This is a genomic window from Serratia sp. CY76391, assembly GCF_052166695.1.
GTDB lineage: Bacteria > Pseudomonadota > Gammaproteobacteria > Enterobacterales > Enterobacteriaceae > Serratia > Serratia nematodiphila.
Genome location: NZ_JBJNOJ010000005.1, coordinates 166,836 through 270,378 on the forward strand (window position 1 = coordinate 166,836; position 103,543 = coordinate 270,378).

Consider the following 103,543-nt stretch of genomic DNA (forward strand, 5'->3'; position numbering starts at 1 on the left):
AGCGAGCTGATTAATAAAACCGTGACGGGGCTTAATGCCCTGATGTTGCTCTATGTCGGCTATGCATTTTTCATCGCTACGATGGCGGAAAAAGCGGTTGCGGGTTTTTTGGTTCTGCTGTTTCTGGTTAATATCGCCACCGGACATGGTGATTACCTTTTTGGCGCGGTATTCAGCTCGGCGGTGATAATTTTATTCCGCCGCATCGAGATGGTGCGCGGCGCTGAAATGTTCGCTATCGCTTTTGTGGTTGCCGGGCTGTTGATGGTTATCCCCTATACCTTTTACACCGAGGGATTTGTTTACCTTGATGAGCGCTATGGCAACAGATTAACGCTGGGTTTCGATAACCCGAACACCTTGGCGTATTATTCTTTTGCCTTGTTCGCCATGCTGCTGTGCCTGATCGACCATGCAAAATTAACGCGTGGAATGAAAAATATCGCCTCACTGGCGGTGTCGGCGTTAATTATCCCGGTGCTGATGTATTCCTATTCCCGCACCTGTTTTATGTTGGCGCTGTTGATGTTGTTGCTGTTTTGGCTGGCGCCGCTGCTGCGTTTTACCCCCAATAGAAAAGTCTGCATTGCGCTGACGTTGGCCATCATAGGCTTTCAGTTCGCCAGCGTTATACGCTGGGGGAATAATCCGGCATTGGACGCGCTGTTGAACCAGGCGTTGACCGGGCGCATCTGGTTCTCCTGGCAGATGTTTCAGGCGGTGGGGCTACCCAATCCGCTGTTCGGCATGAATATCGAACCCTATAAGCCGGTCGATTTTTTCTTCATCGCCATGTTTTATTCGGCTGGTGGGATCGCCTCTGTTGTCATGCTTTTTTGTTATTTTCACCTGTTGGGGAATATGCGCAGGCTGAGTCGATTCATGCGCTGGGTGGTGGTGGTTTTCCTGCTGACAACTTTTACGGAAACCTATTTTTTGGTCCCGGTATTTAATGTGTCGTTATTGCTGCTTTGCCGTGGAAAAGAAATGATAAATTCTAAGTTGGAGGGTTAAGAAATGGATTTCTCGATCGTGATCCCTATTTATAATAGTGCGCGTTACCTGCCTAAAACTCTGAAGCGGATTTTCAACGCTTGCCAAGGGTTCGACTATCAGGTGATTTTGGTTGATGATTGCTCTGACGAGGATGATATCAAACATATTCGCCAGATAGCGGCGACTAATAGCAACGTGATGCTGCATGAGAAAAAACAGAAGAGCAATGCGGCGGTATCGCGCAACCTGGGCGCCAATTTAGCGCAATCGGAGATCGTGTTTTTTCTCGATTCGGATGATTACTTCACTACCAACTATATTATTCGCCGCATGAAGAAGCATGAAGATCGCCATATTGATATTATCTTCGGTAATTATGCAGAGGTGAGCGGCGATTCGGTACGCGACTTCAACTTCCACTATAAATCCGGTTCTTCCGGCGAGGATTTTCTTTTTCTGGAAATGGGCGATATTCGGTCATCCACCATCAGCATGCGTAAAAAAAGCGATCGCCGCTTTTTATTTCCCGAGTTTCTCAACAAACATCAGGATTGGGGCTTTCTGGTCAACGCCACCAATTTGGGCGCGCAAGTGGCGCATGACGCCGGCGGCGGGGTGTTTCTCGACGTGGGGCGCTACGGACGCATGACGGCGAAGCTTAATCTGGAGGCCAGCGACCGCTTTATCAATACCTTCCTCAGCCCCAGCGATCGTCATATCAGCGGGTTCGCCTGCAAGCACCTGCTGGCCTCGCTGTATTCGGAAAACGCCCAGGCGTTCAATTATTACTCGTCGCGCATCGTGCGGCACAGCCTGAGCGGTAAGTTCAAGATGATCAAATGGTATGGCGATTGTCTGACGCGGCTGGGGTTGTTCTCGGTTGGCGGCCGGCTGTTGCGCAATGTGCGCCAGGGATTCAGGAGATGATATGCAAGCACGCAAGGTAATCATCGTCATCGAAAATATGGCGGGCAAGGGCGGCACTGAACGGGTCGCCAGCGGTTTGGCCAATGCGCTGGCGCGTCTGCCGAATTACGAGGTGGCGGTGTTTTCGCTGTGTGGCGAACGGAGCTTCTTTCCGCTGGCGAGCAACGTCCGGCTACGCTGCGGCGGCGGCGATTCGCTGTTCTGGCCATGGCGGCTGGCGTTGGCACTGCGGCGTGAACGCGCGGATGTGATCATTACCGTTTCCATGGGAAAACTGTCGGTGGTGATGACGCCTTTTCTACGTTTGTTCTGTGCCCGCAGCCGGCTGTTATTGAGCGAACACGTCAGCTTTCACCAGTATCCGCGCGTATTTAAATGGTTGAAGTTGTTGGTTTACCGCTTGAGCGATCGCGTGATTTTCCTGACGCGGCAAGATAGCGACGCCATCGCTCGCTGGGTGGGCGCCGGGAAATGCCGGGTGATCGAGAACGTTTCGCCGTTCGGCGCACAGGTGCCGACGCCGGCGCTGCAGGAAAAGGTGGCGCTGGCGGTGGGGCGGTTGAGCAATCAGAAAGGCTTCGATCGTCTGATCGCGCTGTGGCGAGGGGTGGCGGCGCAGATGCCGGATTGGCGGCTGTTGATTATTGGCGACGGCCCTGAGCGCGACGCACTGCGGCGGCAGATTGAAGGCGCCGGGCTGGAGCAACAGGTGAGCCTGCTGCCGGCCACCGCCGACGTGGCGGCCTATTATCGCCAGGCCAGTCTGTACGTGATGACGTCGCGCTATGAGGGGTTGCCGATGGTGCTGATCGAAGCCATGAGTTTCGGCCTGCCGCTGGTGGCCTACGACTGCAAGACCGGCCCGGCCGAGCTGATAGACAACGGCGTCAACGGCTATCTGGTGCCCGATGACGATGCCGCCGCCTTCAGCGAAGGCGTGCTCGAACTGATGCGCGATCCGGCTCTGCGCGATCGCTTTTCTGTCGCCGCGCTTGATAAGTCTCGCCGTTTTTCTCCCGAACGTATTTATCCCCAGTGGCAACAGCTCATTGAGTGAGGACCGAATGGAAAAGATATCCGTGATAATGCCCGCCTACAACGCGGCAAACTCAATCAAAGAATCGATTCTTGGTGTGCTGAACCAGCAATTTACCGACTATCACCTGTATGTGATCGATGATGCGTCCACCGACAACACCGCCGAGGTGGTGCGGCCGTTTATCCACGATCGCCTCACCTATATACGCAATGAGCATAACCAGGGCGTGGCGGAAACGCGCAACATCGGCATTGAGGCGGCGAGCGGGGATTATATCGCCTTCTGCGACAGTGATGACGTATGGCTCCCCAACAAGCTGTCGCGCCAGGCGAGCATTTTGCAAACCCGCCGCTATGACGTGGTGTGTTCCCATTATTACACCTTCGAAGACGATCTGAAGTTGATCAAAAACACCCGTGGTGCGGATGAGCTTATCGGCTATCAGGACATGTTGAAAAGCAACTGGATCGGCAATCTCACCGGCATCTATAACCAGAAGCGCATCGGTAAGGTGTATCAGCAAAAAGTGGGGCATGAGGACTATTTGATGTGGCTGGCGGTGCTGCAGAAGGCGCGTAACGGCCTGGCTTACTGCATTCCCGAACCGCTGGCCTGTTACCGATTGTCTACCCACTCGCTGTCGGGCAACAAAATCCGCGCTGCGGACTGGCAATGGCGGATTTACCGTCAGCATTTGGGGCTGTCGTACCAGAAATCCTGCTATTTGTTCGCCACCTACCTGTTCAATGCCGTGGTGAAAAGGAAATGACCATGAGGGGGATGTATCGGCGGGCGGCTCTGGGCTGTTGCGCCTTGTGGGGCGCAGCGGCTCTGGCGCAGAACTGCCAACCCAATCTGTTGACCAACCCCGGCTTTGAGCAGGGGCTCAGCGGCTGGCGAGCGCAGGGCGCGCAGGCCGACGGCGATACGCACAGTGGCAGGGGGAGTCTGCGTTATGACAATGCAGATGTAGCGCAATACCGTACCTTCAACCAGGCGCTGCAGGTTGTGCCCGGACAGACGATAGATTTCGGCGTCTGGCTCAAGACTCGCGGCGTACGCGGGCAAAGCCGCGACGGCGGCGCTGGGGTTTATCTGCAGAGCTTTGATGCGCAGGGGCGCTTTCTGGAAGGCAGCTATCCGGCTGGGGTGACCGGCGACAGCGGCTGGCGGCAGGTGAACGCCAGCTATACCGTGCCGCCGCAGGCGGCGCGAATCACTTTTGGCGTTTATCTGCGTAAGGGGAGCACCGGTACCGCCTGGTTTGACGACGCCTATGCCTGTGCTCGAGCGTCTATGCCGGCGTTGTATCAGCTCGGCGCGTCGGCCCAAGGGAGGGTTGACACGCTGGTCGTCACTTCGCAGCCGCAGCATTTGCAGGTCGACAGCGAATTGCTCAATGCCGAGGGGCAGGTTGTTCACAGTAGCCGCGACCGTTATCAGGTTGAAGGACAACGCCGTATCGAATACCAACCGCCGGCCGGCCTGGCCCAGGGTGAATACCGTCTGCGTCAACAGGTTACCGGTCCACAATCCGGCCAGGCTCAGGGCAGCGAGCTGTCTTTTCGCGTCGGGCAGCCTGCGGCCAAAGTGGCGATCGACAGCGAAGGTTTTACCCTGCGCGACGGTCAACGGCTTTTCCCGTTGGGCATTTACGCCAACGTGGCTACCGATGAGCATTTGGCGCGCATCGCCTCGGCGGGATTCAACACGGTGCTGAACTATGATTACGGGGAAAAGAAAGATCCATACGCCTTTTTCCGCAACGCACGCAAGCGCGGGCTGTTGGTCATTTACTCCGTCAAAGATCAGTACCGCGGCAGCCGCTTCGCGCCGGCCGTCCGCGGTGGCGACTACGCGGCGCTGACTGCCTGGTACGTGCAGCGTTTGCGCTCTCAGCCCAACCTGCTTGCCTGGTACATCAACGATGAGCTGGGGCCGGAATATCTCGATAAAATCGAGGAAAAAAACCTGCAAATAAAGCGACTTGACGGCGATCATCCGACTTTCCAGGTGCTGAACAAAACCGGGGAGTTGGACGCTCACTTCAACAGCAGCGACATTTTGGCGACCGACCCTTATCCGGTGGGGAACGATCGCGATCTGACGCGCACCACGCGTTATACCGCACTGACGGTGCAGGCCGCCCGCCAGGCACGCGGGGCCTGGGTGGTGATGCAAATCATGGATCACGCCGCTTATGACGCCCGCCGCAAGCCACATCCGCCGTCAGAGGCGGAAATTCGCAATCAGGCCTGGCAGGCGCTGATCGGCGGCGCCAAGGGGCTGTTGTTTTATTCTTATACCGATCTGTTTTATAAGCGTAAAACCGGCCGCTTCGACCAACGGGAGTTTGACGCCACCTGGCGTGGCGTGGCTGCCGTGTCGCAGCAAATCGCCGCCTTCACCCCTTATCTGCTGACGGGAAAATCGACGCCGCTGGCGGGAAGCGACCCGCAAATGCCGGCGCGGATGTTTGTTCTGGGCGATCGCGCCTTGCTGCTGGTAGCCAATCCTTACTATCGGGAGGGAAGCACCCGCTTGCACCTTCCGGCGGGTTGGCGGCAGCAGGGAGAGGGCACGGAGGTCAAGCTGACGTTGCCCGCCGTGGGCACCGCGACGCTGTGGCTCCAACGCTGAAAGCATCGAGTCAGCATCACGCGGGAGGTTTCTCCCGCTCCTACCCCCAAATACCTCGCCTTGCCTCCCGCCTGCCTACCTTTATCTCCATATTCTGCTTTACTCGTTTTAATTCAATTAATTAACTTAATTTTCACACCTATACTTTGGTGGTATTTCACCCCCGACGCGCGCGTCGCCTCCCGCTTTCTCTTGATCGCAATCAATTTGCCGCCGGTTGGCCGTCAGTAGGCTGGCGGCAGATTGAGCATGTCTTCTTATAACGACAAGAGCCTTCAGGAGCATTCCGGATGAGCAAATTTTTAGACCGTTTCCGCTATTTCAAGCAGTTGGCGGAGCCTTTTTCTGGCGATCACGGCCAGACCTTGAACACCAACCGCGACTGGGAAGACGGCTACCGCAGCCGTTGGCAGCACGACAAAGTGGTGCGTTCCACCCACGGCGTGAACTGCACCGGTTCCTGCAGTTGGAAGATCTACGTGAAGAATGGTCTGGTGACCTGGGAAACCCAGCAAACCGACTATCCGCGCACCCGGCCCGATCTGCCCAACCATGAACCGCGCGGCTGCCCGCGTGGCGCCAGCTACTCCTGGTACCTGTACAGCGCCAACCGGCTGAAATACCCGCTGATGCGCAAGCGCCTGCTCAAGCTGTGGCGCGAAGCGAAAGCGCAGCACAGCGATCCGGTCGAAGCCTGGGGCTCTATCGTCGGCGATGCGGAAAAAGCCAAAAGCTACAAGGTGGCGCGCGGCCGCGGCGGTTTCGTCCGCTCCAGCTGGCAGGAGGTCAATGAACTGATCGCCGCCGCCAACGTCTATACCGCCAAAACCTTCGGCCCTGACCGCATTGTCGGCTTCTCGCCGATCCCGGCGATGTCGATGGTGTCCTACGCCGCCGGCGCCCGCTACCTGTCGCTGATCGGCGGCGCCTGCCTGAGCTTCTACGATTGGTATTGCGATCTGCCGCCGGCTTCGCCGATGACCTGGGGCGAGCAGACCGACGTGCCGGAGTCCGCCGACTGGTATAACTCTTCTTACATTATCGCCTGGGGCTCCAACGTGCCGCAAACGCGTACCCCGGACGCCCACTTCTTTACCGAAGTGCGTTACAAGGGCACCAAAACCGTGGCGGTGACGCCGGACTATGCCGAAGTCGCCAAGCTGTGCGACCACTGGCTGAATCCGAAGCAGGGCACCGACAGCGCGATGGCGCTGGCGATGGGCCACGTGATGCTGAAAGAGTTCCATCTCGATCGCGAAGTCGGCTACTTCCGCGACTATGTGCGTCGTTATACCGACATGCCGATGCTGGTGCTGCTCGAGCCGCGTGAAGGCGGCCACTACGCCGCCGGCCGCCTGCTGCGCGCCGCCGATCTGGTGGACGGATTGGGCCAGGAAAACAATCCCGAGTGGAAAACCGTCGCTATCGACAGCCGCAGCGGCGAGCTGGTGGCACCGCAGGGCTCCATCGGTTTCCGCTGGGGCGAGAAGGGCAAGTGGAACCTGGAGCAGCGCGAAGGCAAGGCGCAACAGGAAGTCGAGCTGCAGCTCAGCCTGTTGGGCATGCATGACGACGTCGCCGAGGTGGGTTTCCCGTACTTCGGCGGCGCCGACAGTGAGCATTTCAACAGCGTGGCGCTGGACGAGATCCTGCTGCACAAACTGCCGGTGAAACGCCTGCAGTTGGCGGACGGCAGCGAAGCGCTGGTGACCAGCGTGTACGATCTGACGTTGGCTAACTACGGCCTGGAGCGCGGACTGGGCGACGCCAACTGCGCCGCCGACTATGACGAGGTCAAGGCTTACAGCCCGGCCTGGGCCGAGCAGATCACCGGCGTGTCGCGCCACAACATCATCCGCATTGCCCGCGAGTTCGCGCAAAACGCCGAGAAGACCCACGGCCGTTCGATGATCATCGTCGGCGCCGGCGTCAACCACTGGTATCACATGGACATGACCTACCGCGGCCTGATCAATCTGTTGATCTTCTGCGGTTGCGTCGGCCAGAGCGGCGGCGGCTGGGCGCACTACGTCGGCCAGGAAAAACTGCGGCCGCAAACCGGCTGGCTGCCGCTGGCGTTCGGCCTCGACTGGCAACGCCCGCCGCGCCACATGAACAGCACCTCGTTCTTCTACAACCATTCCAGCCAATGGCGCTATGAAACCGTCAGCACCGATGAGCTGCTGTCGCCGCTGGCGGACAAATCGCGCTTCGGCGGCAGCCTGATCGACTTCAACGTGCGCGCCGAGCGCATGGGCTGGCTGCCGTCGGCGCCGCAGCTGGGCGCTAACCCGCTGCGCCTGGCGGAGCAGGCCCGCGCCGCCGGTCAGTCGCCGGTCGAATTTACCGTCGACAGCCTGAAAAACGGCTCGCTGGGCTTTGCCGCCGAGCAGCCGGACAATCCGCAGAACTTCCCGCGAAACCTGTTCGTCTGGCGCTCCAACCTGCTGGGCTCTTCCGGCAAGGGTCATGAGTACATGCTCAAATACCTGTTGGGCACCGAGAACGGCATCCAGGGGAAAGATCTCGGCCAGCAGGGAGGCGTGAAGCCGCAGGAAGTGGAATGGCGCGAGCAGGGCGGCGAAGGCAAGCTGGATCTGGTGGTGACGCTCGATTTCCGCATGTCGAGCACCTGCCTGTATTCCGACGTGGTGCTGCCGACCGCCACCTGGTACGAAAAAGACGATATGAACACCTCCGACATGCACCCGTTCATTCATCCGCTGTCGGCGGCGGTCGATCCGGCCTGGGACTCGAAGAGCGACTGGGAGATCTACAAGGGCATCGCCAAAGCCTTCTCCGAGGTGTGCGTCGGCCATCTGGGCCAGGAAACCGACGTGGTGACCCTGCCTATCCAGCATGACTCCGCCGCCGAGCTGGCGCAGCCTTACGGTGTGCAGGACTGGAAGAAAGGCGAGTGCGAACTGATCCCCGGCAAAACCGCGCCGCACATCATCGCGGTGGAGCGCGATTACCCGGCCACCTACGAGCGTTTTACCTCCTTGGGGCCGCTGCTGGACAAACTGGGCAACGGCGGCAAGGGCATCAGCTGGAACACCCAGACCGAGGTCGATTTCCTCAAGCAGCTTAACTACGTCAAGGCCGACGGCCCGGCGGCGGGGCGGCCGAAGATCGAGAGCGCGATAGACGCGGCGGAAGTGATCCTGTCGCTGGCGCCGGAAACCAACGGCCAGGTGGCGGTGAAAGCCTGGGAAGCCCTGAGCAACGTTACAGGCCGCGATCACCGGCATCTGGCGCTGAACAAGGAAGACGAGAAAATTCGCTTCCGCGACATTCAGGCGCAGCCGCGCAAAATCATCTCCAGCCCAACCTGGTCCGGCCTGGAAGACGAGCACGTCTCCTATAACGCCTGCTACACCAACGTGCACGAGCTGATCCCGTGGCGCACGCTCAGCGGCCGCCAGCAGCTGTATCAGGACCACGAGTGGATGCGCGCCTTCGGCGAAAGCCTGCTGGCGTACAGGCCGCCGATCGACACCTGCGCCGCCCAGCCGCTGCTCAACAGCAAGCCGAACGGCAACAAGGAGAAGGCGCTGAACTTCCTGACGCCGCACCAGAAGTGGGGTATCCACTCCACCTACAGCGACAACCTGCTGATGCTGACGCTGTCGCGCGGCGGGCCGATCGTCTGGCTGAGCGAAGACGACGCCAAAGATCTGGGCATCGCGGACAACGACTGGATCGAGGCCTTCAACGCCAACGGCGCGCTGACGGCGCGCGCGGTGGTCAGCCAGCGTATCCCGGCCGGCATGACCATGATGTACCACGCACAGGAGCGCATCGTGAATCTGCCGGGCTCGGAGATCACCAGCCAACGCGGCGGCATCCACAACTCGGTGACCCGCGCCTGTCCGAAGCCGACCCACATGATCGGCGGCTATGCGCAGCTGGCCTACGGCTTTAACTACTACGGCACCGTCGGCTCCAACCGTGACGAGTTCGTGGTGGTGCGCAAGATGAACCGCATTGATTGGTTGGACGACGAAGGCAACGACTACGCGCAGGGCAGTCAGCAGGAGAACCACAAATGAAAATTCGTTCGCAAGTCGGCATGGTGCTGAATCTGGACAAGTGCATCGGTTGCCACACCTGTTCGGTCACCTGCAAGAATGTCTGGACCAGCCGCGAAGGCATGGAATACGCCTGGTTCAACAACGTGGAAAGCAAACCCGGCGTCGGCTATCCGCACGCCTGGGAAGATCAGGAAAAATGGAAGGGCGGCTGGATCCGTAAAATCAACGGCAAGCTGGAGCCGCGCATGGGCAGCCGCGTCGGCGTGCTGGCGAAAATCTTCGCCAACCCGGATGTGCCGGCGCTGGACGACTACTACGAGCCGTTCGATTACGACTACCAGCATCTGCACACCGCCAAACAGGGCAAGCACCAGCCGGTGGCGCGCCCGCGCTCGCTGATCACCGGCCAGCGCATGAACAAGATCGAAAGCGGCCCGAACTGGGAGGAGATCCTCGGCGGGGAATTCGAAAAACGTTCGCAGGACAAGAACTTCGACAACCTGCAGAAGGCGATGTACGGCCAGTTCGAAAACACCTTCATGATGTATTTGCCGCGCCTGTGCGAGCACTGCCTCAACCCGGCCTGCGTCGCTACCTGCCCGAGCGGGGCGATCTACAAGCGCGGCGAAGACGGCATTGTGCTGATCGACCAGGACAAGTGCCGCGGCTGGCGCATGTGCCTGACCGGCTGCCCGTACAAGAAAATCTACTTCAACTGGAAGAGCGGCAAGTCCGAGAAGTGCATCTTCTGCTACCCGCGCATTGAAGCCGGGCAGCCGACGGTCTGTTCGGAGACCTGCGTCGGCCGCATCCGCTATCTCGGCGTGCTGTTGTACGACGCCGATCGCATCGAGCAGGCGGCGGCGGTGGAAAACGACAAGGATCTGTACCAGAGCCAGCTCGATATCTTCCTCGATCCGCATGATCCGAAGGTGATTGCTCAGGCGCTGGCGGACGGCGTGCCGCAGGGCGTCATTGAAGCCGCCCAGCAGTCGCCGGTGTACAAAATGGCGATGGACTGGAAGCTGGCGCTGCCGCTGCATCCGGAATACCGCACGCTGCCGATGGTGTGGTACGTGCCGCCATTGTCGCCGATTCAGTCTGCCGCCGACGCCGGCGAGCTGGCGCACAGCGGCGTATTGCCGGACGTCGAGAGCCTGCGCATCCCGGTGCAGTATCTGGCGAACCTGCTGACCGCCGGCGATACCGAACCGGTACTGTTGGCGCTGAAGCGCATGCTGGCGATGCGCCATTACAAACGGGCGGAAACCGTCGACGGCGTAGTGGACACCAGCGCGCTGGAGCAGGTTGGGTTAAGCGAAGCGCAGGCGCAGGAAATGTATCGCTACCTGGCGATCGCCAACTATGAAGATCGCTTTGTGGTGCCGTCGAGCCACCGTGAGCTGGCGCGCGAAGCCTTCCCGGAAAGCAAAGGCTGTGGCTTCAGCTTCGGCGACGGTTGCCACGGCAGCGACGGCAAATTCAACCTGTTCAACAGCCGCCGTATCGACGCCATCGACGTGAGCGCGAGAAGCGCGCGGCCGGAGGACGCCTCATGATCAGCCTGAAAGTGATCGCCCGCCTGCTGGATTACCCGGAGCAGGCGCTGTTTGACCATCAGCAGACGCTGATCGAAGCATTGGAGCCGGCCAGTGAGCTGGATCTGCACCACAGCGCGCAGCTGATTCTGTTTATCCGCCGCCTGTGCGCGCGCCCGTTGCTGGATGCGCAGGCCGATTATTGCGAACTGTTCGATCGCGGCCGCGCCACCTCGCTGCTGCTGTTTGAACACGTGCACGGCGAATCGCGCGATCGCGGCCAGGCGATGGTTGACCTGATGGCGCAGTACCGCGCCGCCGGGCTGGAGATCGACAGCCGCGAGCTGCCGGATTTCCTGCCGCTGTACCTGGAGTATTTGGCCAGCCGCAACGCGGCGCAGGCGCGCGAAGGGCTGCAGGACATCGCGCCGATCCTGGCGCTGCTGGGCGCGCGCTTGCAGCAGCGTGAAAGCCCGTATGCGGTGCTGTTCGATCTGCTGCTGGCACTGTCCGGCAGCGAGGTGCAGGCGCAGGCGCTGGAGACGCAGGTGGCGCAAGAGGCGCGCGACGATACGCCGCAGGCGCTGGATGCGGTGTGGGAAGAGGAGCAGGTCAAGTTTCTCGGTGAACAGGGCTGCGCCTCCGCCCAGCAGACGGCGCACCAGCGGCGCTTCGCCGGCGCGGTGGCGCCACAGTATCTGGATCTGACGGATGCGTTAACCGGAACCAAAGGACGCTAATCATGCAATTTTTGAATCAGTTCTTTTTCGACATCTACCCTTATCTGGCCGGCGCGGTGTTCCTGATCGGCAGCTGGCTGCGCTACGACTACGGGCAATACAGCTGGCGCGCCGGCTCCAGCCAGATGCTGGATAAAAAAGGCATGCGGCTGGCGTCCAACCTGTTCCACATCGGCATTATCGGCATCTTCGCGGGCCATTTCCTCGGCATGCTGACGCCGCACTGGATGTATGAGGCCTTTCTGCCGATCGACGTGAAGCAAAAGCTGGCGATGATCGCCGGCGGCGCCTGCGGCCTGATGACGTTGATCGGCGGCGCGCTGTTGCTGAAGCGCCGGTTGACCAACCCGCGGGTGCGCGCCACCAGCAGCTTCGCCGACATCCTGATCCTGACGTTGCTGGTGGTGCAGGTGTGTCTGGGGCTGCTGACCATTCCGTTCTCCGCCCAGCATATGGACGGCAGCGAAATGATGAAGCTGGTGGCCTGGGCGCAGGCGGTCGTGACCTTCCACGCCGGCGCCTCTGCGCATCTCGAAGGGGTGGCGCTTATCTTCAAGCTGCACATGGTGCTGGGCATGACGCTGTTCGTGCTGTTCCCGTTCTGCCGCCTGGTGCATATCTGGAGTGCGCCGGTAGAGTACCTGACCCGCCGTTACCAGCTGGTGCGCAACCGCCGCTGAGCCTGACTCCGCCGCCGCTGATCGCCAGCGGCGGCGCTATTCCGATAATTCCCCCGCCGTCTGCCCATTCTCGCTGCCTTGTCGTAAACTCACTATCTCAGTTATGTTACGTTTATGCTTGCGCCGACGGACGTCGGCCCGTGGTAGCCGATAACAAGAGATACCGCCTTGATGAAAGGCATTTTGGGACATAAAAACCGGGGATGATCCGCGTGGCCTTCGCGTCGTGCGGGAGAATCGCTTTATGGATAGTCAGGTTAATCAATAACAATAATGACCACTCAATTTCGTTCACCCGAGCTGCTGCCTCTGAAAATCATTGCCACCGGGGCCGCGTTGCCGCCCAACCGCGTGGCTTCTTCTACGCTCGATGCTCGCCTGGGGAAACCGGCCGGCTACGTTGAAAAACGCTCGGGCATCGTTTACCGCTATCATGCCGCCGACGATGCCAGCCAGGCCGAACTCGCCGCCGCCGCGCTGCAAGACGCGCTGGTTCGCCGCGCCCTCCCGGCAGCCTCCATTGACCTGCTGATCTCCGCCTCGGCGATTTCGGTGCAGGCGCTGCCGTGCACCGCCGCGCATATTCTCAAGGTGGCGGGGCTGGCGCCGGGCACGCCGGGCTTCGACATCAACAGCAGCTGCGTCAGCTTTATCTCTGCGCTGCAGGTGGCGGCGGGGCTGCTGAACGCCGGGACGTATCGGCGTATCGCCATCGTCTCGGCGGATCTCGCTTCACGCGGCATCGACTGGCAGCACGAAGAGTCGTCGCTGATCTTCGGCGACGGCGCCGCCTGCGCCATCGTGGAACGCGGCGACGGCGCCAGCGGCATCCTCGCCAGCCTGGTGGAAACCTATCCCGCCGGCAGCGAGCTGTGCGAAATCCGCGCCGGCGGCACGCGGCGCAACCCGCGCGCCGGCATGTGCGAGCAAGACTTCCTGTTTCATATGCAGGGCAAGCCGCTGTTCCGCCAGGCGTCGGCACTGATTGAGGATTACCTCGACCGGCTGCTGAGCGCCAGCGGCCTGACCCTGGCGCAGATCGCCACCGTGGTGCCGCATCAGGCCAGTCATCTGTCGCTCGAACATATGCGCAAGCGGCTGCATGTCTCCAGCGAGGCGCTGGTGGATATCTACCGCCACCACGGCAACCAGGTGGCGGCGTCCATCCCGACGGCGCTGCATGCCGCCGTGACCACCGGGCGCTTCAACCCCGGCCAGCCGGTGATGCTGATCGGCACCGCCGCCGGGCTGGCGCTGGCCGGCATGGTGTTGCTGCCATGAGGGTGCTGGTCACCGGGGCGACCAGCGGGCTGGGGCGCAACGCGGCGCAGTGGCTGCTGGAGGCCGGACATCAGGTGCGCGCCACCGGCCGCGATGAACGGGCCGGCGCAACGCTGCGTCAGCTGGGCGCCGAGTTTTGCGCGCTCGATCTGGCGCAGGCCACGCCACAGCAGTGTCGGCAGCTCGTCACCGACTGCGAATGGGTCTGGCACTGCGCGGCCAAGTCTTCGCCCTGGGGCGGTAAAGCGGAGTTTCACCGCATCAACGCCGCGGCGACGGAGAAGCTGGCGGAGGCGGCGGGGCGCTGCGGCGTGCGGCGCTTTGTGCATATCTCCACGCCGGCAATCTACTTCGATTTTCAGCCGCATTACGATCTTGACGAAGGTTACCGCGCCCGGCGCTTCGCCAATCACTACGCCGCCAGCAAGTATGCGGCCGAACAACGCCTGTTGGCACAGGCGAAGACCTACCCGCAAACCACCTACATTATTCTGCGGCCGCGCGGCCTGTTTGGCCCGCACGATCGGGTGATCGTGCCGCGGCTGTTGCAGCAGCTCGAACGCGATCGCGGCGTATTGCGTTTGCCCGGCGGCGGACAAGCGCTGCTGGACCTGACCTTCGCCCCCAACGTGGTGCACGCGATGGACCTGGCCAGCCGGCAGCGCGGGTTGCCGTCCGGCGCCGTTTACAACATTACCAATCACCAGCCGCAGCGGCTGGCAGAGATGCTGGATGCGCTGCTGCGTCAGGAACTGGGGCTGCACTACCGGCTGCAGGCCGTGCCCTATCCGTTGCTGCATACGCTGGCCGGCGGCATGGAGCTGTGGGCGACGCTGAGCGGCAAGGAACCGCTGCTGACGCGCTACAGCGTGGCGGCGGTACATTTTGACATGACGCTGAGCCAGACCCGTGCGATTGAAGAGCTGGGCTATCAGCCGCGTTACTCGATGGAAGAGGGCATTCGTCTGACCGGCGAGTGGCTGCGGCGGCAAGGAGGCATACAGCATGGCTAAGGTTACCGTTTTTGAAGTGGGCTATTGCACGCATATCGGCTGCATGGCGCTGCGCGGCGCCGGGTTCCGGGTGTGCAAATTCCCGGCGCGTGCCTATCTGCTGGAGGTGGGGGAGCGCCGCTGGCTGTGGGATACCGGCTACGCGCATTATTTTCAGCAGCATACGCAGGCGGGGCTGTTCAGCCTGTATCGCCGGATGACGCCGGTCTATTTCGATCCCGCCGAGTCGTTGGCGCATCAGCTGCGCGAAGCCGGTTACGGCGAGGGGGATATTCAGGCGCTGATCGTCTCGCATTTTCACGCCGATCACATCGCCGGGCTGCAGGATTTCAGCCAACTCGACTTTATTTGCTCCGGCGAAGGCTGGCAGCAAACCCGCGGGCTGCGCGGTTTCGCGGCGCTGAAGCGCGCCTTTATTCCCGGCCTGATCCCGGCGGATTTCGAGAGCAACCTGCAGTTTATGGAAGCTTTTCCCTCGGTGGCGTTGCCTGCGCTGCTGGCGCCGTTCGAGCGCGGCTATGCGCTGCCGGGCAGCGAAGGGCAGATCGTGCTGGTGCCGCTGCCGGGGCATGCGGCCGGCCATATCGGCGCCTTTATTCTCACCGATGCCGGCTGGACGCTGCTGGCCAGCGACGCCGCCTGGTCGCCGCAGAGTTACCAGACGCTGCGAGGGCCTTCGCGCCTGGCCAATTTGGTGATGGACGACGCGGTGGCGTACACCCGCACGCTGGAGCGGCTCAACCAGCTGTGGGCGGGTGGCCAGGTCAACATTTTGCTGTGCCACGAGGGGGACCTGTGATCCCGTTCATGACCCTTTGGCACTATTTCCGCGCCCGGCGCCTGCGCTTTGGCGATCGTGCGGCGCTGGAGGCGCATCAGGCCCGGCAGCTCGCGGGCTTCGCCCGTCGGGTGTTGAGCAAGAGCCCCTATTTTCAACGCTTCAGCCGCCGGCCGTTCGCCGAATGGCCACAGATGGACAAGGCGTTGATGATGGCGCAGTTCGACCGGATGAACACCGCCGGGCTGCAGCGCGATGCGGTGCTGGCCTGCGCGCAGCGCAGCGAGGCGGATCGCGATTTCACGCCGAAGATCGGGCGCTACAGCGTCGGATTGTCGTCCGGCACCTCCGGGCAGCGCGGCGTGTTCGTCGTCAGCCCGCGCGAACAGCAGGTGTGGGCCGGCGGCATGCTGGCGAAGATGCTGCCGGACGGTCTGTTGGCCGGCGAGCGCGTTGCGCTGTTTCTGCGGGCGGACAATAATCTCTATCACAGCGTAAACAACCGTTGGCTGAGCCTGGCGTTTTACGATCTGCTGGCACCGTTCAGCGAGCATTTGCCCGCATTGGAACGGCAGGCGCCCAGCATCATCGTGGCCCCGGCGCAGGTGCTGCGAGCCCTGGCGCTGGCGGTGCTGGCCGGGCAGGTGAAGTTGCCGATCAAAAAAGCGATCTCGGTGGCCGAGGTGCTTGAAGAGCAGGACCGCCGCCTGCTGCTGCAGGTATTTCCGGCGGTCGGCGAAGTGTATCAGGCCACCGAAGGATTTCTTGCAGCGACCTGCGCGCACGGTACGCTGCATCTGAACGAAGAGTTTTTGCATATCGAACCGCAGTGGATCGACGAACTGCGTTTTACGCCGTTGATCACCGACTTTACCCGCAGCACGCAGCCGATCGTGCGTTATCGGCTGGATGATGTGTTGGTGCTGCGCAAGGAACCCTGCCCGTGCGGGCAGCCGACGCGGGCGATCGCCCGTATCGAGGGACGGCGCGACGATCAACTGATGCTGCCCGATGCGCAGCGGCAACCGCAGGCGGTGTTCGCCGATGCCTGCAGCCGAACGATCGCCAATGCGTTGCCGCTGAGCAGCGATTATCGCCTGATCCAGCGCGGCGAACGGCGGTTGGAACTGATTGCCGATTGCAGCCCGGCGGCGTTGGCGCACTGTCAGGCGCAGCTGATCGCGCTGTTCGCTCGCCAGGGCATCGCCACCGAGCGCCTCGAATGGCGGCTGACGGCGCAGGCGGTGCTGCCGCAGTTCGATCGCAAGCGGCGGCGCATCGTGCGCCAGGCGGAGGAAGCATGAGAAATACGCTGTTCAGACTAGGGCACATGTTGCTCGGCTGGGGGACGGTCGGGGTGGTGTATAGTCTGACCGATCGCCTGCAGGGGGCGGGAACCCTGTTGCCGCCGTCGGCGCTTGACCGGGCGATCCCGTTCAACCCGGCGGCCATCTGGCTCTACCTGTCGTTCTTCCTCATTGTCCCGGCGGGCTATCTGCTGGCGCCGCTGCAGCGGATCACATGGCTGACGCGGGCGATGCAGCTCACCGCGCTGGGCGCCGGGGCGGTTTACCTGCTGTGGCCGACCACCATGGCCTATCCGCAGAACGATGGCGTCGGGATCAGCGCGCAGCTGCTGGCGGCGTTAACCCAGGTGGATTCGCCGCAGAACTGCCTGCCTTCGTTGCATATGGCGCTGACGGTGCTGGCGGTGTGGGCGCTGAGCGACGGCGAGCGCAAAGTGCGCACGGCATTGTGGATGCTGTGGGGTGCGGCGATCGCGTTCTCGATTCTGCAACTGCGCCGCCATTTGTTTGTCGATTTGGCCGGCGGCGCGCTGCTGGCGCTGTTCGCCGGCTGGCTGGCCCTGCGCATGAAAACCCTGCGCCGGCGCGTGGTTAAAGGAGAAATGGGATGAGCGATCTGGCGTTGCCGATAGTGTTCATGCTGTTCATCGTGGTGGCCGAGGCGGTGGCGCTGCAGTGGGGGCGTCGCGAGCCGGTCAACTGGCACGATCTGGTGTTCAACCTGAACTCCGGCCATATCATGTTGTGGCTGTTCCGCGGGTTGGAGATCACCTGTTACGGCTACGTGGCTGCGCATTTCAGCCTGGGGCTGCTGGATGCCTGGCCGCCGCTGTTGATGTGGCTGTTCGCTTTGCTGGCGTGGGACTTCGGTTTCTACTGGCTGCACCGTTTGCATCATCGTTTCCGCCTGCTGTGGGCGGTGCACGTGGTGCACCATCAGGGCGAGCACTTTAATCTGTCGCTGGGGGTGCGCAACTCCTGGTATTCGTCGTTGACGTCGATCCCGTTCTTTTTGCTGCTGGCGCTGGCGGGGGTGCCGCTGCCGGTGTTCGTTGCGGTGTCGATTTTTCACTACAGCATTCAGCTGTTTAATCACAACGCACTGACGCCGAAGCTCGGCGTGCTGGAAAAAGTCCTGGTCACGCCGGCACATCACCGGGTGCATCACGTCAAGGACATGGCCTATTCCAATAAGAACTTCGGCGGCAGCTTTATCTTCTGGGACAAGCTGTTCGGCACCTTCTGCCCGGCATTGCCGACCACGCCGTTCAGCTACGGCGTCAGCGGCGACAGGCCCTCCGCCAACCCGTTCTGGGCGAGCAATCTGCCGTTCCTGCGTTATTTGCGCCTGGCATGGCGCCCGGCGCCGGGCCGGCCACGCGACCGCCGTTCGGCGCTCAGCGTATTCAGCGGCGCCATGCTGTTGTTCTCGCTGGTGGTCGGTTACGTCTACCAATACGGTTACGGCTACGGCGACATCAGCTGGCCGCAAATGGCGCTGCTGGTGCTGCTGGCGTTGGGCTCGGTGGCGCTGGGCGGCATGACGGAAGGGCGACCTTGGGCGAGCGCCGTCTGGTTGCTGGTCGCGCTGGGCATGCCGCTGCTGTTTATCGGCTATCTCGGCTGGCCGCAGCGCTATTGGCATATCGCCATGGCCGCCGTGGCGTTGCATGCCCTGTGCGTCGCGCTGGGCTGGGGACGGAGGGCCGCACCGGCCGCCGTGGAGGAACCGCATGGCTGAAATATTGCCGCCGCTGCGTTTTCCCGCCGATGGCGAACAGGCCTTCCACCGCGATCTTAAGCGCGCGGCGCACGCCTGCCTGGCGGGCGATCATCGCTATGCCGATGCCGCGCGATTGGCCAAGGCTGCGCTGTTGCTGGCGCTGTGCGCCGGGTTTTACGCGCTGAGCCTGCTGCAGCATCAGCCCTGGGCGTTTTTCCTCTGCTATTTCCTGTTCGTGGCCATGGGCATGCTGCTCAACGTCAACGTCAATCACGATGCTTCGCATAACGCCTTCCTGCGCGCGCCCTGGGCCAATCGCCTGGTGGGGCGGTTGGTGACACTGCCGCTGGGCGTCGATCCGGACTATTGGCGCACGCGCCACGTGGATTACCACCACGTTTACGCCAACGTCGAACACTACGATCTGGACACCGAAGAGAACGGCTTTTTCCGCCAGACGCCGTTCCAGCGCTGGCGACCGCATATGCGTTATCAGCATCTGTACTGGCCGCTGATCGCCGCGCTCTCCTTGCCTTACATCGCCTGGATTTTCGATTGGTCCGATCGGCTCGATAAAACGCCGCTGCGGGAAAAACACGTGCTGGCCGGGCGCGGCGGTTGGGCGCTGTTCGTGCTGTGCAAGCTGGCCCATCTGGCGCTGGTGCTGATTATGCCGCTGATCCTGTGCCATTTGCACGGCATCGGCTGGGGGTGGGTGCTGCTGGCCTACGCGCTCAGTCAGATGTGCGCCTCGCTGCTGGTGGTGTTCCTGCTGCTGGGCACCCACTGGGCGCAGGCCGAGTTTTATCCGGCGCCGACGGGCGAGACCATGCCGCACGGCTGGTACCGGCACAATTTTGCCACCGCCTGCGACTGGCAGCCCGAGCCGCGCTGGCTGGAGCACCTGACCGGCGGGCTGAACTATCACCTGACGCATCACCTGTTCCCCGGCTGGAATCATCGCCATTACCCTGCGCTGGCCGCTGCGGTGGCGGAGGTGGCGCAGCGGCACGGCATGGCGTATCGCTGCATCGGCTATCGCGAATTGCTGGCACAGCAACAGCGCTTCTTGCGCCTTATGGGGCAGCCGTGAAACCGCTGCGTCCGTTAGCCTATCGGCGCGACGACAGCGGGTTGCACCGCGCGCTGATGCAGGCCGCCCAGCACTATCTGGCGGCCCACGGCGATCACCGCTTCGCCGACGGCGGCATGTTGGCAAAGGTGGCGCTGCTGCTGGCGCTGTGCGGCCTGTGTTACGGGTTGAGCCTGCAGCAGCAGAACGGCTGGGCGTTTTTCGCCTGTTATTTCGGCTTTATCTTTATCGGCATGTTCCTGACGGTGAACGTGGTGCACGATGCCTCGCACAACGCATTTTTCCGTCGGCCCTGGGCCAACCGCTGGCTGAACGCCCTGGTGAGCGTGCCGCTGGGGCTGGATCCCGACTGCTGGCGCGTGCGCCACGTGCTGTTCCATCATGCCCATAACAACATCGAACATTACGATCCCGACATCGACGCCAACGGCGTGCTGCGGCAAACGCCGTTCCAGCGCTGGCGGCCCTTTATGCGCGCGCAGCGTTACTATTGGCCGCTGGTGGCGGCGCTGACTTTTCCGTACTACATCTGGCTGTTCGATTGGCTGGACAGGGCGGGCCGTACCCGCGTGGCAGCGCGCATGGCGCAGCAGGGCGTACGTGGCTGGATCGGGTTTCTGGCGGGGAAGGCGGCGCACCTGCTGCAGGCGCTGGCGATCCCGTGCTGGCTGCTGCCGCCGGCTATCGGCATCGGGCAAATCCTGCTGGTCTATTTGCTGAGCCAGATGCTTTCTTCACTGCTGTTTGTGATGTTGATCATTGGCACCCACTGGGCCAAGGCCAACTTCTACCAGGCGCCAGAACAAGGCGCAATGCCGCACGGCTGGTATCATCATGTGTTCGCCACTACCTTCGACTGGCTGACCCGGCCGCGCTGGCTGGGGTACTGGCTCGGCGGGGCGAACCTGCATTTGACGCATCATCTGTTCCCGCACTGGAGCCACCGCCATTACCCGGCGCTGAGCCGCATTATCGGCGAGGTGGCGCCGCGTTTCGGCATCGACTACCGCCTGCTGGAGTTGGAGGAGCTGTTGCGCCTGCAGCAGCGTTTCCTCAGCGCGATGGGGCGCAAGCCGCACTAGCGTTGCATGCGGGTTATGCGAGGCGTTACGCAGTTCACTAATTGAACGATATTTACCCTTCCAGTAGACTTTCCCCCGGTGAATCAACGGCCACAGGAGGTGGAGTATGCGGAGTTTACCGATTCGGTTATCCAATGAAATCGACGACAGTTTGAACGATATTGCCCGGCGTCATGGAATGGCCAAAACCGACGTCATACGCCTGGCGTTTGCTTTAATGACGATTGCCGACCGTGAGTGGATGAAACAGGATGGTTCCCGCCTCGGTATCGTGCGTGAAAGCGACGAGGGGCTGGAGGCAGTCGCCGTGGTGGTGGGGATTTTTCCATGAAGCCGCAAAATGAGCGCCCGCAGCTTGATGCTGAAAGGTTGTATTTGGATCCTTCGCTGGTCTTCGACGAAATGGAGCGGCTGCGCCTGGCGCGCCAGGTACTGTGCGGGATATTTGCGGTCAGCGTGGGCGTATTCGCCGCCCACGCGTATTGGGACAAAAACGAAGCGCTCGGTCAAGTGTTCGAGCTGGTGAAGATCGGCGCCTTGCCGCTGGTCACGCTGGTGGTCTCTTTTTACTTTCCCAACAGCGCGTCCAGATAAGGCGCCGCGTTAATGCGACTTCATGCCCGCCGCGGTCATCAGCAGGCGGAACAGCGAGGCGACCACGAACAGCCCCAGCACGCTGGCGCTCCAGATGATCACCAGCCAACCGATGCGTTTCCACCAGGGCGCCGGAGCGGCGGCTGCCGTTTTATCTTGCATAGCGTCCTCCCTCCTCAGTGATAGCCGTGCTCATGGCTGATCTTGCCGCGGAACACGTAGTAGCTCCAGAAGGTGTAGACCAGGATGATCGGGATGATGAACAGCGCGCCCACCAGCATAAAGCCGAGGCTCTGCGGCGGCGCGGCGGCGTCCCACAGGCTGATGGCCGGCGGGATCAGGTGCGGCCAGATGCTGATGCCAAGCCCGCTCAGGCCGAGGAACACCAGCAACAGCGTCAGCATGAACGGCGAGTAGTGCGCGCCGCGTTTCACCCCGCGCTGAATGCCCCAGGCGCTGAGCAGCACCAGCAGCGGCACGGGCAGCAGCCAGAACAGGTTCGGCAGCGTAAACCAGCGGGCGGCGATTTCCGGATGCGCGATCGGCGTCCAGATACTGACTGCGGCCAGCACCAGCAACAGGATCGCCAGCAGCGGCGTCGCCAGGTAATACATGCGCGCCTGCAGATCGCCGGCGGTTTTCATCACCAACCAGGTGCAACCGAGCAGGGCGTAGGTTACCACCAGCCCCAGCCCGCAGAACAGCGCGAACGGCGTCAGCCAGTCCAGCGCGCCGCCGGCGTAGGTGCGGCCTTCGACCGGGAAACCGTTGATCACGGCGCCCACCACCACACCCTGGCTGAAGGTGGCGAAGAGAGAGCCCCAGATGAACGCTTTGTCCCAGATATGGCGCTTCTGCGGCGTCGCCTTGAAGCGAAACTCGAAGGCCACGCCGCGGAAAATCAGCCCGATCAGCATCAGCGTCAGCGGGATCGCCAGCGCGTCGAGGATCACTGAGTAGGCCAGCGGGAAGGCGCCGAACAGCGCCGCGCCGCCCAGCACCAGCCAGGTCTCATTGCCGTCCCACACCGGGGCGACGGTGTTCATCATCAGATCGCGATCGCCGCTCTCTTTCACCCACGGAAACAGGATGCCGATGCCCAAATCGAAACCGTCCATCACCACATACATCATGGTGCTGAACACGATGATCACAAACCAAATCAGCGGAAGATCGATACCCATGTTCAGCTCCTGTCGTCCAGAGTGTCGTTGACCGCGGACAGCGGACGCGCCGGGCGGCCCTCGGTATTGTCTTCTTGGTGCTCATGCGGCTGCGGCCCTTTGCGGATCAGGCGCATCATGTAGGAGTAGCCCACGCCGAATACCGAGCAATAGACGATGATAAACGCCAGCAGGCTGATGCTCATGTGCAGATCGCCGTGTGCAGAGACCGCATCCTTGGTGCGCAGCAGGCCATACACCACCCACGGCTGGCGGCCGATCTCGGTGGTGAACCAGCCCGCCAGCAGCGCCAGCAGTCCGGATGGGCCCATCCACAGAATGAAGTACAGGAACGGGCGCGACTGATAGAGCCCGCCGCGCCAGCGCAGCCACAGGCTCCACACCCCGGCCAGGATCATCAGCATGCCCAGCCCGACCATGATGCGGAACGACCAGAACACCACCGTGGAGTTGGGGCGATCTTCCGGCGGGAAGGATTTGAGCGCCGGCACCTGCTCGGTCAGGCTGTGCGTCAGGATCAGGCTGCCGAGATAGGGCACCTCCAGCTTGAAGCGGGTCTCTTCACGCTGCATGTCCGGCCAACCGACCAGGATCAGCGGCGTGGCTTCGCCCGGCGGGTTTTCCCAGTGGCCTTCGATGGCGGCGATCTTCGCCGGCTGGTGTTTCAGCGTATTCAGGCCGTGCGCATCGCCGATCAGCGCCTGCACCGGCGCGACGATCAGCGCCATCCACATCGCCATCGACAGCATCTTGCGCATCGCCGGCGTATCGCGGCCGCGCAGCAGGTGCCAGGCGGCCGACGCGCCGACGAAGAACGCCGAGGAGAGGAAGGCGGCGGTGGACATGTGCAGCAGGCGATACGGGAAGGACGGGTTGAAGATCACCTTCAGCCAGTCGACCGGCACCACCTGGCCGTTGATGATTTCATGCCCCTGCGGGGTCTGCATCCAGCTGTTGGAGGCCAGGATCCAGAAGGTGGAGATCAGCGTGCCGAGCGCCACCATGCAGGTGGCGAAGAAGTGCAGCCCTGGGCCGACGCGGTTCCAGCCGAACAGCATCACGCCGAGGAAACCGGCTTCGAGGAAGAAGGCGGTCAGCACTTCATAAGTCAGCAGCGGCCCGGTAATACTGCCGGCGAACTCGGAGAAGAAGCTCCAGTTGGTGCCGAACTGGTAGGCCATCACCAACCCGGACACCACGCCCATGCCGAAGTTAACGGCGAAAATCTTTGACCAGAAATGGTAAAGCTCACGATAGGCTTCATTGTGCGTTTTCAACCATAATCCCTCCAGCACCGCCAGATAGCTGGCTAAGCCGATGGTGATGGCGGGGAAGATGATATGGAAAGACACGGTGAAGGCGAACTGTATTCTGGCGAGTTCCAGTGCATCAAGACCCAGCATGGCGCCTCCTAGGGTTGAACATAAATTAACCTCTTGAGTATAGCTGTCATTTTTATGTGAAAAGCTTGGCGTGAAGTTAATCACGAAGTACATTGACTATAATAGTGACAGTTATTTTACTTTTTCATATAACAGTTAAGAGCTATGACCCGATACGAACAGCTTGCGCAGCAGATTAGAGAACAGATCCAGAACCGGGTGTGGCGGGCGGGCGACAAGCTGCCTTCGCTGCGCGAGAGCGGCAAACGCGCCGGATTAAGCCTGATGACGGTGGTGCAGTCTTACCAACTGCTGGAGAGCCAGGGGTGGATCGTCGCCCGGCCGCAGTCGGGTTACTACGTGGCGGCGCGTCCGCAGCCGCTGCCTCAGCCTTCGCGCGGCGAAAAACTGTTGCTGAGCGAGCAGGTGGACATCAACGCCTTTATTTTTGACGTGCTGCAGGCCTGCAAGGATCCGGACATCGTGCCTTTCGGTTCGGCCTTTCCCGACGCTACGCTGTTCGCCCAGCCGAAGCTGGCGCGGGCGCTGAGCAGCGTAGCGCGCAAGTTCACGCCGCACAGTTCGCTGGCCAACCTGCCGCCGGGCAACGACGCGCTGCGGCGGCACATTGCCCAACGTTATGCGCTGAGCGGCATGCAGGTTGCGCCGGACGAAATCGTTATCACCGCCGGGGCGATGGAGTCGCTCAGCCTCAGCCTGCAGGCGGTGACCCAACCGGGCGACTATGTGGCGATCGAGTCGCCGGCGTTTTACGGCGCGCTGCAGGCGCTGGAACGACTGCGGCTGAAGGCAGTGGCGATCGCCACCCATCCGCAGGACGGCATCGATCTGGACGCGCTGCAGCAGGCGGTGGAGCAGTATCCGATCAAAGCCTGCTGGCTGATGACCCATTTCCAGAACCCGCAGGGCGCCACCCTGCCGGAGGCCAACAAACAGCGTCTGGTGGCGCTGCTGCGCGAGCGGCAGATCTCGCTGATCGAAGACGATGTCTACGGTGAGCTGTACTTCAGCGCCGAACGGCCGCTGCCGGCCAAGGCGCTCGACAGCGGCGGCCAGATCCTGCACTGCTCGTCGTTTTCCAAATGCCTGGCGCCGGGCTTTCGCGTCGGCTGGGTGGCGGCGGGGCGTTATGCGCAGCAGATCCAGCGTTTGCAGCTGATGAGCACCGTTTCTACCAGCGTGCCGACCCAGATGGCGCTGGCGGATTATCTGCTGCACGGCGGCTACGACACCCACCTGCGGCGGTTGCGCCGCCTGCTGGCCCAGCGCCAAAGCGCGATGCGTCAGGCGATTGCCCACCATTTCCCGCCGACTGTGAAAGTCAGTCAGCCCGACGGCGGTTACTTCCTGTGGCTGGAGCTGGATCCGGCGCTGTCGTCGATGGAGCTGTACCGGCGGGCCCTTTCCCGGGGTATCAGCATCGCGCCGGGGCGCATGTTCACCACCGGCGACCATTTCAACCACTGCTTCCGTCTCAACGCCTCTTTTGAATGGAATGACCGCTTTGAAGAGGCGATCAAAACCTTAGCCAAACTTATCCGGGGGCTGGCGGCGGCCGGTTGAGCCGCGTTTTTCACGCCGCTTCGCCCCAGAAAAATTCATAATGCTTTTTTCGGCAATGGAATGCCGGTTTCGTTGTTAGACAGCCCTCCAGCCGCCCATTACTCTGCGATAAATTTTGTCACATTTTTATCAACGGGTAGACGAGGGGCAGTGGGTGAGTAGAATAAAAAACAAGCTAAACAAACTGTTGCGTTATCGGTTGACGCCGCTGGCGTTGATCTGCGCGCTGGGATTGAGCGCCGGCGCGCAGGCGGAAACGCTGGCCGAAGGCATCACGCCGGCCAGCGACGCCAGCCGGGTGCCGGCTGCCGCCAAGCTGCGCAAAGACACCGTGGTGGCGGGCATCTCGGAACCGCAGGGGATTTTCAACCCGTATCTGTTCACCAACGGCTGGGACGAGAACGTCACCGACGTGATCTTCAGCCGCCTGATCGGCCTGGACAGCCAGGGCAAGCCGGAAGGGCGTCTGGCGGAGTCCTGGCAGGTCAGCCCCGATAATCTGACCTACACCATCAAGCTGCGGCCGAATCTGGTCTACAGCGACGGCTCGCCGCTGAAGGCCGACGATATCGCCTTTACCCTGACGCTATTGCACGATCCGGCCTATGACGGCGACACTGACATCACGCCGGCGCACATTCAGGGCGGCGCCGAGTATAAAAACGGCACCGCCGCCGGCATCAGCGGCCTGAAGGTGATCGACGATCGCACCATTCAGATCGTCACCACGCAACCGGGCGCCACCACGCTGCAACTGATCGGCGGCCCGGTGCTGTCGCGGGCTTACTACGGCAAAGACTATCAGCGGGGCAAGCTCGACGGCGTGCGCGCCTTGAACGGCAAACCGCTCGGCAACGGCCCCTATATTTACGACAAGTACGTGCCGGGGCAGGAGATCCGCTTCCACGCCAACCCGAACTTCTACCTCGGTACGCCGCCGATGGCGCGCTTTATCTACCGCGTCACCAACCCGGCCACCAACTTCCAACTGTTCCAGACCGGTGAGACCGACTACGACGCCTTTACCGCCAAGCCGGACGATATCGAACAGCTCAAGCTGCTCGGCTTCGCCAATATCAACCTTTACAGCTCAAGCGATTACAGCCGCATCGACTTCAACCTCAAGCGCCCGGCGCTGCAGGACAAGCGGGTGCGCCAGGCGTTGATTTACGGCCTGGATCGGCAAAAGCTGATCGCCGTGGTGTATCAGGGTTACGGCAAGGTCGCCAACCAGCCGATTTCGCCGATCTCCTGGGCCTATGACGCGAACGGCATCAATCCTTACGCTTACGATCTCGATAAGGCCAAAAAGCTGTTGGACGAGGCCGGTTGGCAGTTGGGTGCGGACGGCATCCGGCAGAAAGACGGTAAAAAGCTGGAGCTGACGCTGCTGGTGACCAAAAAGCTGATCAACGACGCGCTGGTGCCGATCGCCAAGGATAACTACCGCCGGCTCGGTGTGGTGCTGAAACCGCAGGTATTGGATTTCAACGCGCTGCTGGCGCAGCGCAAGGCGGGCAATTACGACCTGGCGTCCCTCAGCACCAGCACGCTGAACGATCCGCACGACGGCGTGCGCGATTTCATCAGCCGCGAGAGCGAGACCGGCTACCACAACCCGCAGGTGGATGCGCTGATCGCCAGGGCCAACGCCACGCTGGATATCGCGCAGCGCAAGCCGCTGTACCACCAGCTGTATCAGGCGCTGTCCGACGATCCGCCGGTGATCCTGCTCGGTAACCGCGAGATTTTGAGCGCCAGCAGCGCGCGCGTCACCGGCTTTAAACCGGATATCTACAACGGATTGGTCGGCAGTCTGCCGAACGTCAAACCGGCGCCGTAACGCCCTGACGCCGCCGCGCCATTCCGGGCGGTGGCGATGGAACCCGCGATGAGAAATTTTATCCTGCGCCGTCTGCTGCAGACGATCCCGATGTTGCTGTTGGCTTCCTTGCTGATTTTTTGCATTTTCGCCCTGGCGCCCGGCGATTTTATCGACGGCAACATCAATCTGACCGCGCAACGCGCCGCCGAGCTGCGGGCGCTGTACGGGCTGGATCAGCCGTTGTTCAGCCGCTATCTGCACTGGCTTGGCCGGCTGCTGCAGGGCGACCTCGGCTTTTCACTGCAGTACCAGATCCCGGTCAGCACGCTGCTGAACCAATACATCTGGAACTCGTTCCTGCTGGCGGCGGTGGCGATGGTGTTGTATTGGGGCATCGCGCTGGCGGTGGGAGTGATCTCGGCGATGAAACCCTATTCGCTGTTCGATCATCTGATCACCGTGGCGGTGTTCGCCGCCATGTCGTTTCCGACGTTCTTCCTGTGCCTGTTGCTGATCAAATGGTTCGCCGTCGATCTGCACTGGCTGCCGGCGGGCGGCATGCTGCGCACCGGCAGCGAGGCGAGCGGGCTGGCCTGGGCGCTGGAGGTGGCGGCGCACCTGCTGTTGCCGGTGCTGGCGCTGGTGATGCTGCAGGCCGGCAGCCTGACGCGCTATTTCCGCGCCAGCATGCTGGAGGTGATCCGCATGGACTATATTCGCACCGCGCGCGCCAAAGGGCTCAGGGAGAAAACGGTGATCCTCAAACACGCGCTGCGCAATGCGCTATTGCCGATCATCACCCTGCTGGGGTTCGAGCTGCCGGGATTGTTCTCCGGCGCGCTGATCACCGAAAAAATCTTCAACTGGCCGGGCGCCGGACACATCCATATCGATTCGCTGGCGGCGCGTGATTACCCGGTATTGATGGGGTTCACGCTGTTTCTGGCCGCCTTGACCATTCTCGGCAATCTGCTGGCGGATATTCTGTACGCCTACGCCGATCCACGCATTCGCTTGAGGTAACACGATGTTGGCTACGTTGTTTTTCGGCCGCCGTCGCCGCTGGCGCCAGGCGCAACTGCCGGCGCTGGCGCAACTGTCGCCACCGCCCGCGGCGCAGGCCTGGCGGCGGCTGCGCCGCCACCGGCCGGCGATGATTTCGCTGGCGTTGCTGGTGTTGTTGGCGTTGCTATGCCTGATTGGGCCGTCGTTGTCGCCGTGGCGCGACGATGCCGGCGATGTGCTGAATATCAATCAGGCGCCGAGCGGCGCGCACTGGTTGGGCACCGACTTTCTCGGCCGCGATATCTGCACCCGGCTGCTGCTGGCGGGGCGGATATCGCTGACCATCGGCCTGGTGTCGATGTTGCTGTCGGTGACGCTGGGCTACGTGCTGGGGGCGCTTTCCGGTTATCTGGGCGGCGTGGCGGACCGGCTGATCATGCGCTTCGCCGATCTGCTGATGACCATTCCCGGCCTGCCGCTGTTGATCATCATGGGCGCGATGCTGACCGAACTCGACGTGTCGTCGGACTACCGCATCTACATGGTGATGATCATGCTGAGCCTGCTGGGCTGGCCGTCATTGGCGCGGCTGGTGCGCGGCCAGATCCTGTCGCTGCGCGAGCGGGATTTCATGCTGGCCACCGAGGTGCTGGGTCTCTCCACTCGGCGACGCCTCTTCGGCCATCTGCTGCCCAACACCGTACCGATTCTGGTGGTGGTGGCCACCATGGCGGTGGCCAACGCCATTCTCAGCGAATCGGCGTTGAGTTACCTCGGGCTGGGCGTGGTGCCGCCGACGCCGTCGTGGGGCAACATGATGGACGCCGCCAACAGCCTGATCGACTTTCAGCGCCGGCCCTGGCTGTGGATGCCGCCCGGGTTGGCGATCTTCGTCACCGTGGTGGCGATCAATATCCTGGGCGACGGCCTGCGGGACGCGCTCGATCCGAAAATGAACGGAGTAACACGATGAGTCAACCGCTGGTGGCGTTCGACCGACTGTCGGTGTCGTTTCAGGGCGAGCAGGGGCCGGTGCGGGCGGTGCAGCAGGTCAGCCTGGAACTGCAGGCCGGGCAAACGCTGGGGATCGTCGGCGAATCGGGCTGCGGCAAAAGCGTGACCGCCATGGCGCTGATGGGGCTGTTGCCGCGGCCGCTGGCGCAGGTAGACGGTGGTGAGATTCGTTTTGAAGGGCAAAACCTGCTGTCGCTGCGGGCGGCGCAGATGGCCGATTTGCGCGGCAACCGGCTGGCGATGATCTTTCAGGAGCCGATGAGCGCGCTCAATCCGGTGCTGACGCTCGGCGAACAGCTGCTGGAGCCGCTGATTCGTCATCTGGCCCTGTCGCCGAAAGCGGCCTGGCGTCAGGCGGTGCAACTGCTGGAGGAAGTGGGGTTGGCGCGCGCGGAGGCGCTGATGCGCTGCTACCCGCACCAGCTTTCCGGCGGCATGCTGCAGCGCGTGATGATCGCCATGGCAATAGGGTGCCGGCCGGCGCTGCTGATCGCCGATGAACCGACCACGGCGCTCGACGTCACGGTACAGGCGCAAATCCTGGCGTTGCTGCGCGAGCAGAGCCGGCGACACAATATGGCGATGATCTTGATCACCCACGATCTTGGGGTGATCGCACAAATGGCGGATCGGCTGGCGGTGATGTACGCCGGGCGCGTCGTCGAGCAGGGAACGACGCGGGAAGTGCTGGCCGAACCGCGGCACCCTTATACTCAGGGGCTGATCGCCTCGCGGCCGGTGCCGGGGCAGCGGCGTCGCCGTTTGTACTCCATTCCCGGCCAGGTGCCGGATCTGGCGCGGCTGCCTGAACACTGTGCGTTTGCCGAGCGCTGCGCGCAGGCCACCGCGCGCTGCCGCGACGGCATCCCGCCGTTGTACGGGACTCAGCAGCGCCAATCCGCCTGCTTCCTCAACGCCGGAGGGCGCCTGCATGTCGACTGAACCCCTGGTGGAAGTGAAAGGATTAAAGAAATATTTCCCGCTGCGCGACGGGCTGTTCGGGCGAACCACCGGCCAACTGAAGGCGGTGGACGACGTCAGCTTCAGCATTCGCAAGGGCCGCGTTTTCGGGCTGGTGGGCGAGTCCGGCAGCGGCAAAACCACCGTCGGCCGCACGCTGCTCGGCCTGCACGATAAAACCGCCGGTGAGGTGATGTTCAAAGGGCAGGCGCTGGATAGCCTCAGCAAAGACGCGCTGCGCGCTCTGCGGCCGAAAATGCAGCTGGTGTTTCAGGATCCGTACAGCTCGCTGAATCCGCGTCTGCGCGTGGGCGACGCCATCGGCGAAGCGCTGTTGCAGCATGGCCTGGCAAGCAAGGCGGAACTGCGCGAACGGGTGCTCGATACCCTGGCGATCTGCGGGCTGTCGCCGCAGCATTACGGGCGGTTTCCACATGAGTTTTCCGGCGGCCAGCGGCAGCGCGTCGGTATCGCGCGCGCGCTGATCCTGCAACCGGAATTTATCGTCGCCGATGAACCGATATCGGCGCTCGACGTGTCGATTCAGGCGCAGATCATCAATCTGTTTTCCGATTTACAGGAAAGGCAGGGGGTGACGCTACTGTTTATTTCGCACGATCTCGGCGTGGTGGAGCATCTGTGCCAGGACGTGGCGGTGATGTATCTGGGGCAGATCGTCGAGAGCGCCGACCGCGATTCGCTGTTTCGCCAACCGCTGCATCCCTACACGCAGGCCTTGTTGGCAGCGGTGCCGACGCTGGATGCGCACCGTTCGCCGGCGTGGGTGGCCGGGGGCGAAGCGCCCAATCCCGCCAACCCGCCGCGCGGCTGCCGTTTCCATCCCCGCTGTCCGCTGGCCACGGCGCAATGCCGTGAACAGGCGCCGCATCTGCGCAGCGTGGCGCCCGGCCATCAGGTGGCTTGCCACGTGGTTGGCTAGCGTCAGGACAGGTAGTGCTTCAACGCGCGCCCGGCCTGGTGGATCGCCGAATGCACCGCCGGGACGTGGGCGAGCGGATTCAACAGGCCGTAATCGTGGATCAGGCCGTTGTAGCGGGTGGCGGTGACCTCGACGCCGGCGGCGTCAAGCAGACGCGCGTAAGCTTCCCCCTCATCGCGCAACACGTCCAGCTCGGCGATTTGCACCAGCGCCGGCGGCAAGCCCCGCAGCTGTTCCGGCGTGGCGTTGAGCGGCGAGGCGTAGATCTCTTTGCGCTGCGCCTTATCGGGCGCATAGCTGTCCCAAAACCACTTCATCATGTTGCGGGTCAGGAAATGGCCTTCGGCGAACTGATGATAGGAATCGGTATCAAAGTGGGCGTGCGTGACGGGCCACAGCAGGATCTGGCAACGCAGCGCCGGTATGCCTTTCTCTTTGGCCATCAGGCTGACCACCGCTGCCATATTGCCGCCGACGCTGTTGCCGACCACCGCCAGCCGTGACCCATCGACATTGATTTTTTCGCCGTACTCGGCCACCCATTCCGTGGCGGCGTAGGCCAGATTGATCGCCTGAGGGTAATGCGCTTCCGGGGAGCGCGGGTAGTTGACGAATACCGCCGCCGCGCCGGAGCTGTAAACCAGATCGCGCACCAGCCGTTCATGAGTGGGAAAATCGCCCAGCACCCAGCCGCCGCCGTGAAAGAACATGAATACCGGCAACGCCTCCTTGACCCTGGCCGGCCGCACCAACTGCAGCAGAATATCCTGGCCCTCAACGTGGATGGTTTTCTCGCTGATTTCCACCTCGCGCAGCGGCACCTCGACGCTGCGTTGCACGCCCTCCAAAACCCTGCGCGCTTCTTTGGGCTTCATCTGCTCCATGGGTTTACCGCCACCGGCATTCAGCGCGTCGAGAAACGCGCGGATGTCGTGTTGGGCGTGCGGCTGGCTGAGATCGACGGTTTTCTTGGGCATGGTGGCTCCTTGTGCGCAGAAGAGAAGGGGCGGTCAGGATCACAGTGTAGTCGCTGGCGTACAAAGCACGCACGAACCGCGGTCAGCGCGGCTCCTTTTTCGCGAGTATGGCGGGTGGCGCCTCTGCGTCGCTGCCGCGTTGCACCATGCTGGCGCGCCGCTGCACCCGATGGGGGCAAAAAGTGTGATAGCGAGCAAATTGGGGGAAATTATTTTTGCGAGCCCGATCAGAAATCCTGAAGTTTTTCGTAATTGAATAGGATTTCGAACGCAATGATGATTTTAGGCCTTATTTTTTAATTTATGCATTACCAATGCATAGAAAATGAATAAATATTCATTATAAGCCGTTGTTTTAACGTAAAAAATAGCAAAATCCGGCAAAAATCCCGTTTTGGCACGATAGCTGCTCTACACTCTTTATCAAACGACATGTATTTTAACTGCTCGTTAACATTTACTCTCCGCTCAGGGACCGGATATACGCCATAAATAGTGGAAAACCGATTTTATGTAACAGATTTGTTTCTAAATCAGCGGTAAGAGACAGCATTTTCTCCGCCGCGAAAGTCGGTTTTGAACAACGGTTTTTTTGCATTGTGGCGGTCTAACCGGGCTTGAGCGGCCCTTACAGTCAAAATTCAGCCTTTGCTGAGATTATGAGGTCACTATGGAACAGCCAATCGCAGTTACCCGCCAGTCTTTCGATGACTGGATGGTCCCGGTTTATGCCCCTGCCGATTTTATTCTGGTGCGTGGCGAAGGATCGCAGGTGTGGGATCAGCAGGGTAAGTCTTACATCGATTTCGCCGGCGGCATCGCGGTTAACGCGCTGGGCCATGCGCACCCGGCGGTCAAGGCGGCGCTGGTGGAGCAGGCGGGCAAACTGTGGCATCTGGGCAATGGCTATACCAACGAACCGGTACTGCGTCTGGCCAAAAAACTGATCGACGCCACGTTCGCCGACAAGGTGTTCTTCTGTAATTCGGGTGCAGAAGCCAACGAGGCGGCGCTGAAACTGGCGCGTAAACACGCGCACGACCAGCACGGCGCCGGTAAAGATCAGATTGTGGCGTTCAACAACGCGTTCCACGGCCGCACGCTGTTCACCGTTTCCGCCGGCGGTCAGCCGAAGTATTCGCAGGATTTTGCGCCGCTGCCGGGCGGCATCACCCACACGCCGTATAACGATCTGGCCGCAGCGGCCGAGCTTATCAACGATCGCACCTGCGCGGTGATCGTCGAGCCTATTCAGGGCGAGGGCGGCGTGCTGCCGGCGGAGGCCAGTTTCCTGCAGGGGCTGCGTGAACTGTGCGATCGTCATAACGCGCTGCTGATCTTCGACGAAGTGCAGACCGGCGTCGGCCGCACCGGCCATCTGTATGCCTACATGCAGTACGGCGTGGTGCCGGACGTGCTGACCACCGCCAAAGCGCTGGGCGGCGGCTTCCCGATCGGCGCGATGTTGACCACCGATGCGCTGGCGAAAACGCTGGGCGTCGGCACCCACGGCACCACCTACGGCGGCAACCCGCTGGCGACGGCGGTGGCGGGGGAAGTGTTCTCCATCATCAACACGCCGGAAGTGCTGGAAGGCGTCAAGCAACGTCACCAGTGGTTCATCGACGGGTTGAACGATATCAACCGTCAGTACCCGATCTTCGCCGAGATCCGCGGCGGCGGTTTGCTGATCGGCTGCCAATTGAAGAAAGACTATGCCGGCAAAGCGAAGCAGATCACCCAACTGGCCAACGAAGAAGGCGTTATCGCGCTGATCGCCGGTCCGGACGTGGTGCGTTTCACGCCGTCGCTGATCATCCCTGAGCAGGATGTGAAAGAGGGGCTGGCGCGATTCGCGCGCGCCGTGGCGCGTATTTGCAGCTAATCAGCGGGCTGCGCCTTCACCGGCGCAGCCTGATTCAGAAGAGGTTCGCATTATGATGATTATTCGCCCTATAGAGCGTCGCGATCTGGCGGATTTACTGACGCTTGCCGGTAAATCCGGCATCGGTCTCACTTCACTGCCGCAGAATGAAGATACCTTGTCGGCGCGCATTGAGCGGGCGTTAAAAACCTGGCAAGGCGAACTTCCGCAAAGTGACCAGTGTTATTTGTTCGTGTTGGAAGACAGCGAGCGCCGGCAGGCGGTGGGGGTCTGCGCGATCGAAGTGGCCGTCGGCTTGGCGGAACCCTGGTACAGCTTCCGCGTCGGCACGCAGGTGCACGCCTCCAAACAGCTGAACGTCTATAAATCGGTGCCGACGCTGTTCCTCAGCAACGACCATACCGGCCATTCGGAGCTGTGTACGTTGTTCCTCGATCCGGATTATCGCCACGGCGAGAATGGCAAGCTGCTGTCGAAGGTACGTTTCCTGTTTATCGCCGCGTTCCGTGAACGCTTCTCCCGGCGCCTGATCGCCGAGATGCGCGGTTTCTCCGATGAAAACGGCCGTTCGCCGTTCTGGGAGAGCGTCGGTCACCGTTTCTTCTCCATCGAGTTCGCCAAGGCGGACTACCTGAGCGGCACCGGGCAAAAGGCGTTTATCGCCGAGCTGATGCCGAAACACCCGTTGTATGTCGATTTCCTGGCCGAAGATGCGCAGAAGGTGATTGGCGAAGTACACCCGCAAACCCTGCCGGCGCGCCGGTTGCTGGAGGCGGAAGGCCTGAGCTATCAGGGCTACGTCGATATCTTCGACGGCGGCCCGACGCTGGAAGCGGAGATCGACCATATCCGCGCGGTGAAGCAGAGCCGCCTGGTGAAAGTGGTGCTGGATGACACGCCGATGCGCGCCGATGCGCCGGTGCATCTGGTGGCCAACGACAACTATCAGAATTACCGCGCACTGTTGGTCAATGCCGATCTGTATGACGACCGCCTGCATATCAACGCCGCCACCGCCGCGGCGCTGGGCGTCGAACAGGGCAGCCCGGTGCGGGTGCTCCCCCTTATTGCACAGGAGAAAGCATGATGTCCCATCCTGCACTGTTGATTAACGGCGTCTGGCGGCAGGGCCGCGGCGCCGAGTTCGGCAAGGCCGATCCGGTCGGCAACCAGCCGCTGTGGCGCGCTAACGCCGCCGACGCCGCCGACGTCGCCGCTGCCTGCGAAGCCGCACGCGCCGCGTTCCCCGCCTGGGCGCGCACGCCGTTCGAGCAGCGCGAACAGCTGGTGAAACGCTTCGCCGCCTTGCTGGAGGAACACAAGCAGTCGCTGGCGGAAACCATCAGCCGCGAGACCGGCAAGCCGCGTTGGGAAACGCTGACCGAAATTCAGGCGATGATCGGCAAGGTGGGCATTTCGCTGCAGGCCTATCAGGCGCGCACCGGTTTTAGCCAGACGGCGATGGCCGACGGCGCTTCGGTGCTGCGCCATCGTCCGCACGGCGTGCTGGCGGTGTTCGGGCCTTACAACTTCCCCGGCCATCTGCCGAACGGCCATATCGTGCCGGCGCTGTTGGCCGGTAACTGCGTGGTATTCAAACCGAGCGAGCTGACGCCGTTGATCGCCGAGGAGACCCTGAAACTGTGGCTGCAGGCCGGTCTGCCGGACGGGGTGATCAATCTGGTGCAGGGCGGCCGCGAAACCGGCGAAGCCTTGGCGGCCAGTGCGGATATCGACGGTCTGCTGTTTACCGGCAGCGCCGGCACCGGCTATCACCTGCATCGCCAATTGGCGGGGCAGCCGGAGAAGATCCTGGCGCTGGAGATGGGCGGCAACAATGCGCTGATCGTCGATGGTTTCGAGGATCGCGACGCGGCGGTCAACCTGGCTATCCAGTCGGCGTTTATCTCCGCCGGTCAACGCTGCACCTGTTCGCGTCGCATTCTGGTGAAGCAAGGGGCGGAAGGCGATGCCTTTATCGCGCGTTTGGTTCAGGTGGCGGGCGAACTGCGCGTCGGCCGTTGGGATGCCGAACCGCAGCCGTTCATGGGCGGGGTGGTGTCGGCTGCCGCGGCGGAAAACATGCTGAAAGCGCAGGAGCGCTTGCTGGCGTTGGGCGGCAAATCGCTGCTGGCCATGCGTCTGCTGGAGCCGGGCAGTTCGCTGCTCAGCCCGGGCATCATCGAGCTGACCGGCGTGGCCGGCGTGCCGGACGAAGAGTACTTCGGGCCGTTGACCACCATCGTGCGTTACCGCGATTTCGACGAGGCTCTGCGGCTCGCCAACCAGACGCGCTACGGCCTGTCGGTGGGATTGGTCTCGCCGCAGCGCGAGCTGTTCGAGCGGCTGTTGCTGGAAGCGCGCGCCGGCATCGTCAACTGGAACAAGCCGCTGACCGGGGCGTCCAGCGCGGCGCCATTCGGTGGCGTGGGGGCCTCCGGCAACCATCGACCAAGCGCCTTCTATGCGGCGGACTATTGCGCCTGGCCGATGGCTTCGCTGGAAAGCGAAAGCCTGTCGCTGCCGGCCACGCTCTCGCCGGGCTTGTCGTTCCGTTAATCGTCTGCGGCGGCGCGATGGCGCTGCCGCACGCTATCCCCAGGGGATAAACATGTCAGGATATGAAGTCAATTTCGACGGTTTGGTGGGGCCGACGCACCACTATGCCGGGCTGTCGTTCGGCAACGAGGCGTCGACGCAGCATCAAAACAGCGTATCGAACCCGAAGCTGGCGGCGAAACAAGGTTTGCTGAAAATGAAGGCGCTGGCCGATCTCGGTTTCCAGCAAGGGGTCTTGCCGCCGCAGGAGCGGCCGCATTTACCGATGCTGCGTCGCCTGGGTTTCAGCGGCAGCGATGAGGCGGTGCTGGCGCAGGCGATGCGTCAGTCGCCGCGATTGCTGTCAGCGCTCAGCTCAGCGTCGTGCATGTGGACCGCCAATGCGGCCACCGTCTCACCTTCGGCGGACAGCGCCGACGGCAAGGTGCACTTCACCGCCGCCAACCTGAACAACAAATTCCACCGCGCCATCGAAGCGGAAACCACCACCGCCGTATTGCGGGCGATGTTCAGCGATGATCGGCATTTCGCCCACCACGAGGCGCTGCCGCAGGTGGCGTTGTTCGGCGACGAAGGGGCGGCCAACCATAACCGTCTGGGCGGCGACTACGCCAGGCGCAGCGTGCAGGTGTTCGTCTATGGTCGTCAGGAGTTTGGCGGCGAAACGGCGCCGGCGCGTTACCCTGCGCGCCAGACGCGTGAAGCCGGCGAGGCGATCGCTCGCCTGCACCAGTTGGATGAACAGCATACGGTCTTCGTGCAGCAAAACCCGGCGGTGATCGATCAGGGCGTGTTCCATAACGACGTGATTGCGGTCAGCAACCAGAACGTGCTGTTCCATCATCAGCAGGCGTTTTACCGCCAGCAACAGGCGCTGGATGAAGTGCGCCGCAAGATGGCGACGCTGGACAGCGAGCTGGTGGCGATTGAAGTGCCGACAGAGCGCGTCTCGGTAGCGGACGCGGTGGCGACCTATCTGTTCAACAGCCAAATTCTTACCAAACCGAACGGCAAGATGATGATCGTCGTGCCGGAGGAGTCGCGTCAGCACGCCGGCGTGTGGCGTTACCTCAACGACATGGTCGGCAGCGGCGGCCCTATCGATGAAATCCGCGTGTTCGACCTGCGTGAAAGCATGCGCAACGGCGGCGGCCCTGCCTGCCTGCGGTTGCGGGTGGCGCTCAACGAACAAGAGTTGAGAGCGGTCAATCCGCGCGTGATGATGAACGATCGGCTGTTCGCAACGTTGAACGAGTGGGTCGATCGTCATTACCGCGACCGCCTGACGCAGGATGACCTGGCCGATCCGCTGCTGCTGCGCGAAGGGCGCGAGGCGCTGGATGCGCTGACGTCGATCCTCGGTCTCGGCGCCATTTATCCGTTCCAACGCTAAGGGAGGCAGCATGATCGATCTACTGCCCCTGACGCTGGAAGGGACCGAACCCGTCGAATGGCAAGGTGAAACACCGCAGCTGCGGTGGCGCTGGCAGGGGGAAGGGGTGCTGGAGCTTACGCCACGACAGCCTTACCGCCAGGCGATGGTGATGTCGGCGGGCGTGCACGGCAATGAAACCGCGCCGATTGAACTGCTCAATCAGCTGGTCGGCGATCTCCTTGCCGGCCGGTTGCCGCTGACGGTGCGACTGTTGGTGGTGCTGGGCAACCCGGCGGCGATGCGGGCCGGCAAGCGTTATCTGCACAGCGATATGAACCGTATGTTCGGCGGCCGCTACCGCAACTTCGCCGCCAGCGGCGAAACCGTGCGCGCGCAGCAGTTGGAGCGTGCGCTCGCCGCCTTTTTCGATGGGGAGCAGGCGGCGCGTTTCCATTACGATTTGCACACCGCCATCCGTGAATCGCGTTTGCCACGTTTCGGCATTCTGCCCTTTCAGAAACGCCCGTACAGTGAGCCGATGTTGAAGCTGCTGGATGCCGCCGATCTGGATGCGTTGGTGGTACACAGTGCGCCGGGCGGGACTTTTAGCCATTACTCCAGCGAACATCTCAATGCGGCGAGCTGTACGCTCGAGCTGGGCAAGGCGCGGCCGTTCGGCAGCAACGATCTGCAGCAGTTCGCCGCCATCGATCGCGCTCTGCGGGCGGCGGTCAGTGAAGGGGCACTGCCGGCGCGTGCGGGCGCCGAGATTCGGGTTTTTCGTGTGATGCACTCGTTGATCAAGCACAGCGAAGATTTCAAACTGCATCTGGACGATGACACGGCCAACTTCACCGAACTGCAACCGGGCATGTTGCTGTGCGAGCAGCCGCAGGAGGACTATCGCGTGGGCCAGGAGGGGGCGTGGATACTGTTCCCTAACCCCAGCGTGGCGTTGGGCCTGCGTGCCGGTATGTTGTTGAGCGAAGTTTCCCGCTCTACGCTGTATTGATTTATCCACGGTGGCGCCGTCAGCGCGCCGCCGTTATTCCTTTCATTATTTTAATCTGCTATTTCCCGCTATTTTTATTCCCGTAAGGCGAATTTTATTCGTTACTAATCCGCGTCTTTATGCGAATGAATAGAAGGTAGTGTCAGGTCGTTATCTGAAAGCCTTAATTGCCTGGTGAGTTTGTTAAGATAAAAATGTGAAATAAGTAACGTTTTTAATAACCATGCTAATCTTGTTGTTATTTTTGAATCGCGCAGAAAGCACGCAAAACGAAACCGAATTGCACCATAATGGTGCATTGTACCGTTTTGGTTATAACTTATGTGATAAAAAATTCTTATATTCAATGGGTTGAGTGATTTCTTTTTTGTAATATTTGGTTACACATAAACATGCTTTCTCCTCGTTGTTTCATGAACTTTTTGATTTTAAGTTTTGATTCATGATGCTAATGTCACATCACCCCCGCATTAGGGGAGCTCATAAAATACCAAAAGATAAAATCACAGCCCAAATTATAAATTGGGCGTGACGGGCAGGGTTCTAATTATAATATCTAGGAAAATAAATGATGAAACGCAGTGTATTAGCCTTAGCTGTCGCCCTCGGGGCGATCACCTCCTTCGCCAACGCGGCTGAAATCTACAATAAGGATGGCAATAAACTCGACCTGTACGGCCGCGTTAACGCCAAGCATTATTTCAGCGACAGTAAGTCCAACGACGGTGATATGACCTATGTTCGCCTGGGCTTCAAAGGCGAAACGCAAATCAATGACCAGTTGACCGGCTACGGCCAGTGGGAATACAACGTCCAGGCCAATCACGACGAAGCGCAGGGCACCGCCGGCACCAAAACGCGTCTGGGCTTCGCGGGGCTGAAATTCGGCAACTACGGTTCTTTCGACTACGGCCGTAACTACGGCGTGGTGTATGACGCCGAGGCTTACACCGACATGCTGCCGGAATTCGGCGGCGACTCCTACAGCTATACCGATAACTTTATGACCGCCCGTTCCAACGGTTTGGCCACCTACCGCAACCGTGATTTCTTCGGTTTGGTGGAAGGCCTGAACCTGGCGGTGCAGTATCAGGGTAAAAACGACGGTGACGGCCGCAGCGTGACCAAGCAAAACGGCGACGGTTACGGCCTGTCTCTGGACTACCAGGATATCGGCGGTTCCGGCATCGGCGTAGCGGCGGCGTTCTCCGATTCCAACCGCACCAGCGCTCAGAAAGCGCTGCAGTATGGCAAGGGTGACAGCGCTACCGCCTGGACCACCGCGGTGAAATACGACGCCAACCAGGTTTACCTGGCTGCGATGTATGCCGAAACCCGTAACATGACGCCGATCAGCGTCAACGGCACTTCCGGCTTCGCCAATAAAACACAAAACTTCGAAGTGGTGGCTCAGTATCAATTCGAGAACGGCCTGCGTCCTTCCGTGGCCTACGTGCAGTCCAAAGGCAAGGATATCGAAGGGATCGGTGATGCCGACCTGGTGAAATACGTGGAAGTGGGGGCGACTTACTACTTCAACAAAAATATGTACACCTACGTCGATTATCAAATCAACCAGCTGAGCGACGATAACAAACTGAAACTGGCCAACGATGATATCGTTGCCGTCAGCCTGACGTATCGTTTCTAATCTGCAATTTCATTACCTTCATCCTGTGTCGGGATTGGTAATCAGGCAGGGCGCAAGCCCTGCCTTTGTTTTATCGGGATCTCAGCCTTTGGGCGCCAGCCCGACCAGTTCAATGGCGGAACGCAGTGCGACGAAACGTTGCTGATCCTGCTCACGCTCTATTTCGTCCACCAGCTGTGAAAGAATATTGCCGCCGGATACCTTTTTATGTTTTTGGATTAACTGCAACACTGCGTCGCCTAACGCCAGGCTGACGTCGCGCAGCAGAGTTTCATATTGCTCGTTGGAATGAGCCGATGCTGGCATGACCTTTCTCTGTCTCTCTCTTCTTCGGGAGCCGCAATTTAGCAAAACAGCGGCCTTATGCCTCAGAGGAAGACGAAGTTTCCGATGAAATCAGAAATTCCTCAGCATTGCGCGGGGAGCAGGTTAAAAATCCGAATATTCGCTGGCTGGCAACCAGAAGCCGTCGATAAACTCTTCCATGGGATAACAGCCGGCGTGTCGCAAGTTCTGTTCCTTCATCGCGACCAGGCATTGCGGCTCGTCGCGCAATATGTCGACCACCATTTCACTGCAGCCGCCATCCAGATAACAGACAAACATCACCAATGCGTACATCGTCGCACGCCTCCTTCGTCGAGTTGCCTTGTCTGCAACAGTGTAGGTAGAAAAGCGCGATTTTTCAGCATCATTGCACGATTAATCGCCATGGAAACGCCGCTGACGACACTTTCGGAATACTCTCCCCGTTTCTGACGCCGTGAGCGGATGGCATATCCTTTTGTCGATGCTAAGCTTAACAAGCCTTACTTAAACGCATTACTGCAACCATCAAAAGGAGTGAATATGGGCTTGTTTAACTTCGTCAAAGAAGCGGGCGAAAAACTGTGGGATACAGTCACCGGCAATGCCTCCGCCGAAGATCAAAGCGCCAAACTCAAGGAGCATCTCGATAAGAGCGGCCTGCCGGGCACCGACAAAGTGAATGTGCAGGTGGTCGATGGTAAAGCCGTAGTGACCGGCGACGCCGTCAGCCAGGAGTTAAAAGAGAAGATCCTGGTGGCTATCGGCAACGTGGCGGGTATCAGTGGTGTGGAAGACAAGGTGGCGGTAGCGCAATCCGACGCCGAGAGCCGCTTCTATACCGTGAAGAAGGGCGATACGCTGAGCGCGATCTCTAAAGAGATGTACGGCAACGCCAATCTGTACAACAAGATTTTCGAAGCCAACAAGCCGATGCTGTCGAGCCCGGACAAGATTTATCCGGGGCAGGTGTTGCGTATCCCGCAATAACGCGTCGGTCTACCCTGGCCCGGTTACGTACCGGGCTTTTTTTGTCCTCTGCAATCGGCGTCTCTTATTTCCTTGCGCTCTCCATGCCAGTTACATCTCCCCTGTGTACTTGCTCGCTCGCCGGCAGGCGCGGTGTTGACCCTGATGGGGAAAATTGATAGCGTCATCCCCCGGTTGAGGCCGGAGCGACCAAGTCAGCGACGTTGGCGCCTTATTCTGAGGGGACGTTTTGCCCCGTCAAACAGCAATGCAGCAGTTGAACGAGTGAAAACCGATTTAGTGAAACAAGAGCGTAACGCCTCAACGGATAAAAATTATCGAGAAACCTTGGGTGATGCGCAATTTGCGATCGTCGTGTTGGCGGTGGCGTCCTGCTCACTGATTATCTTTACGCTGGCGGTCACGCTGTGGGTGACCTGACGCGATTAACTAGGGGAGATAAAATGGAGCCTAATCTCCATGATGAAACCAAACTGCTGGCGATCATCGGCCTGTTGGTGTCCGTGCTGCTGGTGGTATCAATTCTCTTTGGCGTGACCTATTTCTCCGATCTCAGGCACGCGCATGACGATATAGACATCAAGAGCTGCTATATCAAAGCACCCTGAACCGCGCGAACGTGCCTGCACGTCGCCGCTCTGCGGGGGAGCTGTCCTGTGTTAAGCTTGGGCGGTTACCCTTGGCGAATCGGCGCCATTCAGGAGGTCTTTGCGATGAGTCAGCCACGTCCTACGCTCTCTTCACTTTCACGCGAGTGCCCCGTCGTTGACGGCGTGCGCCAGATACAACGTATTGCCGTGCGTAACGCCGAAGTGGGGGGCATTCCGATCAACCGTGCGTTGCCAACCCGGGAGCGGCGCACCGTCGGCGCATGGTGTTTTCTCGATCACGCCGGGCCGACGGTATTCAACGGCACTTCGCCCGGCATGGATGTGGGGCCGCATCCGCACACCGGGCTGCAAACGTTCACCTGGATGATAGAAGGTGAGGTGCTGCACCGAGACAGCCTCGGCAGTGAGCAGGTGATTCGTCCGGGTCAGGTTAACCTGATGACCGCAGGGCACGGCATTGCGCATACGGAACAGTCGGTGGGTGAGCAACGGCGATTGCATGCTGCGCAATTATGGATCGCGCTGCCGGCCGAACATGCCGACATGGCGCCACGCTTCGATCATTATCCTGACTTGCCGCAATGGCAGAATAATGGCGTGAATCATCGTTTGTTGGTCGGGGAATTTGGCGCTTATCGTTCACCGGTGTTCACTCTTTCGCCATTAATCGCCATTGATCTGGAATGGGAAGAAGCGGCAAGAATCGAATTGCCGTTGCGCGATGATTATGAAATCGGCTTTTTGCCCCTTATTGGTGCATTTGAACTTAATGGTGAAACCTTTTCACCTGATGAATTCGCCTATTTGGGCATAAAGAATAACTCTATTGGGTTAAATGCACGGAAGGGGAGCCGGGGATTACTCATCGGTGGGGCGCCATTAAACGAAGAGATCCTTATCTGGTGGAATTTCGTTGGCCATACCAAGGCAGAAATTACTCGGGCTCAGCATGATTGGGAACAAGGCGCGCCGCGTTTCCCGCCGGTTAGCGGTTATTCTGGTGAGCCCATGACCGCACCGCGCCTGCCCTGGAACGATGTTTGATAGCGTTAGGATATAATCGCCGCGATTATTCGGCTTATTTCGCTCTAATAAGGCGTAATTAATGTGATCGCGGCTCCAGCTTTACGACAATATAAGGTTTCTCGGCGGAAAAGTGATCTGGCGCATATAACGACAGTGAGAAGAAGTTTAGGATAATCCTCAGGAAGTCAGGTTGTCTCCCGTTAGTCAGATGTCAGTGAGGTCATTATGAGCCAGGTACTTTATCGTGCAAGATTGTCCCATGTCGTGGTTGCCACGGCGCTGTTTTGGGTCTCTGTCGCGGCATTGTTGATCGCCGTATTAAACTAACCTCAAAAAATGACTCCTGCATAAACCCGCTTCGGCGGGTTTTTTTTATCTCCGCCGATGGGGAGGTGAGCGAAGGCGTTTATAATTGATGGCATCTTCAATAAACGACTGGAACCATCATGAAGTTCTTTGCCGATATTTTGCTGCTGCTCATCGCAGCGCTCCATCTTTATATCCTGGTGCTGGAAATGTTCCTGTGGCGTACGCCCCTCGGCAGGCGCGCATTCGGCACAACGGCGGAGTTCGCCGCAGCCACGCGGGTGTTGGCCGCCAATCAGGGGTTGTACAACGGCTTTCTGGCGTTGGGGTTGGTATGGAGCTACTGGCGTGGGGATATGGCACTGCAGCTGTTCTTGCTCGGGTGTGTGCTGGCGGCCGGGGTGTTCGGCGGGTTGAGCGCCAGCCGCAAAATTCTGTGGGTGCAGGCGCTGCCGGCCGCGATCGCGATGCTGGCGGTCTGGGGGGCGCGTTAACCCGCCGACTTGCGGCGGGCTTCAGGCGGATTTTTGGTGAATGACGTGCAACGGCGGATCGATGTGCAGATCAACGCTCAAATCCTGCCGGAAATCATAGGGTGTGATATTAAAACGCTTTCTGAACATGTAGGTGAAGTGGGACTGTGAACCGAAGCCAAAGTCCAGGGCGATGTCGAAGATCGACGCTTCACTGCTGCGCAGTTGATAGACCGCGCCGGCCAGACGGCGTTCGCGAATGTATTTACCGAGCGAAATCCCTGTCGCTTCTTTGAACAGCTTCTGCATGTGCCACAGCGAGTAGCCGGAGTACTCGGCCAGCTCTTCGAGATGGATCACTCGTCCGAGGTGAGTTTCGACCCATTTGCTGAGGGCGCAGACCAACGAGAGGTGGTGTTCTTGTATCATCAGTGCGTCAGTGTGAGACCTACATAGCGGTGAAGTATACACAACTTGCCGCCGTCGACAAAAATGCCGCCGGTGACGGGGGGCAATTATTCGGAAAAACCGTTTGACCGCCGCTTGTCAGCCGAAAGGAAAAACGGCTAATCTGAGACTGTCGCCGCCGCGGTGGGGGACGCAAAGAAAGCCGCAGCAAGAACCGCCAAAACAGAGTCAGCCGTAACAACTCAACGTTGATGGGGTGATCGCATGTTAATGACAGTGATTATTACTCTGGTTGTAATCGTGGGCGTCGGCGCTTTTATGGCGACGCCGGTGATGAGCATGAAGAATGCGGAAGGTGTGGGAGGTGAAGAACCGTGAGAGCCAGAAGACATGCACGCCGCTGAGCGGGGCGAGCGCTAATCGGGAAAGCCTGGGTCAGAAACCCGGGCTTTTTGTTGCGTAACCGCTCAAACGTTTTTCCGTTCGACGGTTTCCTCTCCCCAATAAAGCTGGTCGGCGGTGGTTTTGGCAAAGGCCTTCTCCAACGCCTCATCACTGCCTTCTTCCCAGATTTTCTGCGCCAACACTTCATCGTTCCCTGCCAGCTCAAAAATGGCTTCGGCGATTTCCACCGAAGTTTCACGCACTGTCGCCCAGGATTTCACATTGTGATTCGCCATAACTTTCTCCTGTTGGTTGTGGCTTGCGGGTGGTTTTTACCACCGCCATGCAGCAAGTATAGGCCAATCTGCCGCAGGCTTTTGCCCGCCGGTGCGCAGAATGGGGAAAAAGACGGGGAGTGCGGGCAATGGCACGGACGCCATGCTATTCTGTGCGGCGTTTGAATCAAGAAGGAAATTTATTATGTCTGACATGCTGAGCAACGAGCAGGAACTGGCTTCCGATCTGGTCGCTTGCCAACTGGTCATCAAACAGATTCTGGACGTTATCGACGTGATTGCGCCGACCGAAGTGCGCGACAAGATGGCGGGTCAGCTCAAAAGCATCGATTTCTCCACGCATCCTGCCGGCGCCGATCCGGTGACCCGCCGGGCGATTGACAAGGCGATTGCGCTGATCGAGATGAAGTTTACCCGCAACTGAGGCGGGGCCGCCGCAAAGCGGCGGCGTCGGGCGGTGGCGGTTAATCCACCACCGTTTCGATTTTCTTGAACAGCGGGCAGTCGGCTACGCCGATGAAACCGTTGTCGCCATTCACGTACTGGGCGATCGCCACGTTGCGCGCCGTCAGGTATTTGCACTGCAACCCCAACCCGCCAACGTTTTTGTTGCTGCCGATCAGCACGCCGTAGCCCGAGATCAAAAAACCGCCGTAAATGACCGCCAACACCAATACCCACTTAATCAATTTGCTCATCGTATTTCCTCGTTATCCCTGAGGGTTCATCTAGCCACGGCGCCTATGCGAGGGCAAGGGTAACAGTCTGAAAACCGGGCGATAGCCAGAAATCTAAACGGAAAGTTAAACTTCGTTTAACTTCGCTGTGATAACATGCGCGATAGATTACCAAGATAACAATGAGGCTGCTAAATTTGTTGCGAAAAAAAATCCTCGTGATAATGACGGCCGTCGCTGCCTGCCTGTTTTTCTACCTGCTGGCGCTGGACAGCTATTGCGACGATGGTGGAAATTTTGCGTTGGGCATCTGTTCGGTGACCCGCTTCGTGCCCTGGTAAGCAATTTTTGGCAGGGATGTTCGCACGGCCGCCGCGAGTGTTAAGATGGCGGCCTGAATTTCGCAGTAGATAGGGTTGTCCATGTACGATTTAGGTTTTGGCCAGAACGGCCTGTTGTCGCTGGCCCTCGCCGCCGTGGTGTTGCTGGCCGGGCTGTGGGTCTGGTTCCTGGTGAACCGCGCCAGCGTGCGCGCCAATGAGCAGATTCGCCTGCTGCAGGAGATTGCCGAGCAACAACGCCAGCAAACGGCGCTGTTGAAGCGTATGGCGCACCGCGCCGGCGCAGACGGCGCCGCTGCTGCTGACGACGATCTCAACCCCGAGCTGGATTTCAAAGGTTTCATCCCCGAACGTTGAGCATGATGCCCCGGCCGACGGCAGCGTCGCCGGGGCGCCTCAGTAAAACACCATGCCCTGATACGGCTTTTCCCGGCATGCCGCCAGGCGACTGGCCAAATCGCCGGCATGGATCTCCAATTGATGCCCATCGGGATCGAGAAAATAGAGTGATTCACCTTCGCTGCGATTGCTTTTCCACTCTTCGACGCCGGCCTGGCGCAACCGCTCGCTGACCTGCTCAATATGTTCCGGCGCGACGCTGAAGGCGTAATGGGTGTAATCGCGCTCGCGTTGTTGCATGCGCGTTTCATCCAGCGACAGGCATAGCCACAACGGCCCTAACGACAGATAGGCGCCGCCTTGCCAGCGGGCGTGCGGGATAAATCCCAACAGATGACGATAAAAATCGAAGCTGCGATCGAGATTGCTGACGGCGAGCGTCAGATGGTTAAGGCCGGTCAACATGCATGCGTTCTCCGGGCGCTGAATAGGGAGAAAAGTTTACGCAGACGCTAAGGAAAGATAAAGGGGATAAAGCATTAGTAGAGATAATGTGAAAACCGGCGGCGCTGTCATAAAACTGTCGTACAGACATCGTAATGTAGCGCGAACCTTACGAAAGATGGATGAAGCCGATGATTAAATGGTACGAAGAAAGCGATGCCGAAGTGAACCGCAGCATTGCGCTGCTGACCGGAGAGAACCCGGACAAGTGGTATCCCTACGGTGGTGTGAAAGGTAAAGATTACTGCAAGAATCCCTCCGATGCCTGGCCGATCATTTGCGCCAACAAAATCAGTCTGAATCCCGACAACCAAAGCGACAGCCCGCAGTGGCAGGCGCGCATGAGCACTCAGGGCGGTGAATGGCAGGCGGACAGCGCCAGCCCGCTGCGCGCGGCGATGATCTGCTTCCTGATGAGCCGACAGGCTAACTGAGTCGAACAATACCGGTGATTGGTAAGAGTTTCTCCTTTTTCTAATAACAGAGCTGTCGTTGGCGGAGGCTGTTTATGAAGCGCATTATCAAAGGTGATAAAAACTTGTCTCATCTGGTGATTGCCCATGCGGCGATCGATCGTCATGCCGAAAGCTTCGGCCAGCGCCGTCAGGGCTGGCCCTCGACCTACCTGATAAAATATCAAAACGATCGCGTGGCGGTGGAAGTGGTCACGCGTAGCCAATCTTATGTCGCCACGCTGATGATCGGCGCGCGCAATCTGACCAAACTGTGCGGTATGCCTGGCTAAACGCTGCCGTTATCCGCTTTCTCGCGGTAAAAAAATCGCGCTCCGGCCTGCCGTCTCGGGGCGCTTCTCCTTGATGCTCACGGGGTTAAGTGTTAAAAAGCCGCCCGCAGATACATTTATTGATTGGTGAAATCTTGGTCGATAGCGGCAAAGGTATACGCCATATGAGGATAAGATGGGCGGTCAGCATCAGGATACTCCGCTAAAACGCGGTTTAAAAAACAGACACATACAGCTTATTGCCCTCGGGGGCGCCATCGGTACCGGTTTATTTCTCGGCATTGCGCAAACTATTAAAATGGCCGGCCCCGCCGTGCTGCTGGGCTACGCCATCGGCGGTTTTATCGCGTTTTTAATCATGCGCCAGCTGGGTGAAATGGTGGTGGAGGAGCCGGTCGCCGGCTCTTTCAGTCACTTTGCCTATAAATATTGGGGCGATTTCGCCGGCTTTCTTTCCGGCTGGAACTACTGGGCAATGTTCATTCTGGTCGGCATGGCGGAATTGACCGCCGTCGGCATCTACATTCAGTACTGGTGGCCGGAGATCCCCACCTGGGCCTCCGCCGCGCTGTTTTTCGTGCTGATCAACCTGATTAACCTGGTGAACGTGCGCCTGTACGGCGAAACCGAGTTCTGGTTCGCCATCATCAAGGTAGTGGCGATTGTCGGCATGATCGTCTTCGGCGCCTGGCTGTTGGCCAGCGGTAACGGCGGGCCGCAGGCCAGCATCACCAACCTCTGGCAGCAGGGCGGCTTTATGCCGCACGGCTTCTCCGGGCTGGTGATGGCGATGGCGGTGATCATGTTCTCGTTCGGCGGGCTGGAGATGGTCGGCATCACCGCGGCGGAAGCCGCCGATCCGCGCCGCAGCATTCCCAAAGCCACCAATCAGGTGGTGTACCGCATCCTGATCTTCTATATCGGCTCGCTGACCGTGCTGCTTTCGCTCTATCCGTGGGGGCAAGTGGTGGAGGGCGGCAGCCCGTTCGTGCTGATCTTCCATGCGCTGAACAGCAATCTGGTGGCAACGGTGCTCAACGTAGTGGTATTGACCGCCGCGCTGTCGGTTTACAACAGCGGCGTTTATGCCAACAGCCGCATGCTGTTCGGGCTGGCCAGCCAGGGCAATGCGCCGCAGGTGCTGACGCGCGTGAATAAACGCGGCGTGCCGGTGCTGTCCATCGCGCTGTCGGCGTTGATTACTTCGATCGGCGTGCTGATCAACTACCTGATGCCCGGCAAGGCGTTTGAGCTGCTGATGGCGCTGGTGGTGTCAACATTGGTGATCAACTGGGTGATGATCTGCCTGGCGCACCTGAAGTTCCGTGCCGCCAAGAACCGCCAGGGCGTCATCCCCAGCTTTAAGGCGCTGTGGTATCCGTTCGGCAACTACCTGTGCCTGGCGTTCCTCGGCCTGATTCTGGTGATCATGTATTTCAGCGAAGGGATCCGCATTTCGGTGCTGCTGATGCCGGTATGGGTTGCGGCGCTGTGGTGCGGGTTCATGCTAACGCGCCGTAAAGGCGCCAAGCGTTAATCTGCGTGCTGCGGAGGCGTATTGCCCGCCTCCGCTTCTTTTCTCGTTAGCCGCGCGGCATAAAGGCGCGGCCCTCACCGTGACCCCGCCCCAGCAGTTTCCGGCACAGCAGCAGCAGGGTGCTGATGACGTCGATGGCGACTACGCTGAGCATCAGCAGAGTCAGCATGAAGAACCCAAGCAGCGAACCGCCCAGCAGCACCAACGGGGCAGGCACGCGCAGCCGGCGCAGCTTCATGGCGAAATACATTTTCCAGTATTGCTTCTGCGCGAGCAGCGCGCTGCGAATACGACGCCCCAGGCCGATGCCTGATTGGCGGGATGTAGAACGACTCATAACTTCTCCTTTTCTGTATGCCCTACAAGTCAATCACAAAGATCTTAAGAGAGTCTTAACGGGCTCTTGGCGGCCCTGGCTTTCCACCGGAGTGAGACAACAGCATACGGCAAAAGGTCCCGAGATGCAGCGCACGGCTGACAAAGTGCGAGCTTCATCGGGTTTGTTACACTGAAAGTCATGCCCGTGCAGGGCGCTGTGGTCGGGAGAAAAGGCAGGATGAAAAGAATCAACCGTTATTACGACGCGGCCAAGGCGCATCATACGCCGGAGGGATTTCGCAACCTGGAACCTTCGCGGCGTCAGGAGGGCGATCTTCGGCGTTGGCAAGATGAACGTAAGCGGCAGGGGCTGCCCAGGCCGCCGCAGCAGGGTTACGCGCAATTTACCCAGCGCTGGTGGCAACCTGCCGATCTCAGTGGCAGCGACGACAGCGTCTGGTGGTTGGGGCATGCCTCGATGCTATTGCGATTGAGCGGCCGCTATATCCTGATCGATCCGGTATTGTCCGAACGTGCATCGCCGCTGAGCTTTTACGGCCCAAAGCGCAGAACGCCGCCGCCGTTGACGGTGGGGCAACTGCCGGCGATGGATGTGGTACTGATCTCCCATAACCATTATGACCACCTCGACAGGCGCACGGTGCGGCAATTGGCGCGGCGTTTCCCGCAGGCCGAGTTCATCGTACCGTTGGGGTTGAAGCGCTGGTTTCGCCGCTACCGGCTGAAGGTGCATGAACTGGACTGGTGGCAGAGCCTGTCACTGGGCGAGCTGACGGTCTATGCCACGCCGGCGCGGCACTGGAGCATGCGCACGCTGTGGGATCGCAATCGCTCGCTGTGGTGCGGGTGGGTGATCCACCATCCGGCGCTACGGTTTTATTTTTCCGGCGACAGCGGTTATTCGGAACGGCTGGCGGAGATCGGTCAACGGCTGGGGCCGTTCGACGTGGCTGCGCTGCCGATCGGCGCCTATGCGCCGCGCTGGTTTATGCAGGAGCAGCATATGGATCCGCAGCAGTCGGTGGCGCTGTATCGCGAGCTGAATCAGCCGCGAGCCATTCCTATCCATTGGGGAGTATTTGAACTGGCGGATGAGTCGCTGGACGAACCGCCGCAGCAGCTGAACCTGGCCCTGAGCGAGGCGGGGTTGGAGCAGCATCAATTCCTCCCGCTGAAGATTGGCGAGCGCATCGCGTTGCAGGGCTCATCGCCTGCGTTACCTAATCACCCGGCGGCGCAGCGGGATGAATAAAGTCAATGGTTTGAAAGCGCAGCTGTAATTAGCAGAATTGATAAGTGCGGGTGGTGATTCAAATAACCCCCGTATTTTCAGGATTTAATTCAACGTTGAACTTTCGTTATTGATAAGATTATTCCGGCTATTGAGGTTAATGACATTCGGATTATTTATGATGAAACCACAGGCAGCGGAAGATGTACCGGCGCTTTGCATGCTTATGCATCCGTTGTGCAGGGTGGAGACGTCGCCGCCGACCCGTGCGCCGTTCTCGCCCGCGCCGTTTGGCGGCAGGGCGGAAAGCCGATGATGAATGGGCTTTCCGGCGGTAAATGGTCGGAGGAGCGATGAATAAATTGGCCCCCGTTCATCGATATTCAGATGTTGCATATCAAATTCCATAAAGATTCAAATTTTTTAACGCTATAAGCGGCAAAAAAGCGGAAATGATGAGACGCAAAGGCGTCAATACGATGAAAGTTTTGTTAAAACTCCAGCAGAATGCGGGGTCTGGCGCAGTGATTTTGGCAAGCAGAAAATAGCCGATGCTTCAACATCTTTTGGCCTATTTAAGCAAATGTGGCGCTCGACCGTTTCAAATATGTGCGACATGTCGTTCAGTGATTAAAAATGGCTTGCCATCGCATACAGAGTATGTGATAACGCATCTGGGTAAAACGAGGTACAGTTCTGTATATGTGTGGCATTTTCAGTAAAGAAGTTCTGAGTAAAGACGTTAGCGTTGAATACCGCTTCTCTGCCGATCCTTATCTTAGTGCCTCAAGCAGTAACGACTCTAGTTTGTCTATGTAACGCCCTCGGGCGGTTTAAACAATCCAAAGGAAATACTCAAGATGGCAAAGATCAAAGGTCAAGTTAAGTGGTTCAACGAGTCTAAAGGTTTCGGTTTCATCACCCCGGCTGACGGCAGCAAAGACGTGTTCGTACACTTCTCTGCAATCCAGGGTAACGGCTTCAAAACCCTGGCTGAAGGCCAGAACGTTGAGTTCGAAATCCAAGATGGCCAGAAAGGCCCATCTGCAGTAAACGTTACTGCTATCTAATCAGCGTCAGCTGTACAAAAAGCCCGCCTTCGCGCGGGCTTTTTCGTTTCCGTCATCCGGCGGCGATGATGATGCCGGCGTACTGGTTGCGGCCTTTGATCCCCGGATGCGTCGGATCCTGCGCGCGCCGGTGGCTGTTGCGGCGATAGCTGGTGTATTTGAAGCGCTGCGGCCGCTGTGGGTCGACGTCCGGCGTGCAGATGGTGCAACTGCCGGCGCGGTCAACGGCGGCGAAGCCGAGCGCCGCCAGCTTGTATTCGGCAATTGCGGCCAAATCGAGATGCCGGTAATGCGGGCTGATCAGCGTGGCGGGCAGCGGCAGGCGCTGTTTAAAACTCTCCACCAGCGCTTCATCGACTTCGTAGCAGCACGGGCCGGCGGCAGGGCCGATGGAGACGACCCAATCGGCGGTGTCGCCGTCCTGGCGAATGCGTGCTGCCATCTGTTCCAGAATGCCGTCCAGCAGCCCGCGCCAGCCGGCGTGCACCGCAGCGATGGCGCTGCCATCACGGCGGCTGAACAGCACCGGCAAACAGTCCGCCGTCAGTACGCTGAGCAGAATGCCGGGCTGGCGAGTATAGAAACCATCGGCCTCGCCGCATGCCTGCGCCGGCTGCAGCACATCGACGATGCGGGTGCCGTGCACCTGTTTTTTTTCCGGCAGCGTGGCGCTGTAGGGCAGCAGATGCCCGGGCAGCAGCGCGAGTTTGCTGCCGAAGCCGTGCTGAATGTGGGGCACCGCATCGAGCAGCGCGGAACGATCGCTCATAAGTTATGTTCACCTGCATGAGAAAACAGACTCTCAGTGTAGCCAGCTTTTTCCCCGCTTGGCCAGGTGTTGTTGGCGGCGAAAGCGAGCGGGGATGCGCCTTGCATCAAGCCGACGCCTTCTTTAGACTAGCCGCGCCCTGTCTTTCTGGAAGCCCATTCATGTCTTATCAATGTCCTCTGTGTCATCAACCGCTGCATTTTTCATCACAACACTGGCGTTGTGACGGCAATCATCAGTTCGACCAAGCCAAAGAAGGTTACGTGAATCTGCTGCCGGTGCAGCACAAACGATCGAAGCAGCCGGGAGACAGCGCGGAAATGATGCAGGCACGGCGTGCGTTTCTCGACGGTGGATATTATAAGCCGTTGCAAGCGCAGGTAGCCGAGTGGCTGGATTCGGCGCTGGCGGCCGATGCAGGCGCGTTATTGGACATAGGCTGCGGGGAAGGGTATTACACCGCCGCCGTGGCCGCACGGCTGGCTCAGGAGCGCAATATGGCGGTCTATGGGCTGGACGTCGCCAAGGTGGCGATCCGTTATGGCGCCAAACGTTATCCGGCGGTCTCGTTCTGCGTCGCCTCCAGTCACCGTTTGCCGTTCGCCGACGGGGCGTTGGACGCGGTCTTGCGCATTTATGCGCCTTGCAAGGCGGAGGAGCTGGCGCGGGTAGTGAAGCCGGGCGGCGTGGTGCTGACGGTTTCGCCGGGCCCGCGTCATCTGTACCAGCTGAAAGAGCAGGTGTACCAGCAGGTGCAGTTGCATGCCGAACAGGACGAACAGTTCGCCGGTTTCGACTGCGAGCGCAAAGAGGCGCTGGCCTATACGATGACCCTACCGGGCGCGCAGGCCGCCAACCTGCTGCAGATGACGCCGTTCGCCTGGCGCGCCACGCCGGAGGTGCAACAGCGGTTGGCCGAGGGCGGCGAGTTTGTGTGCGAGACGGATTTCGTGTTGGCGTTGTACCGACGTCGCGCTTAAGGGGCCTTGAACTCAGAAACAAAAAAACCTGCCGCGGCAGGTTTTTTTTGCAGTTCGGTCGCCTCAGGCCAGGTAGCCGAGGTGCTCCAGCAGGATGTTGACGCCGATGCCGATCAACACCACGCCGCCGAGGATTTCGGCGCGTTTGCCCAGCAGCGGGCCGATAAAGCGGCCGATCATCATGCCCAACGTTGCCATGATCATGGTGGCGCAGCCGATGGCCATTGCGGTGTGCACGATGTTCACCTGCAGGAAGGCCAGACCGACGCCGATCGCCATGGCGTCCAGGCTGGTCGCGATAGCGGTGGCCACCAATATCCAGAAGCCGTGGCGTTTGACCTTCTCTTCTTCGTCGGGCCTGTTGCGCACCCCTTCGACAATCATGCGCATGCCGAGAATAAACAGCAGCGAGAAGGCGACCCAGTGATCCCATTCCATGATGTATTGGCTGGCGAACAGGCCGATGGCCCAACCGATAAGTGGGGTGATTGCTTCGACCACGCCGAAGATCAGGCCGGTGCGGATCGCTTCGCGAAAGCGCGGCTGATGCAGACTGGCGCCTTTGCCGATAGAAGCGGCGAATGCATCCATGGACATGCCGAAAGCGAGAATAAGCGTTGCTGAAAGGTTCATGTGAAATAGCCTCGGCCGGGTGGCTCCATATACACGTAACCCACCCCCAACCAAACGACGGAGTTACGTGTCTATGGTCTCGCCAACCTTACCTGGCTGCCCGCACCACGTTTCATACGGCGAAACGAGTATGTTGATACGGGCGTTTCTGGCGTTTTATTCTCCAGAAACCGGCTACTCCCCAATGACGGCGCAACCATACCATATTATTTCCGATACCGACAACTTTATTCTGGCGTGATTTTTGTTCTTAATTGAGACTCGTTTTCATTAATCTGAGTTCATGTGGGAATATAATGTAGACGCGGGTAACAATGTTGCGGAAATAATAGTCAGAAATGAAATGGCGCTGCCGATTAATTATCCACAGACAGCGCAAGGTTTGAGCGAGAATAAAATTAATTTTCCTTTATTTATTGATTATAAACGAAAAAGTTGTATATCTTCTCCAGGTCATCCAGGTGCGTCACCTGAACCAACAGCCGGCGCTGCTCCAGGTCGATGGCCAGAATGCCGTCCTCCGATAAATTCATGGCTTTAATGCGGTTATATTCGACAAAAACATTGGCGAAGAAAAAACCGTGCGCTTTAAACACCATTTTGGGCGAGCGGATATAAGCAATATAGATGGCGAGCAGCGCCAAAGAAATAAGCAGATAAGTGGTTAATAGCGCGCCGTTGGCGGTGACGTTACGGTAAATCAGAATGGCGAGCAGGCCGACGAAAATCAGGCTGTCGAGGCGGTTGCGGCGTTTGAGCGGCACTTTGAGCCGCGTTTTGCCTTTCAGCAGATCCATGCCGAATTCGTCGTACAGCGAATACAGCAACAGCAGGGCGATAAACAGCATCAGTACGGCGTCGGTCAGTGACATCTCTTGCTCCACACATAAAAAAGCCGGGGGTCGCCCCCCGGCCGTTTCGAACGATTACAGGCCCAGCAGGCCAATCCAATAGCCAAAGATACCGATGACGAAGAAGCCGATGATGATCCACAGCGCGTTGACTTTCTTGCGCAGCAGCCACATACAGGCGAAGGTCAACAGCAGCGGCACCAGGCCCGGCATCAGCTGGTCGAGGATGGTCTGCACCGTGGTGACGTTGGTATGCCCGGTCTGGTCGGTTATCTTGGACACCACCAGCGGGATATTCACGTGCGTCCATTTGTTGACCAGCGCCCCCATGACAAACAGGCCGAGAATGGACGCCCCTTCCGTCAGTTTCTGCAGGAAACCACCGCCCATGTCGTTGACGATATCCACCCCTTTACGGTAACCGTAGGCCACGCCGTAATAGCGGGTCAGCAGGCGCACCAGGTTGAACAGCACGAAGAACAGGATCGGTCCGAGCAGGCTGCCGCTCATGGCGATGCCCGCCCCAAGCGCGGCGAATACCGGCCGCACGGTGCCCCAGAAGATCGGGTCACCGACGCCCGCCAGCGGCCCCATCAAACCAACCTTGATGCCGTTGATTGCGGCGTCGTCGATCGGTGCGCCATTGGCGCGTTGCTCTTCCATCGCCATGGTCACGCCGAGTACCGGCGCCGCCACGTAAGGGTGGGTGTTGAAGAACTCCAGGTGACGCTTGATCGCCTGTTTGCGATCGTCATTGTTTTCCGGATACAGGCGGCGGATCACCGGCACCATCGAGAAGCAAAAACCCAGCGCCTGCATGCGTTCGAAGTTCCATGAACCCTGGAACAGGTTCGAACGCAGGAATACGCCGCGAATATCGGCCGGCGTGAGTTTCTTTTGAGCAGTTGTATCAACCATTTCTCTCACCTATTCCTAGTCGAGTTCGTTATCGAGATCGTTCGCGTTAGCCGGGCCGGCCTGGACAACCTGAGACTTGTTGTATTTCGGGCTGAGCTGGATATACAGCACGGCCATCACCACGCCGATGACGCCGAGCGCCACCAGGTTGAAGTTGGTGAAGGCGGCGGTAACGAAACCGAGATAGAAGAACGGCATCAGGTAGCCGGCGCGCATCATGTTAATCACCATCGCGTAACCGACCACCACGATCATGCCGCCGGCGATGTTCAGGCCGCTGGTGACCACTTCCGGGATCGAGTTGAGCAGGGCGTGCACCCCGGCGGTGCCCACCGAGATGGCGACGATGACCGCCGGAATGGCGATACGCATTGCCTGCAGGAGCAGGGCGCCGACATGGATCCAGCTGATGGCGCGCAGGCTGCCGCGCTCCGCCGCGCTGTCCGCTGCGTGCTGGAAGGCCACGGTGAGGGTTCGCACGATGATGGTTAACACCTGGCCGGCTGCCGCCAGCGGAATGGCCAGGGCGATACCGGCGCCGACGCTTTGCCCACCGGCGATGACCAGGATGGTCGAGATGATGGACGCCAGGGCGGCATCCGGCGCGACCGCCGCGCCGATGTTCATCCAGCCGAGGGCGATCATTTCCAGCGTACCGCCGATGATGATGCCGGTTTTCATATCGCCGAGAATGAAGCCGATCAGGGTACAGGCGACCAGCGGACGGTGGAACTGGAACTCGTCGAGGACGGAACCCATCCCGGCGATACAGGCAACGATAAATATCAGCACAATCTGAAGAGTGGTGATCTCCATTGCACTTCTCCTATGACCAAAAAAGCTCTGAGTAAAATAATCAGCGGCTGGCGCCACTAATTGAGTTTGTTAATCAGGTCCATCATTTTTAGCCGGCTGTCGGACGAGACCTTACGCACCTCCAGCTCGATACCGCGATCGTTCAGTTTCTTAAACGCTTCGATATCTTTTTCATCGACGGAAACGGCGTTGTTCACCTGGGTTTTCCCCTGACGGAACGCCATGCCGCCGATATTGACGGATTGAATATCCACGCCGCCTTCCACCAGGCGCCAGACGTCGGTCGGGTTGGTAAACAGCAGCATCACGCGGTCGTTGGCGTATTTCGGGTTGTTCCACACGCGGATGGCCTTCGCCACGTCCACCACGTGAGCGGTGACGCCCGGCGGGGCGACCTGAGTCAGCAGGGTTTTGCGCACATGGTCGGCGGCGACTTCATCGCTGACGACGATAATGCGGCTGACGTTGGTCTCTTTGGTCCAGCGGGTGGCGACCTGGCCGTGAATCAAGCGGTCATCGATGCGCGCCAGGCCGATTTTCATGTGGTCGTTCGGCCCCAGCGGCGCCTGAGGGGCAGCGGCTTTGGCGACGGGCGCCGCGGGTTTTGCGGGTTCTTCCTGCGGTTTTTTCAGCGCTTTCACGCCTTCTCGGCCGGTTTCCAACGCCAGCGCCACCAGTTCATCGAAAGCGGGGTTATCGTCCCGCGCCATAAAGGTTTCCACCAGCATTGGGATGTTGACCCCGGTGACGACCTCATAGTTTTCTTTGTCGACCGCAATGCGGCTGGCGGCGTTGAACGGGCTGCCGCCCCAGGTATCCACCAGGAACAGCACGCCGCCGCTGGTATCCAATCCACTGATTTTCTCGTTGTACTTGACGATTAACGTTTCGGCATTCTCACCGGGAACGAAGTCTATAAAGGCGACGTTGTCCTGCTCGCCCAATAGCATCTCCGCCGTTTTCAGCAGTTGTTCCGCTGCAGCCCCGTGTGTGCCGATGATAATAGCTATTGCCACTCGCTACCTCCTCGTTGAACTCCAGACGCGGTTTGTGTCGTTTCTCCGCGCCGTCTTGGCAGTCACTTCCGCGGTTCAGATACATTATGGTAGAAAAAAAGAAACGCACGCCTAACATTTCTCACGCAGTATCAAATGCCTGTGCGTGATACTTCACGAACGCGAGATTTATTTTAGTGAGTGAAAAAATATTTTTTGTGACGCTGCTCCGCTATTGAATGCTCGGAGAAATCTTAGCTGTCGCAGACGATATGGCGTGGCGTCACCCTAAACCGCCGTTGAAAAAGCCGCTTTGTCCCCCAGAAAAATCCTGATACAGTAATTTCCTCTTTCATCACTAAGGAGTGAAGGGCCTCAGCCCTCCCTATGGACTGTCACCGAAGTAACTGTTTTTCCCGGTTTCACCCGCCACCTGCTGGCGTTGCATATGCTGTTCGGCCCTTCGGCCATCTCCCGGTAATCCCATCCCGTCACTTTGCTATTGTCGACTGCGCCCATGCAGCGGCGGCATCGTCACGTCTGAGCGGCGTGCGCTCATTCCCACTTTTTTCTGGAGTCTGATATGGAATTTTTAATGGACCCCTCTATTTGGGCGGGGTTGCTTACGCTGGTGGTGCTGGAAATCGTGCTGGGCATCGACAACCTGGTATTCATCGCCATTTTGGCCGACAAGTTGCCGCCTAAGCAGCGCGATAAGGCGCGCATCATCGGCCTGTCGCTGGCATTGCTGATGCGTTTGGGCCTGCTGTCGGTGATCTCCTGGATGGTAACCCTGACCACGCCGCTGTTCAGCGTCGGCGATTTCAGCTTCTCCGGCCGCGATCTTATCCTGCTGTTCGGCGGGGTATTCCTGCTGTTCAAGGCCACCATGGAGCTGCATGAACGGCTGGAAGGGCAGACGCACCAGGATGGCGCCAACCGCGGTTACGCCAAGTTCTGGGCGGTGGTGGTGCAAATCGTGATCCTTGACGCGGTGTTTTCGCTCGATGCGGTGATTACCGCCGTGGGCATGGTGAACGATCTGCCGGTGATGATGGCGGCGGTGGTGATCGCGATGGCGGTGATGCTGCTGGCGTCCAAACCGTTGACCAACTTCGTCAACGCGCACCCGACCATTGTGGTGCTGTGCCTGAGCTTCCTGTTGATGATCGGTCTGAGCCTGATCGCCGAAGGCTTCGGTTTGCATATTCCTAAAGGCTATCTGTACGCCGCGATCGGCTTCTCGATCCTGATTGAATTGTTCAATCAGATCGCGCGTCGCAACTTTATCAAGCATCAGGCGCGTCGCCCGATGCGCGAGCGCACCGCGGAAGCGATCATGCGTCTGATGGGGCAGCAGCGCGCGCAGCAGGCGGACGATGCGGTGGCGTTGCCGAGGGATGAAACCTTTGCGGCGGAAGAGCGTTATATGATCAGCGGCGTGCTGACGCTGGCCTCGCGCTCATTGCGCAGCGTGATGACGCCGCGCACTGACATCTCCTGGGTTGACTGCGAGCGCTCCCGTGAGGAGGTGCGCGCACAGTTGCTGGATACGCCGCACAGCCTGTTCCCGGTGTGTCGCGACTCTGTGGATGAGATCGTCGGCGTAGTACGCGCCAAGGATCTGCTGGTGGCGCTGGAGCAAGGGGAAGATATCGCCGAGTTTGCCGCCCGCACGCCGCCGATCGTGGTGCCGGAAACCATGGATGTCATCAAGCTGCTGGCGGTGCTGCGCCGCGCCAAAGGGCGCCTGGTGGTGGTCACCAACGAGTTCGGCGTGGTGCAGGGGCTGGTGACGCCGCTGGATGTGCTGGAAGCGATTGCCGGCGAGTTCCCGGACGAAGATGAAACGCCGGACATCGTGGCGGAAGGCGACGGCTGGCTGGTCAAAGGCGGGACCGACCTGCACTCGCTGGAACAGGCGCTGGCCTGCGATGACCTGGTCAGCCCAACCGCAGACTACGCCACTCTGGCGGGGTTGCTGTTAGCCCACTACGGCCAGATGCCGGTGGTGGGGGACACCATTGAACTGAACCACCTGCGTTTCGATATCGTCGAGGTCTCCGACTATCGCATCGAGTTGGTGCGTGTCACCCGCGTCGTCTTCGACGAACCGGCGCATTCGTAACCCACCCGCCGGAGGCTCAGGCCTCCGGCGTATTCTCTTCCGTTTTCCTGACGCGCGATTCGTACTGCTGCAACCACAGCGGGAAAACGTGGATCGGCATCGGCTTGGCGAAATAATACCCCTGCAGGGCATTGACTTCGCGTGAGCGCAGATAGTCGGCCTGTTCCGCTGTTTCTACCCCTTCAGCCACCAGCTTCAGCTTCAGCCGCTGCGCCAGCGTAATGATGGTATCGGTCACCGTGGCGTTGACCGCGTCGGTGCCGATGGCTGCGGTAAACCCGCGGTCGATCTTTAACACGTCCGGGCTAAGGTTCTTCAGGTAGCTCAGCGAGCTGTGGCCGGTGCCGAAATCGTCGATGGCCAGCATGATCCCCATGTCTTTCAGCGTCCGGATCTGGTCATGCTGGATCGCCGATAGCGCGGTGCGCTCGGTCAGCTCCAGCATCAGTGACGGCATCGGATGCGCCGGCAGCCAAATCCGGCGGATATCGTCGATGATGTTGAGCGTTTTAAAGTGTTCGGCGGCGACGTTGATGCTGATGTAGAACGACGGTCGCGGCGGGAACAGCTGCAGATTTTCCGTCACGGTGTTCATCAGATAACGGGTCAGTGGAATGATCAGCTCATGCTGCTCGGCCAGCGGAATAAACACGTCGGGGGAGATCCACCCTTGCCGCTTCTTTTTCCAGCGCAGCAGCATCTCGACGCCGGCGCAGCGCCCGGTGTCGCTATGGATGATGGGCTGGCAATAGACGCGGAACTCGCGATGGGTGATGGCATGGCCGATGTGATAAGACAGGCTCATGCGGTTAGCGGTGAGCAGATAGACCACATAGGCGGCCAACAGGCTGATCAGCAGCGCCAGCGGGATATGGCGCGGCAGTGCGGAAAGCGCCAGCATGCCGATCTGCGGGCCGAACAGCGAAATCGAGAACGGGTATAGCGCAGAGCCGGCGGTGTAGCGCAGATCGTTGGTCAGGGTGTCACGGCTCAGGATTTCGCGTCGGCCGTATTCCAGGCTGCTGTCAGCCACGTTCAGCACCACGCGCTGAACGTAAGGCTCCTGCGGCTCGAGTAAAAAGTTGGACAGCAGCTCGATATTAAACACGTGCAGCACGCCGCTGGTTTTATCGTGGGGGGATGGCGTCCACATCACCAGCGTGGGCAGGCCTTTGCTCACCGCCAGCGAGGGGCGCAGCGCCAGCCTGGCGTTGCTGTTGACGAAGGTCGGCATTACCGCGGCCAGCTGATAATGACGGGAACCAAACAGGCTGGAGCAGTAAATAATGCCGTTTTTTACCAGCAACATGGCGCGTAGCGCCTGATTCTGCGCGGCGCGAAAGCGCAGGGTCGACGAAACGTTCTCGCAGGGCTGGTCCAGCATGTCCATGCTGCGCTCCGCCTGCAGCTGAGCCGGCGTCAACAACTGGTTGAGCTTGCCGACGGTGCGGGTGGCCAATGTCTGTTGGCTCAGCTCGATACTTTTGACCTCTTGATAGTAACGGGTATACAGCGATACCAACAGAATAGCCGCGCCCACCGCTCCGGCCAGCAGCCAACGGTAATAACGATATCGGGACGCGGCGAGGTGGGTCATCAACATCCGGTAAATCCTTGTTCGGTAATCCAGCCCCGAGTCACGGTCAGGTCATAGATCCTTAAGTTGCGCTCGGCTAATTCTAGCCTGAGGTTATACAAGATTGATGGTAACTCAGTAAATTATTTCGATTTGGCAAAACAGAAGGTCAATTTGCAGGCTAACCGCCGGATCGATGAGAGAAATGCAGGATTTTTTCTGGTGACATCGTCACAAAATGCGGCCAATGAATTGATTACCCATAAAAAACCCCGCCGGGTGGCGGGGTTGTCTGTCAGTCGCATTGCACCTTGATTGCCAGGCCGCCGCGTGACGTTTCGCGGTACTTGGCGTTCATGTCTTTGCCGGTTTCGTACATGGTCTCGATCACCTTATCCAGCGAAACGCGCGGCTCGCTGGTGCGGCGCAGGGCCATGCGGGCGGCGTTGATCGCCTTGACCGAGGCGATGGCGTTGCGCTCGATGCACGGCACCTGCACCTGGCCGGCGACCGGGTCACAGGTCAGACCCAGGTTGTGTTCCATGCCGATCTCCGCCGCCACACAGACCTGCTCAGGGCTGCCGCCCAGCAGTTCGGCCAGACCGGCCGCCGCCATGGAGCAGGCAACGCCGACTTCACCCTGGCAACCGACTTCGGCGCCGGAAATGGAGGCGTTCATCTTGTACAACGCACCGATCGCACCCGCCGCCATAAAGTAGCGGATGTAGATATCCGGGCTGACGGACTCGATGAAGTGATCGTAGTAAGCCAGCACTGCAGGCACGATGCCGCAGGCGCCGTTGGTCGGCGCGGTGACCACGCGGCCGCCGGCGGCGTTTTCTTCGTTAACCGCCAGCGCGAACATGTTGACCCAGTCGATCACGTTCATCGGATCGCTGGACAGTTTGTCCGACGCCACCAGCATGCGGCGCAGCGCGGAGGCACGGCGCGGTACGCGCAGCGGCCCCGGCAGTACGCCTTCGGTGTTCAGACCGCGGTCGATACAGGCGCGCATGGTTTGCCAGACGTTGCCGAAGTAGGTCTCTATCTCTTGCTTGCTGTGCAGCGCCAGTTCGTTCTGCATCACCATGCCGGACAGCGACAGGCCGGTCTCGCGGCAGTGGTCGAGCATTTCGCGCGCGGAGTTGAACGGATATGGCATTTGCAGTTCTTGCTCGGCGGCCTTGCCGAAATTCTCCTCGTCGACGATGAAACCGCCGCCGATAGAGTAATAGGTCTTGCTGTACACTTCTTTATCGCCGGCGAAGGCGTGGATCTGCATGCCGTTTTCGTGCAGCGGCAGGTTGTCGCTGCGGAAGACCATGCCGCCGTCGCGTGGGAAATCGACTTCATGCAGGCCGTTGGCCAGCATCAGGCGTTGACGTTGTTCTACATCGCGAATAAAACCCGGAATGCTATCGATATCGACGGTGTCCGGCATGTTGCCGGCCAGGCCGAGAATGATGGCGATATCGGTATGGTGACCTTTGCCGGTCAATGAGAGTGAGCCGTAAACGTCTACGGCAACACGCGTGATAGAAGGCATCAGGCCTTTATTTACCAGATCGTCGACAAACTGTTTGCCGGCTTTCATCGGTCCAACCGTATGAGAGCTGGACGGGCCGATGCCGATCTTAAACATGTCGAAAACGCTAATCACGCTAAAACTCCTTAAAGAGACGTATTGTTATGGCTGCGGCGGTCAAAAACCGCGCAGGGAACAGCGATATTGTAAAAGGGCCGTGCGGGTTCGGCTGCCTTTTTCGCATGAAATTAAATAATCCGTGGTGTCGCTTTTTTTACTGATTACCCGGGGCGAACCCTTGTGCGGGGTATCCGCTTTCGCCCAAGCTCCATTAGCGGTAATCGCGCCAGCTTTCCGTGCTGAACGCCGCCGGCTTAATCCCTGTTTCTACAGTGGTTTATCTCGGACGGTGGTATTTTACAGGTATTTCGTAAGGTTTAAGAGAGGGTTTACAGTTTTTTTAAAACCATTCAAACGGAACGGTAGTTGAAAAAGCGATCAAATGAAGTGATAGCGATCTCTTTACCCGCCGCGGAGGCCGGCAACCGTGCCAGATTGCGAGTCAGATCACGTAATGCGGGCTAAATACTGACCTGTTGCGCCAAGCGTCGAATGATGGCGGCGGTCAGCCCCCAGATAAACTGGCTGTGATACCAGGAGAGGTAGATGCGGTGCGTATGGCCGGCGCGATGAATATCCAGCGGATAGTAACGCGACAGGGTCAGCGCTTCCCGCAGGGGCATTTCGAACACGTCCGCCACTTCGCCTTCATTGGCGTGGAACTGCACGTCCGGCGGGATGAGGCCGACGATAGGGGTAACCTGAAATCCGGTGCTGCTGTCGAGCGGCGCCATTTGGCCGAGCACAGTCACCGCTTGCGGCGGTATCGCCACTTCTTCCTGCGCTTCTCGCAGCGCCGTGACGATCGCCGATCCGTCTTCGGCGTCGGTTTTGCCGCCGGGGAAGGCCACTTGACCGGCATGTTTGCGCAGCGAGTCGGCACGGCGGGTCAACAGCAGCGTCGGCTCGGCGCGGCAGACGATCGGGATCAGCACCGCCGCCGGGCGCACATGGTGCGAAATCTGTGTCGCCTGTGGCAGCTGCAGTTGAAAGCGGCTGATAAAGGCGTGCAGCGAGGCCGGTGAGTTCGATGGGATCACGACAGGGCATACTCCCCTAGCTGCGGCAAAATGCGGCCGACCTTGTCGAAGGTCTCCTGGTATTCCGCCTGCTCCTGGCTGTCCGCCACGATGCCGCCGCCGGCGGAGCAGTGGATGCGACCGTTTTCGGTGACGAGCGTGCGAATGGTGATATTGGTGTCCATGGTGCCGCAGGCGCTCAGGTAACCGATGCTGCCGCAATAGGCATTGCGGCGCTGCGGCTCCAACTCTTCGATGATTTCCATCGCGCGCACCTTGGGCGCGCCGGTGATCGAACCGCCGGGGAAGCAGGCACGCAGCAGTTCGGCCGCCGAGGTATGGTTTGGCAGGGTCGCGGTGATGGTGCTCACCAGGTGATGCACGGCCGGGAACGGCTCCACGGCGAACAGTTCCGGCACCCGTACGCTGCCAGGTTGGGCGACGCGGCCGATATCGTTGCGCAGCAGATCGACGATCATCAGATTTTCAGCGCGATCCTTGGGTGAATCGGCCAAACGGCGAGCCTGCGCGGCGTCCTGTTCCGCGTCCGCCAGCCGCGGCAGCGTGCCCTTGATCGGGCGGGTTTGGATACGCTGCTGCTCCAGCCACAGGAAGCGCTCGGGAGAGACGCTCAGTACGCTGTTGTGCGGCAAGCGCAGGAAGGCCGAGAACGGCGCGCGGTTGCAGGCGCTCAGGCGGCAGAACGCCTGCCATTCATCCCCCTGATAGTCGGCGGAGAATCGTTGTGCCAGATTAATTTGGTAACAGTCGCCGCTGCGCAGGTAGTGTTGAATACGTTGGAATTTCTCGCCGTATTGTCGCCGGCTCATATTGGCGCGCCAGTCGCTCAGCAGCGTGAAAGGGCGTTCTGTAGGTGCGGTTTGGCTATTGAGCCAGCGCCAGCGCTGCTCCACATCGCCATAGCTGAGCAGCGTCAGGGTTTGCAATTGGTGGTCGGCGATCGCTGCCCAGTCATAAATGCCCACTGCCATATCCGGCAAAGCGAGGTCGGCTTCGGCCAACTGCGGCAGGGTTTCCACCCGCCGCCCAAGATCGTAGCCGAACAGTCCCAGAGCTCCGCCCTGAAACGGCAGGTCCGGATTAAACGCCGGCTGCCAGCCTTGCGCCGCCAGTTGCTGCTGCAGCAAGGAGAACGGATCTTCCTGCGACTGAATGGTGACGCCGTCACTTTCGATTTGCGTGCCGGCACCCTGGGTGGTGAGTGTCACGCGCGGTTGTGCGACCAGGATATCGAAGCGGTTGTGCGAATGGTCGGCAAAGCCCGAATGCAGCAGCATCGCCCAAGGCTGCGATGAAAGCGGGGCGAAAAGCGTCATCAGGGCACGGCGGCTGTAGGGCAAAGATTTTATGTTTGGGGCGGTTACGCTCATGAACGTCAATAAACCTGGCTGTGAGGACGGCAATATCTGGCGGCTAGTGTGCCATAGACGGCCACGTCATGCATGTTTTGCCATGCGCGACATGCAGCACAGTTCACATAAACGGCAGCTCAATAAACCTGAAATAAGGCATTTTTTGCGCCATTGATTATACTTCGATATGTTAAAAATTTAACGTCAAATGCACTGGAAGCCTATACATCGAGGGCGCAATACCCGAGAAATATAAAAAAAGATTCGTTAATTTCATAAATTTATTATTTCTGCTTGTTATTAGAGGCGGGGGAGGTGTTGCTATGCCCGATTTTGGCAACGTCGCCGCCCTTTGGAATTAATGGCTTAATTACTCAGCGCTTTTCTGGCGCGGGTTTGAGAAAGAAAGGCCAGTTCGGTCCCATTAGCCTGCGCGGGAATTTGCAGTGTTTCACGCCTATCCCAAGCCTACGCAGGCCGAATGAGTCTTTTAGAAAAATAAAATTATTATTTTGTTACATTATCATTGAAGAGCTGACTATGTCGTTAATGCTGAGCGTGATCGTCCCGATGCACAATGCGGGGGAATTATTGGAGCCTTTCCTGGCCTCGCTGCTGGCCCAGCGCGAGCAACGGTTGGAGGTGATCATCGTCAACGATGGTTCCACCGACGGTTCAGGAGAGATCGCGCACCGTTACGCGGCGGTACATCCGCATATTCGTGTGATCGATCAGGCCAATGCCGGTGTTTCTAACGCGCGTAATGCCGGGCTTGCCGTTGCCCAAGGCAAATATGTGGCGTTTCCCGATGCCGACGACTTGCTGGCGCCGGAGATGTATTCCACGCTGCTGGAACAGGCGGAAAAACACCAATTAGACGTGATGCAATGTAATGGCGAGCGCTATTTCACCAGCCAAGATGAATTGCAGCCGATTTTTCCCGAGGCGCGTTTGCGTTCCACCGATGTTATCAGTGGCGTGCAGTGGTTTGAACGTGCGCTGAAATCGCGAAAGTTTATTCACGTTGTATGGCTGGCAATATATCGCCTCGACTTTATTCGCCAGCATCGGCTTTATTTCGAGCCGGGGTTACATCACCAGGATATTCCCTGGACGACAGAAGTCATGTTTAATGCCAAACGGGTCAAATATTTAAGTACGCCGCTGTACCGTCAACGGGTGCACGACAAGTCGATCAGTAATCGTCGTCGCATCGGTAAGGCGAACGTGGAGTATCAACGCCACTATATGAAAATCGTCGAAATGCTGGAGCGGCTCAACCAGCGCTATGCGGGCACCATCGTCATTCGTCCGGCTTTCCATTGGCAAATCACCCGCGAAGCGCTGGGCATTTGCCACAGCATTCGTCGCGAGCCGGAACCAGCCGCTCAGAGTCAGATCACCGAAGAGTTCTATCAGCGCGGTATCGACAGAGCGATGTTCGCCAATGCGCGCGGCCTGAAGCAGGGGTGGCATGTCATGCTGTGGCGGCATCGCCTGAAGCAGTGGCGCAACGATAACGGCTGTTCGCAACCGGCCTGACGCACCAGACGTTGGGATCTGCCGCGTTAGCGCGTATACTCCTTCTCCCTTTTGCCGGAGAGAACGACACATGCATGCAGGTATGCCATTACTGAATCACGCGGAGCAGCAGGAAGCGGCGGATCGCATCCATCAACTGATGGAGCAGGGCATGAGCAGCGGTGAGGCCATTGCTCGCGTTGCGCAGGAAATTCGCGAGAAGCATCAGGGTGCTCAGGTTGCGGTATTGTTCGATGACGAAGACGAGCAACATGAGGCCGCACCGGAGGCGTCGCGGGATGACGATGCTGAAGAAGACGAAGACTATTGACGTTATCGGGGCCGCGTAAGCGGCCCCGTGAGTATCAGCCGTTGACCGTCACGGCGGCGGCGGCTTGTTTCGCTTGCTCCACCGCCAGTTCCGTCGTGTTGGCCGTCGCCAGCGCTACGCCCAGACGACGTTGCCCGGCGATCTCCGGTTTGCCGAACAGGCGCAGCTGGTTGTGTCCGCGCAGCGCATTTTCCAGTCCGCTGAAACGCACATCGCTGCTGGTGAGCTGCGGCAGGATCACCGCCGAAGCGGAAGGGCCGAACTGGCGGATGGCGCCAATCGGCAACCCGAGAAACGCGCGAACGTGCAGGGCGAACTCGGACAGATCCTGTGAGATCAACGTAACCATGCCGGTATCGTGCGGCCGCGGAGACACTTCGCTGAAGATCACATCGTCGCCGCAGACGAACAGCTCCACGCCGAACAGGCCGAACCCGCCCAGGGCTTTCACCACCTTCTCCGCAATAGCCTGAGCACGGCTCAACGCCGTGGCTGACATGCGCTGTGGTTGCCAGGATTCGCGATAATCTCCGTCTTCCTGACGATGGCCGATCGGCTCGCAGAAATGTACGCCGTCCACGGCGCTGATGGTCAGCAACGTAATTTCAAAATCAAATCTTACCAACCCTTCGACGATCACCCGGCCGCCGCCGGCGCGTCCACCTTGTTGCGCGTAATCCCAGGCGCTTTGCAGCTGCTCAGGTGCGCGGATCAGGCTTTGTCCTTTGCCGGAAGAACTCATCACCGGTTTGACGATGCACGGGTAGCCGATGTGCTCGACCGCCTGCCGGAAAGCCGCTTCGCTGTCGGCAAAGCGATAGCTGGAGGTAGGCAGGCCAAGTTCTTCCGCCGCCAGACGGCGGATGCCTTCGCGGTTCATGGTCAGCCGCGTGGCTTCGGCGCAGGGCACCACGCGGTGGCCCTGACGTTCAAGTTCCACCAGTATGGCGGTGGCGATCGCTTCGATTTCGGGAACGATATAGTCCGGCCGCTCTTGTTCGATAACGGCTTTCAACGCGTCACCGTCCAGCATATTGATGACGTGACTGCGGTGCGCCACATGCATGGCGGGGGCGTCGGCATAGCGATCGACGGCGATCACTTCCAGACCGAGGCGCTGGCATTCAATGGCGACTTCTTTACCCAGCTCCCCGGAGCCGAGCAACATAACGCGGGTGGCGGAAGGGCGCAGGGCGGTTCCAATCGTTAACATAGTTTCGTACCTGGATCGGTGAAAGTAAGCGGATTGATGATCGGCGGGCAGTATATACGAAAACGATTGCGTTCACAGCCACCGCGCCAGGTTTGTTGCTAACTTACTGTTTTTATAACAAGCAGAAATATTTGCCCTGCCTGGGCGATTGTGCGTTAATAAGCGACGGCGAAAGAAGGCCTATATATAGCAAGGTTTTCGCGTCTCGTGCCGTCAAGGCAGGTTTATCAAGTAAAGGAAACACAAATGAGCAAGATCACTGGTCACGTTAAATGGTTCAACGAAAGCAAAGGTTTCGGCTTCATCACGCCTGCCGACGGCTCTAAAGACGTTTTCGTTCATTTTTCCGCTATCGTTAGTGATGGTTTCAAGACACTGGCTGAAGGCCAGCAGGTTGAATTCTCCATCCAGGACAGCCAACGTGGCCCAGCCGCAGCCAACGTCGTTGCGATTTAACGACTGAGCCGCCAAGAAACCCGCCGCCGGCGGGTTTTTTTATGCCCGCTGCCCGTAACGCCGCCCATCTCTGTTATCATTTACCGCTGATTCGGCGCCAACCTGCGGGCGCGCCGCCATTCCATTCGTCATATAAGAGTTATCGCCGTGAGCACAGTTTCTTTTTCTTCCCTGCCTCTGCCAGCCGAACAGTTGGCCAACCTCAACGAACTGGGGTACGCCAAAATGACGCCGGTGCAGGCCGCCGCGTTGCCCGCTATCCTGCAAGGGCGAGACGTGCGCGCCAAGGCGAAAACCGGCAGCGGCAAAACGGCGGCATTCGGCATTGGCTTGCTGAATAACATCGTCGTTACTCAGGTTGCCACGCAGGCGCTGGTGCTCTGTCCCACCCGCGAGTTGGCCGATCAGGTGAGCAAAGAGCTGCGTCGCCTGGCGCGTTTCACGCAAAACATCAAAATTCTGACGCTGTGCGGTGGCCAACCGATGGGGCCGCAGCTCGACTCGCTGGTGCACGCGCCACACATTGTGGTGGGGACGCCGGGGCGCATTCAGGAGCATCTGCGCAAGAAAACGCTGCTGCTGGACGAGCTGAAGGTGTTGGTGCTGGATGAGGCCGACCGCATGTTGGATATGGGTTTCGCCGACGATATCGACGATGTGATCAGCTACACGCCGCCGCAGCGTCAGACGCTGTTGTTTTCCGCCACTTATCCGGCGGGCATCGAACGCATCAGCGAGCGTGTTCAGCGTCAGCCGCTGAGCGTCGAAGTGGACGATGACGAAGCGCAAACCGCTATCGAACAACGCTTTTATGAGACTACGCGCGAGCAGCGTCCGGCGCTCCTGGTGTCGGCCATTCGCTACCATCAACCCGCGTCCTGCGTGGTGTTCTGCAATACCAAGCGCGATTGTCAGACAGTGCTTGAGGCCCTTGAGGCCCGCGGCATCAGCGCGCTGGCGCTGCATGGCGATCTGGAGCAGCGCGACCGCGATCAGGTGTTGGTGCGCTTCGCCAATCGCAGTTGCCGAGTGTTGGTGGCGACCGACGTCGCCGCTCGCGGGCTGGACATCAAAGAGCTGGAGCTGGTGGTTAACTACGAACTGGCGTTCGATCCCGAAGTGCATGTGCACCGTATCGGCCGCACCGGCCGCGCCGGCATGAGCGGGCTGGCGATCAGCCTGTGCACGCCGCAGGAGATGGCGCGGGCGCATGCGATTGAAGACTACCTGCAGATGGCCGTCGATTGGGCGCCGGTGTCCGAGCTGAGCGGGGCGGCCAACGGCTCGCTGGAGGCAGAGATGGTGACGCTGTGCATCGACGGCGGCCGCAAGGCGAAGATCCGTCCCGGCGATATCCTTGGCGCGCTGACCGGCGATGCCGGGCTGACGGCGGCGGAAGTGGGCAAAATCGACATGTTCCCGGTGCATGCTTACGTCGCGATCCGTAAAGCCAGCGCGCGCAAGGCGTTGCAACAGCTGCAACAGGGCAAAATCAAAGGCAAGAGCTGCAAGGTGCGGCTGCTGAAATAAGCCGAAGGCGGGCGGCGGTTTGCCCTCCCGCCATTATCTATTTATACTGTATGTAATTACAGCTATTTGAGTATTTGAGGACGCACGCATGGCGGTTGAAGTTAAATATGTGGTGGTGAGAAACGGTGAGGAAAAAATGACTTTCGCGAGCAAGAAAGAAGCCGACGCCTACGACAAAATGCTGGATCTGGCGGATAACCTCGGAGAGTGGCTGCAACAGGCGCCGCTGAACCTGGACGACGAACAGCGCGAAGGGCTGAGCTTCTTCCTGGCAGAGAATAAAGATGCGTTGGGTCTGATTCTGCGCGGCGCTTCACCGGCGGAAACCCTCAAGAAACCGGCGGAAGCGAAAGCGAAAAAAACGGCCTCTAACTCAAAAGAGGGATCTGCGTCAGAAAAGCAAACGGCATAATGACTTATGTTGCGGTGTTGTGATGAAAAAGGATCTAAAATGAGCCGTGAAATAACTTTCTTCAGCCGCTTTGAGCAAGATATTCTGGCCGGGCGCAAAACCATCACCATTCGGGATGCCAGTGAGTCGCACTTCGAACCGGGCGAGGTATTGCGCGTAAGCCGCAATGAAGACGGCGTATTTTTCTGCTTTATCGAAGTGCTGTCGGTAACGCCGGTGCGCCTGGACGCGCTGACTGAACGCCACGCACAGCAGGAGAACATGTCGCTCGGCGAACTGAAGCAGGTGATCAAGGAAATCTATCCGGGCCTGGATGCGCTGTTTGTCATCGAGTTCGTCAAACGGTAAACCCTTTGCCGAAACCCTGTTGTGAGCCAGGGATGGGCGCCCGGATAGCGCTAATCACAACGGGAGGAGATATGAAAAAAACGGGTTTGGCTATCGCCTTGTTGGCCATGATGGGAGCATCGACTGCGGCGTGGGCGCAGGATCACGAGCAGCGCGCCGCCAAGGTGGGGCAGTGTGCGGGTCTGCAGCCGGCGGATATCGCCGCCCAGGTCAAGCGCGACTTCTTGCAGAACCGCATCACGCGCTGGGAATCGGACAAAAAGCTGCTGGGTACCGCCACCCCGATTGCCTGGGTTAGCCCGGAGGCCATCACCGGCAAGGATCAGGTGTGGCAGGTGCCGTTGACGGTGCGTGGCACCAAGGCAGATAAAACCTACAACGTGACGCTCAACTGCAACACCGGCGAGATCGCCTACAGCGCGCCGCAGTAACGCTTTTTTTGGCAATAAAAAGCCCGCCGAGCGGCGGGCTTGATGTCCCCAGACGGCGTCAGTCGCTGAACGGTATCACCAACTCACCCGGTTTCACTTCCAATCCCTTCGCCAGTTTTTTCGCCAGCGCTTCGGTTTTGCTGTTGTCAGGATTCAGCACATAAGCCGGCTTTTGGTCGAAGTAAGACTTCAGTGACTGGTTCAGATATGGCGTCAGCGCTTTCATCACCGTCTGCATTTTTTCCGGCTGTACGCTGTAATCGGTCAGTTCCATGTCTTTCAGGTAAATGGCGCCCTGTGCGCGGTCGTAAACCGGCTGCGCTTTCAGCGTCAGCTTCAGATCCGCCGCCTGCGGGCCGAGAATCGACGTGATGTTGACCTTGGCGTCGCCGGAAAGGGTGACTTTTCCCGGCTCGCTGCGACCGATCTGGCTTTGCAGCTGCGTCAGCACGATGTTGGCGTCCACCAGGCCGGGCACGCCGATCTGCTTCTGATAGTCGTTATGTTTCTGCAGGTAATCATTCACTTCCTGCTCGCTCAGGGTGTACTGGGTCAGTTGATTGCAACCGGCCAATACGCCGGCGAACAGCAGGGCGGCTGCGCCCATCAGGATCTTCTTCATTAATGCCTCATTGCGACTGCTGGCGAAAAGTGCTGCAGATAATTGATTAATCATTATAAACGTTCCGCCTGCGCGTGAAAACGGCAGGCGGCGATGTGCAGAGGATAGTGCGCGCAAAAGCGGGCGACACCTATCGGATAACGCCGAAAGCGTCAGCGCCGCAATCGCAGCGCCAGGAGGATCACGCCGGCCAGGCAGGCCGTGGCCCCCAACAGCGGGAACAGCGGAATGCCCCACAACTGCAGTGAGGAGTGCATCAGATAAGGCGCCAGGCCCAGGGCGAAAGCGGCGGTGACAATGGCGATAGCCAGGGTGACGGCGGCGCGTTCCAGCGCTTTGCTCAACTGGCCGAGATTACTGACGTTGATATCGGCATTGAGCTGCCCGCGTTTTAGGCGGCGCACCAACAGCCGCAGGGTTTGCGGCAGTTCTTCCCCGGCGTCGAGCGCTTCCCCGCCCAGGGCCAACAACCGCTGGCGCACGGCGTCAGGGGCATAGCGTTGCAGCACCGTTTGTTGCAGCATCGGTTTGAGCGTGGCGACGATGTCGAAGGCCGGATCCAATCGGTGCAACACGCCGTCGGCGGTGATTAACGCCTTGAACAGAAGTACCAGATCGGGCGGCAGCGCCAACTGGTGTTCACGCGCCATCACCAGCAGGTCGGTCAGAGCCTTGCCCAACGTCAGGGTGGCGGCGGCCTGTTTGTCGAGAAAGTTTTGCGCCGCCAGCTCCAGATCCATCAGATCCAGCGGTTCGCTGTCTGACCAAGCGATCAGCGTGTTGACGATGCCTTCGGACTGACGATCGGCAATGGCCTGCAGCAGCAGAAGCAACTGATTGCGCCGCCGCTCAGACAGTTGGCCCACCATGCCGAAGTCGATAAAGCCGACGCGGTCACCGCTCAGCGCCATGACGTTGCCGGGGTGAGGATCGGCGTGATACAACCGATGCTCCAGCACCATGCTCATAAAGGCGCGCGCGCCGCGTTGCGCCAGCAGCGGGCCGTCAAAGCCCGCCGCCGCCAATTGCTGAGGGTTCTCCGGCGCGGTGCCGGGCAAGTACTCCTGCACTAACAGGCGCGGGGAAGACCATTGCCAATAGATTTTCGGCACGACCACATCGGGTTCATGCGCGAACATCCCGGCGACGCGATCGCAGTTATGCCCTTCGTGAGTCAAATCCAGCTCATGATTCAGCGCCGTCGCCAGCGCTCTGACCATCTGCCGCGGCCGATAGCGCGCCAACGCGGGGCTCTGCTGCTCCACGGTTTCCGCCAGCGAGGCCAGCAGCCGCAGATCGGCATGAATGGTTTTCGCCAGGCCGGGCCGCAGCACTTTCACCACCACCTGTTCGCCGTTGTGCAGGCGTGCGCGGTAGATTTGCGCCATCGACGCCGCCGCCAGCGGCGTGCGATCGAATTCGGCAAACTGCTGTTCGGGTTCGCCGCCCAGGTCGGCAACGATCTGTGGTGCCAGCGTTTCCCATGGCAACACCGCTGCCTGGCTGTGCAGGCGATCCAGTTCGTCGGTCCAGGCCGGATCCAGAAGATCAGAACGCGTGGCCAGGATCTGGCCGAATTTGACGAAGGTCGGGCCCAGCGCCTCGAGCGCTTCGCGCAGCCGCTCGGGCAGGGTTTGTGCGTCCTGCTGGGCGGAGCCAGCGCGGGCGCCGCGCAGCAAAGCCCCCAGGCCCAGCAGACGCAGAACGTCTTGCAGGCCGTAACGAATCAGAACGGAGGTAATTTCCTTCAGCCGCGCCCGATCGCGAGCGGTGGCGAGCACCATTTTCAGCATCAGTACGCCCTATCCTTTGGGTTATTCAAACGTTATTGTTCCATGTCCAGCAGTAACGGCACCTCGCAGCGCTGCGCCATGCGGTTGCGGTAGGTTTCCACGTTCTCCGGCAGCGCAACCCCGGCGACGATCGACAACGAGCGCAGCAGCGGGAACAGGTGGATATCGTCCTCGGACAGTTCGCCGTTTACCGCTTCGGCGGAGACGATCAGCGGGGACAGGGTTTGCAGATCGGCCTCCAACTGGGCGATCAGATCGGCGCTGTTGGCGAGATGCTCGGCGAAATCACCGATTGACGCCTGCTTTTTATCGATAAAATAACGGCGGGCGCTGTCGGTGGCGAACTCTTCGAAATCGGCATGCGCAATACGCGGCAACAGCAATTTTGCGCTGTACCCGCCGACCCGCTGCAGCCACTCGGCAATGGCCGGGTTGGTGCGGCCGGTCAGCACCGGCTTGCCGTCCAGGTTATCGACATAGCGCACGATATCCAGGCTTTCCGGCATCGCTTCGCCGTTGTCTTTGACCAGGATAGGCACCATTTTTTGGCCGATCAGGTTGAACGGAGTCGTCTCATCGTCGTTGAGCAACGTGACCAGACGAATCGGCAGACGTTTCAGGCCAAAAATCATGCGGGCTTTAACGCAGAATGGGCAATGATCGTAAATGAACAGTTTCATGCTTGCTCCGGGTTGTCAGGTTTTAACAGCAATAGTTACCACAGCTTATCGAGGCTGTCTTGACGTGCGTGTGTTGGATGGTGCGTTATTGCGATATTGCCCGCGCACCGGCGCGGGCTAGGGGGCGTTATTTCTTGGCCGGTACCGAGTTGAGCACATCGATCAGGTGAATGCGAGCTTCTTCCAGGTCGATTTTGTCACGTTCGTTGGCGGCGGTGACGACCTGCAGCTGTTTGATAATATCGTTTTTCAGGCCGGCGTCGCTGGCGAGGATATGGGCCAGGGCCTTTTCCACCAGGGTGGAACGCGCATAAATCATGCGCAAGTTCAGTATCATATGTTCGAGTAGTTGCGGTAATTTTGCTTCTTCACTCATGCCGACGGGCTCCTGTGGGGGTTTTTACTAACAGGATAGCAGCTGTTGCCGATTCGGCCGGATTTCTATGGCGTTAACCGCCGCGCAGCATCATCGATGCACTGCGCCGCGGGCTGAACTGCCAGTACAGCGCCAGCAACGTAGCGAAACCCACTGCCCCAAGCAGCAACCAGGGTAGCTCCGGCATGTTCATCGTGCGTCCGGTATCGTACATCCAGCCGCCGCCGGTGTAACCTAACGCGCCACCCAGCGCCAGGCCAAGGCGGCTAAAGCCCATATAGCTGCCACGCGCACGTGGATCGGCCAGCGAAGCGCTCAGCGTTTCGCGCGCCGGTTCGGCGATGATCGAACCCAGGTAGAAACAGCAGATCAGCGTGAACACGCCTTGCAGGCTGCTGGCGAGGCCGATCGGCAGCAGGCTGAGCGTCATCAGCAACAGGCCCGCCATCAGGCGTTGTTCAAGCCGAAAATGTTTTTCACCCCAACGCGCCAGCGGATAGAGCAGCGACAACGACAGCGCCGCTTCGATCGCGTACATCCATTTCACCGCCGCCGGGGAGCCGGCGATTTCATTGACCACGATCGGCAGCATCAGCATCACCTGTACCGCCAGCATATAGTAGCCGGTCAGCGTCAGGACATAGGTGAGGAAGCGGCGATCGCGCACGACCCGCAGCATGCCTTCTTTCATCGGCACGCGCACGGTGGAGATGCGGTAAGCCGGCAGTAACCAGGCGTTCCAGCCGGCGGCCAGCACGAAGATCGCCGCCCCGACCCAGCAGACAAAGTGGAAATCGTACTGCAGCAGCCAACTGCCGATCAGCGCGCCGACGACCGCACCTGCGCTGTCCTGCATCATCAGCAGCGAGAAAAAACGGCCGCGTTCGTGCGGGCGGGTCAGCTTGATCACCAAAGCGGTGCGCGGCGGATCGAATAACGTGCCGCCGAGGGCGGACAGCGCGCAGGAGAACCACAGGATCCACGGCGCATCGGCCATCGCCATGGTGGCGAAACCGGCGGCGCGCAGCAACATGCCGGTGACGATCATCGGCTTGGCGCCGAAGCGATCGGCGATGGCGCCGCCAAAGATGCCGAGCCCTTGTTGCAACAGCTGCCGCAAACCCAGCGCGATGCCGACGATCAGCGCCGCCCATCCCAATTGATCGACGAAGCGGATCGAAATAAGCGGGAACACGACAAAGAAGCCTAAAACCACCAGCAGGTTGTCGAGCAACAGAAAATATTTACCCAAGCTGCGCGCTTGCGACACCAGAGACATGCATCACCATGAGCAATTAAGAGAGAGGGGGAAGGCAACCCCACCATTCTCTACCCAATTGCCGAACGGCAACAGGTGCGGAGTAGATAATATTTTTTTATCGTCAAGGTGTTACCTGTGCTGCAAAATGGGCGGAAAAACGCCGTAAAACGCGTATTCGGCGATTTACTGAGCGACCGAGGTTTTACCTCGGGGGCGGGCTACGGTTATATTGAATGCAGGGAAGTGCGGTTCTGAAGCGCTATTGGCAAAATAAAGTCATGCCATCAGATCGGCATTGGGTGATTATCCACGCGGCTTCCCAATAAATACTTCTTATCGAACCGTTTTGACTGCGGGGGAAATGATGTTCGGCTACCGCTCTGCATCGCCAAAAGTACGTCTTACTACCGACCGGATGGTGGTCCGTTTAGTACATGAACGGGATGCCTATCGTCTGGCGGATTATTATGCCGAGAACCGAGCCTTTCTCAAACCCTGGGAGCCGGTACGCGACGAAAGCCATTGTTATCCTTCCGGCTGGCAGGCGCGTCTGGGGATGATCGCTGAAATGCAAAAGCAGGGCAGCGCCTACTATTTTATCCTGCTCGATCCAGAAGAGCAGGAAGTGCGCGGCGTGGCGAACTTCAGCAACGTGCTGCGCGGTTCGTTTCACGCCTGTTTCCTCGGTTATTCGTTGGGGGAGAAATGGCAGGGGCAGGGGCTGATGTTCGAAGCCTTGCAGTCCGCCATCCGCTATATGCTGCGCCAACAGCGCATGCACCGCATCATGGCCAACTATATGCCGCACAACCAGCGCAGCGGCGCATTGCTGACGCGTCTGGGATTCGAACGCGAAGGTTACGCCAAGGATTACCTGCTGATCGACGGCCAGTGGCAAGACCACGTTTTGACGGCATACACCAATAAAGAGTGGCTACCCCCACGTTGAGGCCAAACGATGAAATATGAGTTGAACGCCAAAGAGGCTCGGGTTATCGGCTGCCTGTTGGAAAAACAGGTCACGACCCCGGATCAATACCCGCTTTCGCTGAATGCCATCACGCTGGCATGTAACCAAAAGACCAACCGTGAACCGGTGATGGATCTGAGCGAAAGCGAAGTGCAGCAGCAGCTCGATCTGTTGCTGCGCAAACATTTCTTGCGCACCCTCAGCGGATTCGGCAACCGGGTAGTGAAGTACGAACAGCGGTTTTGCAACTCCGAGTTCGGCCAACTGAAACTTTCGCCCGCCGAACTGGCGGTGATCGCCACCTTACTGCTGCGCGGCGCGCAAACGCCCGGCGAGCTGCGCACGCGCACCAACCGAATGCACGAGTTCAGCGATGTCAGCGAGGTCGAACAGGTGTTGCAACAGCTGGCCACGCGCGAAGATGGCCCGTTCGTGGTGCGCCTGGCGCGTGAGCCGGGCAAGCGCGAAAGCCGATTCATGCATCTGTTCAGCGGCCAGATTGATGAAGCGCCGCCGGCGGCGTTCGAATCTGAGTTCGACGGCGAACTGAGCGCCAGGGTTAGCGCATTGGAAAGCGAAGTGGCGGAACTGAAACGGCAGTTGCAACACCTGTTGGTGAGGGATGCGAATGACTAAATTGCGTGTAGGCGTGGTGGGATTGGGCAGTATCGCGCAGAAGGCTTACCTGCCAATCCTCGGCCAGGCGGCGGACTGGACGCTGGTAGGCGGTTTTTCGCCCAATCAGCAAAAAGCGCAGCCGCTGTGCGACAGCTACCGCATGGCCTGTTTCTCCCGGCTGGACAGCCTGGCCGAACAGTGCGACGCGGTCTTTGTTCACAGCAGCACCGCCAGCCATTTTTCGGTAATAGGCGAGCTGCTGAACCGCGGCGTGCACGTTTACGTCGATAAACCGCTGGCGGAGACGCTGGAGCAGGGCGAGCAGTTGCTTGAGCTGGCCGAGCGGCGAGGCAAAACGCTGATGGTGGGGTTCAACCGGCGTTTCGCGCCGCTTTACCGGCAGCTCAAGCAGCAAATGAACCAGCCGGCCTCCATTCGCATGGATAAACATCGGGCGGACAGCGTCGGCCCGCACGATCTGCGTTTTACCCTGTTGGATGATTACCTGCACGTGGTGGACACGGCGCTGTGGCTGGCGGGCGGCGGCGAGCAACTGCTGAGCGGCAGCGTGCGCACCAACGCCGCAGGCGAAATGCTGTACGCCGAGCATCACTTCGCCTGCGGCGATACGCAGGTGACGACCAGCATGCATCGCCGCGGCGGCAGCCAGCGCGAAAGCGTGCAGGCGGTGACAGACGGCGCGCTGTATCAGTTGACCGATATGCGCCACTGGCTGCGTGAAGATGCGCAGGGCGAGTTGGAACAACCGGTGCCGGGCTGGCAAAGCACGCTGGTGCAACGCGGCTTCGACGGTGCGGTGCGGCATTTCCTTGATGCCGTCGCCAATCAGAGCGCGCCGGAAACCGGCGGCGAACAGGCGCTGCTTGCCCAGCGGGTGGTCGAGCGTTTGCTGCGGGATAACTCTATGTAACATCTGGCGGTAGCTATTCTTTTCCGGATGCGTAAACTGAGCCGATTGTTTCACTGACGCCTGCTGTTGCAGGCGTTGATATTTACGGTACCTATCAGACAACCACATGAACCTACTCAAATCCTTGGCTGCCGTCAGCTCGATGACGATGTTTTCGCGGGTGTTGGGCTTTGCCCGCGATGCGATCGTCGCGCGGGTGTTCGGGGCCGGCATGGCAACGGACGCCTTCTTCGTGGCGTTCAAACTCCCGAATCTGTTACGCCGTATCTTTGCCGAAGGGGCATTTTCGCAGGCCTTCGTGCCGATCCTGGCCGAATACAAAAGCCAGCAGGGCGACGAGGCGACACGCACTTTTATCGCCTATGTCTCCGGGCTGCTGACGCTGGTGCTGGCGGTGGTGACGGTGCTGGGGATGTTGGCCGCGCCCTGGGTTATCTATCTCACCGCGCCGGGCTTTACCGATACGCCCGACAAGTTTGCCCTGACGTCGGCGCTGCTGCGCATCACATTCCCCTATATTCTGTTGATCTCGCTGGCGTCGCTGGTGGGGGCGATCCTCAATACCTGGAACCGCTTCTCGATCCCGGCCTTTGCGCCAACGCTGCTTAACGTCAGCATGATTGGCTTCGCGCTGTTCGCCGCACCGTATTTCCACCCGCCGGTGCTGGCGCTGGCGTGGGCGGTGGTAGTGGGCGGCGTGCTGCAACTGGGCTATCAGCTGCCGCACCTGCGCAAGATCGGCATGCTGGTGCTGCCGCGCCTCAAATTGGGCGATGCCGGAGTCTGGCGGGTAATGCGTCAGATGGGGCCGGCGATCCTTGGGGTGTCGGTCAGTCAAATCTCGCTGATCATCAACACTATCTTCGCATCGTTCCTGGTATCCGGCTCGGTGTCCTGGATGTACTACGCCGACCGCCTGATGGAGTTTCCTTCCGGCGTGCTGGGCGTGGCATTGGGCACCATCCTGCTGCCGTCGCTGGCCAAAAGCTTCTCGAGCGGCAACCACGACGAGTATTCGCGCCTGATGGATTGGGGGCTGCGCCTGTGTTTCCTGCTGGCGTTGCCGAGCGCCATTGCGCTGGGCATTTTGGCCAAACCGTTGACCGTCTCGCTGTTCCAGTACGGCAAGTTCAGCGCCTTTGACGCGGCGATGACGCAACGCGCGCTGGTGGCTTACTCGGTGGGGCTGATGGGGCTGATCGTGGTTAAAGTGCTGGCGCCGGGCTTCTATTCGCGGCAGGACATCAAAACGCCGGTCAAGATCGCTATCATCACGCTGATCATGACGCAGGTGATGAACCTGGCGTTTATTGGTCCGCTGAAGCATGCCGGCCTGGCGCTGTCGATCGGCTTGGCGGCTTGCCTGAACGCCTCGCTGCTGTATTGGCAGCTGCGCAAGCAGAAGATCTTCCAGCCACAGCCGGGTTGGGCGCTGTTCCTCACTAAGCTGGTGATCGCCGTGCTGGCGATGTCGGCGGTGCTGATTGGCGTGATGTGGCTGATGCCGGCCTGGGATCAGGGCAATATGCTGGAACGTTTGCTGCGTTTGGCGGCGGTGGTGGTGGCCGGTGTGGTGGCCTACTTTGGCGTGCTGGCCGGGTTGGGCTTCCGCCCGCGTGATTTTGCGCGCCGCGTCGCCTGAGCCGAATGCAAGAACAAAAAAAAGGTCGCCTTGGCGACCTTTTTACTTTCTGCGCGGTGCGGCTTACATACGTTCGACGGTTTCGATACCCAGCGTATCCAGGCCGGTTTTCAGCGTTTTAGAGGTCAGCAGCGCCAACTTCAGGCGGCTCTGACGGGTTTCTTCGCTGTCGGCGTTCAGGATCTGGCAGTGCTCGTAGAAGCCGGAGAACAAGCCGGCCAGATCATACAGGTAGCTGCACATGACGTGAGGCGTGCCTTCACGTGCGACGGTGGTGAGCACCTCTTCGAACTGCAGCAGGCGGGTAGCCAGCGCAATTTCACGCTCTTCGGTCAGCGTCAGCGGCAGTGTCAGGCTGCTTTCGTCGATCCCGGCGCGCTTGAATACCGATGCCACACGGGTATAGGCGTATTGCATATAAGGCGCGGTATTGCCCTCGAAGGCCAGCATGTTGTCCCAGTCGAAGACATAGTCGGTGGTGCGGCTTTTCGACAGATCGGCGTATTTCACCGCACCGATGCCGACCACGCGAGCCACGGTCTTCATTTCGTCTTGCGGCATATCCGGGTTTTTGCCGGCGATCAGCTGTTCGGCGCGTTCGATGGCTTCATCCAGCAGATCGGAGAGCTTCACCGTGCCGCCCGAGCGGGTCTTGAACGGCTTGCCGTCTTTGCCCAGCATCATGCCGAACATGTGGTGTTCCAGCGAGACGGACTCCGGCACGTAACCGGCCTTGCGCACGATGGTCCAGGCCTGCATCAGGTGCTGATGCTGGCGGGAGTCGATGTAATACAGAACGCGGTTGGCGCCCAGAGTTTCGTAGCGATACTTGGCGCAGGCGATATCGGTGGTGGTGTAGAGGTAGCCGCCATCCTTTTTCTGGATGATGACGCCCATCGGGTCGCCGTCCTTATTCTGGTATTCGTCGAGGAACACCACGGTGGCGCCTTCGCTTTCCACCGCCAGCCCTTTGGCTTTCAGATCGGCGACGATGCCCGGCAGCATCGCGTTATACAGGCTTTCGCCCATCACGTCGTCTTCGGTCAGCGTCACGTTCAGGCGGTTATAGGTCAGCTGGTTTTGCGCCATGGTGATGTCGACCAGCTTGCGCCACATTTTCAGGCAGTACTGATCGCCGCCCTGCAGCTTCACGACGTAAGCGCGCGCACGCTCGGCGAATTCGGCGTCTTCGTCGTAGTGTTTCTTGGCTTCGCGATAGAACTGTTCCAAATCGGACAGACCCATGTCGCTGGCGTTTTCGTTCTGCATTTTTTCCAGGTAGGCAATCAACATGCCGAACTGAGTGCCCCAGTCACCGACGTGGTTGGCGCGAATCACTTTATGGCCCAAAAACTCCTGGGTACGCGCCGCGGCGTCGCCGATGATGGTGGAGCGCAGGTGGCCGACGTGCATCTCTTTCGCCACGTTCGGTGCGGAGTAGTCGATAACGATGGTTTGGGGCTCAACCGGCGCAATGCCCAGCTTCGGTGCGTTCAGCACCTGATCGGCCTGGCGGGCGACCCAATCGCTGTTCAGGAAAATGTTGATAAAGCCGGGACCGGCGATTTCCACTTTACCGGCGACGTCGCCGAGATCCAGCAGTTGCACCACTTTTTCCGCCAGCTGACGGGGCGGTATGCCCAGCTTTTTGGCGACTGACATCACGCCGTTGGCCTGGTAATCACCAAACTGTGCCTTGGCGGAAGGGCGGACCTGCGCTTCGCAATCGGCTGGCGCGCCAGCGGCGATCAGCGCCTGGCTGACTTTATCTGAAAGAAGAACCTGAATATTCACCGGGTTACCTTAATGACGAACGAGGGGCTGAAGCCAGCCCCTGCGGGATTCAACGGTGGCGGGCGCGATGGGCGACCGCCACAAAACAGCCTGTAATTGTAACCGATCTGACGGAGCCCGTCAGCAGTTGGCGCGGCCGCTGCGATGAAACAGTTGTCGAGGGCGGCGCGTTGATTGCCGGAAGGTGAAAGCAGAATGATCTGAACAGAATGTACGAAGGGGAGAGTTGCGAAGCTAGCGCTTTTTATTGCGGCGACCGGCATCCAGCGTGTTGGCGCTGCGTGATTTGAAATGACGGTAGATGGCGTATACGGCGATAATTATCAACACCAAGGATATCGTCAGCAATAACATAATGATCATCTCGAATTTAAATTTCCTCCAAAGTAGCTGAGTTGACTTGGTGAATCAATTGCCTGGGGGTAAATTAAGATAATCCTTAGTTTCCCATCAATTAATGGGGTTTATTGTCTTCTTTTACAATAGGTTGCGCTTATGGTTTTATGTGGTTTACATAAGTGGATCAGGTTTGATTAAACCAGACTATTCAATCGAGTTGACCAATGGACTGCAGAGAGTTTTTGTGCAAAATAACTTAAATCATAGCGTCATGAAGAAAAGGTATAATGGCTTGCGAAAAATCTTATTTTTTATTTTTCTGTTGCTTTAATAAGCTGTCATCTTAATAAGGGACTGGATTTTTTATTCTCCCCGTCCGCAACCAAAAATCATTCTGAACTGCCGCCGAAAAACGTCGTAACGGTGGCGAGCGCTGCCGCCACCGTGTAAATTACCGCGTTTAACTTTGCGCTCCGTTGTTTTGAGGTTTCTATGACCACTCCCTTGCAGGCCATTGCCGAGCTTGACGATCTGAAACTCGATTTGCCGCGTTTCGAGCAGGCGCTGCATCAATTTGCCGCCAAATTGCGGCTTGATCTGGCCGCGTTCACCGCCGATCACATCTCCCTGCGCTGTCACCAGAATGCCACCGCCGAACGTTGGCGCCAGGGGCTGATGCAGTGCGGGACACTGCTATCCGAATCGATGATCAACGGGCGGCCTATCTGTCTGTTCGATTTGTCTCAGCCGCTGGCCGTAGGGCCGTGGCGGATAGACTGCATCGAGCTGCCGTATCCTGGGGAGAAACGCTATCCGCACGAAGGCTGGGAACACGTCGAATTAGTGCTCAGTGGCGATCCTCAGACGCTGTACGCTCGGGCGTTGAGCCACCTTGCCGATGAAGCATTGTTGGCGCCGGGGATCAAGGTGAAGCAAAGCTCGCCAAAAGGCGAGGGCGAGCGGCTACCGAACCCGACGCTGGCCATCACCGACGGAACGGTCACGATCAAGTTTCATCCGTATTCCATTCGAGACATCGTCGCCAGCGAACAAGGTTAGCCAGGCAGCGCCGCACAGGCTCGCGCCATGCGATCGAGCGCTTCATCGAGCAGGGCCCATCGGCAACCAAAGTTAAGCCGTACAAAGCGCCGATCGCCGAAGTCCAGGCCGGCGCTTAACCCAACGCCCGCACGTTCGAAGAACTGATGCGGGTTATCTACCGGCAGCGTACTGCAGTCTATCCAGGCCAGGTAGGTGGCCTCGACGGGCAGCAACGTCAATCCCGGCATGGCGTTGATACGTTTTGTCAGCCGATCGCGATTGGCGCGCAGATAAATCAACTGCTCATCCAGCCAGGGTTGTCCGTATTGATAAGCCGCCTGCGCCGCCACCAGAGCCAACAGATTGACCTCCGGCACGATGCCGCTGCGCGCGCGTTTCAGCTTTTGTCGCAATGCTTCGTTGGGAACGATCGCCATTGAGGCGCCGAGCCCGGCGAGATTAAACGTCTTTGACGGTGACATCAGCGTCACGCTGCGTTGGGCCGCGTCTTCATTCAGGGTGGCGAAGGGGATATGCCGCGCGCCTGGCTCAAGCAGCAGTTCGCAGTGGATTTCGTCCGAACAGACGATTAAATCGTGTTCGCGAGCGAACTGATGGTGCTGCAACAACTCCTCTCGGCGATACACGGTGCCGCCGGGGTTCTGCGGGTTGCACAGCAACAGGAGTTTTTCGTTGCCGTTGAGCTGATCCTGCATCGAGGAAAAATCCAGTCCCCAACGCTGGTTGACCGCTGTTAAAGATACCGGAAGGTGTTTACGCCCGGCGAATTTGGCCGCTTTGCGAAACGGCGGATAGATGAGCGAGGGGGCCAGCGTGCTCTGATGTTCTTCGGTGCAGGCCCGCACGCACAGGTTCAGGCCACACACCAGGCCAGGCAGGAAAATGATCCATTCAGGCTTGATGTGCCAATCGTAGCGCTCTACCATGCGGCGGGTAAAAACCTCAATAAGATCAGGGGATGGGTGGGTGTAGCCGAATACGCCGTGTGCTACGCGGCGCTGCAAGGCTTCGATCACCGCCGGCGGTGAGGTGAAATCGCTGTCGGCGACCCAAAGCGGGATGATGTCGCTGCCGCGATATTTATCCCACTTAACGCTGTCACTGTGACTGCGGTCTACCCATTGATCAAAATTGAATGCCATAGTGATAACCCTGAGCCGGTTTATGCCTATGCATGAGCCTACGTGAGAAATGAAGAAATGAACAATTGCCGCCGTATGTTGGCCGTTATCTGGGGGTGACAATGATAAAACTGGAAGTTTGTTGCTTTAGCGTCGACTGTGCGCTGACGGCCGAACGGGCGGGCGCCGATCGCATCGAGTTGTGCGCCAGCCAGAGCGAAGGGGGATTGACGCCGAGTTATGGCACGCTGCGTCTGGCGCGCGAGCGGGTTTCGATCCCGGTGCATCCGATCGTTCGCCCGCGCGGTGGCGATTTCTGCTACGGCGCGGTGGATTTCGAAGTGATCAAACAAGATATCCGCCAAATTCGCGAGATGGGGTTCCCCGGCGTGGTGGTTGGCATGCTGGACGACGAAGGGCACATCGATCTGCCGCGCATGGGCGAAGTGATGAGGCTGTGCGAGGGCATGGCGGTGACCTTCCATCGCGCGTTCGACATGTGCCAGAATCCAATGGTGGCGCTGGAGCAACTGACCGAACTGGGGGTGGCGCGCATTCTGACCTCCGGCCAGCAGCAGAGCGCCGAACTTGGCCTGCCGTTGCTGCGCGATTTGCGCCAGGCCAGCCAGGGCCCGGTGATCATGGCGGGTGCCGGCGTGCGCCTCAGCAATCTGCACAAGTTTGTCGATATCGGCCTGCATGAACTGCACAGCTCTTCCGGCCATCTGGTGCCGTCGACCATGCGTTATCGCAAGGCGGGCGTTACCATGTGCTCCGATAACGAGTTTGACGAATTTAGCCATTATTGCGTGGATGGCGAAATGGTGGAGGCGATGAAAAACGCGCTGGCCTTGGTTGATCCTCTGGCGCAAAGCGCATAAGCACGCAGTTAGCCGCGTTTGACAACCGGTTTCCGGGCCGTAAGACCCCTTTGCGTGTCACTGAGCCCTCGGCGATCACGCAAGTACCAGGCCCCGGCGTTTTGTCGGGGTCGATTTTTTATTTATCAATTGGTTACTTTCATGTGGGGTGCTATTGGGGTGCCGCGCTATGCGAAAATGAACGGAAAAACCCAAGATAAGTACATAAAAAAACCGGGCAAAGCCCGGTCTGATTAGTTGTTTTGCATCGATTTGAAATACTCAACTCCCCGATCCCTCTGCTTGTCGATGTAATCTGCCAAGTCCTTTACGTGAATCATTCTTGGGGACTTCTGGCTATCCCCCATCCTGAAAGTGGGGATGGGAAGCTTACCAAGAGAAGCTTTTTTATCGGCCGTGGCTACCTTCATGCCGAAGTACTTCTCGCATACATCAGCAAGAGGGATCGACGCGGTATTGTACTCAGCCATCAGCAAAAACATTGTGTTCACTGGATACCCTCCAATTTCTTCTTGGCGCGCCGATCACATTCCAGGAATGCCTCCGGCGAGACCATTGTCATGAGCTCTTTCACCAGAAAATCGTTGTGTTGCTGGTGGATCTCCATATTCCTTACCTTCTCCTGCTGACGCAGAACAGCGAGGCGTGCAGTGATACGACGCCGGCTTGCTTTCCAGGCTGCCATTGCATGATTCGCTCGGTGGCGCCAGGCAGAGTCATTATCGATAGATGCCGATAACTGGTGCTCGATATGGCTGATTGAGTCCTCTGCGTCAACCAGCGCCTTGAGGTGGTCTTCGATGGTAACCAGCTCGGAAAAGTCAATTATTGGTTTTTTCATCGCAGACCCCTTAATGTCGCGGTTTAAAAATGCCATGAGCGATACAATCGCGGGCCAATGCCGTCTGGTGTTCATCACCTTTCCAGCGGCCAGAATCGACGAGGCCATTACGGTAACCATGCCAAAAGCTCTTTGACTTGGTGCTGTCTGGCTCCGGGTCGCCCTTGTAGCCAGAGCGATAGCCCTCGATGATCTCTTCGTCGTTCAACTTAACCAGCTCTTCCACGGTGCTTACTGGAGCAAATTCACTCATCTGCACCCTCGGTGTTCACTTTGCGATAGCCGGCATCGTATAGCGCAGCGGCCGCATCGTGGTTCTGCCATGAATCAGGCAGCTCGGACAGCAGCTCAACGATCTGCGCCGTCGCTTTCACGCGTTCCTTCTCTTCCCGCTCTGCAATGATTACGTTGCAGAGGCTGATGCATGCCGAGCAGATATTCACGCCAGGGCCGGTGATCAGCTGTTCGGCTGGCGGCTGCTCTTTGCAGAAGGTGCAAACTGTTTTTGGGTCTGGAGTGAACTCCACTCGTGCCCATTCCATCGGTTGCAGGAACATCACACACCCCCTTCGTAACAAAGCTGCATCAGGCGATACAGCCGCCGTCCCTCGCCCGCGCGGTACACCTCAGCCCATTCATGCCAATTAGCGGCGACAACCGCCCACTCCTTACCATGCTGTGACATGTCACGAATTTTACTTTCCAGCTCCGGCACGGCTTCAACCAGGCGCAGGCAACGGCCAAAGTCTGCCGGGTCGTGCGGGTAGGCATATTTGGCCTCGAACATGCCGCTCAGCTTGGACGCCATGAATCGGCTGCTCAGCCCGGTGTCGTCGCTGGCGAGCCACGCAGTAAGCCCCATGCCCCCCGATGCCTTTACCACTGGCTTAGCGAACTCCTGGCAGATGTTATTCGCCGCCTGGATGATCGTGTTGAAGCAGCGGCTTTCTACGCCGGCGCCTGGGTGCTGGCGGTCGATCTCTTTGGCGATGGCCGCCACGAGTTGAATCTGGTCAATTTGAACGCTCATCGTGCCATCTCCTGTAAAGCGATTTTGTAAACCTTCAACATCGGTGCCGAACGGCCAGACAGCACGGTTTTCATGAAGAACAACCCGCTACGGTGCGCGCTGACGCTGGTAAGAAACAGCGTTGTATCAACGACGCGGTTGTGCCGGCGGAACTCAAACACAGTGCTGGTCAGCGTGATCGTTGCGATGGAACCAAGGTCTCGGTAGTCGATTTTCACCAGATAAACCTCCCGATCAGTTCGGCCGTGCCGAGGAATGAAAAGAACCCCGCCGCCAGCCCGAACCCCGACAGGCTGGAGAAAAACAGCGTGAACATAATGAGTTCGAACACCTTTTTCATTGCTCTGCCTCCGGCTCAATGTTGATAATCTCGGCGCCAATCAGCATTTCTTTCAGCCAATCCTCGCCTTCCAGGCATTCATCCATACACTGCAGATTGCCGACGTTAATCACCGCCATCTCGTCATCTTTGCCGGTATCGTCATTGAAGAACGGGACGGTGCCCAATTGCTCATAAGCGACACCGATAGCGCTCTCAATAACGCTGAACCCGTTACTATTTCCGCCGACAACCACGTCTACCGATGTGCGGTATTTCCACTGGCCGAACGTCAGGCGGACGATTTGCTTTGCCATGCGGCCGCACAGCGTGTAGTTCGGGTCGTAGTTCATCACTTGGTTCTGAGTACCGATCATTGCTTGGCCTCCACAGCGGCTTTGTTGGCTTCAGTGACCTTCAGCGTGAAGCCGCCAAAGTCTGGGTGCTGCCAGCGTTTGCGCTTACCCGTCGGCGCTGTGGACTCATCGATCAGGGTGAAGACCGCCTCAGCGAAAGAGGCGTAATGGATCAGCAGGTGTCCGCGCTCGCCATTGGTCAGCTTGGTCGGCAGATTGGCGTAACTTGCCAGGCGCCGGCATGCTGCATCAGAGATACCAAAGGCCCACATCAGATCGATTACCGGGGAGAATTCCGGGGCTGACTGCGAGGCCATTGGTTCAGCGGAGACTGTCGATACCTGCGCCGCTGGTTCAGGTGATGCTGGTGGCAGAGCTTGAGCAGTAAACACCTGCGTGCTGGAAAGCTCCATCACTGCTTTCATCGTCGCGGATGCTGTAGCCTCTGCCACGACGCGGGCGACCGACAGAATGTGATCGGATGCGGAGATCGACTGCGGAGCCGGTGCCGGAGCTGCAAGGCGTGGTTGCGCCAGCTCAACCTTCATCGCCTGCCATTGCTTTACCAGCGCCAGGCGCCGATGCACGTCATAACCGGCAACGAGAGTTGTTGACAGGGTTTCATCAAGCCAAATCTCATCAATGACAGTTCGTCCGTTATATTCTTTATATACGATTAAAAACCCTTTAAATTCATCATCGTGTAAATCTGTACCGTCGATTCCAAGTTGTTCCAACATGGTTTTAATATCGCGAACGACCTGTTTGTGCTCTTTATCTACAGCGCTGGCGATGCCACGGCTGCCCATCAGTGGCTGACCGTTTACTACCTTCATTTGCTTTTCCATTATTTCGTCGCCTTCTTTAAGTTGATCCCCATGTGTTTTGCGTGCCGGCGCATACTCCGGTTCAGCGGCATCTGGATATTGCCGTCGGCCGTTCTGTACTCCGCCACTGACTTCTGCACGTTTCCGTATTCCCAAGCCTGCTGCCGGGTCAGCCTGTGCCCCTGCGCCATCGTCATGCAGCACATGCCTTGGCACGTTTTACTGCCGCTTTTCTTCGCCATCACTACGCCTCTTCGCTGGTGGTCTTGATATGGGTCTCTAGCGCCTCGGCCATCTTCTTCTTGGCCTTGGTTTTCGCTGCCTCCTTTGCTCGCTCGCTGGCGCTTTCTTGCAACAGCGCTCGGCGCTCCGTAAGGCTGTGGCGCTTTTCGCACAGTTCGGCGCGGGTGGCCGCCCAATACTGGTTAACCGGCTTCACCGCGAATGACTCAGCGATGCGCCAGAACGTGGCCGCCTGGATGAACTCTTCGGCCTTTTCGTGCTGGATAGCCCGCTGGGCAGCTTCGCTGTAGGGAATCTTTATCATTTGGCCTCCGGCGGCTGCGGCGTTGGTATGCCGTTGCCGAATGCACGAATCGACTCAGGCACACCATCCAGCAGGGTGATCATCGCGCAGACCATCGTGCGCTCTACCTGGTCGGTGTCATCGTTGCAGGACTCCAGCCACAGATTGAGGATCTGCTGCGCCTGTTCTACGCGACACTGGGCATCGATCAGCTGCATTGGCTTCATGCTTGCCTCACCCATTTTTCTGTGATGTCACTGATGACACCGATAATTTCCGCCTGAACTTGACGCTCGGAACTGTTGGCAGTAAGCGCCAAGGCTGCCTCGGCAAGAATGTGAATCTTCGCCATGTCGTCTATCAGAGCTAAATGTTCAGGAACCCTCAGTTCATTTGCTGGCATCAGGCCACCACCTGCAGCAGTTGGCTGCTTGGGTTGTGGAGCTTGTAGGCCACCGCGTCGATCATCATTTCTTCCATTGCTGACTTGCCGAGCGGCGTGAGGCGGCTACGGTCTTTGCTCAGCATTGCGTCGTAGGATTTAGCGATCTGCTCTTGGCCGCCGGCGATACCGAATTCAGCGCGAACCATGTTCTCGATGAACTCTTTCATCAGCGCTTCGACGCATTCCTGGGTCAGGTCAACGCGAACCACTTTCTTTTTCGAAATGACTACGTCAGACCATTTGCCGCCGAAATGGCGCTGGCAAAAATCCAGATAGGCGAGGGCGATACGCCGACGATTTAAAGCAATATTGTTAATCCACTGAGTCATCGTTAATTACCTGCTGTCTAAATTCAGGCCGAGCGAAACCGTCAGCCTGAAGGCCATAATTAAAATTTGTTGGCGGTTACTTAATTAGTACGGGCGGCGTTTCATTAAATCATCGTGCTTGCTCGCCCATTCGTCGTACTCGCGCTGCCATTTTTCTTTCTCTCTTTGTTTGGAGAGCAATAGTAAAATTCGACGCTTGGCTCGATCACGGCACTTGACGTAAGTAGGCAGTAAATCACCTCTAACCCAAACTTGTCGCTCAGCGTCGAAATGGTCATTTTCACGAATGCGAAAATTCATGAGCTGATAAACTTTCGTTGCCATAACCCGAGCCAAACAATCAATGGCTGCACTACGGCTCAGGTAGCGTTTGTAGGCGCCATGGCGATAAATAACGTATACGGGCATATCGATTTTACGAAAAGCATCTTCGATGCCGCCATTGTCGGCAATGTAGTCATCGCCTAAACGCTCATAATCAATTTTTTCAGGATTCACTTTTCTTCCTCCGGTGGCTTTACCGTCCATCCAGCTCTTTCAGCTAACTCAATAAACGTGCCGAGTGTTGCCGTAAATTCCTCTGGTGAGTGAGGGCGCGAAGCCTTTAATTCACCGTTCTCAATATAAACCGTCAGGCGGCCGCTAAAGTCCGGTGTAACGTTAATGATGACTTCATTCAGCAATGCCTTTGATGCTTGGCGCGTGAGAGTGCTCATTATTTAGCCCCCCCCCTGACGCTTATTTAGGGTGTGTTCGGCGACGCAACCATTTTGCTTTAAAACCTGAGCCATCCGAGGAAAGCTTCTTAGGACAGTTCCAATTAAGACGAGGTCTCGCTTGGCCTCTGCGTCCGTATACCCTTCACTTGCTTCAGCTTCCAAAACAAGATTACCGATAACCAACAATGCTGCGTCAATAGCGGCGGCACCGGCGAAGTAGGCTACCTGGCGTTCCCCGAGCGCCTCATCAGAGATACCGCTGAAATCCCTTACCATCAGTGCATGATAAATATCAGTCATGGCACACCTCGGTGATGCGTAGGCAACCTGCAAATGACAGCACATAATCGCGAGACAATTTTCTGCGTGCATCTTTTTCGTTTGTGGCCTTGATGCGCCACATCACAGGGCGTGACGTTGGATCACTGCGTAAAACAGATGCAAACAGGAAAATAGTTGTGCTATGCTCTTTGTCGATCGAATTAATACCAACGCAGGCATTAACTTTGATCTGGCTCCGGTGTTCGATTGGCGTCAGTGCCGGAGCCACTTCTTTATTCTTTACTAAGTTATTCATGTTTATTCACTCCCGGATAAACCAACTTTTCGATTTCACAAAGCTTGGCGTGCAATTCAACTGCAAACGAAAGCCCCATAGCTTGCAAAACTTCCGCATCCTTTTCGTTGTCAGCATTATCTACTGAGCGTAATGAAGCCACAGTGCGAAGAGATAAATTAATGCAGTCTGTGACTAAAAACTTCATCGTTGGTTGCTGCATTTGAACTCCTTTTCATATTCTCTTACTGCTGCTAAATAGTCTGATGCAATGGTGAGTAAACCCATCACCTCACCACTTTCATTTATGGATTGAAGAAAAATACTGGTGTTTACCATCGCCTCGACCCACGTCATAGCATCTTCAGGGTTTAAGGAGGCGTTTTCGAATTGTTTACCGGCCACTGATTACCTCCTCTGTTTCTGTAATCTGCACGCATCTATGATGTAACCGCTTCGCTTCATAGTGAGGCATGAATGAATGTGATTGCTTCGAATTGAATCAATCCTAGTTGGTTGCAAAATGAAGCGCAAGTGGTTTTGGAATTATTTGCAAAAAAATATTTTACTGTATATATTTACAGTGTCTTGGGTTTTTGCTGATGAGCGAGGCTATCGATGGAGATACTGCGGCTGGAAGAAGGAGTGTATGTTGAGCTTGTTAGGGCAAAGACCGAGAACCAGCCTTTGCCTCGCATTTACTTTTTTAGATTGATGCTGATGAATGTGACAACCCCGGAAATCCCTGAAGGAGAAGGGACTGGAATCAATGGCACCCGATCATCATCAACACCAAAGAACATGTAACCGCCAACATTCATCAGCCGGAAAACACTTTTACCATTGGGCGTCTCTACAAAAACGAGGTCGTTATGTTTAGGGGGGATTTTATTATCAACAACAACGATAGCACCAACAGGAACTGCTGCTATCCCTGTGTTTTCATTGATTTCAAAAGCAACCCGCCCCCTCATTGTTGCTGGCACATAGATGGATTCGTATCGGTTTTTTCCTGAACCATTCAGGATCGGGACGGGAACCAGTTCGCTTTTTATTACTTCAGTTGTACTGTCTTCACCATCACCAAAAAGTAGCCATTGACGTGTTACGCCCAATGCATCTGCGATAGCAAATATTTCATCTAGCTTTGGCTCCCTGATTCCATTGAACCAGCCACTGACAGTGGATCTCCCCTTTCCCAGTATCTCTGCAAGTCCTTCGTGAGAGATGCCTTTTTGCTCCGCTACCTTCCTTGCTCTTTCATGCCATTTCATTTCGTTACCCTCGCGTGGTTTTTAAACATGGTTGCATATTGCGCCTGACTAGTCTGTTGACTTTTGCAACCATAGCACCATAATTGAGTGATTCAAAACGCAACCGAGGGGTTGAAATGAACCCAATTAAGCGCTTCAAAGATGAAAAAGGCGTTACCTATTTGGAGTTGTGCAACCTGCTAGGAGAAGAGAGCAGGTATGAAAAATCCTTAGTCAACATTGCAAATGGCAAAAGGCTAGTGCCCGCATCGAAGGTTATTCGATGGGCTGCGGCCATGAATATTCCTGGAGAATCACTCCGCCCAGATCTTTATCCGTCCATGGATGTGCCTGCTTGGCATGAAACTGAGAAGGGCAATATCCATGCCTAACCCCCTCAAAACCATTATGCCGGCAGTTTACTGCCAGGCGGAGGATCAGCGATGAACCCAGCGAAATTTATTGAGAAGCACATCGCTGCCGCGCTAGTGGCTGAGGGCTTTCCGCCTTTGGTGGTCGAGGGGGGGGTAAAGCGCGGACTGGAACACTTCCGCAGAATGTCTCAGCCGAGCAAGAAAGGCGGGGCGTTCGATGATTGCCTTATCCGTGCACGGTTGTGGGCACAGGGGCAGACACCGACGGCAGAGCGGAAAGCTGGCAAGAAACGTACCGCCAAGGTGGCGGCACAGCCAGTTCTGTTTTGACATGGCATACCAGAGAGCTACCGGAGGTTTGAATGTATCCGGATTTTCAGCAAATAGGCTTGCCCGAACTGTACTGCCAAGCGGATGCGAGTTGGATACAAGAGCAGTTGCAGCAGTTAACGCCATCGCTACGGCGAAAAGTGGCGGTGAAGTATGCCGAGGTTTATCAGGCTGCGTTTGACGCTGAACCCGTCTCCTATCGGCAGGAGAACCGGGCAAGGCATGAAGCCAATACGCGGCTACGCCTGTTCGTGAAAAGTCACGGCAAGGCATTGCAGGGGCACACGGCCAGTCCGCCCCTGGCAGGGAAGCGATAAGCACCCTGAGGATAACCAGACTTAAAGGTGTTTGGTTTTGGATGGCTAAATGTCTAACCACCTATACCGCTATCCGTTTTTTTTGGGGAAGAGGGAAGAGGGGGGTAAGGGGGGGGATGGGAGCAGGGGAAGGAATAGCGCCTTTTCCAACAGACAACTCCTTAGGTTAGGTAGAGCACGATCTAGGGGTTATATCCCATTGAATGGCTGGAGGTATAGACGGCTGGATGTTTAAACGATTCGAGGGCGTTTCTTCTGGAAGAGTAAATCGGACAGCGGGAACGGAAGTTAGAGGTCGGCTGGTTGCCTTGAGGGAGGTCAACCAGCCATGTGAAGGGGAAGTTATGCCAACCACATCACGACGCGATTATCGCACTGGCGGCAAGGGGGCACAATGCTGAGCATCAAACCGAATTTCGCACAGGAACGCGCACTGAACATGCTGCGCCGAGACTGGAAGGGGTTTAACTCGTTCATGGTCTACATGCCCACCGGCAGTGGCAAAACCGGACTGGCAGCATTCATCGCCGATGGTCACGTTAGCCGGGGTAAGCGCGTGCTTTTCGTCGCCCCTTACACCATTTTGATTAACCAGACTTCGCAGCGCTTTATTGAGTATGGGCTACCGGAAGACGAGATTAGTTTCATCTGGCAGAAACACCCGAGTTACGACCCGTCGCTGAAGATCCAAATCGCCAGCGCCGACACACTGATCCGCCGGGAGTTCCCCGACAACATCGATCTGCTGATTATCGATGAAGCACACCTGCGCCGACAGGAAATCCTGATTGAGATTGAACGCCTGGTACGTGAAACGCACGTGAAGGTGATCGGTCTGTCTGGCACGCCCTTCTCGCCGTTCCTGGGTAACTACTATCAGCAGTTGGTGAAACCAACCACCATCAGCGAACTGATCCACCGTGGTGATCTTAGCCGCTATGAGTTCTATGCACCGACCAAGCCTGACCTGAAAGGCGTGAAAACCAACAAGTCCGATGATTACGGACGTGACTACAACGAAAAGCAGTTGGCCGAGGTCATGTGCGGCGCTGATCTCGTTGGTGACATCGTGGACAACTGGCTGAAGAACGGCCGGGATTTGCCGACAGTGGCGTTCTGCGTCAACAAAGATCACGCCAACTTCGTGACGATGCGGTTTAACCAGGTGGGCATCAACGCTGAGGTTATGGTTGATAAAACCCCGCAGGAAGAACGTCAGTTAATCATCCACCGGTTCGAAACCGGCGCCACGAAGATTATCGTCAGCGTTGGTGTGCTGGTGGCAGGTTTTGACAGCGATGTGCGCTGCGTCATCTATGCCCGCCCCACCAAGAGTGAGATCCGCTGGCTTCAGGCCCTTGGACGCGGTCTCCGTACAGCTCCCGGCAAAGAGTCATGCCTCATTTTCGACCATAGCGGAACGGTATTGCGACTGGGTTTCCCTGACTCCATCGAATACGACGAATTGCCCTCCAAAAGCGACGGCATGAAAAGTGCGGCCGCCAAAGTTGCCGAAGAACGTCAGGAAAAAATGCCCAAGGAATGCTCAGAGTGCCATTACATGAAGCCGGCAGGGGTTTATGTCTGCCCAAAGTGTGGCTTCAAACCTCTTGTCGGCCAGGATGTGGAGACTGATACCCAGCGCGGTTTGAAAAAGCTCGGCAAAGGGGAGCGCACCTTCACCAAATCCGACAAACAGCAGTGGTGGAGCCAAATCAAGTTCTATCAACGCCAGCGAGCATCGATGGGTAAACCGATCAGCGACGGCTGGTGCAAACACACCTTTCACGACAAGTTCGGCGAGTGGCCGAACGACCTGAGTGATTTCCCCATGGAGATCACCCCGGAGGTCAACAGCTTCATCAAGCACAAGCAGATCAAATTTGCTAGGGGGCGTGAGAAATCTGCATCCACAGCATCGCAACCCTGCGCCGAAATCCCGACTACCACGATGAAAGTTATTGGCGCCAGAAAACATCTTGAAGAAATGCGCAAACATTTGAGGAAAGCAGTGTGAAGACGACTGAAGCAGCGAGAGGCCGTTGGGCCGAGATTTTTGAATATTTTGGGCTGCCGCCAATCACGGGCAAAAACCACTACAAGGGAGAGTGTCCGGTCTGTAGCGCCCGTGGAAAGTTCCGCATAGACGACGGCGACGGCAAGGGAACTTGGATCTGCACCTGCGGCAGCGGCGACGGCATGAAGCTGCTCACTTTGACGCAGGGCAAATCTTTTTCGGCGCTGTGTGTGGAGATCGATCAGCTCATTGGCAACAGCTACCGACATCTGAACGTACCGGTCAATAGTACGGCAGCGAAGAAGCGCCAACGTGTTATCAGCAAATATTCGAAGATGGTCGGGCTTCGTGGCACGACCGCCGCGAATTACCTGCGCCAGCGCGGCATAAATCGCCTTCCAACTGACGCTGTGCGTTTCTGCGAACGTCAGCGCCATGCTGGCCGGGTATTCCAGGCGCTCTATTCTCTGGCGACCGATGACAAGGGTGAGCTCTGCTATCTGCATCGCACACTGCTGGATGGTGACCGAAAAGCAGACATCGGCGAAAGCGCCAAGCTTCTCAACTCCCTTCAGGAACCAACATACCTTGACCATGCCCGCTCTGTGGCCATCCGCATGTTTCCGGTGGCGTCAACTATGGGTGTAGCGGAAGGGATCGAGACGGCGCTCTCCTGCTATCAGATTTACGGGGTCAATACCTGGGCGACCATCAACAGCACGTTCATGAAGAAATTCCGTGTTCCGGCCGGCGTTAAGCATCTCATCGTCTTCGCCGACATGGATGCGCACTCAGCGACCGGACAGGCGGCGGCCTTTGAATGCGCGCATGCGAACCTGCTTGCCAAGAACGACCTGATCTCGGTCAGCGTCCGCTGGCCCGACCACAACGACTTCAACGATATGCTCATGAATGGCGATCAGGTTCGTGAGTTGGTTTTCTACAAAAAGGTGGCGGCATGAATCTAACCCACGAAGACGAGCACACCATCGCCCAATACATCCGCGCAGCACATGGCGGATACACAGGGCCGGTGGCGTTGTGGATGAAGCGTCTGGAGGAATTACACATGCCGTTCAGTCGGCTGGTGGTTATGACGGCGATGATGAAGGCAAAACACGAATCGAAGAGGGCGAACAATGCGTGATATCCAACTTGTTTTAGAGCGGTACGGCGCATGGGCTGCCAATGAAGGAGCTGGCGTTTATTATTCGCCGATCGCTGGTGGGTTCAAAGGGCTGCTACCGCCAACGGGAAAATCTCGGCCGGCGTGCTGCGACGACGACGGATTGATCGTTAATTCGGCGGTTGCGTGCCTGAAGAAAAAAGACCCGTACCTGAGTACGCTACTGGAGTGGAATTACATTCACCGCATACCGGTGCGCACCATTGGCGACAAGCTGGGGATTTCGCACACGCAGGTGTTGAAGCGCCTACAGGCGGCAGAGGGCTTTATCGATGGTTGCCTGGCAGCGTTGAATGTCCCGCTCGAAATGGACAGGTACTGCCAGAAAGAAAATGTTTATCCGCCCGCAATGAAAAAGCTTGTGGAATTCCAAAAGGCGGGATAATCTGCTAAGAGTGGTTTCTACGCCACACAGCTTATCATCGGAACCTCGCCAGAAATGGCGGGGTTTTGTTTTTTAACGCAATGCGTTGAGGTCGCGGAGTTCATGGCGTATAGGGTAATATTGCTGTCATACTTTTGAACTGAGACGGATGATAAATGGCCCTAAAGTTCCAGCCTAAAACCCGGAATGTTGTCATGTGCGACTTCTCTGGTTTCGTCGCGCCAGAAATGATAAAAATCAGGCCAGTGGTTGTGATTGCCCGAAATCGATACAACAATAAGTTGGTTACTGTCGTGCCGCTCAGTACGACCCAGCCTGTACCAGCACGGGATTGTCATCACCAAATATCGGTCAACCCATTGCCTGATAAGTCACAGATTTTGTGTTGGGCAAAATGCGACATGGTTACCACTGTTTCTATCGACCGCCTGGACCGATACAAGGTGCGAACGGTTGCCGGGCGTGATTACGTTATTCCTGTAATTTCAGAAGAAGATTTTGATTTTATTAAAAAAGCTGTACTCTGCGGTATGGGGATGAAGCATCTCACTCTGTAAAATTAAGCCAGATACTCGTTGACTTAATAACTGCGGTAATAAATACTAGTTACGTACCCTTAGGGGACTTGCGAGACTTCCTGGTAACGGGAAGCCAGGCGCGGGGAAAAGGCGATGACAAGCCACCGCTCCTGTGAAAGGGCATCAGAAATGGTGCCCTTTGTCACTTTCTCAACCCGCCATTGTGCGGGTTTTTGCGTATCTGGAGCCCAGAAATGTCAAAGCACGTAACCGAGAGTCTTGTATTCCGACCTGCGAGCGAATTACCGACCGCTGACCTTGATGGACGTGCGGTGCTGGTTCTCAATCCCTGCGACGGTTGGCATGATGGATTTGTCCGTGCTCGTGAAGAGGATGGCGAGGTTTATCACGTTGGCATTTATCCTTGGATGGGTAGAGAAATGACACCTCACGATTTCTATATCACCTGGGCGCTACTGCCTGACGAAAATAAGCTGGCAGAGAAATTCGAGGCTGAGAGAAGTTGCTTGTTGTTATGGGGTAAAGGTGTTGCATTTTAAAGTGATGCAGTTAACACATCACTCATAAATCAAGCCCAGGATATTTACAATATTGAATCGTCTGGTAATCTGCTGCCCGAGCATCGAGATAATCGGCTTTGTGCTCGCACCCTATAATTATAAATATATTTCTTACATCACCAGTATCCCCGCCATAGTGCGGGGTTTTTTGCTTTCCGAAGCTCAAGGAGCGGTAGGTAGTATACTCGGTGGGGGGGGGGGGGGTAAAATTTTGTGATGACCATCAGGTTTTTTCACGTTGCTAATTTACCTTCATAATCTCACATGCTTAGAGTTCGCCGCGTTGTGACATTGGGCTCTCCTTGTTTTGATTGTCGCCTGAAGATGGGCGACTTTTTTCCGCCATTAGCTCAGCAGGAAGAGCAACGACCATTAAGTTGTAGGTACGGGGGTCGAGGCCTCGATGGCGGACCAATGCGGTCATCGTATAATGGCTATTACCTCAGCCTTCCAAGCTGATGATGCGGGTTCGATTCCCGCTGACCGCTCAAGAAAATTGCTTTTCAGCCTGCGAAGATGGGATAACCCGGAGTGGCTGGAAAGCGCACCAGAAGGGCACATTCAGTTGATAGGCACTATCGCATCCCTTGGTGGGGGGGGTATCTGAGTGTGCCCTTCGGTGTGAAGTAACGGCCGGAATAAACTGCATCTTTACCGTTCTGGCTAATTGCGGCAGCTTTTCTATTCCGAAAGCTTGTCCATCAGCTTGTGACGTCATAGTCATAGATGACATACATAAACCAACTCACGATGAGTATCAGCACCACACACCAACCGATCACTATCCAAAATAATTTCATTAGTCCCCCCTAATTGTTGCCAAATACTTAGCAATGGTAGGGGATGGAAGGCAATGATTTGTGGTTTAGTTTTTTACTGGCGAATCGATTGGTTAAAAATTGTGCTTGATTATTCTAATCTCCCTGCTTGAGTGTGTTGCTGTTGCAGTGAATCCCACTATGCGTCGGGGTGAAACAGCGGCAATTCAACCAGGAATTTGCTTAAAAGACCACGAGCCACGGTGGCTGGCCAACGGCTCACTGGGAGGCACCCAGCACTGCAACGCTGACTTTATACACTTGTGGGGCCTTGGATACACAAATGGGCGATAGCATGATTGTTATGTAACGTGAAGACAAACCATCCAACTATCAGAGTTAACACGGCGATCCAGACAATTATTTTTTCAAAAAGCCTCATATTTTCTCCCATGTATTTAGCTGAAGGTTGGCAATGATTGGTAGTGAAATGCAACATACCTTTCCGGCATCACAACATAAAGCGAACTGCAGCGAGAAAAAACGCTTGCGGTATTATCCTTCCGTTCATATTTTCTGCGTGAGCCGGTTTATGGCCTGCTCTCACTTGCTATTCTGGTGTTGAATTGACAGCCAGGAAAGACCGGCACCCAGACCTTTAGCTCAGTAGGTGGCGTGGGGGGGGAATCAGCAAGCCACCAACTGGTTGCTATTTGCAGTACATTGAAATTCTATCGGAGATATTTATCATGGGGAATTATTTTAGCAAGTTACGATTATTACATGTTTTGCGATGGATTCTCGGAGTGCCCCTTATTTTTGCATCTTTAGGATGCTGGGCTGATACCAGTTACAAAGTTACGTTCTATAATACGACTTCGGTACCGGTTGTTCTATCTGGCCCTCAGGCTATTCATGATAAAAAGGGTATTCCTTGGGGTGACCTCAGCACATGCATGGTTGATTGGAATTTACCGATGGATGCGACAACCATTCAACCATATGGAGGGCTGTATTCCTTCGTGATACGTGATAAGAACGGCATTTTTGCTTGCGACAATAGTAATAAATGGGATACTTGGTATTTGGATGTTCCTGCACGCAATGGTATGGTAGCGGCCACACTTTTGGTGCGTTGGCGACACGGCAGGACTGACGTCTTTGAACATGATGGGTGGACATCGGACGTAACAGTTAAGCCAACCAGTTGGTCGGATGATGCCAGTCAGCCCAATTATTCCTTACAAGATTATATTTCGTATGTCCACGATGGTCACGGGCAGAACATGTTTAATAAATATGTACCTGATAAGGGGCCACCGGAAGAAGTAAATGTATACATCGGGAAACTAGGGAACTAGTTCTTTGGTGTTTCCTGTCAATAATGTCTATTGTAAGAATTTTTCGTACAGTTGACACCTAAAACCAAGCCTGTTTGTAAAGTCACGAAAGGGTATTTCTTCTGAAATATCCTTTTTATTGTACTGTGTTCACATTTAATCAGCTGGCTCTCCAAACTACGGGCAATGACTCGACATGAAGATCCAGGAAACGGCTCACTCGCCTTCTTAATGAGAACACCGGGAGATTCACCATCGATGATAACGGCATGGCGGCTACCGACTTCAATCACCCGGACGTTCGCCGGGAGATGATGAGGAAGGGGCAGGTGACCTCGAAGATAGTATGTGTGGGGCAGATTTCAGCCGCTGGTGGTGAATTTCAGCGGGAGGAGAGCCGCAGGCGACAATTACGCACCGCGACATCGCGACAACTACAGGCCCATGCATATGCGTGGGCTTTTTTGATATTCACAAACTTAGCCTCTCGGTGATAAGCATGCATATTCGTGTTGAAAACTGTTTGGAAAAAAGCATGTCAATTACATTCAATGAGTTAAAAGAAAAACACTTGCAGTTAGGGAGGGCTCAGTGGGATTTGCGGCGGAAGCTTCAAAACATGGCTCGAAAACTTCTTTTTGAGTACGGGGACTCTCTTTCACTCCCATCTATAGAGTGGGTTGATTCAAAGGGGGATTCACATCCCTATGTTGAAATGGGGGTGTGGGATACCAAAAACGGTGAGTTTGATATGTGTCGTCCTCCACAACTAACGATGGATGACGATTATATTTTGCACTTTGCTATAGCTACCACTCTTGATGACCATCCACTTACTGGAGGTTATCGGCAGGGTGTTAGTGTTTCGCTTTGGTACGACCATGCACAACTTAATGTGAATGTTGGTGACGGAAATGAAATGGCACATTTCTTGGTGTCTGGTGATGATGGTGGATTTTTTGAAGTATGCGCTGCCATTAAGGCTTTGATAAATCTTGCGATAGACAAATCCATGCCTAACCACCGCCTCTGATTATTGAAGAATGCAACCATTTCAAAGCTTCGCATAACGCGGGGCTTTTTTGTCGCTGGGGCGTAAAATTTTTTCACTGGAAAACTTTCGAGACGATAATGATGAGCTATTTACCTGATGATTATTTTCTGGATGCCGACGATGAATTGGTCGATTTTCTGGAGAAACATGGGGAGGAATGCATAAGGGGGATACACCAGTCGAACATGCTCAATAAAGAGAATGGGCAAAAACTCTTGAGTCTGTTAATTGTTGGCGTGGGTTCCTCATTCCTTCTCTTAACGCAAAGACTGCGTGTTGACTTTCTTAGTGTGGGGATGGCTGTTTTTGCTGTGTATTGGGCATTCTGCGCTATCTATCTTGTTCTGCGAGTGCTGGCTGTCAGGCAGAGGGCATTGGTGTCATCTACCCCTTACGCTTTATATCATGATGATTACAAAGGATTCGGTCTCGCAGATTACGAATCTTTTAAGAAGAAAGGTTTTACCGGAAAAGATTCGACGCTCAGCATTCTCAGGCGCTACCGTCTTGCAGATCTGACCAGCATTGCCGAGTTGGGTAAGAAAGAGAATGTCAGGATAGGTCGCGAACTTGAAAGGGTAAGAATTGCGGCAATCCTTACCCCCATTTGTGCACTTATCGTGTCAGCACTTACTTATCTTTTCTTTTGAAACGATCCAGGGAATCGGCAACCATAAATGTTCCCGTTCTAAGATTTCGTTCGCGAGGTGGTGTTGGTGCCGGAGCCGGTTTTTCCTGTTGATTCGGCTGCGGCTTGATGTTTTCGGCTGGTTTATTTGTTTCACTCATTTATTGCTCCTTTTGTTGTTAATGGTTGCTTTCGCAAATCGACCCTATCACCGGCAGGGCATACGCCGCCAGACGTACTCTGGCACCCATTCAGGGCTGCACTTCGGTGTGGCCTTTTTTATTTCAGGCAAGGAAAAATTCATGAACAAGAAAAGGACGCGGCTGGTGGTCAATTCGCTGCTGCTGGTGGCTATTGTTGCTATGGCTGCATGTTCTGCTGTGTCGTTCACACATGCCAACGGCGCAAGGGGGCAGAG

At 58.0% G+C, this 103,543-nt stretch carries 124 protein-coding genes, 2 tRNA genes and 1 riboswitch (1 of these 127 running past the window's edge); of the genes, 74 read left to right on the forward strand and 52 right to left on the reverse strand.

The features are described 5' to 3' along the window. From ACJ8PN_RS10130 to ACJ8PN_RS10220, 19 genes are all read left to right on the forward strand, one after another. Window positions 1-1,014: the 3' portion of a hypothetical protein gene (locus ACJ8PN_RS10130; RefSeq protein WP_171454222.1), read on the forward strand. The gene continues 141 nt to the left of window position 1, outside the view; the window shows 1,014 of its 1,155 coding nt (coding positions 142-1,155); its start codon lies beyond the left edge, outside the window; the stop codon is at window positions 1,012-1,014. A gap of 3 nt (window positions 1,015-1,017) precedes the next feature. Next, window positions 1,018-1,923, forward strand: a complete 906-nt coding sequence (locus ACJ8PN_RS10135; protein WP_351106043.1) for a glycosyltransferase family 2 protein — start codon at window positions 1,018-1,020, stop codon at window positions 1,921-1,923. Window position 1,924: 1 nt separating this feature from the next. Next, window positions 1,925-2,980, forward strand: coding sequence for a glycosyltransferase family 4 protein (locus ACJ8PN_RS10140; RefSeq protein ID WP_171454221.1), 1,056 nt, complete (start codon window positions 1,925-1,927; stop codon window positions 2,978-2,980). Between the two features lie 7 nt (window positions 2,981-2,987). Then, entirely contained in the window at window positions 2,988-3,731 is a 744-nt protein-coding gene (locus tag ACJ8PN_RS10145; RefSeq protein ID WP_015378195.1) for a glycosyltransferase family 2 protein, read from the forward strand. Between the two features lie 11 nt (window positions 3,732-3,742). After that, on the forward strand, window positions 3,743-5,602 hold the full coding sequence (locus ACJ8PN_RS10150; protein WP_442534913.1) for a carbohydrate-binding protein CenC: 1,860 nt from the start codon (window positions 3,743-3,745) through the stop codon (window positions 5,600-5,602). Window positions 5,603-5,892: 290 nt separating this feature from the next. Next, complete coding sequence (locus tag ACJ8PN_RS10155) at window positions 5,893-9,654, forward strand: nitrate reductase subunit alpha (protein ID WP_442534877.1); 3,762 nt, start codon at window positions 5,893-5,895, stop codon at window positions 9,652-9,654. Next, on the forward strand, window positions 9,651-11,195 hold the full coding sequence (gene narH, locus ACJ8PN_RS10160) for a nitrate reductase subunit beta (protein ID WP_048323942.1): 1,545 nt from the start codon (window positions 9,651-9,653) through the stop codon (window positions 11,193-11,195). Before ACJ8PN_RS10155 ends, narH begins: the two co-directional genes overlap by 4 nt. After that, a complete protein-coding gene (gene narJ, locus ACJ8PN_RS10165) occupies window positions 11,192-11,914 on the forward strand; it encodes a nitrate reductase molybdenum cofactor assembly chaperone (RefSeq protein ID WP_171454218.1) in 723 nt (240 codons plus the stop codon). Before narH ends, narJ begins: the two co-directional genes overlap by 4 nt. A 2-nt stretch (window positions 11,915-11,916) precedes the next feature. After that, a complete protein-coding gene (narI, locus tag ACJ8PN_RS10170; protein ID WP_004934642.1) occupies window positions 11,917-12,594 on the forward strand; it encodes a respiratory nitrate reductase subunit gamma in 678 nt (225 codons plus the stop codon). A 273-nt stretch (window positions 12,595-12,867) separates the two neighbouring features. Beyond that, window positions 12,868-13,875, forward strand: coding sequence for a 3-oxoacyl-[acyl-carrier-protein] synthase III C-terminal domain-containing protein (locus ACJ8PN_RS10175; protein WP_171454217.1), 1,008 nt, complete (start codon window positions 12,868-12,870; stop codon window positions 13,873-13,875). Beyond that, window positions 13,872-14,888: an NAD-dependent epimerase/dehydratase family protein gene (locus ACJ8PN_RS10180; RefSeq protein ID WP_442534878.1), complete on the forward strand. Its 1,017-nt coding sequence runs from the start codon at window positions 13,872-13,874 to the stop codon at window positions 14,886-14,888. Before ACJ8PN_RS10175 ends, ACJ8PN_RS10180 begins: the two co-directional genes overlap by 4 nt. Next, complete coding sequence (locus tag ACJ8PN_RS10185) at window positions 14,881-15,687, forward strand: MBL fold metallo-hydrolase (protein WP_171454215.1); 807 nt, start codon at window positions 14,881-14,883, stop codon at window positions 15,685-15,687. The genes ACJ8PN_RS10180 and ACJ8PN_RS10185 overlap by 8 nt, the downstream gene beginning before the upstream one ends. Beyond that, window positions 15,684-16,970 (forward strand): F390 synthetase-related protein, encoded by a 1,287-nt coding sequence (locus tag ACJ8PN_RS10190; protein WP_171454214.1) that lies wholly within the window; start codon window positions 15,684-15,686, stop codon window positions 16,968-16,970. The genes ACJ8PN_RS10185 and ACJ8PN_RS10190 overlap by 4 nt, the downstream gene beginning before the upstream one ends. Then, window positions 16,967-17,584, forward strand: a complete 618-nt coding sequence (locus tag ACJ8PN_RS10195) for a phosphatase PAP2 family protein (RefSeq protein WP_171454213.1) — start codon at window positions 16,967-16,969, stop codon at window positions 17,582-17,584. Before ACJ8PN_RS10190 ends, ACJ8PN_RS10195 begins: the two co-directional genes overlap by 4 nt. Continuing rightward, on the forward strand, window positions 17,581-18,714 hold the full coding sequence (locus ACJ8PN_RS10200; RefSeq protein WP_171454212.1) for a sterol desaturase family protein: 1,134 nt from the start codon (window positions 17,581-17,583) through the stop codon (window positions 18,712-18,714). The genes ACJ8PN_RS10195 and ACJ8PN_RS10200 overlap by 4 nt, the downstream gene beginning before the upstream one ends. Continuing rightward, window positions 18,707-19,789, forward strand: a complete 1,083-nt coding sequence (locus ACJ8PN_RS10205; RefSeq protein WP_171454211.1) for a fatty acid desaturase family protein — start codon at window positions 18,707-18,709, stop codon at window positions 19,787-19,789. The genes ACJ8PN_RS10200 and ACJ8PN_RS10205 overlap by 8 nt, the downstream gene beginning before the upstream one ends. Then, window positions 19,786-20,871 carry an acyl-CoA desaturase gene (locus ACJ8PN_RS10210; RefSeq protein WP_442534879.1) on the forward strand — a complete coding sequence of 362 codons (1,086 nt, stop codon included), beginning with the start codon at window positions 19,786-19,788 and terminating at the stop codon, window positions 20,869-20,871. The genes ACJ8PN_RS10205 and ACJ8PN_RS10210 overlap by 4 nt, the downstream gene beginning before the upstream one ends. Window positions 20,872-20,977: 106 nt before the next feature. After that, the gene (locus tag ACJ8PN_RS10215) at window positions 20,978-21,202 is read left to right on the forward strand and encodes a hypothetical protein (protein ID WP_004934623.1); all 225 of its coding nucleotides are present in this window, start codon (window positions 20,978-20,980) and stop codon (window positions 21,200-21,202) included. Beyond that, entirely contained in the window at window positions 21,199-21,465 is a 267-nt protein-coding gene (locus tag ACJ8PN_RS10220) for a hypothetical protein (RefSeq protein ID WP_046896641.1), read from the forward strand. Before ACJ8PN_RS10215 ends, ACJ8PN_RS10220 begins: the two co-directional genes overlap by 4 nt. 9 nt (window positions 21,466-21,474) lie before the next feature. Here the strand turns inward: ACJ8PN_RS10220 and ACJ8PN_RS10225 are convergent, their stop codons facing one another. Genes ACJ8PN_RS10225 through ACJ8PN_RS10235 form a run of 3 tightly spaced genes read right to left on the reverse strand, consistent with a single transcriptional unit; the run spans window position 21,475 to window position 24,052 of the window. Further along, window positions 21,475-21,627 (reverse strand): DUF2474 domain-containing protein, encoded by a 153-nt coding sequence (locus tag ACJ8PN_RS10225; protein WP_004934619.1) that lies wholly within the window; start codon window positions 21,625-21,627, stop codon window positions 21,475-21,477. Between the two features lie 14 nt (window positions 21,628-21,641). Continuing rightward, window positions 21,642-22,649: a cytochrome d ubiquinol oxidase subunit II gene (gene cydB / locus ACJ8PN_RS10230; RefSeq protein WP_004934617.1), complete on the reverse strand. Its 1,008-nt coding sequence runs from the start codon at window positions 22,647-22,649 to the stop codon at window positions 21,642-21,644. A 2-nt stretch (window positions 22,650-22,651) separates the two neighbouring features. Next, window positions 22,652-24,052, reverse strand: a complete 1,401-nt coding sequence (locus ACJ8PN_RS10235) for a cytochrome ubiquinol oxidase subunit I (RefSeq protein WP_004934615.1) — start codon at window positions 24,050-24,052, stop codon at window positions 22,652-22,654. Window positions 24,053-24,196: 144 nt separating this feature from the next. Here ACJ8PN_RS10235 and ACJ8PN_RS10240 point away from each other — a divergent pair, with 144 nt between their 5' ends. The 6 genes from ACJ8PN_RS10240 to ACJ8PN_RS10265 all read left to right on the forward strand — a co-directional run bounded on the left by ACJ8PN_RS10240 (window position 24,197) and on the right by ACJ8PN_RS10265 (window position 31,359). Beyond that, window positions 24,197-25,615, forward strand: coding sequence for an aminotransferase-like domain-containing protein (locus ACJ8PN_RS10240; RefSeq protein WP_004934613.1), 1,419 nt, complete (start codon window positions 24,197-24,199; stop codon window positions 25,613-25,615). 187 nt (window positions 25,616-25,802) lie between these two features. Next, window positions 25,803-27,458: an ABC transporter substrate-binding protein gene (locus tag ACJ8PN_RS10245; protein WP_442534914.1), complete on the forward strand. Its 1,656-nt coding sequence runs from the start codon at window positions 25,803-25,805 to the stop codon at window positions 27,456-27,458. Between the two features lie 48 nt (window positions 27,459-27,506). Further along, window positions 27,507-28,463 carry an ABC transporter permease gene (locus ACJ8PN_RS10250; protein ID WP_004934604.1) on the forward strand — a complete coding sequence of 319 codons (957 nt, stop codon included), beginning with the start codon at window positions 27,507-27,509 and terminating at the stop codon, window positions 28,461-28,463. A gap of 4 nt (window positions 28,464-28,467) precedes the next feature. Next, window positions 28,468-29,418, forward strand: coding sequence for an oligopeptide ABC transporter permease (gene opp4C / locus ACJ8PN_RS10255; RefSeq protein WP_442534880.1), 951 nt, complete (start codon window positions 28,468-28,470; stop codon window positions 29,416-29,418). Beyond that, window positions 29,415-30,401, forward strand: a complete 987-nt coding sequence (locus tag ACJ8PN_RS10260; protein WP_322192924.1) for an ABC transporter ATP-binding protein — start codon at window positions 29,415-29,417, stop codon at window positions 30,399-30,401. The genes opp4C and ACJ8PN_RS10260 overlap by 4 nt, the downstream gene beginning before the upstream one ends. Beyond that, entirely contained in the window at window positions 30,391-31,359 is a 969-nt protein-coding gene (locus ACJ8PN_RS10265) for an ABC transporter ATP-binding protein (protein ID WP_015378177.1), read from the forward strand. The genes ACJ8PN_RS10260 and ACJ8PN_RS10265 overlap by 11 nt, the downstream gene beginning before the upstream one ends. Before the next feature lie 2 nt (window positions 31,360-31,361). On the opposite strand, the gene ACJ8PN_RS10270 is transcribed toward ACJ8PN_RS10265, so the two are convergent. Then, a complete protein-coding gene (locus ACJ8PN_RS10270) occupies window positions 31,362-32,336 on the reverse strand; it encodes an alpha/beta hydrolase (protein WP_351106012.1) in 975 nt (324 codons plus the stop codon). A 670-nt stretch (window positions 32,337-33,006) separates the two neighbouring features. Here ACJ8PN_RS10270 and ACJ8PN_RS10275 point away from each other — a divergent pair. From ACJ8PN_RS10275 to ACJ8PN_RS10300, 6 genes are all read left to right on the forward strand, one after another. After that, window positions 33,007-34,221, forward strand: a complete 1,215-nt coding sequence (locus tag ACJ8PN_RS10275; RefSeq protein WP_015378175.1) for an aspartate aminotransferase family protein — start codon at window positions 33,007-33,009, stop codon at window positions 34,219-34,221. Between the two features lie 52 nt (window positions 34,222-34,273). Then, window positions 34,274-35,308, forward strand: a complete 1,035-nt coding sequence (gene astA / locus ACJ8PN_RS10280) for an arginine N-succinyltransferase (RefSeq protein ID WP_004934585.1) — start codon at window positions 34,274-34,276, stop codon at window positions 35,306-35,308. Continuing rightward, window positions 35,308-36,780, forward strand: coding sequence for a succinylglutamate-semialdehyde dehydrogenase (astD, locus tag ACJ8PN_RS10285; protein WP_442534915.1), 1,473 nt, complete (start codon window positions 35,308-35,310; stop codon window positions 36,778-36,780). The genes astA and astD overlap by 1 nt, the downstream gene beginning before the upstream one ends. Window positions 36,781-36,832: 52 nt before the next feature. Then, window positions 36,833-38,173 carry an N-succinylarginine dihydrolase gene (astB, locus tag ACJ8PN_RS10290; protein ID WP_015378173.1) on the forward strand — a complete coding sequence of 447 codons (1,341 nt, stop codon included), beginning with the start codon at window positions 36,833-36,835 and terminating at the stop codon, window positions 38,171-38,173. A gap of 10 nt (window positions 38,174-38,183) precedes the next feature. After that, window positions 38,184-39,167, forward strand: coding sequence for a succinylglutamate desuccinylase (gene astE / locus ACJ8PN_RS10295; protein WP_160125567.1), 984 nt, complete (start codon window positions 38,184-38,186; stop codon window positions 39,165-39,167). Window positions 39,168-39,735: 568 nt separating this feature from the next. Continuing rightward, window positions 39,736-40,818, forward strand: a complete 1,083-nt coding sequence (locus tag ACJ8PN_RS10300) for a porin OmpC (RefSeq protein WP_015378171.1) — start codon at window positions 39,736-39,738, stop codon at window positions 40,816-40,818. Between the two features lie 81 nt (window positions 40,819-40,899). Here ACJ8PN_RS10300 and ACJ8PN_RS10305 read toward each other — a convergent pair whose 3' ends face one another. Together ACJ8PN_RS10305 and ACJ8PN_RS10310 are read right to left on the reverse strand one after the other, a co-directional pair. After that, window positions 40,900-41,124, reverse strand: coding sequence for a biofilm development regulator YmgB/AriR family protein (locus tag ACJ8PN_RS10305; protein ID WP_004934572.1), 225 nt, complete (start codon window positions 41,122-41,124; stop codon window positions 40,900-40,902). 123 nt (window positions 41,125-41,247) lie between these two features. Further along, window positions 41,248-41,439, reverse strand: a complete 192-nt coding sequence (locus ACJ8PN_RS10310; RefSeq protein WP_004934567.1) for a YebW family protein — start codon at window positions 41,437-41,439, stop codon at window positions 41,248-41,250. Window positions 41,440-41,667: 228 nt separating this feature from the next. Between ACJ8PN_RS10310 and lysM the strand changes: the two genes are divergently transcribed. The 5 genes from lysM (at window position 41,668) to ACJ8PN_RS10335 (ending at window position 44,551) form a co-directional block, all read left to right on the forward strand. Beyond that, window positions 41,668-42,114 (forward strand): peptidoglycan-binding protein LysM, encoded by a 447-nt coding sequence (gene lysM, locus ACJ8PN_RS10315; protein ID WP_015378169.1) that lies wholly within the window; start codon window positions 41,668-41,670, stop codon window positions 42,112-42,114. Between the two features lie 144 nt (window positions 42,115-42,258). After that, on the forward strand, window positions 42,259-42,534 hold the full coding sequence (locus ACJ8PN_RS10320; RefSeq protein WP_275094858.1) for a hypothetical protein: 276 nt from the start codon (window positions 42,259-42,261) through the stop codon (window positions 42,532-42,534). Window positions 42,535-42,557: 23 nt separating this feature from the next. Then, complete coding sequence (locus tag ACJ8PN_RS10325; RefSeq protein ID WP_004934557.1) at window positions 42,558-42,722, forward strand: hypothetical protein; 165 nt, start codon at window positions 42,558-42,560, stop codon at window positions 42,720-42,722. A 105-nt stretch (window positions 42,723-42,827) separates the two neighbouring features. Then, window positions 42,828-43,769: a pirin family protein gene (locus ACJ8PN_RS10330; protein ID WP_442534881.1), complete on the forward strand. Its 942-nt coding sequence runs from the start codon at window positions 42,828-42,830 to the stop codon at window positions 43,767-43,769. A 428-nt stretch (window positions 43,770-44,197) separates the two neighbouring features. Continuing rightward, entirely contained in the window at window positions 44,198-44,551 is a 354-nt protein-coding gene (locus ACJ8PN_RS10335) for a DUF1304 domain-containing protein (protein ID WP_015378167.1), read from the forward strand. A gap of 21 nt (window positions 44,552-44,572) precedes the next feature. On the opposite strand, the gene ACJ8PN_RS10340 is transcribed toward ACJ8PN_RS10335, so the two are convergent. Together ACJ8PN_RS10340 and ACJ8PN_RS10345 are read right to left on the reverse strand one after the other, a co-directional pair. Continuing rightward, the gene (locus tag ACJ8PN_RS10340) at window positions 44,573-44,959 is read right to left on the reverse strand and encodes a helix-turn-helix domain-containing protein (RefSeq protein WP_004927697.1); all 387 of its coding nucleotides are present in this window, start codon (window positions 44,957-44,959) and stop codon (window positions 44,573-44,575) included. Window positions 44,960-45,405: 446 nt separating this feature from the next. Then, the gene (locus ACJ8PN_RS10345) at window positions 45,406-45,618 is read right to left on the reverse strand and encodes a YccJ family protein (RefSeq protein ID WP_004927694.1); all 213 of its coding nucleotides are present in this window, start codon (window positions 45,616-45,618) and stop codon (window positions 45,406-45,408) included. 184 nt (window positions 45,619-45,802) lie between these two features. Between ACJ8PN_RS10345 and ACJ8PN_RS10350 the strand changes: the two genes are divergently transcribed. Next, complete coding sequence (locus tag ACJ8PN_RS10350; protein WP_004927692.1) at window positions 45,803-46,042, forward strand: DUF2766 family protein; 240 nt, start codon at window positions 45,803-45,805, stop codon at window positions 46,040-46,042. 40 nt (window positions 46,043-46,082) lie between these two features. Here ACJ8PN_RS10350 and ACJ8PN_RS10355 read toward each other — a convergent pair whose 3' ends face one another. Further along, window positions 46,083-46,316, reverse strand: coding sequence for a YobH family protein (locus ACJ8PN_RS10355; protein WP_004927690.1), 234 nt, complete (start codon window positions 46,314-46,316; stop codon window positions 46,083-46,085). 161 nt (window positions 46,317-46,477) lie between these two features. Between ACJ8PN_RS10355 and ACJ8PN_RS10360 the strand changes: the two genes are divergently transcribed. Together ACJ8PN_RS10360 and ACJ8PN_RS10365 are read left to right on the forward strand one after the other, a co-directional pair. After that, on the forward strand, window positions 46,478-46,636 hold the full coding sequence (locus ACJ8PN_RS10360) for a PhoP/PhoQ regulator MgrB (protein WP_004927688.1): 159 nt from the start codon (window positions 46,478-46,480) through the stop codon (window positions 46,634-46,636). Window positions 46,637-46,717: 81 nt separating this feature from the next. Continuing rightward, window positions 46,718-46,993, forward strand: coding sequence for a YebO family protein (locus ACJ8PN_RS10365; RefSeq protein ID WP_442534882.1), 276 nt, complete (start codon window positions 46,718-46,720; stop codon window positions 46,991-46,993). Between the two features lie 39 nt (window positions 46,994-47,032). Here ACJ8PN_RS10365 and fos read toward each other — a convergent pair whose 3' ends face one another. Next, window positions 47,033-47,440, reverse strand: a complete 408-nt coding sequence (gene fos / locus ACJ8PN_RS10370) for a fosfomycin resistance glutathione transferase (RefSeq protein WP_015378164.1) — start codon at window positions 47,438-47,440, stop codon at window positions 47,033-47,035. A 170-nt stretch (window positions 47,441-47,610) separates the two neighbouring features. On the opposite strand from fos, the gene ACJ8PN_RS10375 reads away from it, so the two are divergent. The 3 genes from ACJ8PN_RS10375 (at window position 47,611) to ACJ8PN_RS10385 (ending at window position 49,761) form a co-directional block, all read left to right on the forward strand. Next, entirely contained in the window at window positions 47,611-47,913 is a 303-nt protein-coding gene (locus tag ACJ8PN_RS10375) for a phage protein NinX family protein (RefSeq protein ID WP_004927682.1), read from the forward strand. Window positions 47,914-47,987: 74 nt separating this feature from the next. Further along, complete coding sequence (locus tag ACJ8PN_RS10380) at window positions 47,988-48,224, forward strand: DUF4060 family protein (RefSeq protein WP_004927680.1); 237 nt, start codon at window positions 47,988-47,990, stop codon at window positions 48,222-48,224. Window positions 48,225-48,399: 175 nt separating this feature from the next. Next, a complete protein-coding gene (locus tag ACJ8PN_RS10385; RefSeq protein ID WP_351106007.1) occupies window positions 48,400-49,761 on the forward strand; it encodes an amino acid permease in 1,362 nt (453 codons plus the stop codon). Between the two features lie 46 nt (window positions 49,762-49,807). Here ACJ8PN_RS10385 and ACJ8PN_RS10390 read toward each other — a convergent pair whose 3' ends face one another. Next, window positions 49,808-50,098 carry a hypothetical protein gene (locus ACJ8PN_RS10390; protein ID WP_171454199.1) on the reverse strand — a complete coding sequence of 97 codons (291 nt, stop codon included), beginning with the start codon at window positions 50,096-50,098 and terminating at the stop codon, window positions 49,808-49,810. A gap of 219 nt (window positions 50,099-50,317) precedes the next feature. Here ACJ8PN_RS10390 and ACJ8PN_RS10395 point away from each other — a divergent pair, with 219 nt between their 5' ends. Beyond that, window positions 50,318-51,352 carry an MBL fold metallo-hydrolase gene (locus ACJ8PN_RS10395; protein WP_351106003.1) on the forward strand — a complete coding sequence of 345 codons (1,035 nt, stop codon included), beginning with the start codon at window positions 50,318-50,320 and terminating at the stop codon, window positions 51,350-51,352. An 84-nt stretch (window positions 51,353-51,436) separates the two neighbouring features. On the opposite strand, the gene ACJ8PN_RS10400 is transcribed toward ACJ8PN_RS10395, so the two are convergent. Continuing rightward, entirely contained in the window at window positions 51,437-51,727 is a 291-nt protein-coding gene (locus ACJ8PN_RS10400) for a hypothetical protein (protein WP_171454197.1), read from the reverse strand. Between the two features lie 306 nt (window positions 51,728-52,033). Between ACJ8PN_RS10400 and ACJ8PN_RS10405 the strand changes: the two genes are divergently transcribed. Next, on the forward strand, window positions 52,034-52,150 hold the full coding sequence (locus tag ACJ8PN_RS10405; RefSeq protein ID WP_002211058.1) for a DUF2627 domain-containing protein: 117 nt from the start codon (window positions 52,034-52,036) through the stop codon (window positions 52,148-52,150). Between the two features lie 41 nt (window positions 52,151-52,191). Then, the gene (gene cspE, locus ACJ8PN_RS10410; protein ID WP_002221949.1) at window positions 52,192-52,401 is read left to right on the forward strand and encodes a transcription antiterminator/RNA stability regulator CspE; all 210 of its coding nucleotides are present in this window, start codon (window positions 52,192-52,194) and stop codon (window positions 52,399-52,401) included. A 52-nt stretch (window positions 52,402-52,453) separates the two neighbouring features. Here the strand turns inward: cspE (ACJ8PN_RS10410) and pgeF are convergent, their stop codons facing one another. Further along, complete coding sequence (pgeF, locus tag ACJ8PN_RS10415) at window positions 52,454-53,170, reverse strand: peptidoglycan editing factor PgeF (protein ID WP_171454196.1); 717 nt, start codon at window positions 53,168-53,170, stop codon at window positions 52,454-52,456. A 161-nt stretch (window positions 53,171-53,331) separates the two neighbouring features. Between pgeF and rlmA the strand changes: the two genes are divergently transcribed. Then, window positions 53,332-54,150, forward strand: coding sequence for a 23S rRNA (guanine(745)-N(1))-methyltransferase (rlmA, locus tag ACJ8PN_RS10420; protein WP_171454195.1), 819 nt, complete (start codon window positions 53,332-53,334; stop codon window positions 54,148-54,150). Between the two features lie 63 nt (window positions 54,151-54,213). Here rlmA and mntP read toward each other — a convergent pair whose 3' ends face one another. From mntP to manX, 5 genes are all read right to left on the reverse strand, one after another. Beyond that, complete coding sequence (gene mntP / locus ACJ8PN_RS10425) at window positions 54,214-54,783, reverse strand: manganese efflux pump MntP (protein ID WP_004927615.1); 570 nt, start codon at window positions 54,781-54,783, stop codon at window positions 54,214-54,216. 11 nt (window positions 54,784-54,794) lie between these two features. Next, a riboswitch (yybP-ykoY riboswitch) is annotated at window positions 54,795-54,978 on the reverse strand. Window positions 54,979-55,196: 218 nt separating this feature from the next. Further along, entirely contained in the window at window positions 55,197-55,655 is a 459-nt protein-coding gene (locus ACJ8PN_RS10430) for a DUF986 family protein (RefSeq protein WP_351105999.1), read from the reverse strand. A gap of 54 nt (window positions 55,656-55,709) precedes the next feature. Further along, entirely contained in the window at window positions 55,710-56,552 is an 843-nt protein-coding gene (locus ACJ8PN_RS10435; RefSeq protein WP_015378157.1) for a PTS mannose transporter subunit IID, read from the reverse strand. Between the two features lie 15 nt (window positions 56,553-56,567). Continuing rightward, entirely contained in the window at window positions 56,568-57,368 is an 801-nt protein-coding gene (locus ACJ8PN_RS10440; RefSeq protein WP_015378156.1) for a PTS mannose/fructose/sorbose transporter subunit IIC, read from the reverse strand. Between the two features lie 56 nt (window positions 57,369-57,424). Next, entirely contained in the window at window positions 57,425-58,384 is a 960-nt protein-coding gene (gene manX / locus ACJ8PN_RS10445) for a PTS mannose transporter subunit IIAB (RefSeq protein ID WP_004927601.1), read from the reverse strand. Window positions 58,385-58,946: 562 nt separating this feature from the next. On the opposite strand from manX, the gene ACJ8PN_RS10450 reads away from it, so the two are divergent. After that, entirely contained in the window at window positions 58,947-60,491 is a 1,545-nt protein-coding gene (locus tag ACJ8PN_RS10450; RefSeq protein ID WP_044031058.1) for a TerC family protein, read from the forward strand. 16 nt (window positions 60,492-60,507) lie between these two features. Here ACJ8PN_RS10450 and ACJ8PN_RS10455 read toward each other — a convergent pair whose 3' ends face one another. From ACJ8PN_RS10455 to pabB, 4 genes are all read right to left on the reverse strand, one after another. Then, a complete protein-coding gene (locus ACJ8PN_RS10455; RefSeq protein ID WP_004927593.1) occupies window positions 60,508-62,094 on the reverse strand; it encodes an EAL domain-containing protein in 1,587 nt (528 codons plus the stop codon). A 268-nt stretch (window positions 62,095-62,362) separates the two neighbouring features. Next, the gene (gene sdaA, locus ACJ8PN_RS10460) at window positions 62,363-63,727 is read right to left on the reverse strand and encodes an L-serine ammonia-lyase (protein WP_004927589.1); all 1,365 of its coding nucleotides are present in this window, start codon (window positions 63,725-63,727) and stop codon (window positions 62,363-62,365) included. 446 nt (window positions 63,728-64,173) lie between these two features. Continuing rightward, window positions 64,174-64,752: a CoA pyrophosphatase gene (locus tag ACJ8PN_RS10465; protein WP_004927587.1), complete on the reverse strand. Its 579-nt coding sequence runs from the start codon at window positions 64,750-64,752 to the stop codon at window positions 64,174-64,176. Continuing rightward, window positions 64,749-66,122, reverse strand: a complete 1,374-nt coding sequence (gene pabB, locus ACJ8PN_RS10470) for an aminodeoxychorismate synthase component 1 (RefSeq protein ID WP_082996816.1) — start codon at window positions 66,120-66,122, stop codon at window positions 64,749-64,751. Before pabB ends, ACJ8PN_RS10465 begins: the two co-directional genes overlap by 4 nt. A 522-nt stretch (window positions 66,123-66,644) precedes the next feature. On the opposite strand from pabB, the gene ACJ8PN_RS10475 reads away from it, so the two are divergent. Together ACJ8PN_RS10475 and ACJ8PN_RS10480 are read left to right on the forward strand one after the other, a co-directional pair. Continuing rightward, a complete protein-coding gene (locus ACJ8PN_RS10475) occupies window positions 66,645-67,646 on the forward strand; it encodes a glycosyltransferase (RefSeq protein ID WP_351106404.1) in 1,002 nt (333 codons plus the stop codon). A 70-nt stretch (window positions 67,647-67,716) separates the two neighbouring features. Then, window positions 67,717-67,956 (forward strand): YoaH family protein, encoded by a 240-nt coding sequence (locus ACJ8PN_RS10480; RefSeq protein WP_015378151.1) that lies wholly within the window; start codon window positions 67,717-67,719, stop codon window positions 67,954-67,956. A gap of 34 nt (window positions 67,957-67,990) precedes the next feature. On the opposite strand, the gene purT is transcribed toward ACJ8PN_RS10480, so the two are convergent. Continuing rightward, window positions 67,991-69,169, reverse strand: a complete 1,179-nt coding sequence (gene purT, locus ACJ8PN_RS10485; RefSeq protein WP_442534883.1) for a formate-dependent phosphoribosylglycinamide formyltransferase — start codon at window positions 69,167-69,169, stop codon at window positions 67,991-67,993. A 246-nt stretch (window positions 69,170-69,415) separates the two neighbouring features. On the opposite strand from purT, the gene cspE (ACJ8PN_RS10490) reads away from it, so the two are divergent. The 5 genes from cspE (ACJ8PN_RS10490) to yebF all read left to right on the forward strand — a co-directional run bounded on the left by cspE (ACJ8PN_RS10490) (window position 69,416) and on the right by yebF (window position 72,346). After that, window positions 69,416-69,625 (forward strand): transcription antiterminator/RNA stability regulator CspE, encoded by a 210-nt coding sequence (gene cspE, locus ACJ8PN_RS10490; protein ID WP_004927572.1) that lies wholly within the window; start codon window positions 69,416-69,418, stop codon window positions 69,623-69,625. A gap of 147 nt (window positions 69,626-69,772) precedes the next feature. Next, window positions 69,773-71,155 carry an ATP-dependent RNA helicase DbpA gene (dbpA, locus tag ACJ8PN_RS10495; protein ID WP_411260843.1) on the forward strand — a complete coding sequence of 461 codons (1,383 nt, stop codon included), beginning with the start codon at window positions 69,773-69,775 and terminating at the stop codon, window positions 71,153-71,155. Between the two features lie 88 nt (window positions 71,156-71,243). Next, window positions 71,244-71,567, forward strand: a complete 324-nt coding sequence (locus ACJ8PN_RS10500) for a YebG family protein (protein ID WP_442534884.1) — start codon at window positions 71,244-71,246, stop codon at window positions 71,565-71,567. A gap of 39 nt (window positions 71,568-71,606) precedes the next feature. Continuing rightward, entirely contained in the window at window positions 71,607-71,915 is a 309-nt protein-coding gene (yqfB, locus tag ACJ8PN_RS10505; RefSeq protein ID WP_004927562.1) for a N(4)-acetylcytidine aminohydrolase, read from the forward strand. A 71-nt stretch (window positions 71,916-71,986) separates the two neighbouring features. After that, window positions 71,987-72,346 carry a protein YebF gene (gene yebF, locus ACJ8PN_RS10510; RefSeq protein ID WP_442534885.1) on the forward strand — a complete coding sequence of 120 codons (360 nt, stop codon included), beginning with the start codon at window positions 71,987-71,989 and terminating at the stop codon, window positions 72,344-72,346. Window positions 72,347-72,404: 58 nt separating this feature from the next. On the opposite strand, the gene ACJ8PN_RS10515 is transcribed toward yebF, so the two are convergent. From ACJ8PN_RS10515 to mdtH, 5 genes are all read right to left on the reverse strand, one after another. Further along, window positions 72,405-72,968 (reverse strand): lipoprotein, encoded by a 564-nt coding sequence (locus tag ACJ8PN_RS10515; protein WP_004927555.1) that lies wholly within the window; start codon window positions 72,966-72,968, stop codon window positions 72,405-72,407. Between the two features lie 152 nt (window positions 72,969-73,120). Further along, window positions 73,121-74,761, reverse strand: coding sequence for an ABC1 kinase family protein (locus ACJ8PN_RS10520; protein ID WP_351105991.1), 1,641 nt, complete (start codon window positions 74,759-74,761; stop codon window positions 73,121-73,123). Between the two features lie 32 nt (window positions 74,762-74,793). Beyond that, window positions 74,794-75,441, reverse strand: coding sequence for a glutaredoxin 2 (grxB, locus tag ACJ8PN_RS10525; protein ID WP_033632832.1), 648 nt, complete (start codon window positions 75,439-75,441; stop codon window positions 74,794-74,796). A 127-nt stretch (window positions 75,442-75,568) separates the two neighbouring features. Next, a complete protein-coding gene (locus tag ACJ8PN_RS10530) occupies window positions 75,569-75,817 on the reverse strand; it encodes a hypothetical protein (protein WP_004929632.1) in 249 nt (82 codons plus the stop codon). A 73-nt stretch (window positions 75,818-75,890) separates the two neighbouring features. Continuing rightward, window positions 75,891-77,096: a multidrug efflux MFS transporter MdtH gene (gene mdtH, locus ACJ8PN_RS10535; protein WP_033632833.1), complete on the reverse strand. Its 1,206-nt coding sequence runs from the start codon at window positions 77,094-77,096 to the stop codon at window positions 75,891-75,893. A gap of 346 nt (window positions 77,097-77,442) precedes the next feature. Here mdtH and rimJ point away from each other — a divergent pair, with 346 nt between their 5' ends. From rimJ to murJ, 4 genes are all read left to right on the forward strand, one after another. Next, window positions 77,443-78,027: a ribosomal protein S5-alanine N-acetyltransferase gene (gene rimJ, locus ACJ8PN_RS10540; RefSeq protein WP_004929636.1), complete on the forward strand. Its 585-nt coding sequence runs from the start codon at window positions 77,443-77,445 to the stop codon at window positions 78,025-78,027. 9 nt (window positions 78,028-78,036) lie between these two features. Further along, window positions 78,037-78,684, forward strand: coding sequence for a YceH family protein (locus ACJ8PN_RS10545; RefSeq protein ID WP_442534886.1), 648 nt, complete (start codon window positions 78,037-78,039; stop codon window positions 78,682-78,684). After that, window positions 78,677-79,597, forward strand: a complete 921-nt coding sequence (locus ACJ8PN_RS10550; protein WP_004929639.1) for a Gfo/Idh/MocA family protein — start codon at window positions 78,677-78,679, stop codon at window positions 79,595-79,597. Before ACJ8PN_RS10545 ends, ACJ8PN_RS10550 begins: the two co-directional genes overlap by 8 nt. Window positions 79,598-79,703: 106 nt before the next feature. After that, on the forward strand, window positions 79,704-81,239 hold the full coding sequence (gene murJ / locus ACJ8PN_RS10555; RefSeq protein WP_028127483.1) for a murein biosynthesis integral membrane protein MurJ: 1,536 nt from the start codon (window positions 79,704-79,706) through the stop codon (window positions 81,237-81,239). Window positions 81,240-81,302: 63 nt separating this feature from the next. Here murJ and argS read toward each other — a convergent pair whose 3' ends face one another. After that, a complete protein-coding gene (argS, locus tag ACJ8PN_RS10560; RefSeq protein WP_442534887.1) occupies window positions 81,303-83,033 on the reverse strand; it encodes an arginine--tRNA ligase in 1,731 nt (576 codons plus the stop codon). Window positions 83,034-83,864: 831 nt separating this feature from the next. On the opposite strand from argS, the gene ACJ8PN_RS10565 reads away from it, so the two are divergent. Beyond that, window positions 83,865-84,431, forward strand: coding sequence for a VOC family protein (locus ACJ8PN_RS10565; protein ID WP_171454188.1), 567 nt, complete (start codon window positions 83,865-83,867; stop codon window positions 84,429-84,431). Here ACJ8PN_RS10565 and ACJ8PN_RS10570 read toward each other — a convergent pair. After that, the gene (locus ACJ8PN_RS10570; RefSeq protein ID WP_171454187.1) at window positions 84,428-85,576 is read right to left on the reverse strand and encodes a MalY/PatB family protein; all 1,149 of its coding nucleotides are present in this window, start codon (window positions 85,574-85,576) and stop codon (window positions 84,428-84,430) included. The two genes, ACJ8PN_RS10565 and ACJ8PN_RS10570, sit on opposite strands and share 4 nt — an antisense overlap. A gap of 101 nt (window positions 85,577-85,677) precedes the next feature. Here ACJ8PN_RS10570 and cutC point away from each other — a divergent pair, with 101 nt between their 5' ends. After that, window positions 85,678-86,436 (forward strand): copper homeostasis protein CutC, encoded by a 759-nt coding sequence (gene cutC, locus ACJ8PN_RS10575; protein ID WP_171454186.1) that lies wholly within the window; start codon window positions 85,678-85,680, stop codon window positions 86,434-86,436. A 233-nt stretch (window positions 86,437-86,669) separates the two neighbouring features. On the opposite strand, the gene ACJ8PN_RS10580 is transcribed toward cutC, so the two are convergent. From ACJ8PN_RS10580 to ACJ8PN_RS10680, 21 genes are all read right to left on the reverse strand, one after another. Further along, window positions 86,670-86,927 carry a pyocin activator PrtN family protein gene (locus ACJ8PN_RS10580; protein ID WP_110662693.1) on the reverse strand — a complete coding sequence of 86 codons (258 nt, stop codon included), beginning with the start codon at window positions 86,925-86,927 and terminating at the stop codon, window positions 86,670-86,672. Then, window positions 86,924-87,277 (reverse strand): hypothetical protein, encoded by a 354-nt coding sequence (locus tag ACJ8PN_RS10585; protein WP_442534888.1) that lies wholly within the window; start codon window positions 87,275-87,277, stop codon window positions 86,924-86,926. Before ACJ8PN_RS10585 ends, ACJ8PN_RS10580 begins: the two co-directional genes overlap by 4 nt. A gap of 10 nt (window positions 87,278-87,287) precedes the next feature. After that, a complete protein-coding gene (locus tag ACJ8PN_RS10590) occupies window positions 87,288-87,530 on the reverse strand; it encodes a hypothetical protein (RefSeq protein WP_442534889.1) in 243 nt (80 codons plus the stop codon). Beyond that, window positions 87,523-87,834, reverse strand: a complete 312-nt coding sequence (locus tag ACJ8PN_RS10595; RefSeq protein ID WP_442534890.1) for a ClpX C4-type zinc finger protein — start codon at window positions 87,832-87,834, stop codon at window positions 87,523-87,525. Before ACJ8PN_RS10595 ends, ACJ8PN_RS10590 begins: the two co-directional genes overlap by 8 nt. Further along, the gene (locus ACJ8PN_RS10600) at window positions 87,834-88,307 is read right to left on the reverse strand and encodes a hypothetical protein (RefSeq protein WP_442534891.1); all 474 of its coding nucleotides are present in this window, start codon (window positions 88,305-88,307) and stop codon (window positions 87,834-87,836) included. Before ACJ8PN_RS10600 ends, ACJ8PN_RS10595 begins: the two co-directional genes overlap by 1 nt. Then, window positions 88,304-88,525, reverse strand: a complete 222-nt coding sequence (locus ACJ8PN_RS10605) for a hypothetical protein (protein WP_442534892.1) — start codon at window positions 88,523-88,525, stop codon at window positions 88,304-88,306. Before ACJ8PN_RS10605 ends, ACJ8PN_RS10600 begins: the two co-directional genes overlap by 4 nt. Continuing rightward, entirely contained in the window at window positions 88,522-88,647 is a 126-nt protein-coding gene (locus ACJ8PN_RS10610; RefSeq protein ID WP_442534893.1) for a sodium:solute symporter, read from the reverse strand. The genes ACJ8PN_RS10605 and ACJ8PN_RS10610 overlap by 4 nt, the downstream gene beginning before the upstream one ends. Continuing rightward, window positions 88,644-89,003, reverse strand: a complete 360-nt coding sequence (locus tag ACJ8PN_RS10615) for a DUF5406 family protein (protein WP_442534894.1) — start codon at window positions 89,001-89,003, stop codon at window positions 88,644-88,646. Before ACJ8PN_RS10615 ends, ACJ8PN_RS10610 begins: the two co-directional genes overlap by 4 nt. Beyond that, on the reverse strand, window positions 89,000-89,830 hold the full coding sequence (locus tag ACJ8PN_RS10620) for a Rha family transcriptional regulator (RefSeq protein WP_442534895.1): 831 nt from the start codon (window positions 89,828-89,830) through the stop codon (window positions 89,000-89,002). Before ACJ8PN_RS10620 ends, ACJ8PN_RS10615 begins: the two co-directional genes overlap by 4 nt. After that, complete coding sequence (locus ACJ8PN_RS10625; protein ID WP_442534896.1) at window positions 89,830-90,051, reverse strand: hypothetical protein; 222 nt, start codon at window positions 90,049-90,051, stop codon at window positions 89,830-89,832. The genes ACJ8PN_RS10620 and ACJ8PN_RS10625 overlap by 1 nt, the downstream gene beginning before the upstream one ends. Window positions 90,052-90,053: 2 nt before the next feature. Beyond that, window positions 90,054-90,356 carry an ANR family transcriptional regulator gene (locus ACJ8PN_RS10630; RefSeq protein ID WP_442534897.1) on the reverse strand — a complete coding sequence of 101 codons (303 nt, stop codon included), beginning with the start codon at window positions 90,354-90,356 and terminating at the stop codon, window positions 90,054-90,056. Next, a complete protein-coding gene (locus ACJ8PN_RS10635; protein WP_442534898.1) occupies window positions 90,353-90,562 on the reverse strand; it encodes a hypothetical protein in 210 nt (69 codons plus the stop codon). Before ACJ8PN_RS10635 ends, ACJ8PN_RS10630 begins: the two co-directional genes overlap by 4 nt. Beyond that, entirely contained in the window at window positions 90,559-90,738 is a 180-nt protein-coding gene (locus ACJ8PN_RS10640; protein ID WP_338858413.1) for a hypothetical protein, read from the reverse strand. Before ACJ8PN_RS10640 ends, ACJ8PN_RS10635 begins: the two co-directional genes overlap by 4 nt. Further along, window positions 90,738-91,109 carry a hypothetical protein gene (locus ACJ8PN_RS10645; RefSeq protein ID WP_057523800.1) on the reverse strand — a complete coding sequence of 124 codons (372 nt, stop codon included), beginning with the start codon at window positions 91,107-91,109 and terminating at the stop codon, window positions 90,738-90,740. The genes ACJ8PN_RS10640 and ACJ8PN_RS10645 overlap by 1 nt, the downstream gene beginning before the upstream one ends. Before the next feature lie 84 nt (window positions 91,110-91,193). Next, window positions 91,194-91,637, reverse strand: a complete 444-nt coding sequence (locus ACJ8PN_RS10650) for a hypothetical protein (protein WP_442534899.1) — start codon at window positions 91,635-91,637, stop codon at window positions 91,194-91,196. Further along, the gene (locus tag ACJ8PN_RS10655; RefSeq protein WP_072269626.1) at window positions 91,604-91,825 is read right to left on the reverse strand and encodes a hypothetical protein; all 222 of its coding nucleotides are present in this window, start codon (window positions 91,823-91,825) and stop codon (window positions 91,604-91,606) included. The genes ACJ8PN_RS10650 and ACJ8PN_RS10655 overlap by 34 nt, the downstream gene beginning before the upstream one ends. Window positions 91,826-91,828: 3 nt before the next feature. Further along, window positions 91,829-92,128, reverse strand: coding sequence for a hypothetical protein (locus tag ACJ8PN_RS10660; protein WP_442534900.1), 300 nt, complete (start codon window positions 92,126-92,128; stop codon window positions 91,829-91,831). Then, window positions 92,121-92,405 (reverse strand): host cell division inhibitor Icd-like protein, encoded by a 285-nt coding sequence (locus ACJ8PN_RS10665; protein ID WP_442534901.1) that lies wholly within the window; start codon window positions 92,403-92,405, stop codon window positions 92,121-92,123. The genes ACJ8PN_RS10660 and ACJ8PN_RS10665 overlap by 8 nt, the downstream gene beginning before the upstream one ends. Then, a complete protein-coding gene (locus ACJ8PN_RS10670) occupies window positions 92,398-92,607 on the reverse strand; it encodes a hypothetical protein (protein ID WP_342122242.1) in 210 nt (69 codons plus the stop codon). The genes ACJ8PN_RS10665 and ACJ8PN_RS10670 overlap by 8 nt, the downstream gene beginning before the upstream one ends. After that, window positions 92,589-92,789 carry a hypothetical protein gene (locus ACJ8PN_RS10675; protein WP_442534902.1) on the reverse strand — a complete coding sequence of 67 codons (201 nt, stop codon included), beginning with the start codon at window positions 92,787-92,789 and terminating at the stop codon, window positions 92,589-92,591. Before ACJ8PN_RS10675 ends, ACJ8PN_RS10670 begins: the two co-directional genes overlap by 19 nt. A gap of 293 nt (window positions 92,790-93,082) precedes the next feature. Further along, entirely contained in the window at window positions 93,083-93,658 is a 576-nt protein-coding gene (locus ACJ8PN_RS10680) for a helix-turn-helix domain-containing protein (RefSeq protein ID WP_156866220.1), read from the reverse strand. A 116-nt stretch (window positions 93,659-93,774) separates the two neighbouring features. Between ACJ8PN_RS10680 and ACJ8PN_RS10685 the strand changes: the two genes are divergently transcribed. The 14 genes from ACJ8PN_RS10685 (at window position 93,775) to ACJ8PN_RS10750 (ending at window position 103,147) form a co-directional block, all read left to right on the forward strand. Further along, window positions 93,775-94,029 (forward strand): hypothetical protein, encoded by a 255-nt coding sequence (locus ACJ8PN_RS10685; RefSeq protein WP_156866219.1) that lies wholly within the window; start codon window positions 93,775-93,777, stop codon window positions 94,027-94,029. A 51-nt stretch (window positions 94,030-94,080) separates the two neighbouring features. Next, entirely contained in the window at window positions 94,081-94,341 is a 261-nt protein-coding gene (locus tag ACJ8PN_RS10690; RefSeq protein ID WP_442534903.1) for a hypothetical protein, read from the forward strand. A 32-nt stretch (window positions 94,342-94,373) separates the two neighbouring features. Further along, complete coding sequence (locus ACJ8PN_RS10695; protein WP_442534904.1) at window positions 94,374-94,658, forward strand: hypothetical protein; 285 nt, start codon at window positions 94,374-94,376, stop codon at window positions 94,656-94,658. A 439-nt stretch (window positions 94,659-95,097) separates the two neighbouring features. Next, window positions 95,098-96,675 carry a DEAD/DEAH box helicase gene (locus ACJ8PN_RS10700; RefSeq protein WP_442534916.1) on the forward strand — a complete coding sequence of 526 codons (1,578 nt, stop codon included), beginning with the start codon at window positions 95,098-95,100 and terminating at the stop codon, window positions 96,673-96,675. Further along, window positions 96,672-97,637 carry a DUF7146 domain-containing protein gene (locus tag ACJ8PN_RS10705; RefSeq protein WP_442534905.1) on the forward strand — a complete coding sequence of 322 codons (966 nt, stop codon included), beginning with the start codon at window positions 96,672-96,674 and terminating at the stop codon, window positions 97,635-97,637. Before ACJ8PN_RS10700 ends, ACJ8PN_RS10705 begins: the two co-directional genes overlap by 4 nt. Next, window positions 97,634-97,822, forward strand: a complete 189-nt coding sequence (locus ACJ8PN_RS10710) for a hypothetical protein (RefSeq protein ID WP_442534906.1) — start codon at window positions 97,634-97,636, stop codon at window positions 97,820-97,822. Before ACJ8PN_RS10705 ends, ACJ8PN_RS10710 begins: the two co-directional genes overlap by 4 nt. Continuing rightward, complete coding sequence (locus ACJ8PN_RS10715) at window positions 97,815-98,246, forward strand: antiterminator Q family protein (RefSeq protein WP_442534907.1); 432 nt, start codon at window positions 97,815-97,817, stop codon at window positions 98,244-98,246. Before ACJ8PN_RS10710 ends, ACJ8PN_RS10715 begins: the two co-directional genes overlap by 8 nt. A 155-nt stretch (window positions 98,247-98,401) precedes the next feature. Continuing rightward, window positions 98,402-98,803 (forward strand): type II toxin-antitoxin system PemK/MazF family toxin, encoded by a 402-nt coding sequence (locus ACJ8PN_RS10720; RefSeq protein WP_442534908.1) that lies wholly within the window; start codon window positions 98,402-98,404, stop codon window positions 98,801-98,803. Window positions 98,804-99,018: 215 nt separating this feature from the next. Next, window positions 99,019-99,324 (forward strand): hypothetical protein, encoded by a 306-nt coding sequence (locus ACJ8PN_RS10725; RefSeq protein ID WP_442534909.1) that lies wholly within the window; start codon window positions 99,019-99,021, stop codon window positions 99,322-99,324. 360 nt (window positions 99,325-99,684) lie between these two features. After that, window positions 99,685-99,759, forward strand: a tRNA-OTHER gene (locus tag ACJ8PN_RS10730). A 2-nt stretch (window positions 99,760-99,761) separates the two neighbouring features. After that, window positions 99,762-99,833: transfer RNA gene (locus ACJ8PN_RS10735), tRNA-Gly, on the forward strand. Between the two features lie 1,019 nt (window positions 99,834-100,852). After that, window positions 100,853-101,464 (forward strand): hypothetical protein, encoded by a 612-nt coding sequence (locus ACJ8PN_RS10740; protein ID WP_442534910.1) that lies wholly within the window; start codon window positions 100,853-100,855, stop codon window positions 101,462-101,464. A gap of 478 nt (window positions 101,465-101,942) precedes the next feature. After that, entirely contained in the window at window positions 101,943-102,476 is a 534-nt protein-coding gene (locus ACJ8PN_RS10745) for a hypothetical protein (RefSeq protein WP_442534911.1), read from the forward strand. A gap of 101 nt (window positions 102,477-102,577) precedes the next feature. Further along, entirely contained in the window at window positions 102,578-103,147 is a 570-nt protein-coding gene (locus ACJ8PN_RS10750) for a hypothetical protein (RefSeq protein WP_442534917.1), read from the forward strand. Here the strand turns inward: ACJ8PN_RS10750 and ACJ8PN_RS10755 are convergent. Then, the gene (locus ACJ8PN_RS10755; RefSeq protein ID WP_442534912.1) at window positions 103,128-103,286 is read right to left on the reverse strand and encodes a hypothetical protein; all 159 of its coding nucleotides are present in this window, start codon (window positions 103,284-103,286) and stop codon (window positions 103,128-103,130) included. The genes ACJ8PN_RS10750 and ACJ8PN_RS10755 overlap by 20 nt on opposite strands. Window positions 103,287-103,543: the final 257 nt, after the last annotated feature.

Coding starts and splice junctions, on each gene's coding strand:
- ACJ8PN_RS10135 (WP_351106043.1), top strand. CDS start 1,018: ATGGATTTCTCGATCGTGATCCCTATTTATAATAGTGCGCGTTACCTG.
- ACJ8PN_RS10140 (WP_171454221.1), top strand. CDS start 1,925: ATGCAAGCACGCAAGGTAATCATCGTCATCGAAAATATGGCGGGCAAG.
- ACJ8PN_RS10145 (WP_015378195.1), top strand. CDS start 2,988: ATGGAAAAGATATCCGTGATAATGCCCGCCTACAACGCGGCAAACTCA.
- ACJ8PN_RS10150 (WP_442534913.1), top strand. CDS start 3,743: ATGTATCGGCGGGCGGCTCTGGGCTGTTGCGCCTTGTGGGGCGCAGCG.
- ACJ8PN_RS10155 (WP_442534877.1), top strand. CDS start 5,893: ATGAGCAAATTTTTAGACCGTTTCCGCTATTTCAAGCAGTTGGCGGAG.
- narH (WP_048323942.1), top strand. CDS start 9,651: ATGAAAATTCGTTCGCAAGTCGGCATGGTGCTGAATCTGGACAAGTGC.
- narJ (WP_171454218.1), top strand. CDS start 11,192: ATGATCAGCCTGAAAGTGATCGCCCGCCTGCTGGATTACCCGGAGCAG.
- narI (WP_004934642.1), top strand. CDS start 11,917: ATGCAATTTTTGAATCAGTTCTTTTTCGACATCTACCCTTATCTGGCC.
- ACJ8PN_RS10175 (WP_171454217.1), top strand. CDS start 12,868: ATGACCACTCAATTTCGTTCACCCGAGCTGCTGCCTCTGAAAATCATT.
- ACJ8PN_RS10180 (WP_442534878.1), top strand. CDS start 13,872: ATGAGGGTGCTGGTCACCGGGGCGACCAGCGGGCTGGGGCGCAACGCG.
- ACJ8PN_RS10185 (WP_171454215.1), top strand. CDS start 14,881: ATGGCTAAGGTTACCGTTTTTGAAGTGGGCTATTGCACGCATATCGGC.
- ACJ8PN_RS10195 (WP_171454213.1), top strand. CDS start 16,967: ATGAGAAATACGCTGTTCAGACTAGGGCACATGTTGCTCGGCTGGGGG.
- ACJ8PN_RS10200 (WP_171454212.1), top strand. CDS start 17,581: ATGAGCGATCTGGCGTTGCCGATAGTGTTCATGCTGTTCATCGTGGTG.
- ACJ8PN_RS10205 (WP_171454211.1), top strand. CDS start 18,707: ATGGCTGAAATATTGCCGCCGCTGCGTTTTCCCGCCGATGGCGAACAG.
- ACJ8PN_RS10215 (WP_004934623.1), top strand. CDS start 20,978: ATGCGGAGTTTACCGATTCGGTTATCCAATGAAATCGACGACAGTTTG.
- ACJ8PN_RS10220 (WP_046896641.1), top strand. CDS start 21,199: ATGAAGCCGCAAAATGAGCGCCCGCAGCTTGATGCTGAAAGGTTGTAT.
- ACJ8PN_RS10225 (WP_004934619.1), bottom strand. CDS start 21,627: ATGCAAGATAAAACGGCAGCCGCCGCTCCGGCGCCCTGGTGGAAACGC.
- cydB (WP_004934617.1), bottom strand. CDS start 22,649: ATGGGTATCGATCTTCCGCTGATTTGGTTTGTGATCATCGTGTTCAGC.
- ACJ8PN_RS10235 (WP_004934615.1), bottom strand. CDS start 24,052: ATGCTGGGTCTTGATGCACTGGAACTCGCCAGAATACAGTTCGCCTTC.
- ACJ8PN_RS10240 (WP_004934613.1), top strand. CDS start 24,197: ATGACCCGATACGAACAGCTTGCGCAGCAGATTAGAGAACAGATCCAG.
- ACJ8PN_RS10250 (WP_004934604.1), top strand. CDS start 27,507: ATGAGAAATTTTATCCTGCGCCGTCTGCTGCAGACGATCCCGATGTTG.
- opp4C (WP_442534880.1), top strand. CDS start 28,468: ATGTTGGCTACGTTGTTTTTCGGCCGCCGTCGCCGCTGGCGCCAGGCG.
- ACJ8PN_RS10260 (WP_322192924.1), top strand. CDS start 29,415: ATGAGTCAACCGCTGGTGGCGTTCGACCGACTGTCGGTGTCGTTTCAG.
- ACJ8PN_RS10265 (WP_015378177.1), top strand. CDS start 30,391: ATGTCGACTGAACCCCTGGTGGAAGTGAAAGGATTAAAGAAATATTTC.
- ACJ8PN_RS10270 (WP_351106012.1), bottom strand. CDS start 32,336: ATGCCCAAGAAAACCGTCGATCTCAGCCAGCCGCACGCCCAACACGAC.
- ACJ8PN_RS10275 (WP_015378175.1), top strand. CDS start 33,007: ATGGAACAGCCAATCGCAGTTACCCGCCAGTCTTTCGATGACTGGATG.
- astA (WP_004934585.1), top strand. CDS start 34,274: ATGATGATTATTCGCCCTATAGAGCGTCGCGATCTGGCGGATTTACTG.
- astD (WP_442534915.1), top strand. CDS start 35,308: ATGTCCCATCCTGCACTGTTGATTAACGGCGTCTGGCGGCAGGGCCGC.
- astB (WP_015378173.1), top strand. CDS start 36,833: ATGTCAGGATATGAAGTCAATTTCGACGGTTTGGTGGGGCCGACGCAC.
- astE (WP_160125567.1), top strand. CDS start 38,184: ATGATCGATCTACTGCCCCTGACGCTGGAAGGGACCGAACCCGTCGAA.
- ACJ8PN_RS10300 (WP_015378171.1), top strand. CDS start 39,736: ATGATGAAACGCAGTGTATTAGCCTTAGCTGTCGCCCTCGGGGCGATC.
- ACJ8PN_RS10305 (WP_004934572.1), bottom strand. CDS start 41,124: ATGCCAGCATCGGCTCATTCCAACGAGCAATATGAAACTCTGCTGCGC.
- ACJ8PN_RS10310 (WP_004934567.1), bottom strand. CDS start 41,439: ATGTACGCATTGGTGATGTTTGTCTGTTATCTGGATGGCGGCTGCAGT.
- lysM (WP_015378169.1), top strand. CDS start 41,668: ATGGGCTTGTTTAACTTCGTCAAAGAAGCGGGCGAAAAACTGTGGGAT.
- ACJ8PN_RS10320 (WP_275094858.1), top strand. CDS start 42,259: ATGGGGAAAATTGATAGCGTCATCCCCCGGTTGAGGCCGGAGCGACCA.
- ACJ8PN_RS10325 (WP_004934557.1), top strand. CDS start 42,558: ATGGAGCCTAATCTCCATGATGAAACCAAACTGCTGGCGATCATCGGC.
- ACJ8PN_RS10330 (WP_442534881.1), top strand. CDS start 42,828: ATGAGTCAGCCACGTCCTACGCTCTCTTCACTTTCACGCGAGTGCCCC.
- ACJ8PN_RS10335 (WP_015378167.1), top strand. CDS start 44,198: ATGAAGTTCTTTGCCGATATTTTGCTGCTGCTCATCGCAGCGCTCCAT.
- ACJ8PN_RS10340 (WP_004927697.1), bottom strand. CDS start 44,959: ATGATACAAGAACACCACCTCTCGTTGGTCTGCGCCCTCAGCAAATGG.
- ACJ8PN_RS10345 (WP_004927694.1), bottom strand. CDS start 45,618: ATGGCGAATCACAATGTGAAATCCTGGGCGACAGTGCGTGAAACTTCG.
- ACJ8PN_RS10350 (WP_004927692.1), top strand. CDS start 45,803: ATGTCTGACATGCTGAGCAACGAGCAGGAACTGGCTTCCGATCTGGTC.
- ACJ8PN_RS10355 (WP_004927690.1), bottom strand. CDS start 46,316: ATGAGCAAATTGATTAAGTGGGTATTGGTGTTGGCGGTCATTTACGGC.
- ACJ8PN_RS10360 (WP_004927688.1), top strand. CDS start 46,478: ATGAGGCTGCTAAATTTGTTGCGAAAAAAAATCCTCGTGATAATGACG.
- ACJ8PN_RS10365 (WP_442534882.1), top strand. CDS start 46,718: ATGTACGATTTAGGTTTTGGCCAGAACGGCCTGTTGTCGCTGGCCCTC.
- fos (WP_015378164.1), bottom strand. CDS start 47,440: ATGTTGACCGGCCTTAACCATCTGACGCTCGCCGTCAGCAATCTCGAT.
- ACJ8PN_RS10375 (WP_004927682.1), top strand. CDS start 47,611: ATGATTAAATGGTACGAAGAAAGCGATGCCGAAGTGAACCGCAGCATT.
- ACJ8PN_RS10380 (WP_004927680.1), top strand. CDS start 47,988: ATGAAGCGCATTATCAAAGGTGATAAAAACTTGTCTCATCTGGTGATT.
- ACJ8PN_RS10385 (WP_351106007.1), top strand. CDS start 48,400: ATGGGCGGTCAGCATCAGGATACTCCGCTAAAACGCGGTTTAAAAAAC.
- ACJ8PN_RS10390 (WP_171454199.1), bottom strand. CDS start 50,098: ATGAGTCGTTCTACATCCCGCCAATCAGGCATCGGCCTGGGGCGTCGT.
- ACJ8PN_RS10395 (WP_351106003.1), top strand. CDS start 50,318: ATGAAAAGAATCAACCGTTATTACGACGCGGCCAAGGCGCATCATACG.
- ACJ8PN_RS10400 (WP_171454197.1), bottom strand. CDS start 51,727: ATGCAACATCTGAATATCGATGAACGGGGGCCAATTTATTCATCGCTC.
- ACJ8PN_RS10405 (WP_002211058.1), top strand. CDS start 52,034: ATGTGTGGCATTTTCAGTAAAGAAGTTCTGAGTAAAGACGTTAGCGTT.
- cspE (WP_002221949.1), top strand. CDS start 52,192: ATGGCAAAGATCAAAGGTCAAGTTAAGTGGTTCAACGAGTCTAAAGGT.
- pgeF (WP_171454196.1), bottom strand. CDS start 53,170: ATGAGCGATCGTTCCGCGCTGCTCGATGCGGTGCCCCACATTCAGCAC.
- rlmA (WP_171454195.1), top strand. CDS start 53,332: ATGTCTTATCAATGTCCTCTGTGTCATCAACCGCTGCATTTTTCATCA.
- mntP (WP_004927615.1), bottom strand. CDS start 54,783: ATGAACCTTTCAGCAACGCTTATTCTCGCTTTCGGCATGTCCATGGAT.
- ACJ8PN_RS10430 (WP_351105999.1), bottom strand. CDS start 55,655: ATGTCACTGACCGACGCCGTACTGATGCTGTTTATCGCCCTGCTGTTG.
- ACJ8PN_RS10435 (WP_015378157.1), bottom strand. CDS start 56,552: ATGGTTGATACAACTGCTCAAAAGAAACTCACGCCGGCCGATATTCGC.
- ACJ8PN_RS10440 (WP_015378156.1), bottom strand. CDS start 57,368: ATGGAGATCACCACTCTTCAGATTGTGCTGATATTTATCGTTGCCTGT.
- ACJ8PN_RS10450 (WP_044031058.1), top strand. CDS start 58,947: ATGGAATTTTTAATGGACCCCTCTATTTGGGCGGGGTTGCTTACGCTG.
- ACJ8PN_RS10455 (WP_004927593.1), bottom strand. CDS start 62,094: ATGTTGATGACCCACCTCGCCGCGTCCCGATATCGTTATTACCGTTGG.
- pabB (WP_082996816.1), bottom strand. CDS start 66,122: ATGAGCGTAACCGCCCCAAACATAAAATCTTTGCCCTACAGCCGCCGT.
- ACJ8PN_RS10475 (WP_351106404.1), top strand. CDS start 66,645: ATGTCGTTAATGCTGAGCGTGATCGTCCCGATGCACAATGCGGGGGAA.
- ACJ8PN_RS10480 (WP_015378151.1), top strand. CDS start 67,717: ATGCATGCAGGTATGCCATTACTGAATCACGCGGAGCAGCAGGAAGCG.
- purT (WP_442534883.1), bottom strand. CDS start 69,169: ATGTTAACGATTGGAACCGCCCTGCGCCCTTCCGCCACCCGCGTTATG.
- cspE (WP_004927572.1), top strand. CDS start 69,416: ATGAGCAAGATCACTGGTCACGTTAAATGGTTCAACGAAAGCAAAGGT.
- ACJ8PN_RS10500 (WP_442534884.1), top strand. CDS start 71,244: ATGGCGGTTGAAGTTAAATATGTGGTGGTGAGAAACGGTGAGGAAAAA.
- yqfB (WP_004927562.1), top strand. CDS start 71,607: ATGAGCCGTGAAATAACTTTCTTCAGCCGCTTTGAGCAAGATATTCTG.
- yebF (WP_442534885.1), top strand. CDS start 71,987: ATGAAAAAAACGGGTTTGGCTATCGCCTTGTTGGCCATGATGGGAGCA.
- ACJ8PN_RS10515 (WP_004927555.1), bottom strand. CDS start 72,968: ATGAAGAAGATCCTGATGGGCGCAGCCGCCCTGCTGTTCGCCGGCGTA.
- ACJ8PN_RS10520 (WP_351105991.1), bottom strand. CDS start 74,761: ATGCTGAAAATGGTGCTCGCCACCGCTCGCGATCGGGCGCGGCTGAAG.
- grxB (WP_033632832.1), bottom strand. CDS start 75,441: ATGAAACTGTTCATTTACGATCATTGCCCATTCTGCGTTAAAGCCCGC.
- ACJ8PN_RS10530 (WP_004929632.1), bottom strand. CDS start 75,817: ATGAGTGAAGAAGCAAAATTACCGCAACTACTCGAACATATGATACTG.
- mdtH (WP_033632833.1), bottom strand. CDS start 77,096: ATGTCTCTGGTGTCGCAAGCGCGCAGCTTGGGTAAATATTTTCTGTTG.
- rimJ (WP_004929636.1), top strand. CDS start 77,443: ATGTTCGGCTACCGCTCTGCATCGCCAAAAGTACGTCTTACTACCGAC.
- ACJ8PN_RS10545 (WP_442534886.1), top strand. CDS start 78,037: ATGAAATATGAGTTGAACGCCAAAGAGGCTCGGGTTATCGGCTGCCTG.
- ACJ8PN_RS10550 (WP_004929639.1), top strand. CDS start 78,677: ATGACTAAATTGCGTGTAGGCGTGGTGGGATTGGGCAGTATCGCGCAG.
- murJ (WP_028127483.1), top strand. CDS start 79,704: ATGAACCTACTCAAATCCTTGGCTGCCGTCAGCTCGATGACGATGTTT.
- ACJ8PN_RS10565 (WP_171454188.1), top strand. CDS start 83,865: ATGACCACTCCCTTGCAGGCCATTGCCGAGCTTGACGATCTGAAACTC.
- ACJ8PN_RS10570 (WP_171454187.1), bottom strand. CDS start 85,576: ATGGCATTCAATTTTGATCAATGGGTAGACCGCAGTCACAGTGACAGC.
- cutC (WP_171454186.1), top strand. CDS start 85,678: ATGATAAAACTGGAAGTTTGTTGCTTTAGCGTCGACTGTGCGCTGACG.
- ACJ8PN_RS10585 (WP_442534888.1), bottom strand. CDS start 87,277: ATGAAAAAACCAATAATTGACTTTTCCGAGCTGGTTACCATCGAAGAC.
- ACJ8PN_RS10590 (WP_442534889.1), bottom strand. CDS start 87,530: ATGAGTGAATTTGCTCCAGTAAGCACCGTGGAAGAGCTGGTTAAGTTG.
- ACJ8PN_RS10595 (WP_442534890.1), bottom strand. CDS start 87,834: ATGTTCCTGCAACCGATGGAATGGGCACGAGTGGAGTTCACTCCAGAC.
- ACJ8PN_RS10600 (WP_442534891.1), bottom strand. CDS start 88,307: ATGAGCGTTCAAATTGACCAGATTCAACTCGTGGCGGCCATCGCCAAA.
- ACJ8PN_RS10610 (WP_442534893.1), bottom strand. CDS start 88,647: ATGAAAAAGGTGTTCGAACTCATTATGTTCACGCTGTTTTTCTCCAGC.
- ACJ8PN_RS10615 (WP_442534894.1), bottom strand. CDS start 89,003: ATGATCGGTACTCAGAACCAAGTGATGAACTACGACCCGAACTACACG.
- ACJ8PN_RS10620 (WP_442534895.1), bottom strand. CDS start 89,830: ATGGAAAAGCAAATGAAGGTAGTAAACGGTCAGCCACTGATGGGCAGC.
- ACJ8PN_RS10625 (WP_442534896.1), bottom strand. CDS start 90,051: ATGGCGAAGAAAAGCGGCAGTAAAACGTGCCAAGGCATGTGCTGCATG.
- ACJ8PN_RS10630 (WP_442534897.1), bottom strand. CDS start 90,356: ATGATAAAGATTCCCTACAGCGAAGCTGCCCAGCGGGCTATCCAGCAC.
- ACJ8PN_RS10635 (WP_442534898.1), bottom strand. CDS start 90,562: ATGAAGCCAATGCAGCTGATCGATGCCCAGTGTCGCGTAGAACAGGCG.
- ACJ8PN_RS10640 (WP_338858413.1), bottom strand. CDS start 90,738: ATGCCAGCAAATGAACTGAGGGTTCCTGAACATTTAGCTCTGATAGAC.
- ACJ8PN_RS10645 (WP_057523800.1), bottom strand. CDS start 91,109: ATGACTCAGTGGATTAACAATATTGCTTTAAATCGTCGGCGTATCGCC.
- ACJ8PN_RS10650 (WP_442534899.1), bottom strand. CDS start 91,637: ATGGACGGTAAAGCCACCGGAGGAAGAAAAGTGAATCCTGAAAAAATT.
- ACJ8PN_RS10655 (WP_072269626.1), bottom strand. CDS start 91,825: ATGAGCACTCTCACGCGCCAAGCATCAAAGGCATTGCTGAATGAAGTC.
- ACJ8PN_RS10660 (WP_442534900.1), bottom strand. CDS start 92,128: ATGACTGATATTTATCATGCACTGATGGTAAGGGATTTCAGCGGTATC.
- ACJ8PN_RS10665 (WP_442534901.1), bottom strand. CDS start 92,405: ATGAATAACTTAGTAAAGAATAAAGAAGTGGCTCCGGCACTGACGCCA.
- ACJ8PN_RS10670 (WP_342122242.1), bottom strand. CDS start 92,607: ATGCAGCAACCAACGATGAAGTTTTTAGTCACAGACTGCATTAATTTA.
- ACJ8PN_RS10680 (WP_156866220.1), bottom strand. CDS start 93,658: ATGAAATGGCATGAAAGAGCAAGGAAGGTAGCGGAGCAAAAAGGCATC.
- ACJ8PN_RS10685 (WP_156866219.1), top strand. CDS start 93,775: ATGAACCCAATTAAGCGCTTCAAAGATGAAAAAGGCGTTACCTATTTG.
- ACJ8PN_RS10690 (WP_442534903.1), top strand. CDS start 94,081: ATGAACCCAGCGAAATTTATTGAGAAGCACATCGCTGCCGCGCTAGTG.
- ACJ8PN_RS10695 (WP_442534904.1), top strand. CDS start 94,374: ATGTATCCGGATTTTCAGCAAATAGGCTTGCCCGAACTGTACTGCCAA.
- ACJ8PN_RS10700 (WP_442534916.1), top strand. CDS start 95,098: ATGCTGCGCCGAGACTGGAAGGGGTTTAACTCGTTCATGGTCTACATG.
- ACJ8PN_RS10710 (WP_442534906.1), top strand. CDS start 97,634: ATGAATCTAACCCACGAAGACGAGCACACCATCGCCCAATACATCCGC.
- ACJ8PN_RS10715 (WP_442534907.1), top strand. CDS start 97,815: ATGCGTGATATCCAACTTGTTTTAGAGCGGTACGGCGCATGGGCTGCC.
- ACJ8PN_RS10720 (WP_442534908.1), top strand. CDS start 98,402: ATGGCCCTAAAGTTCCAGCCTAAAACCCGGAATGTTGTCATGTGCGAC.
- ACJ8PN_RS10725 (WP_442534909.1), top strand. CDS start 99,019: ATGTCAAAGCACGTAACCGAGAGTCTTGTATTCCGACCTGCGAGCGAA.
- ACJ8PN_RS10740 (WP_442534910.1), top strand. CDS start 100,853: ATGGGGAATTATTTTAGCAAGTTACGATTATTACATGTTTTGCGATGG.
- ACJ8PN_RS10745 (WP_442534911.1), top strand. CDS start 101,943: ATGCATATTCGTGTTGAAAACTGTTTGGAAAAAAGCATGTCAATTACA.
- ACJ8PN_RS10750 (WP_442534917.1), top strand. CDS start 102,578: ATGAGCTATTTACCTGATGATTATTTTCTGGATGCCGACGATGAATTG.
- ACJ8PN_RS10755 (WP_442534912.1), bottom strand. CDS start 103,286: ATGAGTGAAACAAATAAACCAGCCGAAAACATCAAGCCGCAGCCGAAT.